Raw genomic sequence first — 112,642 nt, forward strand, 5'->3', positions numbered from 1 at the left:
CCCTCCACAATAGGCATTTGGTAAGATTTACCGTCTAAAATTATTTCAGCAAATTCTGACATGTGATTTTTGGTTTATGTCCGTAGTTGTGTCTCTTAGGAAGCGAAATTATGGAATATTTGTATAAAAAGAAAAAAGACCCTTCTATAATATTCCAGTTTCACAATGTTTTAATGTTGCACTTTTGATTAACCTCCTTAATAAACGTTTTTTCCGGAAAATGTTTTATCAAAGCAATTTATTTTGCTGTTATCCCTTCACAAAACAAATTGTGGCCTTTACCCCTTTTCTTGTAATCCAGCCCAAAGGACTAGCTTTCTCTCTAACGCCTTTTCTGTTCCCGAGGTGGTATTTTCTCCTTTTATTCATCCGGTAAAATTTACAACTGTCCGAAAACGAACGCAGAACTGTCCATAAACAGACAAAGCTGTAGGTTGTGCCATACCTTAAATGTTGTGTAAAATGTTGGTAATTAAAGGTTTGGGGTATTGGCATGCAAGTTGGTAAGCGCTAGATGAAGCTCTGCAGTCATATTGAAACAAAAAATATTACACCCATAACATTTTGCGCATTAGTACAATCTAAAACTTTATGAAAAAACTATTACTACCACTTCTGCTGCTCTCTTTTAACACGCTTTTTGCACAGCAGAACTCCATCTCTGGCCAGGTGCTGGATGGGGAGAAAAAAGCCATTGAATTTGCCAATGTTTTACTTGTTAAAGCTGTTGACTCCTCTCTTGTAAAAGGAATGCTAACAGAGAGTGGCGGAAAATACTTTTTCGAGGGTGTGCCCGCAGGTAACTATAAAATCATTGCAAGTATGGTGGGGTTGGGCAAGGCAGCCAGCAATGAGGTTAAGATAACCGGAAACAATGAAAATGTTACCGTGCCACCTGTCGTCATACAGCAGGAGGCAACTAACCTGAAAGAAGTAGTGATTGAAGGGCAACGCCCGCTTATTGAGCAGCAGTTTGATAAGACGGTGATGAACGTTGACAACAGCATTGTATCGGCAGGTAACACAGCGTTGGAAGTGCTGGAGAAAGCCCCCGGTATTGTTGTGGATCAGAATGATAACATCAGCATGCGTGGCCGCAGTGGAGTGATGGTTATGATCGACGGGAAGCAAGTGCAGATGTCAGGTACAGAACTGGCCAATATTCTGCGCGGACTGTCAGCCAACTCCGTTGACAAAATTGAACTGATCACTAATCCATCCTCTAAGTATGATGCTGCCGGTAATGCGGGTATCATTAATATCAAACTGAAGCGGGATAAAAGCTTAGGGACAAATGGCACTTACACTGCTTCTTTTGGGCAGGGTAGGTTTGCTAAGGCAGATCAGGGTATACAGCTTAACCACCGTACTAAAAAGCTAAACGTATTTGGTGGGTATAACTACTCCTATCGCAAGAGTTTCACGGAGCTTGATATCTACCGTGAGTTCTTTAAGAGTGGTGAATATGTGGGGGCTTACGATCAGCAGAATGTTTTTAACTTCACCAGTAACTACCATACAGCGCGCATCGGCCTGGACTATTTCGTTTCGCCTAAAACAGTGGTAGGGTTAGTTGCTAATGGATTTGTCTCTAACCTGGATCGGGATAACTCCAATCAATCTTATGTTCTGAATGGAGTAAGACAGCGGGAATTTGTTTTTTTGACGGAAGCACTTGCTGAACATTACAGAGACAACAAGGCTGTTAACTTTAACATTAAGCATACCCTGGATACCCTGGGACGCGAGATAACTGGTGACATAGACTATGTTACCTACACCAACGGTGATATACAGAACTTTAGCACGAGTTACTACAACTTACAAAATGAACTGATCAGGGGGCCTGAGCTTCTTTATGGAGAACTGGATGGAAACCTTGATATCAAGTCAGCGAAAATTGATTATGTGCAGCCACTTCGTTCCATTGGTGCTAATCTGGAGGCAGGCGTTAAAAGCAGTCTGGTAAACGCTGACAATAATCTTGAGTTTTATGACCGCACGAATGGTGGAAATGTGCTGGATGAGGGCAAGAGCAACCATTTTATTTACGAGGAGAATATAAACGCGGCCTATTTGAACACTTCAAAGAAATGGGATCAGGTGAGCCTGCAGTTAGGACTTCGTTTTGAGAACACCATAGCCAAAGGGGAGCAGCTTTCTGACGGACAGGAATTTGACCGAAATTATTCTCAACTTTTTCCAAGCGCTTTTGTAGGGTACAACTTAAGTAAGAAGCATGAACTGGGGGTGTCCCTTAGTCGCCGCATCAACAGGCCTTCCTATAATCAGCTGAACCCCTTTAAGTTTTTCCTGGATCCAAGTACTTATTCAGCGAGCAATCCTTTCCTGAAGCCTGAGCTTTCTTACTCTTTCGAGCTGACGCATACTTTTGACAAAAGGTTTGTGACAAAACTTAGCTACAGCCATACTTCGGATGTAATGATACAGGTGCTTTCGCCTGACCCTTCGCAGGACAAGCTCGTGGTGCAGACTTTCCGGAACTTAGCTAAGCTGGATTATTATGGTATGACCATGACTGTTCCATTCTCTGTAGGCAACTGGCTGAACAGTATAAATAATGGTACTTTCTACTATGGCCTTTATCGGGGAAATCTGGTTGATACAAACCTTAGCAGTGGAAGACCTTCTTTTTCACTTAACTCCAACAATACCATTACCCTTACCAATGGCTGGTCTGCAGAAGTGGTGGGTGTGTACAGATCAAGAGAGATTTACGGATTCCTGGATATAGAGCCTATCTGGTTCCTGTCAGGTGGTGTTCAAAAACAGTTGTGGGATAAGAAAGCCAACATAAAACTGAATGTCACCGACCCGTTCTATACAAACAAAGTGAGAGCCACTACCGTGCTTACTGGCTACTCAGAAAATTTCTTTCAACGTCGCGAGTCCAGAGTGGTAACCCTGAGCTTCACCTATAGGTTCGGGCACTCACAAGTAGCACCTTCACGTCGTCGTACGGGTGGGGCAGAGGATGAAAAGAGACGGGCAAATTAATACTTCTTATTCCTATGTAAGCAGAGAAGGACCACTGGATCAGTGGTCCTTCTCTGCTTACATAGCTACACCTGTTGAATAGATACTTCTGATACATAAATTTTGTATCCTTGTAAAATGGATCAGCAAATAATGGATAAACCACTTACCGTAGTTGTCGCATCTAAGAACCCGGTAAAAGTAAGTGCTGCTGCTGAGGGGCTGCAGCGCATGTTCCCAAACCTGCATTTCACTGTTAAACCCATCTCAGTGCCTTCCGGTGTGTCTGACCAACCAATGACAGACAAGGAAACCATGCAGGGGGCTTTGAACAGGGTAAACAATGCCTTTGAAGCTCATCCGGATGCTGACTATTGGGTTGGTTTGGAAGGTGGTGTGGAATCCTTGCAAGGGGAATTAGCTGCGTTTGCATGGATTGTAGTGCGTAACCAGAGTATGGTGGGAAAGGCGCGTTCCGGTGCTTTTTTTCTTCCTCGTGCGGTTCGTGAGCTTGTAGAGCAGGGGATAGAACTTGGTACTGCCGACGATATGATATTTAGCCGGAACAATTCCAAGCAAGCTGGTGGTGCCATCGGTATCCTGACAGACAATGTTTTGGATAGAAAAGAGCTTTACGAGCAGGCAGTTGTGCTTGCACTCGTCCCTTTCAAAAATGAAGCTTTGTATTGCCAGGCCTCACAGTAGGTGGATTGAGTAGATGTAAGCCTCTACCAAGGCTGTTGAGGGTCCTCTCTGTCTCCGGCCGAGCCGCTGCTGAAGCCATGGCCGGGTTTATAAGGAGTGCCACGCCCTTCCAAATGGTTTCTCATGTCCATGTGTAGCTTTATCCTGTCTAAATATATGAACTCCTCCCACAGCTGCTGGTCATGATCAGACATTCTCTCAACCAGGTCTTGTAGTTCCAGTCCTTTATCCTGTCGTAGCAATTTCTGAATGTAAGGGTCTCCGTCCACCATGCCCTGTATTTTTACCTTAAAATACATATTTAACTCCAGGTATCTTTCCTCATCCCAGCTTTCAGATTCTTTGTTATCCATAGTGGTTTTATTATGTAAAGTAATATTGTGTTACAACGTTGCGGTGGTAGAGTAGTTCTGATCTAGGCCGAATGCCTGTCCAGCAGCAACACATGCTGCTAAACCAAATACATTTTTTCTGCTAAAGTATCAGCTACCTCATTCGGGAAGATCATAGTTATTAATTTTTAGACATTTCAAGACGGTTATAAGGTGCTGTTTAAATAGCATTCAGGCAGTGGAAGAGGTTGTTATTACCCAAATGTAAAGGTTGTACAATATTTGTTTATTATTATTTTTAAATTCATATATATTTATTATCATTGTTTAAGCTTTTGAACGAAAAATACTGGAAAAGCCTTTATATCAAGCAGAAAGGGTGTATATTTGGCAGCCTTGACAGAAAGGTATTGAATAAATATAGCTATCAATTAATAGTTTAAAAAGTGCAATTTAAATTTATTTATTTAAAATGTAAATATTTAGTCATGATCTAAGTGTAAATACGTACCAAAAAACTTTTACAGCTCCTATACCACCCTTATATGAAAACACTTTACACAAGAACAACTTTGTTGGTCTTTCTGGTCATTGTGTGCCTCTCCCAAGCAATGGCACAAACACCAGGATTAATCACAAAGCAAGCCAACAACGGGGGGCAAGCCATCTTAGACCCAAACGGGGATGGCTATGTCTCTAAAACCTCAGCCGGATTTACATCAAAAGAAGACGAAGGAGCCGCTTACAGCGAGATTCCTTATCGCTATTTCCCGGCAATGAGCAATGAGGTGCTCGGTGACCTGAATACAGGTACTATTGGAGGACATACCGACTTTGCTCCTTCTGAATCCAGCATCAATACAGGGTCGCCTGCCGCAACTTACTTCGACGGTAAAAACTTTATGTACCGTATGAGGCTGGGAGGGCAGTCTTCTGCTTCAAAAGGATACAGTGTACTCATTGATACAGACGGGCAGTTTCCGGGTGGTGCGCCTAACCCGGGCTTCGAATATGAAGTTGTACTGGCATCTAACTTTGGTGTACAGATCATCAAGCATTCTGCTACGGGTCAGCAAATAATTTTCAGCGGTTCTACCGATCAATATTCCCAGAAATCGGTGGCAGCCTCCAGAGCAGGAGGGGATATAGATTATTTTTATGACTTTTATGTACCGTTGGCTGCTTTTCAAGGTGGAATTACCACTTCTACACCCCTGCGTATGTCGGCTGTAACTATTTCCAGTGCACAGAGTGGCTTATCAGGCACCATATCGGATGTTGCCGGGTTAAACTTCAGGGATTATGGATTTGATCCCTTCAAAGCCTGGTTCGACATTATAACTGCTTTCCCACCTACTACCCTGGATGGCATACAAACCGGAGAATTCCCAAAGCTTACCGCTGTACCTCCGATTGTTAATGATCCCATCTACACAACAAATACCTCTGTATCCGGAACCTCAGTAGAGCTAGCGGGTTCTGTTATCAAAGTATACCGCACAAGAATAGTGAATGGAATTGCCACTCCGGTATACCTTGGAGAAACGGTTGTGAAACCTGATGGCACCTGGATATTGACAGGGGTAGCCCCAGGTACTTTGCTGGTAGATGATGTCATCACGGCAACAGTAACTCCTTCAAATAAGGACACATCTGGCCTTTCAAATAAGGTGATTGTGCTGCAAGGAATGTGTGTTACCGTAGCTCCTCCGGTTATTACCGGTATATATAATGATGCAGGGGGTATAAAAGGTATTTCAGGAACTACTACCTTCAATGGTCCACAGACTATTAAAATTTACCACAGTTCTAACAACACTGTTGCCCTAACTGAGATGGAGTTTACTCCTGCAGCGGGTACCACTTCACCTTTTTCCTGGTATTTGTCTTTCGAAACAAAAGACAAAACCCAGAATACTGGTCTTTATACGGCAACCATCACACCACAGGGAGGATGTGAGTCTATCAAATCAAACCAGGTGTGTTACAAGAGCGGATTGAGTGGCACTTTAAACAGCTATGTTCCTACCATCACACAGGTTAACCTGAAGGATGGCTCATCTATCAGTACTGGTGGCACTACGGCTTATGTACCTGCCACAATAAGTACTATCTCCGGCACAATGTCCGCCTTTACCACGGGCCTTCAGGTTGTCGTTTTAGTGGATGGTGTTCAGACAAGTATTCCCGCTCAGTCTGTAAACTCAACCAGTCCCTTTAACTGGACCGTAAATATCAGTAGCTTGAATCTCACCTCAGGGGATTTAATTACAGTTAGGTCAACGGTAACGAGTACCGATTGCGGGTCTATTCTATCAAGTGCATCTAATTTCCTGGTAGTAACGCCTGTTACAGCTGCTCCTGTTATAAATGTTGGACCATACTGTGGCATCGTTTCCTACATCACAGGTACCTCCACAGAGCAGGCAGGTACGGTGATAGAAATTTATGCGAACGGGGTGGCTACCGGCAGAAAGGGCACCGTAACGATAAGCGGCGACTGGGCAGTAGATTTGTCTTCTCTTTCCGGTGGCGGCATAGCACCAGGGGTTCAGATAACAGCCAGAGCAAAAGCAGTGGATAAGATGCTTAGTCCTGCTTCCAATACTGTTGTGTCTTCGGCAGAGCCAACAGGCACAGTAACTATAAATACCGTTACAGAAGGACAAACTGCTGTAACGGGTACTGCCCTTGCCAGCACAGCTACAAACCAGTACTATATTACAGTAACCGTAGACGGCAGAGCTTATCCTGAAGTGCAGACAGATGCCTATGGCAACTGGAGAGTAAGTGGTGTGAGTGCATTTGATGTATATCCTGGGTCTGCGGTAACAGCTTCTTACAGAACAGGTGGCTTCACTTGCCCTAGCCGTCCTGTAAGTACCACTGTTATCTGTAAAGCTCCGCTCAGGTATAACATTGGCACAAACAATGTTTCCATCTGCAGTGGCGAAACAGTACAGATTACCATGCCTTATTCAGAGGCTAACGTTTTCTACAACATCATGAACGGAAGTGTGCAGACAGGTAGCTCTGTGATGGGTACCGGCGGTTCCATTGTACTTACAACAGATGCTCTTTTCGCCTCTACTACCTTAACTGTAGTGGGTATGAAAATTGGCAGCGGCTGCTCCTCTGCCATGAGCGGTAGCACCATTGTAACTGTAAACCCTTTACCTGTTGATACTGGTTTAGCGTTCATGCCGACCAGCATCAGCTCAAGCTGCCCGAATACGTTTACAGCCATGCTCTCAGGAACGAACAGTGCCTATTTGTATCAACTTGTGAATAGCAACGGAGACTTAGTCGGAGCTCCTGTGCAGGGAGTTACCAACGGAAGCATTTCTGTTTCTACAGGCTTTGTGTCAGTCACGGAAACATTTAATGTACGTGTTACTGATAATGCTACCGCCTGTGGTATAACAGTTACCAATCCAGCATTTACGGTTACGATAAACGGTCCTGTTCTCACAGCAACTGTTACACCTGAATACCAGACAGTGTGTATTAATGCTACAGCGTCTGTGGTGGTGTCTTCTACGCAATTGGGTTATACTTACCAGCTTAAACGAAGCGGCGACAACACAGCCGTAAGTGACCTTGTTGCTGGTAATGGCGGACAAATAACGATAACAACATATCCGCTTGCAACAGCAGGTATTGCAGACTATTATGTGGCTGTAAGAGCAGTAGGGAGTACCTGTGAAAATGATTTTAGATTATTAGATGAAGTAACCATAGAAGTAATCGGTGGAGCCGTTTCTACGGCCTCTGCTTCTTCCACGCTTCTTTGCGGTGAGAATGTTACTGTAACCTTACAGGGAAATACGCCACCACAAGGCGGAACAGGAGTCTGGAAGTTAAGCAGCACACTGCACACGACAGGTGCAAACGTGGTAATTGCTTCCCCTGGCAGCGCAACCACTACTGTATCAGGTCTTTCGTCGGGTACTTATACCTTTACCTGGACCGTAACATCAAGCTGTGGCGGAAGTACAACCACAAGCACTTCCAGTGTAAGTGTCACCGTTAACTGCCCGGCATACTATGAGACCCGCCAGGCGAAGTATGTTGATGAGTATGTAGCAGGGGAGGTGCTGGCTGTGCCGCAGGATCAGGACAATGGTGTTGTTAGTGCGACTTTGGTTCCTGGCCAGGTGTTGCCATCGGGCACTGTTATAAATCGATTTACCGGTGTTATTACTGTGGATGACCCTGTAGCACTGGTTCCGGGCACCTATACATTTACGGTTGATCTAGTTGACGGCAACGGTTTCCCGACAAGGCTGCCTGTAACGCTGCGCTTTTATGGTACAGGGGCCACCACTGGACCTCTGCCAGTAGACCTGTTGTATTTTACTGCGAAACTGGATAAAGGTAAACCACTTCTGGAGTGGACGACTGCCACTGTTGCCGGCAATGTTAGGTTTGATATTGAGCGCAGCAGCGATGGTAAAGTCTTCGAGAGAATCGGCAGCATTCAGGAGGGCAGTGCGAGCAGCCTGAAGAAAAAGTATACCTACCCTGATTCAAAGCCACTTTCCGGGCTCGCTTATTATCGCCTCTACCAGGTAGACACCAATGGAAAGGAAAGCTACAGCAGAGTTATTTCACTTAACAGCAAAGGAGTGACAAGCACCGGAGTAACGCTCCTGGCTTACCCTAATCCTTTTACTTCTAACCTGAATGTTGAAATTACAGCAGCAGAATCTGGTGAAGCAGCAGTACAGTTGATCAACCTGCAAGGGCGTGTTGTTTGTCAAACTACTGTTGCGTTAGCATCCGGGTTAACCACTGTAACACTTCCGCTTCCAACAATCAGCGACGGGGTGTATGTGCTTAAGGTAACAGGAGCAGGCGTAAATACTGCCATCAAAGTTATCAAGACAAGATAAAGAAAGCTTATCCAGGCAATTACAGTTAAAAGGCAGAACCAGGATCTGGTTCTGCCTTTTTTTGCCATTCCCGAAGGTTTCCTGTTGTTTGACTAAAATATAGGTGCTTCAGTGCTTTTCAGGATCTGGATGCGTATACACGTAATACTCACTAAATCTTTACTGGCATGAAAAAGATACTTACAGCTTCCTTCCTTTTTCTGGTAGCACTCAGCGCTCAGGGACAGACAAATGTTCCTGCAGCAGAAGTTCAGATGAAAGCTGCTGAGCTGGCTGCTCCAACTGAAAAACGTGAGGGTGCTGCTGTGTATGGTTATGATCAGAAGGGGGAACTGGTACTGCTGCGGAAAGGTACAAATGAAATGGTTTGCCTCGCTGATGATCCAAACCAGGAAGGATTTTCCGCTGCCTGCTACCACAAAGACTTAGAACCCTTCATGGCGCGGGGCCGTGAGCTGAAGAAGCAGGGTAAAAGTACAAAAGAAGTATTCGATACACGCGAAGCAGAGGTTAAAAGTGGCAAGCTTAAGATGCCGGAGCAGCCCACAACGCTGTTCGTGTATACCGCTTCTGATGATAACTTTAATCCGGCAACAGGGGAAGTGAAGGACGGGTACCTGCGCTATGTGGTTTACATACCTTATGCTACCGCCGAAAGTACTGGTTTACCCCTTAAGCCAGAGGGACCGGCCATGCCCTGGATTATGTATCCTGGCACCCATGGTGCTCATATCATGATCTCCCCTCCGATGGAGAAATCAAAGCAATAAAGAACCACGAAGCGCTGCAGGCAAAAATAAAGAAGTAGAAAGGTTGGCAGATAACCATTGCCGGGTTAAACAAGGTGTATAACGTTTAAGTGTGGTACCCTCTCTTTTCCTATACATAGACTGTCTGCAGGTCCTTGATCCGGGTTGTATAGCAGGGTGATTTGTATTCGCTTTTCAATTGCCATGCATTGTCAGTGCCCTGGGTGGCTATTTTTACTTTGCTTCTGCCAAATCTGTCGGTGAGGCCATCAACTACGGTCATCAGCTTCCGGTGCTTTTCCCTGTCCACGGTATCCAGCAGACCGAGCTGCACCTGGTTTTCAGGAATGATATCCGTAACGATTACGCCTGATTTTTTATAGATGTACCCGTCTTTGTAGATGGCCTTCAGAGCGAGATTGGCGTAATGGACCAGTTCCAGGTCAGAGTTCGTAGCAACAGGCATGCAAATTGTTTTGCTGTTGTGGTACTGTCTCTCGTTTTCAGAGAAAGGGTTGGTCATTACAAAAACAGTGATAAGCCTGGCGCAGCTCTTCTGCGCCCTTAACTTCCGGGCGCATTTAGCAGCATAAGACGCTGTTGCCTCCTCCACTTCATCAAAAGAACTGACCCGCTTCCCGAAGCCCCTGGAAGTGCAGATGCCTTTCTTAGGAGGGGCTACCTCTTCCAGCTCCAGGCAGGACTCTCCCCGAAGCTCCTTCAACAGCCTTACACCTACCACTGTCATGTGTTTCCGGACCCAGTTTTCAGAAAGTTTAGTGAAATCCAGGGCAGTGAATACCTGGTGCTTTTTCAGGAACTTAGCATATCGTCCGCCAATGCCCCACACGTCTTCTATCCTGGTTTTTTCCAGTGCTTTTTGAATATGGTATGGCTCTGTAAGCACCAGTACGCCCTTCGCTTTTTCCGATTTTTTGGCCAGTCTGTTGGCAACTTTGGCAAGCGCCTTGGTGGGGGCCACACCCAGGCTGACAGGTATACCCGTCCAGCGCCACACGGTCTGCTTAATATCCCAGGCGTAAGCGAACAGGTCTTTATTATAGAAGTTGCCCAGGTCCAGGAAGCATTCATCAATAGAGTATACTTCCACGTGAGGTGTAAACTGTGCCAGTGTCTGCATCACCCTGTCTGACATATCTCCATAGAGTACATAGTTGGACGAGAACACATGCACCTGCCCGGTCTCTGCCAGTGTGCGGATCTTGAAGAAAGGCTCGCCCATGGGTATTCCCAGCTCCTTGGCTTCGTTGCTCCTGGCTATTACGCAGCCATCGTTGTTGGAGAGCACCACCACGGGCTTGCCGTTCAGTGTTGGGTTAAATACCCGCTCGCAGGAAGCGTAGAAGTTATTGCAGTCGCAGAGGGCGTAGAGTGTCTTCATTGCTTTACCGGTTTATGCAGCACCCACACTACCACGCCCCACACCCGCATATCCATCTCATTTGTTACCTCGATAGGTTTATAGGAGGGGTTAGCTGGCACCAGGAAGGCCTTGCCTTCGATCATTTTAAACGTCTTTACAGTAAACTCACCGTCCAGGAAACATACCACAGGGTAACCATCTGTGGGTTTTAATGCCTTGTCGATTACCAGCAGATCACCATCGTTTATGTTGGCATCCATCATAGAATTTCCCTTCACTTTCATCATAAAAGTAGAGGTCGGGTTCTGGATAAGGTACTTGCTCAGATCTATCTTGTCCTCGAGGTAATCGTCGGCAGGAGAGGGGAAGCCTGCCGAGATATAGGAAGCGTAAATGGGTAATTCTATGCCAGGCAGGTCTGCTATGCTATAAGTTTCTAAAAGCCGCGAGTGAATAGGAATTACTTTTGTGCTGTACATATAGCTGCTTTAGTTTTATTTTGCTATTATAATTAGCAAATACGGATAAAAGAATAATAAAAGCTAAATATATTAGTTTTATTTATTCACATAGCTTTGTGGATATGCTTCTGTTGATTGGAGTACTGGGAGGCCTATTTCCCTTACTGGCTGTAGCTTATCCTCATTTTTACCTGTTGTTGTTCTCTTGATTCAGTGCACTCAGATTTCGCCGGGCCCGGCATAAAAACAACCCTGAGATCCTGACCAGGCAAGCATCCGGGAGAGCTACGGACATAAAAAATGCCTCCCGGTTTATCGAAAGGCTTTTCCTTATTTTTTTCTCTTAGTTACCTGGCCAGGCATTCCACGGAATACGGATCAGGATAAGTAGCAAGCCAAGTCCGTAAAAGATGGCGATGTTCTTAAAGCCTCTGTTTTCTCCGATCGAGCGCTTTGCACGGGCATAGCCAATTGTGATCAGTATAACAGCAATAATCATGGTAAGCGGGTGCTCCAGAATATAAAGCCTGGTAACAGAGTCTTTCATAGCTGCACCGGAGATGCTATCGGCACCAAGCGGCGAAACAAAGTATAAAATTACTCCAATCACCCACTGCAGGTGCGTTGGGATCAGGCCAAGCAGACTTAGTTTTCTGTCTTTGTCTGAGAAGGGTTTGCTCCCAAACATACCAGCTAAACCTACAATAAAGCTGATAACAAGTCCTAAAAGTACCAGGTAAGAAAGGTACGAGTGTAAATGCTGTAATCCTGTATACATAAGTATGACGTAGTTGATGTTGTCGGGTGTAAATATAGGAATTAATAGATTAAGGTACCCCTATAATAACCATCAAAAACAAAGTAGCAGATGGAAAGGAGCGAGTTCTTCTATCGTGCTCTGAGCGAATGAAAATTGGTGTTCGGCTGTTGTTATAAGAAAGCGATCCACATTTTCAGAAGGAGTTTAGCTAAAATATTGCATTGTAATCACTGAAGATAAAATACCTTTCACCTTAAATAGGATAAATCACGTATAAAGTTTGTATTATAAAATATTACTTATTTTGAATTTAAAATATCAGCTTACTGTTTCAAGTATAAATCCTCTCCTGTAAAGTAGCGTGATGTTTCAAGATCGCGTTCAGGAGAAACGGCGGAATGCGAAATAATACGTATTCAGTAACATAGGCTGTATGTAATGGCATCCCGAAAGAGCCTTACACCTATGCCCTGGCATTGAAAGGCGCTTTGTATTAGCTGCTGTAGACTTAAGTGCGGCAAACTGCTACTAAAAGATGCCAATTGAACAGTCAAACAGAAACATCAGGCGCATGCGCCTGTTAAGCAAGTATAACACAAGAAAACTGCTGTTTTTCTGTTAGTTAGAAAAGAACAATCAATTAAACACCCAAATAAAACCTCATTCCTATGGTAAGTTAGTTGCTTAGCAGTACCCCGGGCTCCAGATAAGGTATTTGAGATACTGCTTGGCTCTACATATAAAATGATTCTGATTATGTTATAAAGACACACCCAATATGAACATTTTAGAAAAGATCAAGACAAATTACAGTGCCTCAATGAATGAGATGACAGTAGCTGCCTATCTCGAGGAATGTAAGAAAGACCCGAATGTGTATGCGAAACCTGCAGAAAGGATTCTCGACGCTATCGGGGAACCGGAAATTCTGGACACCCGACAGGACCCGGTGCTAAGCAGGATCTTCTCCAATAAGAAGATCAAAATTTATCCGGCCTTCAAAGATTTCTATGGTATGGAAAGTACCATAGAACAGATTGTGTCTTATTTCAGGCATTCGGCGCAGGGGCTGGAGGAAAAGAAACAGATCCTCTACCTGATGGGACCTGTGGGCGGAGGAAAGAGTTCTTTAGCCGAAAAGCTGAAGCACCTGATGCAGCAGAACCCTATTTATGTGCTGAAGGCTGACGACCAGGTAAGTCCGGTGTTTGAGAGTCCGCTGGGGCTGTTTGCCGACTATACCGAGGAACTGGAAGAGGAGTACAACATTCCTTCCCGCTATGTGCCTGGCTGTATGAGTCCGTGGGCCTCTAAAAGGCTGCGTGAGTTCGATGGCGATATAAATCGCTTCAAAGTAATTCGATTGTACCCTTCCATACAGGAGCAGATCGCTATTTCCAAAACAGAGCCAGGCGATGAGAACAACCAGGATATTTCTACGCTGGTAGGTAAGGTGGATATCCGTAAGCTGGCCGAGTACCAGCAAAGCGATCCGGATGCCTATTCTTATACCGGCGGTCTGTGCCTGGCAAACCAGGGCCTGCTTGAGTTTGTGGAGATGTTCAAAGCCCCGATCAAGGTGCTGAACCCACTGCTCACTGCCACACAGGAGAAGAACTATAAAGGTACCGAGCCAATCGGCGCTATTCCTTTCGATGGTATCATCCTGGCGCACTCAAACGAATCGGAGTGGGCAAAATTCCTGAACGACAAGAAGAATGAAGCCTTTTTGGACCGTATCTACAAGGTGCAGGTGCCTTACTGCCTGCGCGTGAGCGAAGAGATCAAGATTTATGAAAAGCTCATCCGGGAAAGCTCTCTTAAAAGCGCCCCCTGTGCTCCTAAAACCATTGAGCTGCTGGCAGAATTCTCTGTGATGTCACGGCTGAAGGAGCCGGAAAACTCCAGCATCTATTCTAAGATGCGGGTGTACAACGGCGAAACATTGAAGGAAACTGACCCGAATGCCAAATCCATACAGGAGTACCGCGACGATGCCGGCATCAACGAAGGTATGCAGGGCATTTCTACCCGGTTTGCCTTTAAAATACTTTCCAAGGTATTCAACTTCGATAGCGAAGAGATTGCTGCCAATCCGGTGCACCTGTTGTATGTACTGGAGCAGGAGGTAATCAAAATGATGCTTCCGCCGGAAACAGAATCCAAGTACCTGCACCTGGTCAAGTCGGTGCTGGCCAGCAAGTATGCCGAGTTTATCGCCGATGAGATTCAGAAGGCTTACATAGAATCCTACAGCTCTTACGGACAGAATATTTTTGAGAAATATGTGATCTATGCCGACCACTGGATTCAGAACAACGACTACCGTGATCCGGATTCAGGTGAGATTTTCGACAGGAGCATTCTGAATGCTGAGCTGGAGAAGATCGAGAAGCCGGCAGGTATCGCTAATCCTAAGGATTTCCGCTCTGAGGTAACCAACTTCACGTTACGTTATAAAGCGAATCATGGTGGAGAGAACCCACGCTGGGATTCTTATGAAAAGATCAAGAACGTGATCGAGAAGAAGATTTTCACCAACACAGAAGATCTGCTGCCAGTGGTGTCCTTTAATGCCAAGTCTAACAAAGAAGACGAGAAAAAGCACAAAGACTTCACCAGAAGGATGAGGGAAAGAGGCTATACCGACAAGCAGATAAGAATACTGGTGGATTGGTTTATGCGGGTTCGAAAGACCATGGCATAGGAGGAAAGTACATGAGCCATATCATTGATAGAAGAAAGAATGATAAAGGGAAGTCTACCGGCAACCGGCAGAAGTTTCTGAAGCGGGTGGAGAGCCAGATCAAAAAGGCCATACCCGATATCATCAGCCAGGAAAGTATAACCGACAGCAAGTCGGGGGGCAGCGTGAAAGTGCCTGTGCGCGGACTCGATGAGCCAAACTTACGGCACGACCCAAGGTCAGGTAAAAAATACATCGTTAAGCCGGGTAACGACCGGTTTAACGAAGGCGACCGTGTGCCAAAACCCAAGGAGGGCGGCGGCAAAGGCAGGGGCAGGGGAAAAGGGTCAAACAGCCCGGAGGTTACGGAAGATGATTTTACCGTGGTGCTATCGCGGGAGGAGTTCTTAAAGTATTTTTTCGACGACCTCGCACTCCCCAACATGGTGAAGAAGCTGATGGACAGCACGGAGAACTTTGAAATGAGGAGGGCCGGCTACACCAAAGACAGTGTTCCCTCACGCCTGAACATCAAAACCAGTTATCAGCAGTCACTGGGGCGCCGGTTAGCTTTAAAGGGTGTGTTTGATAAAAAGCTACAGGCACTCGAGGAGCAGTTGGCTGGCATAAAAAAGCCGGCAGAAAGGGCTGCACTGGAAGTGGAAATTGAGAAAGTGAGGAGGCAGGCTACTACCATTCCTTTCTTCGAGGACATTGACCTGCGCTACAATAACTTTGAGCGTGTGCCTATACCGGTAACATCTGCTGTGATGTTCTGCATCATGGACGTGTCTGCCTCTATGGGCATGCATGAAAAAGATGTCGCCAAAAGGTTCTTTACGCTCCTGTACATCTTCCTGACCAGGCAGTATAAAAATGTAGAGCTTGTGTTTATCCGGCACCACACCGAAGCCAAGGAGGTAAGCGAGGAAGAGTTCTTCAACTCCCGCGAAAGCGGTGGTACAGTGGTGGCGCCATCCCTTAAACTGATGGATAAGATCAGGCGGGAACGCTACGATGAGACCTGGAACGTGTACTGCTGTCAGGCCTCAGACGGCGATGTGTGGTCGAAACAAGATGCCATGGAATGTAAGAACCTGTTGCAGGAGACGATCCTGCCAGAGATCCAGTACATGGCCTACATCGAGATCAGTAACAGGGAAAGGGAGAGTGACTTATGGCAGGCCTACAGAAGAATCAGTAACGATGATGAGTTCTCGATCAGGCATGTGTATGAAGTGTTCGAGATCTGGCCCGTTTTCCAGGGACTTTTCCAGAAGCGGAAAGACATGGTGGAGTCCTGATCATCTGAACCATGATTTAATAACAGGTTTGCAAAAAGGCGGAGCATACCATTTGCCTTGCATGCTGAAAATAAAGGGAGCACACCCATGAACGATAAAGATAAATACAGAGCAATGTTTTGTAATCCGAACTGGGATTATGAAACACTGGAGGCGGCGGATGAGGTGATCAGCAAAATTGGAAGGGAATACCTCAAATTAAAGACTTACCCGAACCAGATCGAGATCGTAACGTCGGAACAGATGCTGGATGCCTATGCCCTGACCGGGTTGCCGACTTCCTATCCGCACTGGAAATTTGGTAAAGATTTCGTGCTCAACCAGAACAATTATACAAAGGGTCGTATGGGCCTTTCCTACGAGCTGGTGATCAACTCCAACCCCTGCATCAGCTATAACATGGAGAATAACTCCACCTGTATGATGTTGCTGGTGATCGCGCACGCCTGCCAGGGCCACAATGCCTTTTTTGCCAACAACTACATGTTCCTGGATTGGACGGATGCTGAGTCTATTGTGGACTACATGGTTTTCGCCCGCAATTTTATTCTTAAATGTGAAGAAGAGTATGGCGAAGAGGAGGTGGAGCGCATATTAGATGCTGCTCATGCCCTGATGAACCATGGCGTTGACAAGTATAAAAAGCCGTCAAAAATATCTGCTAAGGAAGAGAATGAGCGACTGAAGAAACTGACCCTTATCAAAAGAGAGAACTATAACGAAATATGGAGGACCTTACCTAAACTGGAAGAGCTTCCGGAACCGGTGACAGCAGGAGAGGAGTACAAATTCCCGAAAGAGCCGGAAGAAAATGTTCTGTACTTTATAGAGAAGTATGCCCCGGCCCTGCCTGCCTGGAAGAGGGAAATTATTCGTATCGTTCGAAAAGTATCACAGTACTTCTACCCGCAAGGCGCCACCAAGGTGATGAATGAGGGCTTTGCCACTTTTACGCATTACCACATCATCAATAAGATGTTCGACGAAGGATACATCAATGATGGTTTTATGCTGGAATTTATCAAGAGCCACAGCGGTGTGCTGTACCAACCCGAGTATAACAGTAAATTTTATTCAGGCCTGAACCCCTATACCCTGGGCTTTAATATATTTATGGACATTAAGCGCATCTGCCAGAATCCGACGGAGGAAGACAGGCAGTGGTTCCCTGGTCTGATCGGGAAAGACTGGCTAGAGCAGGTCCACTATGTAATGGAGAACTTCCGCGACGACAGCTTTATCCTCCAGTACCTGTCTCCAAAGGTAATCCGCGACATGAAGCTATTTACTATCGTGGATGATGAAGACGATGATGAGTTTGAAATCGGGGCCATCCACAACGAGCGGGGTTACCGGAAAGTACGCGAGCATTTAAGCAACCAGTATGACCGTTCCAATCATGTGCCAAACATACAGGTCACAAAAGTGGATCTCCATAGAACAAGTAAGCTATACCTGACCCATTATATCCAGAAAGACCGCCGCCTGGACTCCGACAGTGCCAAGTCTACCTTGGAGCATATTCGTTATTTGTGGGGTTTCCCGGTAGAGCTTCATTCTAAAAACAAGCTGGGGATTAATGAGAGTACTTTTGAGATGAAGTAGGAGGGGATGTTTTTCTTATACACGCTTTGCTAGCTCTTGATGGGAGCATGCTTTACCGGGTCCAACCACCCCTGCCCCTCCTTATCCAAGGAGGGGAGCAAGCCTTACTTCTTTAGCTGTTTTACGTTTAGCATTCCTAAACAATAATCTTGCTTTCATACTGGTGTAAGAATGGCTTTACATAATAGGAAATACTTAAAAACCAATCGGCAGGAGTTGCGCAGCAGCATGACACCTGCAGAGGCAGAGCTCTGGAGACACCTGAAAGGTGGAAGATTAGGAGAGAGAAAATTCAGGCGCCAACACAGCATAGCTAATTACATCCTTGATTTCTACTGCCCTTCTGAACAGCTAGCCATTGAGTTGGATGGGCAGGTGCACAATAATATAATTGCAGAGTATGCTGATCTGGAACGTGATCAGTATCTTAGAAAGCTAAACATCCGCGTACTCCGTTTTGAAAACAAAGAGGTATTTGATAAGTTGGAAAACGTACTCCAAGAGATTAAGGATAGCTTTAGTAACAAGTAGCTAAAACTACAATTGCTAATCAGTAAGTAAAGCTCCCCTCCTTGGATAAGGAGGGGCAGGGGTGGTTGGACCCGGTATTGCAGAATGACTAACTCTTCGTCTACTTCCTTACCCGCTCTGAAATAAACTCCTGCAGCCCCTGCTCGAACAGCTCTACTTCCTCCTTAGTGTTATAAGGAGCGAGTCCGATTCTTATCCAGCCGCCCATCGGGTTTACGCCCAGCTTATCAGCCATGGTGGAGGCATAAAAGTGGCCGTCGGCAATGCACATGTTATAGCGCTCGGCAAACCAGCTGGTAACCTCGCGGGCATTCACCTGGTTCAGGGTAAAGGCAAAGGTTGGTGTTTTGGGTGTGCCTGCCGGGGCGCGGTAAAGGTTTACCTCAGGTATGCTTCTTAAAAAGCTTTCAATGCGCTCTCCCAGTTGCAGTTCATGTTCCTCAATGTGCTGCATACCGGATACTATACGCTCCCTTCGGGTAGTGCCTTCTCCCTGGCTCTCGATGAAGGCTATCGCCCCGATCAGGCCTGCTATGGCTTCGTGGTTCTGAGTGCCGGTTTCAAGCTTATCGGGTATCTCCTGCGGGGCTGGCTTTAGCTTGTACACAGGTAGCTTCTCAAACAAGGAAGCCGCTATTGCAGCAATTCCTATGTGCGGACCAAAAAACTTGTAGGCGGAGCACAGCAGCACATCGCAGCCGAGTTTCTTAAAGTCCATTGTAAGGTGCGGAACAGCATGAACGGCGTCTATCACCACAATTGCATTTACTTCTTTGGCCCTGGCAATGATACGGGTAATATCTGTTACCGTACCGGTTACGTTCGAGGACATGCCAACCGCTACCAGTCTTGTGTTCTCCGTGATGATCTCTTCCAGCTTGTCCAGCTCCAGGGTGTATGTCTCAGGACTTACTTTTATAAATTTTACACCTGCATCCTTATCATTGGCGAGTGTCACCCAGGGGTCCACGTTAGCGCGGTGGTCCAGTTCGGTTACCACAACTTCATCTGCCCCTGTAATAAACTGCCCTAAGCTTCTGGCAATGGAAAAAGCCAGTGAGGTCATGTTCTGTCCGAAGGCAACCTCTTCCGGCAAGCAGTTGAGCAGGTCTGCCACTGCCGCTCGGCCGTCCAGCAGCAACGCATCCGTTTTTACGCTGGTCGGGAAGGCCCCGTGCAAGTTAGCCATTCCATCCGTGATGTAACCTATCATTCCATCAATAGCCTGCTGTGCCATCTGCGTACCACCAGGACCATCAAAAAAGATGTACGGCTTCTTGTTATCTGTTTCTCTTAATGCTGGGAACGCTGCACGCAACTGCTGTATTGAAAACTGGCTCATGGACTGCTTTTTAAGGTTCATGTTTAGCTAAAAAATCACCGCTATCGCACCTGCTCTGGCGCGACCACTCTCGCTTACGCTAAGCTTTGTAACAGGCAAGATAAAAGATTTTTCCAAACCGAATTAACTTCTCCTGAGAAGCAAAATAAAGATGCGCACTTTAGTAAATGATGTGTAGCATTTTTTTTATATCAGAAAGAACCTTTTTTTGTTTTGTCTCGCATAAGTAATAATGTAGAGCCCTGAGGCACAGGTTGTAGCGATTATGCCTCCGTTTTACCCCTTCTTTCTGAAAAACAACCAGATTCTGCCCATATGAAGACGTATGACGAAAAACACATCAAGAACGTAGCGCTGATAGGCCCTGCAAAAAGCGGCAAGACCACCCTCGCCGAAACCATGCTTTATGAAGCAGGGATCATCAACCGACGTGGCACGGTAGAGGAAAACAGCACGATCTCCGACTACCACGAGGTGGAGCATGAGCGGGGAAGCTCCGTGTATGCAACCAGCCTGCACACCGAATGGCGCGACTACAAGATCAATATCATGGATACGCCCGGTTTAGACGACTTCATTGGCGAAGTGATCTCTTCCATCAGGGTGTGTGACACGGCCGTGCTCTTGCTCAATGCACAAAACGGCGTGGAAGTAGGTACAGAACTGCTTTGGAATTATGTAGACCGGTACCAGAAACCTACCATCCTGGCTGTTAACCAACTGGATTCCGGCAGGGCTAACTTTAAACAGACTATTGAGGAAGCAAAGGCATACTTTGGCTCGGCAGTTACGGTAATGCAGTACCCCCTAAATGCTGGCCTGGGCTTCGACAGCATCATTGACCTGCTGAAGATGGTAATGTATAGGTTTCCGGAAGATGGTGGCAAACCTGAGAAATTACCGATCCCTGACAGCGAAAAGGAGCGAGCCAATGAGCTACACAACGAACTGGTAGAAAAAGCTGCAGAGAATGATGAGGATCTGATGGAGAAGTATTTTGAGAAGGGAACACTTGATGAAGATGAAATGCGGCAGGGTCTTAAGATAGGCATGATGAAACATGAAGTGTTCCCGGTATTCTGCCTCTCCGGGAAGAAAGACATGGGCTCCGGTCGTATGATGGGCTTTATAGATAACGTGGCCCCATCTGCTATTGAAATGCCTGCTGAGCATACCGAAGAAGGGCAGGAGGTACCATGTGATCCAAGTGCGCCTACCCGCCTTTTTATATTTAAAACCTTGGTAGAGCCTCGCCTGGGCCGTTTGTCCTTTTTTAAAGTGATGGCCGGGGAAGTAAACGTGGGCATGGAACTGCAGAATGAAAAAACAGGCACCACAGAGCGGATCGGGCAGCTGTTCATTGCTGATGGCAAGAACCGTAACCCGGTTGATAGCCTGAAAGCAGGTGATATTGGTTGTACCCTAAAGCTAAGAAACACCTATACCCATCACACTTTAAATGGGAAAGGAGCTACAGGTAATATCGAGCCGATCCAATTTCCAGACCCTAAACTACGGATGGCCATTACGGCTGCAAACAAGCAGGACGAGGAGAAGCTGGGAGAGGTACTCCAGGAGATCCATGTAGAGGATCCTACTGTAGAAGTGACGTATGACCAGGAACTGCGGCAACTTATTATCGCCACTCAAGGCGAGTTGCACTTAATGGTAACTAAGTGGCGACTGGAGCATGTGTATAAGATGCAGGTAGAGCTGCAACCGGTAAAGATACCGTACAGGGAAACCATCCAGCGGGCAGTTACCTCCAGCTATCGCCACAAAAAGCAGTCTGGTGGCTCTGGTCAGTTCGGGGAAGTATCCATGAAGGTGGAGCCTTACTACGAAGGCATGCCGCCGCTGAAAGAATATCCAATTCGGGGTACTGAAACCATAGACCTGCCCTGGGGCGGTAAGCTGGTGTTTAACAATTGCATTGTGGGTGGCGTAATAGATGCCCGTTTTCTGCCTTCTATCCTGAAAGGAGTGATGGAAAAAATGGAACAGGGGCCGCTTACAGGTTCTTATGTACGCGATGTGCAGGTGAGCGTGTTTGATGGTAAAATGCACCCCGTAGACAGCAATGACATTTCTTTTAAAATTGCCGGAATGATGGCTTTCAAAGATGCCTTTTTGCAGGCGGAGCCCCAGTTGCTGGAACCTGTGTACGAAGTGGAGGTGTTGGTGCCAACTTCGCTGCTCGGGGATGTAATGACGGAACTGCAGATTCGCAGAGGCATTATCACAACCATGGAAATGGAAAGTGACCACCAGGTGATCAAGGCTAAAGTGCCGCTGGCAGAACTTGACAAGATGCTAGCGTCTTTGCGTAACCTGAGCCAGGGAAGGGCCATCGTACGCAGCCACTTCTCCGAATACGCTCCTGTGCCTGCTGACCTGCAGAAACGTGTTAGCGAAGAGTATGGCAAAACCGAGCTTGCAGAGATGCATTAGAAACATATTAGATTGTTCAAGCCTTCCTCTGTTTTAGGGGAGGGCTTTTTGTTTAATGGGTGTCTATTTTCTCAGTACTAGCTGTAACTGGCTATGTGCTTGATACTCCTTAAACTCGAATTGAGATTTCTGCTTTTCTTGTTAGTCCGTTTCATCCTCAGTCTCAATTGCCTAACGTTTCATTTCTTGCTTTGGCTCCCTCTAGGCCGGGAGGCCTCGTCCTTCGGCATCGCGCGGTGTATCTGAAGCTGCCATCGGCTGCGCCTGCAGGCTGCCCTTTCGGGCACCGCAACAGCTACAAGGCGCTCAACCCAAGGACTGGGATCAGTTCGATAGCTACTGCTATTCCTACTGGCAAGGAAAGAGAAGGAGTAAAGCAGAAAGTCCCCCTTTGAAGGGGGTAGGGGGATGATTTACACCTGCGCTATGAAACTCCTGCCTCCACTTGAGCAGTAGCAGGCTCCCTTCCTGTGGGTAGGGACCCTTGAAAAAGACAAGAGCAGGCGTAAAAGTTGTTTCACAGGCAATCGTAATATTACATAGTATAAGAGACCGTAGCTATACAGGTAGCATTTAATAAGTTAAATAAAAGTTAAAGCTGTAGCTGTCAGACTATTTAGCACAACCTTTTCTGCCTTTTTCGTATACCCTCTTGTTGAAAAGTCTTATAATATATTAGTAACATCCTTTTTTTAATTCTTGCTCTTCGTTCAGCCACCCTCTATCAGGAGGAAAGGGCTGTTATGTTCTTTCTGAATTCTGATTAACGGAACTGTCACAATAAGCTAACGGCACGCTGACCCAAACTGCATATAAATCTTAATCCAATCAAAGTTAAACCACTTCAACCTGTTAAAGTATGACTGTACCATTTAAAACCGGCCTGTGTTATGCCGCCCTGGCAGCCTGCCTGGTGGCAGTACCACTAAGCGATGCAAATGCGCAAAAGCGAAAAGACAAGAAAAAAGATAAGAAGGAAGCCCCTACAGAGGCAGCAACTGCTCCTGCCGATAAAAAGGAGGGACCTAAAAAGTTATCTGAGGTTGTCAAGAAATGTAAGGCCTACCCGGGGCTCTTCACCATGTACCAGGATACAACCAGTGGCACAGCTTACCTGCTGGTTCGTAACGATCAGGTAGACAAGGAGTACATCTACTTCAACCACGTAACGGATGGGGTGCTGGATGCCGGTTATTTTCGGGGTGCCTATGGCGCGAATGGAGTCTTCTCGGTGCGACGCTACTTCGACCGGCTGGAGCTGGTAGGGGAGAACACTTCCTTCTATTTCGATGATAAAAATGCTCTGAAGCGGGCAGAAGCTGCTAACATTAACCGCCCGATCCTGGCCAGTCAGAAAATAGAAGCGGTGAACGACGACAACACTGCCTTCTTGATTAAGGCGGACGATATTTTCCTGGGTGAGGTATTGGGACAGGTAAAACCTTCGCCTAACCCAAACAGCAAGCCCGGCCAGTCGTTTGACCTGGGTAAGCTGAGCAAGGAGAAAACCAAAACAGCGGCTATCCACAATTACCCTGAAAACACCGATATTGTAGTGGAGTACGTTTTCGAGAATCCCTACCCGGTGCGTTATGGGTCTAGTGCCGTAACCGACAGCCGTAACGTGAGCGTGAAAATTCAGCACAGCCTGATTGAGATGCCGAAGAACGACTATAAGCCCCGCCTGGATGATCCGCGCGTAGGCTACTTTACCGACCAGGTAACCGACATGACAAGTCCTGCGGCTACACCTTACCGCGACCTGATCCACCGCTGGCACCTGGTAAAAAAAGATCCTAACGCTGCGCTCTCAGAGCCTGTAGAGCCTATAACCTGGTGGATAGAGAATACAACACCTCATGAATTCCGCCCAACCATAAAAGCGGCCCTGCTGCAGTGGAACAAAGCCTTTGAGAAAGCCGGTTTTAAAAATGCCGTGGTTGTAAAAGAGCAACCCGACGATGCCGACTGGGATGCTAGTGACATGCGCTATAACGTACTTCGCTGGACTTCCTCGCCTATACCTCCTTTTGGTGGCTATGGCCCAAGCTTTGTAAACCCACGCACAGGCCAGATTCTGGGTGCCGACATTATGCTGGAGTATGTGTTCGTAACAAACCGCCTGCAGTCGGGCCGAATCTTCAGTACCGCCGCCCTTGGCCTGGAAGAAGCTGATACAGAACTGGTGGACAACAGGCACTTCTGTAACCTGGGCAGTAAACTGCACCTGAACAATATGTTCGGCGCACAGGTGCTGGATGCCCTGGAAGGATCTTCTGCCATTGAGGTAGATAAAGATGACATGATCAAGCAGTCGCTTTACTACCTGGTGCTGCACGAGGTTGGTCATACACTGGGCCTGAACCATAACATGAAGTCCAGCCAGATGATACACCACAAAGACATTCACAACCGCGCCAAAGCCGAGCAGCTTGGCCTGACCGGCTCGGTAATGGATTATCCTTCCCTTAACCTTAGTGCTGACAAAGAGAAACAGGGACTATACTATACCACCACGCCTGGTCCTTATGACCTGTGGGCGATTGAATACGGCTATGCTCCGGTAGATGAGGGCAAGTTACGTACCATTCTTGCCCGCTCAACCGAACCTGCACTTACCTTCGGTAACGATGCCGACGACATGCGCTCTCCGGGTAAAGGTATAGACCCGCGGGTGATGATTGGTGATATGTCTGGTGACGCAGTGGGCTATGCCATTGAGCGTGTGGAGCTGGTTAAGAAAGCGTATCCTACACTTAAGAAAAAGCTGATCACCGATGATCAGTCTTACCACGAATTGCGAAACGCATACCTAGTGTTAACCGGCGAGCATGCCAACAGCCTTCGCGTAATCAGCCGCTACATTGGTGGAGTTTACGTAGACCGTGCCTTTAACAAGCAGGAGGGAGCTACCCAGCCGTTTACCCCGGTTCCGGCTGCCGAACAGAAGCGTGCTATGAAAGCGATAGCCAATCTGGGCTTTTCTCCGGATGCCTTTAATGTGCCGGATGGTCTTTATGCTTACCTGCAAACGCAGCGCCGTGGCTTCGACCATTTTGGCCGCAACGAGGATCCGCAGATCCATGCCCGCGTGCTCATGATTCACCAGGACCTGCTGAACCAGCTGATGCACAAGAACGTGTGGGAGCGTATTACGAACACGCAGCTTTACGGCAATGATTACAACCTGCACAACTTCGCTACGGACCTTACCGGAGCTATCTTTAAAGCAGACTTAGGTAAATCAGTGAATACGATGCGCCAGAACCTGCAGCAGGAGTATGTGGATCGGTTGGCAGCCATTGTGGAAGGAAAAGAGAGCTATGACCACGTATCAAAATCAGCAGCCTTCAGCCAGCTGAAAGCAATTCAGAGCATGATCCGTAGTAGTGCCAATGCCGGTGATGCCGCTACCCGTGCTCACCGCGATCACCTGAAGTATAAGATCGATATCGCCCTTGAGGCAAAGAAAGGTTAAATTATAACCGACATATAAAAGAAGAACGCTGCTCAGAAGACAGGCAGCGTTCTTTATTTTTATCATCCCCTGTTAAATCTATATCCGGCTCCTATGCTAAAGGAAAAGTTACTGAGGCGGGTATTGGTAAAATTAGTGGTGAGAGACACCTGCTCCCCATCATAACCGGTAGTGCTGAAAGTATAACTTCCAAAGTCAACCTTTCCTACATAGAAATACTGTGCCTGTAGGTCCATAAAAAACTTACTGTTAGCCGGGGTAATAAAACCAGTTTCCAGCACAAACCCTGGCTTAGCATACCTCTTTGCATCCTGCTTTTGTTCACCATACCATACAGGTCCGTTTACAAAATGAAAAGCCGGACCAGCCCCCGCTCTAAAATGCGTTGATTTAACAGGAAGATAACCTAACCCAGCAACTGTAGTCACCTTTGCATTTACGGTTAAGGGTTCGAACAGAGCTGCGTTACCAACAACTTCGCTTTCTCTATGGTTAAAGAGGCCTTTTACTTTGTATTTTTCCTTCACCGGCAGTCTTACTCCCAATTGAATAGCACCCTCGTTTCGGGTAGGGTTCTTCCCACTGCCAAAAAAGCCCGCAGCAGTAGACTCCCACCCAAAACCATCTTTCCGCATCTGCTTTTTAAGGTCCTGGCCTGGCCCAAAGCTTAACGCTGAGAAATGCAGTGTTACTTCCGGCCCTTTTAAAGGAGCATCCTGTTGGGCAAAAGCAGTTTTGCCCATTAACAGCAACAAAATGGGGAGAAGCATTTTCTTCATGCAGTTTAGGATAAGGAGGTACGGTATTGTATACGATTTATCTAAAATACATTATTATTTAAACATGGAAAAGTAAATACCTGTTAAACTTTTGACACACAAAGCCCTCCCCTTTACCTGTTGCTTTGGATAGGCATCCAGATGTCAAAGGTAGTGCCCTTGTTTACAACAGAGTGCGCATCTAAAGTACCTTCCAGGCTTTCTACCAGGTATTTAACCAAAGGCAGGCCAAAACCAAATCCATGCTCACCTCCTGTGCCATCTGTAGAAGCCGATGACTGACCACCTAAGATCGTATCCATTTGTTTCTTCTCCAGCCCGATGCCAGAGTCATTCACCTGTATGTGTAATATCCGGGTATCTTCCTCTTCAATCAGATCCAGGTCCACTGACACCTGCCCGTGAGCAGGCGTAAATTTAATGGCATTTGAGATGAGGTTACCTGTAATCTGCAGCAGTTTGTTCTTAGGGAAAGGAGCTACACTTTCAGGCGGATCAATATTAACCGTAAAGCTGATCTCCTTGTTCTGTGCCTGTGGCTGGTATAGCTTCTCGAGCTTTTCCTTAAACAACTGAAGGTTTAGCTCATACTCCCTCAGTTGTGGCTCCTCTTTTTTACTGGTTTTAAGTTCAGTATTCAGGATCTCGTCCGCAAGCTCCAGCAGGGAGGTCCCGCTCTTATGGATCATGCGTATGAACTCCAGCACCTCCTCAATATTGTTCTTTTCTCCTTTCCGGATCAACAGGTCAGCCAGGCCAATAATGCCGCCAATGGGACCCCTGATATCATGTGCTACCCTTTTCTTCACCTCCCTGGCTTCGTGCAGGTCATGGCTGAGCGAGTTGACGACCTGCAATATCATCAGGCGGTTTACTATTTCATCGGCTATGATTCTCAGGAGCTCCACCTTCTCCGGACTCAGCTCCTTTTCCTGCTGGTCCATAACACACAGGGCACCTAAGTTTTGCCCCGTCTTCGTTTTAAGCGGGATCCCGAAGTAGTACCCCAGCTTAGGTCCATCTGCAACATAAGGCTTGTCTTTAAAACGTTGGTCCAGTTTCAGGTCTTTCACCTCAAACTGCTCCTCCTCCATAATGGTGTACTGGCAAACAGAATCTTCACGCGGCATCTGCTCCAGGGGTAAACCAAAGTTTGAAATGGTCCATTGGGTATAGGAGTCGATCAGGTTCACTAAGGATATATTGGTTCCCGATACACGGGCAGCCAGTTTTACAAGGTCTTTAAAGCTTTCATTTAGGTTGGAGTAATCTAAGTCCAGGTCGCTGAGGGTTATTACGCGGTCAAACTCATCGGCTGGAACAGGCGGCTTCTGGTGCATAAGCTATAGTTAATAATAAAGTGCAACAGTAAAAAGGATATTTACAGGATAGGGTTCAAATTTAAGTAAGTTTATCTGCAAACGTATACATAGTAAATGGCATGTGAACACACTTATTCCTTATGCTTTGCCAATTTGTGCCCAATTGCCTCTGCGAGGAGTAGAGCCTGAAAGGAAAACGAAAGAGCAGCAAAAATTAAGTTGCTGCTCTTTCGTTGGTTATGATTTAGTTCAGAACTGTTTTTAACAAGTACAGCCTGCTATTAACTTAGTCGTAGCTGTTCTTTTTCTTTTCCTGCTTGGCGGCTTTCTTTTCCTTTTCGGTTTTAGCCGGCTTCTTTTTCACGTCTTTCTTAGCGTCTTTAGATTTTGCCATGATTTTAGGGTTAATGGTTTAGCTAAAGGTACATTTTTTTTTGATTTGAACAGAGATGATTTCGGGGACAGCAAAAAACAAAATAAACATTCGCCTAAGTCGCTGGTTCATATATACAACCAACAATTATAAAATTATGAAAAAAATAAGCATTTTTATCTTCGCAGCGCTTCTGTTATCCGGATGCAACAACAGCGAACCCGCTACAGAAAGCTCAGAAGTAGTAACCCAGGATACAGAGGCTATGGCCACAGAGGCACCTATGGAAACTGAGAAGCCAAATATTGTGGCGCTTGCCTCCAACACTCCCTCTTTATCAACTTTAGTGAAAGCCTTACAGGCGGCAGATCTGGCTGGTACTTTGCAGGAAGGCGGTCCTTACACCGTTTTTGCGCCAACCGATGAAGCTTTTGCCGCACTGCCAGCCGGTACCCTGGATAACCTGCTGAAGCCTGAGAACAAGCAGCAGCTCGTGGACATCCTGACCTACCACGTAACCGAAGGAAACGTGATGGCTTCGGATCTATCGGACGGCATGATGGTAAATACGCTGAACGGCAAGGAACTGAAAGTAATGATAAACGGAGATAAAGTTATGATCAACGATGCCACTGTTACGATGCCAAATGTAGAGGCATCAAACGGTGTGGTACATGTGGTCGATAAAGTGATACTGCCGCCAAGTATGTAAGATTAAAAAATACTTTGCACCTGAAGCCAGCCGGACAATAAAACATCTGGCTGGCTTTTTTGTGTCCTGTTCACTTATCCCTGGTTTGCGGTAGCGTTTGTGCGCAGGTAACGGCTCATCTCTTCGCCGATCTGCAGCAGGCTGCTCTTCTCCTCCTCTGTAAAATCATAGGGTAAAGGCTTTGCGATGCCAAGCGTGCCGTACAACTCCCCATCCAGCAGCATCGGAACAGCAATGGAGCCCTCTACTTTTGTCTCTTTTGCTGCAGGCCGTGCCACGCCGGAAGTATCCGTCTGCAGGTTGCACATCTCCACTGGTTTTTTCCGTTCTGCGGCAATGCCGGCCATCCCTTTCCCTACGGGTATCTCCGTCATTTTAGGGAGTAGAAATGGAGGTATGCCCTTCTCTGCCTTTAGCTCCAGCAGCTTTGTTTCCCGGTTATAGGTATGAAGGGTGCCTGTGGAGCAGTCAAAGGTGGCGATGATATCTGTCAGCAGCTCTTTCCAGTTCACCGGAGCCGCTGTGTTTCGGAGGGTGGATAAAATACTTGACGGAGTAGTTTGCATAAGCGTACGTTAAAGGTGGTTTTCCTGGAGAATACGGTAAAATCAGGAAAGGTGTCTGCCTGAAACGAGATTTTTCAGGATTGCGGCTCTGCTAAACCTTTACCCTTGAGAATTCACCACCTGTAGCTGCTCACCAGGAGTGCCACTGAGGAGATGTACCTGTTACTGACTATGCACGTCAGGAGTAATGCACATCAAGTTCTTTCGCCTCAAGGCCCAGCGCAATGCCTCTTCTCAGGATGTTAGCACTGGGGTGTGAGGGATCACGCAGCTCCTTTTCTATGTCACGGATCGTTGTCTTCAGCGAATCGCCTTCGAAGAAGCAGAACCACAGTTCTTTGTCATTTTCCTCCTCACTCTCATCCTCTGCCTGCACCTGCAGCTCAATGTAGCGTAGTCGCTCGATCAGTGCATCCAGGTCTATCTTGTTGTCCAGGTAAAGGTCAAATGCTTCTCTGGCGATGGTGTTGTATTGGGGTTGTTTTGACATAGAGAGATGGTAAAGAATGAGGTGCAAGATATAAAGTATAAAATAATAAGTCTCTGTAACTCCTCCTAAAACGATTTTCATCTTATTTCCAGCACCATCATACTGTGCCCGACTTTCGCTCGCATCATTCCCGGTATAGTTCGCCACCTTGTTACGAACATACAGCATCTTTTGATAATGGTTTACCAAATAGGCTGTGTTAAGGTCATGACAGTCAAAATGTTAACGTATAATTTAAGTAGTGGTGTTGTTTGTTTTGCACCACATAAACTTAAATTTTAAATCGATGGAAGCACCTAATCAACAGGTGAATGGCTTCAAGCCTGAAGACATCACTGCAACCATAAATGCTCTGAAAGAAAACCCGGCCATGGCCAAATTTGAGTGGCGTGTGCGTAACAAATGGATCAACGGAGGGCACAACAGGAGCAACATCCAGGACTTTTACGGCGGTGGGAAAGAAGACACCTCCAGAACCAGGCCTTTTGTTGTGGACAACGGGGAGCCACCTATCCTTTTAGGTAACAACGAAGGTCCTAACCCGGTGGAGTTTATACTGCATGGCCTGGCCGGATGCATGACAACCACAATGGTATTACACGCTGCTGCCCATGGTATACCCATCGACAGTGTAGAAACAAAGCTGTCCGGTGACTGGGACGCCCAGGGTTTCCTTGGTCTTGATCCTACGGTAAGAAATGGCTACAAGCAGATACACATTGACTTCAAAATAGAAGGGGACCTAACAGACTCCCAAAAGGAGCAGCTTATTTCATTTGCCCAGAAGTCTCCTGTATACGATATCGTTACGCATGGTGTACCTGTAAATATAGGCTTACAGGAGCCTGAAGCAGTTGCTTAGTAACAGCGTTCAGCACGATAAAAGTAACCCCCTGCCTTATTATCCCGAGGCAGGGGCAGTGCTGTTAATTTAAGCAGCAAAGATTGCCCCTTCTAGCGCCGCGAGAGGCAGTGCCGTCAGCATAAGCAACTATGTCTGTCATCTCGACGATAGGAGAGATCTTTTTAAGATTACTGCAGTAAAATTTCAGTAGAGACCTCTCTGGACTTGAAATGACATCATTGCGAATGCCTCTTTCTACAAGCCGGAATACCAGATTATTTAAAGTATAAATTCACATAAAAACTACTACCAGAAACTATGAACAAGAAAGTAGCCATAAAAGCAGACGAAGGTGATAAATTCGACTTCGGGGGATTTGGGGTACAGTGGAAGATAGACGGACCAGACACTGGAAAGCGTTTCTCTGTTGTGCATCATCCGCTTGCGCCACGCGCACTTGCTGCCCCGCTGCATTACCATCACAACGAGGACGAGTATTCCTATGTAATTGAGGGGAAGCTGGGGGCAATGCTCGGCGACGATGTGGTGATTGCTGAGCCGGGCACCTGGGTGCTGAAGCCGCGCGGCCAGTGGCATACGTTCTGGAACGCGGGAGATTCGCCCTGCCAGATCATCGAGGTTATCTCACCGGCAGGTTTCGAGAACTTCTTTCGGGAGGTGGCAGCAGCATGGGGGGACATGAGCAAGTTTGCAGAGATAAACAAAAAGTACTCTCTTGACATGGACTTTGACAGCGTGCCCGGCTTATGCGAACGCTTCGGCCTTACCTTCCCGAAACTGGAACCAAAGAGCTAGAAATTAACAGATCGTTTTGCTGGCGGTGAGTTAACCTATGCTGATCATTGCGTTAGTAGCTGATAAGCTACCGTGTAACAAACCAGGTTATGTTAGAAGCTCTCTTTCCTTCAGCCAGTCAAAGATCAGGTGATCAACAGGAGAAGTAAGGTGCTTGTCTTTGTAGCTTAGCCACATGACCTCTTCTATCTCACTGGCCGGAAGTATAGCGCCGGTATAAGCCGCTTCGTAACAGGTCATCTTCACCTGCACGCCCTCTGCGTGGCTGTCGGCCTGCGCCTGGAAAATGCCGGTAAACCTAACGGAGTCTTAGATAAGGTTTATACTTAGCTCTTCCTGTATTTCCCTGTATAATGCCTGAAAGTCTGTTTCGCCGGCTTCCCGCTTTCCGCCTGGTATGTAGTATTTTGTTCTGCCTTTGCTGCGGGTGCTGAGTATCTTGCCGTCCCGGATCTCGATCCAGGCTAGTTTGTCTATTAGTTTCATGGGGTGGTAGGTTTTAGCTTCTGTAGCCGCCTTTGAAGACCTCGTTTACATGCCAGGTGGTGAATTCCGGATTAGGGTAGTAGGCCTTCTTTTGTGGTGGGTTAATGGATTTACCATGGTGCTGCTTTAACCACTCCTGAGCGCCAACACCATTTACTTCGTCGGATACCAGCATTCTCATTTCTTCTGTTACCGTAAAAGCACCCATATCAAACAGCTTGTGGTGTGTGGCACAAAGAGCTAATCCGTTTACCTCCACATCTGGACCGCCAGCCTGGTGCCACATGATATGTGCTGCCTCTAAAGCCAGCAACTGGTGACGCAGCCTCACACTAAAGCCGCATACTGCACACTGGTATTCATAGGCTTTAAGTATACTTTCCCTGAAAAGCGGGTCGCGTTTGCGGCTAGGTTTTTTTATTTGGCTTGCCCGATTAACTGTGATATCTAAGCCAACAGCGTCCAGTATATCCTGGTGTAATGTATCCGGGAAGTTTTGCTCAAGTATAACTTCGGCTATACTTATTAATAGTTTCGGGTCTTGTCTTAACTGTTGTATTATGTACTCCGGGAACTTGCCAGCTAAGTTGTGCTCGCGCAGAAACTTTGAAGTATAATCCTGCTTTGTGTTAATCAGATCAGGCTCGTTTAACTGCCAAAGCCCATCGTTGGGTAGTTTTGTAAACGGGAAGTTCGGGTAGTAGCTTTTTCTGTATGGTCCAAAGTCAATTAGCAGATCCTTCAGCTTAGGCTCTATACTTGTGTAAGGTATAAAACCAGCATTGCCTCTTTGTATTTCTCCTAAAGCCACAAGTATAAGCAAAGGCTTATGCGGTGCACGCGTGCCTTTGCTTTTCCAGGTATTGATGTTCTGGAAGTGGGAGAGGAGATCTTGCGGTGACAGTATTTTATTAACAAGTAAAGAAAAGAGATACTATAAGACCTAAAATTAGCCATTGTTTCTATAAATCCTAATCTATCATATGAGATTTTAATTTATCAGGAGAACTATGACTACGACTTGAATAGTCTGCTGCAGTACGCTTCACTATAAAGTCAAAATTCCTGTAGTAGGACTGAAGTAAGGTAATTTATAGAGATAAGCAGTTAATATAACTCCGCAGGGGTTGAGCCGCATGGCTATCATGAAATTATATTATTAGAGAAGAAATGATTAGCTACTTGTTATAGAAATACAAGTAACTAATCATTTTTAAAAATTATTTATAGAAATGACTGTGTACTTTTTCAATAAAGGCTACTTCTTCCTTATTTAACCTCTTTTCCTTAGTTCCTTCATGTGCCCATAAGTTTCTGTAGGAATTAAAGAACGATATCCATTTTAAAGATTTAGATTTGCTTCCTATACCTTCACCTACATCTATAGCAAAATCTTTTTCAAAGGTTTTAAAGTCACCATTATGTTGTTCTGGGAGCTTATTCCAATATTTTTCAATTATAGTTTTGTAGTCATTTATGTTAAACATTTCTGTCCAATGAACTACTTTTTTTCCTAAACCCTCCTTATAATGTTTTTCCATCTCTTGTTCGGCTCTGTTCTGACATTCACGTTTAATACTGTTAATCTCTAATTCCCAAACATCACCATATATACTCCTCATTTTATCAAGTACAAGAGATTTCATTTTTTTCTCAATATCAACACCTAGTGACCGACCTTTATTCTGAAGCTCCTCATCTTGCCTCTCATTCCAGTCTACAAGCTCTGCAGGATAATAATCAGGATGAGATTTGTTAATTATACTTTGAAAGAATCTTAGCCACTTGACATCGGCTCCTGCACCTAATAAGCTCAATTGTTTTTCTTTTTCATCTTCTGTAATTGTATTTCTCAAATATTCAAGCAAAGAATACAAATAGCTTTTAATGAATTCAAAGCGTTTATCGTTATCAGTATCTTTAGTAATTTTAGTTTTGTCTACTAAATGTCTATTCAAGCTCCCTATAAGACAGATAAAAGCAAATGTACCTCTGTTAGAAAATATGAAGGATTTTTCAGCATAATAGATATCGGAGTATTCTTGCTCTACAAAGTCATAACAAAGAGTTAACAGATGTACAATTTTCTTGCGAGAATTGTACATCTCTTTATTATGATCATGGTTGGATACATTATAAAGTGAGTATTTTATTGCATTATCGGAAAACTGATTACCTTTTGCACTAGGTAAAAGATCACTAGCTGATAATGCTGTTGAAAATGGTTTGAAAGCTAGAACTGCTTTGTCTTCACCAACAGAAATCTTTTCAAACAAAGGGCTTGATTGAGAATTAGCTAGTTGTTTAATAATAGATGATCTTAATGCTTTTATTCTCGAATCTGCTCTATCAGAACTCCAATACAAATCTTCTTCTAAGTCTAATCTTAAACTTGGGCTAACTGCTTTTTGATTTTCATTTATATCCATGAAAATCTTTAATTGCTCACTAGTATCTAAACTGTCGAAAGCAACCACAGGGATTGTGTTAGAGTTCTTATATTTAGAGTTAGCATATCCGTATACCCTGTGTTGGCCATCGATAATATATGCTATACCATAACTATTAGGAATTTTTAATGTCCCAAAACAAGATGATGATGATGAGACTTTTGAGCTTGCTTCGAACTGTGTTTTATGCTTCTTGTTACTGAAATTTATAATTATAGAATTTGGAAAATAACCTCCCTCGTCTATAAATTTTGTTATCCCTGATAGCCTACTGGGTACAAGTAATCTCTGATAAGTGGGAAGTTCAAACTCATTTGCTTTTGTTCTATGCAAAATGAATCCCATTTTAAGTAGTATTGATGGCTCTATTGAGAACATGTAGTATGATTTAGTTCCCATTTCTCCTTTTATTGCAGGTATTTCAATTCTATCTTTACTAATCAATTCGTTTTTAAACACTAAACCTAAAAATTGATAAAATGCAACGCTCTTATAATTTTTAATTAAGCTACTTAAATAGCTATAAGTATTGTTATTATAATGGAATGAATTTGTTGAAATAAATCTCTTCATGTCTTCACTATCTTGATCAATTCTGAGATTTCTTGTAGCAAAAACAAATTTAACCTTCAAGTTTCTTCCAAAGATTTGATGTAACACTTTCTTGAATCCATCTAAACGTAGACCAAGTAGTTCAAACTCATCTTTATAACTAGGTGCTTTCTTTAATTTTTCACTTGATTTACATTCAACAATAAAAGCCGTATCATCATTAATTGCTATTACGTCAATTTGTTTTTTGTCACAGCTGTTGTTACTGAAGTACAAACATAATTTTTCATCAAAGTTCATAGTTCTGTACCCTAGTTCATAGAACTGGCACCAAACATCATCTTCAAATTGTTTAGAATGTGTTTTAGGCTTACGTAATTTTGTTTTGGTTTTTAAAGGCTTTGTATATTCTTCCCATCCTTCTTTTATATAACCATCAACTAAAGAATGGTCTACACTAATAGTTTGATAGCTACTCTTCTTGGCTTTGTAGAGTTTTCCTAAGTATGATAAATCATTTGTTAATTTATTCTCAATCTCTGCAACTTTAGTTTGATCAATAAAAGCCATCTTCGTTTAAGTTTGTATTGTTATAAGTTCGTTAAAATCAGTTCAGAATATTTACCTCGTTTAGCATTTTTACCTCCTATAATACTTGCTCTGTCGACTTCATACATCCTATCCCCATTAGAAAAGATCTCTTTTACAACTTGATGGGCAGCATTTGTTAAAATATAAAATGCACCTCTTACTTTTATTTGTTTAATATAATCTGATAGTCTGTATTGATCTTCTAAAGAAAAGAGTTTCTGGTTATAATGTATAAACCCATTTTGATTATGAGTGACAGTATAGGGTGGATCTAAAAATATAAAGTCATCTTCTTTAACTTTTTGAAGAGTATCTTCAAAATCTTGTTTAATTATTTCTGTATTTTCTAACAATTTATTTACCTCAAATAAATTGTCAAAGTCGAAGTTGAAGCTGTTCCTACGTCCATAGGGAACATTATATTCACCTCTGGAATTAACTCTATATATACCGTTGAACGAAAGTTGATTGAGGAATATAAATTTTGCTGCTTCTTCTATTTTAGAGCTAAAAACTTGGCTTCTTATTTTATAATAAAACTCTTCTGATTTTTCGTAATTTTTTAAGGTTGAAACTGTTTCTTCTACATTATATTTTAGTTGATTGTAAACATTAATTAGTTCAGGGTTGCTGTCAGAAATTACTGCTTTTCTAGGTTTTAAATGAAAAAAAACGGAACCACCTCCTATAAAAGGCTCGTGATAGGTATTATATTTATTTATATCTACTAATTTATCAAGCTCCTTTAAAAACCATCTTTTCCCTCCTGCCCATCTTAAAAAAGGCTTAGCTTTTTCTATTTTATATTCCATTAAGTATTAAAGTATGAATATACCTTTAAGGTTAAATATTTCACCCAATTTAAGGCAAAGTTCATATATATGAAAGTGCCGTTTTTAATTTTCATTAATTTTAAAATAAGAATATTGTCTATAGCTTTAATTCCTCTGGAATTGATACTTTAAACACAGTTAAAATATGTAAGACCTACGACCACTCTGTATCTTATCTCCACATTTTCCAAATCTGTCGCACGAAATAATCAATATAATAAGTTCTGCTATTAGATATAATTAGATTCAATTCTTCAAAACCTTCTGTGCAAAGAATTTTGGTATATTTATTGAAAAGCCTGATGTTCTCATCACCAACCTCGACGGTTTTAAAGCAACCACAGCCTAAAACTAGAAAAAAACTATGCAGTTTAAAAGTAGACTTTCTGCTCTAAGTTCTGCTAATCTGGAAACTAAAGCAACCTTTCTACCTACCGCCAATAACTCACTAACTACCTTCCTAAACCTCCTACCACTATCTACGTTCTTTACCTATTAATCCAAATTAAAATAAGATAAAGCGAATGGGGCAGAAAACCATGATCGATGCCATTGAACAGCAGGAATGGCTTAAAACAGCAGGAGACGCTATACAGCCTGCGGTTGTAAATGCTTTTAAAGCAGGCGGAGAGGCCGGTAAGCAGGTTAAAGATATGCTGCACGGCACCTGGCTTGGCCATCCCCTGCATCCGGCTATCACAGATGTTCCCATTGGATCATGGACGACTGCCGCGGTGCTGGATACTATGGAATTAATGGGTAAGAAAAAGTACAAGCCAGGTGCCGATGCCGCTGTGGCAGTTGGCCTGGTGGGGGCAGTAGGTGCAGCAATAACAGGCATAACAGACTGGACCGGCACGACGAAGGAAAGGCGTAAACTCGGGCTGATGCATGGCATGCTGAATGCCGGTGCTGCAGCCCTTTATGTTACCTCGCTGGTGCTCCGCCGGCGCAAAAAGACCCGTGGAACTGCCATTGGCCTGTCTATGCTCGGCTATGGGGTGGTAAGTTTTGGTGCTTACCTGGGTGGGCACCTGGTGTTTGGCAAGCAGGTAGGCGTTGATCATACGGCTACGGCTGCAACTTATCCCGAAGGCTTTGTCTCTGTTTTACCGGAAAACGAGTTAGCCGAAAACACCATGCGCTGTGTTAAAGCCGGAGAGGTTCCGGTGCTGCTTGCCCGGAAGAACGGGGAGATATTCGCCCTCGCGAATACCTGCTCGCACCTCGGTGGGCCGCTTTCGGAAGGCCACCTGCATGAAGACGGTCATGTGCACTGTCCGTGGCACGGGTCTGTTTTCGATCTCAGAGATGGCAGCGTGGTACACGGTCCGGCAACGGAGCCGCAGCCCCGGTTTGAAGTGCGGGTAAAAAATGGTCAGATTGAGGTTCGGACCCCGAAAAAGGAAACCAGGTAAAGGATAGAAATAGCAGGGGCAAGGCAATAGCAAAGCAAGTCAGGAACCAAACAATCTTGTGGATCAATCAGTTAGTATAAGTACAAGCTGCTGGCTTGATTTTCTTATTATGTAATAAAACTTATGCGCCTATGATTCCCATGACTCCCAACACTGTCCTCGCTTTGTTACTGGTAGGTTCAGTGGCTTATTTCGCCATTGAACTGGCAATGGATCAGTGAAGCTCCCGAGACTTCGGTTAAGTATTGCCAAAGGCTGTTAAACAGGCTTTGCATAGGAGCTATACTGCTCATTAACGTGAGTTCAGTATACTAAACCCTGCTGATCTTACAGCCCATTCTAAGGTCAAACTCTGCCTCCGAGGTTATGCCCGTCATGGCGATGGCTCTCAGGGAAAGCTCCGCGCAGGCATGGGCGTCAGAGGCAGCGCGGTGGTGCAGGAAATCGATACGGTGCATGTTACAGAGCGTCTTCAGGTCGTACTTATTCATGCCTTTCCAGATGTTTTTTGAAAACCTGAGGCTGCAGGAATAACGTGCTTCGGGTAGCGGGATACTATAGGTGGCGAGCGTTTTACGCAGCACGCTCATGTCAAAGCTGGCATTGTGAGCAATGAGTAACTGCCCCTCCAGGTATGGCTTTATGACCGGCCACAGCTCCCGAAAATCCGGCTGGTCTTTTACATCGGCAGGCCGGATACCGTGCACCGCCACATTAAAAGGATTGAAGTGCGGGTAATACAAAGGCTTGATGAGCCAGGAACGGGTTTCCACAATTTTCCTATCCCGAACCACTGTCAGGCCAATCTCACAAGGGCTGTCTCGCTGTGGCGTGGCTGTCTCGAAATCTAAAGCGATAAAATCCATGGCCAAATTTAAGTATTAAAACTCTTACTCCCGCCACCAGTTCTGCTGAGGTGCCTTTTTATGGAGAATAACTGGTTCCCCGATCCGGGGTGTCGCCACATCCACACCTAATTCCCTGGCTTTCGCAGTAGCCCGCTCGATAGGCTCCGTCCAGGGGTGGAGGGCCAGCGCAAAAGTGCCCCAGTGGATAGGCAGCAGCAGTTTACCTTTCAGGTCGAGGTGTGCCTGCACCGATTGCTCGGGCATCATGTGTATGGTGGGCCACAGCTCGTTGTATTGACCATTCTCCATCAGGGTAACATCAAAAGGGCCGTATTTTTCCCCAATCTCCTTAAAACCTTCGAAATAGCCTGAGTCGCCGCTGAAGAAGATCTTATCCTCTTTGCCCTGTATTACCCAGGAGGTCCAGAGGGTTTGCATTCTATCCGAAAAGCTACGACCGGAGAAATGCCGTGATGGCGTAGCTGCAAAGGTGAGCCCCTTAAAATTGGCCTCGTGCCACCAGTCCATCTCCGTTATTTTCGAAGCTGGCACCCCCCAGCGCTCCAGGTGAGCACCTACGCCGAGCGGCACAAAAAAGTGGGAGGTCTTCTTTGCCAGTTCTTTTACAGAGCCATAGTCCAGGTGGTCGTAATGGTCGTGCGAGATCAGAACGGCATCTATCTTAGGCAACGCCTCAGCGGTAACAGGCAGTTCAGAGAACCGCTTTGGTCCCATAAAACTGATTGGAGAGGCCCTTTCACCCATCATGGGGTCCAGTAGCAGGCGCTTTCCGTCTATTTCTACCATAAAAGCAGAATGGCCGAGCCAGGTAATTACCGTGGCGGTATCCTGGGTGGCGGTAAGTTTACCCGCATCCAGTTTCCGGACAGGGATCTTGTAGTCCGGCGTCAGGTTTTCCGTGTTGCCGAACAGCCGGGAAGTGATCGCTTTCACAGTACCTTTAAAGCCCAGGTCCAGGTTGGTCTCCACGGGGTTCTGGAACTCTCCGTGCCAGTAATTCGGTGACTGCAGTATCTTTTCCCGGCGCGTTCCTTCTGCTTCAGCGCCGAACTGGGGGGAGAGTTGTATTAACGAACAACCTGCTACCATAACCACCAGCACTACCAGGGTGAGCACATACAGGAAAATTCTAAAGGGTTTCTTCATGCCGGAAAATTGAACGAGCACCTGCTCTTCTTTTATGAGATGCCAACATAACAATACCCCTTAAGGTTTTCAAACCTGTGGCCTGAAATTCGTAAACGGGAGGAGGTGTTTTAGCTTTTTCTATTGTATGCCCAATGTTGTTGACATTTTGCTGCTCCTGATCATCATTTCCAGTGCTGTTGCCGGGGCAAGGCGGGGGTTTATTTTCGGTATGCTGGACCTGGTAAGGTGGGTGGGGAGTTTGCTCATCGGCCTGCGCTTTTACCCTTATGTTGCTAACCTCCTGGAAAAGCTGGTGGACTGGGACGAGCTGTGGTTGCTGCCGTTTTCCTTTTTTATAGTGGTGCTGCTGGCCAGTATGCTGCTGCACGTGCTGGAGTCGTTGCTGCTGGAACGCCTGTCACCTGACATCCATGCGCGGCAACTGAACCAGGTAATGGGTATGGTACCGGGCCTTTTGAATGGCGCGATAGCGGTAGCCATTGTTGCCGTTTTACTCTTGGCTGTTCCTTTGCCCAACGGCCTTGATGCAAGCGTGCACCAGAGTTCGGTGGCCAATCGTTTTGCGGCCTATGCCTATCGTGCAGAGGCGGTGTTAACACCTGTGTTCGAGGATGCGGTGCAGCGTTCCTTAAACACGCTCACCATTGAGCCGGGGGCTGAGAAGATAATAGAGCTGCCCTACACCGTAGAGGAGCCTGTTCCGCAACCCGAGCTGGAGGCAAGGATGCTGGAGCTGCTTAACCAGGAGCGGATTACCAACGGACTAAAGCCGCTGAAGCCTGATACGGCCCTGAGGACCGTTGCCCGGGAGCATAGTGCGGATATGTTCAGGCGGGGTTACTTTTCCCACTACTCCCCTGAAGGGAAAGATGCCTCGGAAAGAATAAGAGAAGCAGGTATCCGGTACATTGCGGCCGGCGAGAACCTGGCACTGGCCCCCACGCTAACCATTGCCCATGAGGGTTTAATGGACTCGCCCGGGCACAGGGCCAATATTTTGCAGCGGAACTATGGCAGGGTAGGGATTGGGGTGATGAAAGGAGGCCCGGGTAAGCTGATGATCACCCAGAACTTCAGGAACTGAAGGTTGTTCAAAAGTACTCTATTTCCCTTTCCACGATATACTTTGCTTCCCCATCTTCGTACTCTATTTTCCTGATCCAGTTCTTTTTCCTGTCATATTCATACTTGTTGGTCGTCTGGTTTATTCGCTTTCCCTGCGGGCTGTAGGTTCTTGCCTGCACTTCATTTCCCATCTTATCATAGGTATAAATGGTGCTGTCCTGCAGCGTACCTTCTGAGTCATAGGTTTCGAGCCCCACCAGGTTATTTTTCTTATCAAACCTGTAGATGGTCCTGAAGTTGAAGGTACTGTCCTCGTAAAATGTTCTCTCTGCAACAGTATTCTCTTCTTCGTTATAGGTATAGATGTTTCTTCTGCCCCAGAAAAGGTCTCTGTCTGCTTCTATCTCCTTCACATTCCCTTTTTCATCGTAGCGGATCTCTCTTTTGTACTTCAGGCTGTCGTTGTAATCATAGGCATACTGCTCCGTCAGGTTTCCTGCTTCATCGTATTTGTTTACCTCTTTTTCTACAAGGTCACCATAAAAATAGTACGCACGTCCTGTCTCTTTCCCTTTGTCGTTATACTCGTAGACCCATTTATTCACCAGAGTACCGTCAGAGTCGTATTGCCTCTCCTCCAGCAGATTGCCCTCCTGATCATAAAGCATAACCGTTTCCGGCCTCGATTGGGTATCTGCCTTTTTCCCTTTTGTGACCTTCCCGTTCTCTATATCCGCGCTGTAGGTGGTAGTTTTTACAGTCCTTACTTTACCTCTGAAGTTAGACTCCGGTAATAAGTTTTCCTCGAAAGCGAACTTAGAAGAGCCGCAGCCATAAAGGATGACCAGCAGGATCAAAGCAAATTTTAGTTTCTGTTTCATGTGTCTTTCCTGGGTTGATGATCGCATTGCAGGAGAGGGTGGATAGGCAGACAGGCTGGTGCTGCTATAGTTTTAACGTGATTTTTCTTTTATACGGTGTCCGGGCGATTTAAAGATGCTTTACCACTTCATCTTCAGCTATCTTCTACTTTTGCATAGAACCCAAACAGCTCTTTCGAGCCTCAATAAAAAAAACAGATTTTTTTTCAGGAGCGGGCAACGGTTCTGAGTTCGGTCTGGTCTTACAGTCAAAATAAACCTATGAAATTCATTACCATGAAACCAAATCAATTCTTGCTGATGGCCGGGTTAGGCCTGGCCACTTTAACATTTTCTTCCTGCGAAAAGGAGCAGGTTCTGCCTGCTACGCCTGGGAAACCTACTACAGGTACACCAACTACCACAACTCCGCCACCTGTTACTACTCCGCCTGTTACCACCAACAGCCTGGTAAAGCAGTTTGATACGGATGTATTTAAGTACGATGCGCGAAACAGGGTAGTGGAGGTAAGCTATACTTATCAGGCAGACCTGGGTTATGCAGTGGTTTACGAAGGCAGCAAAGTAGCAAGGCTAAACTATAAAAACGGGGACTATGCGCTTTATACCTATGAAGGTGATAAAGTTGTAAAAGCTGTGGTTCACGCTCCTGATAACAAGGTGAAGTTCGATTACACCCTGGCCTACACTGGCGACAGAGTTGTAAAGCTAACGACAATCACTTTCGTGGATATACCTTCCAAGCGAGGTCACCTGAGCATCATTGACTACAAGTACGATACTAAAGGAAACCTGGCGGAGCAGGTGCTGGTGTGGTCGCCTAGTAACAGCCCGGATGACATGCGAGGCCCTACTGTTATCAAGTGGGGAGATTACGACAACAATCCTAATCCGATGCCTTTTACACTGCATAACCTGTACATCCCGGGAGTGAAGGTTTCCACCAATAATCCTGGATTTAGAGATTTGTATGGTAAGGAGCTTTATGCCTACACATACCATGATTCCGGCATGCCGAAAGAGCGTACGCTGAGGTTAGAAAGAGAACCGGGGTTACAGCCTTATACTGTAAAGTATACCTACTAACAGCCTGTAGCACTTCTTTCCGGTTAGTGTAATAAAAGAGAGCCACTGTACCAGGCGAGGTACAGTGGCTCTCTTTTTTCCGGAAAAAACGGTCATATTCCTAATTGAACAGATATAATTCGACTCCCTCGGTTCGTTACCCGTATAGAAAGTATAATCAATCTTTTCGAATAAATAGTACAATCAAAATGTTAATCTTCTGGACGTTATTAATAGGGGTCTTGCTGGGATACGTGTATGGCCACTATATAAAGCCCAACCGCAAGCTGCACAAAGCCATACAGGAAGCACGTCGTGCCTGCGCTGTTTTACAGGAAGACGGAAACAAAGGCGTTTACCGTACCATCATAACAGATCATAACCAAACCTCAGAGCTTGTAGCAGAAGTGAGGGAGCTGGCCGTTACCAAGGCAGGGCAGGTAAAGGTGGAGTACATCAGTGCTTACTACAAGAACCCGGAATTCCGCACAAAGAAAGGGGAGGCCCTGCTGCGCGAGGTGCGTGAGCTGCTGGGGGAGTACCTGCCCCTGAGTGAAATAGAATGGTACGAGAATTCGGAGCGCGATGAGCGCATTCACAGGCAACTGAGTAAATTAGACAACCTCGAAAAACATCAATTCGGAGAATAAACCATGGAAAACACCAACATCTCGATTACCGAAGATAAGGAGCTGATACAGAAAAGAGCCCAGGACTTGTCGCAGACCATTGATCCGGAGAAACCAGAAACCCTTACCAATTTTGGCGTAGACACGCAGCGCAAGCTGGGCTATTACTCCAACGAGCTCCTGACAAAGGTAAAGGCGAAGGATTCAGGTGATGCCGGTACTGCTATTAACGAGCTGCTGGCGCAGATCAACATGGTAAAAATAGACGAGGAGGAGAAGCGTGGCTTCCTTTCGCGGCTGCCATTCGGTAAAAAACTGCAGGACCGCTCTAAGCGGATCGCCAGCCAGTATAACTCTATAGCTGAAAACGTGGATGATGTGGTCGTGAAGCTGGAGAAAACAAGGCAGAGCATTCTTAAAGATTCCACCAGCCTGGATGTGATGTTCAAGCAGGCAGTGGAGTATATCCACGAGGTGCGCGCTGTGATTGCCGCAGGTAGGATGAAGATAGAGGAACTGGAAAACGATACAATTCCGAAGTTACAGACCGAGGCCGAGCGCAGCAACCAGGACGAACTGGCGGTTCAGCGACTCAGTGACATGATAGCCTTTAAAGAGCGGCTTGAAAAAAAGGTACATGACCTGACGCTGTCGCACACCATCGCCACCCAGTCAATGCCCCAGATCCGGATGATACAGAACACGAATGAAGTACTGGCTCAGAAGATACAGGACTCCATCGTAACCGTAATTCCGGTATGGCGCCAGCAGGTGGCCATCGCCCTGGGGCTGGAGAAGCAGCGGAAGGCACTGGACATTCAGAAAAAAGTGACCGACACCACCAATGAGATGCTGCTGAAGAACTCGCAACTCCTGAAGACGAACGTAGTGAACGCAGCCAAAGAGAATGAGCGCGGCATTGTAGACGTGGACACCCTCAAGAAAGTGAACCGTGACATGGTAGAAACGCTGGATGCTGTGCTGAAGATATCGGAAGAGGGAGCCCGTAAGCGTGAAGAAGCCGTGAAAGAACTGGCAGAGGTACAGGAGGAGCTGAGCAACAAAATTCTCAGCACCTTCGGTAAATCAAAGCAAATTGAGTCTTAGAAAACATGGCTGAAGATAAAGAAAGAACTACTGTACACCGAAACCTGCTGACACAGGAACAGGAGGAGCTTCTGGATCTGTATCTTCAGAAGCTGGATAAGTTTTACGATGAGCAGAAAAACTCCGTGAAAGTACAGGTGGAAATTGAAACGGCACACCTTAAAAAGGTTCTTGGTAAATGATCAGGTTTCTAAAACACCTCTTCGGGCTAAAAGGGGTAACGGGTAACAGAACGGTGGTTGGAAGTCCGGAAAGTATAGACACCAGGGACCTGCCTTACATTCAGGATTCCCAGAAGCGGCTGACGGCCCTGCTGGAGCTCTATAACCGCTATAAAACCACGCCGCATGCGCAGAAGATCTATAGCGTTTATGAAAAGACTAAACGCATCCACGCGTATTTGATAGCCCGGAACAAGGCGCATGAACTGGAGCTTTTTCATCTGCAGCACACGGATCATTTCCTGAATACCTTCACTATCATCATAAATGCGCATCAGCACCGTAACCCGCAGGTAAGTCAATACAGACAGCCACGTTCATGGGCTTCGTCACCACCTCCACCTCCACCACCATCTCCAAGACCAGCAACGAGGCCCGAGGTTATCGGCAGAACCCTGGTGTTTGGTCCTTTCCGGAGTGAGAGCAAAGAGGTGAAGGCAGTACAGATGCAGCAGAGTCGGGAAACAGGTCAGCGCATTTTTGTAGAGACGAAGCATGCTAAAACTAATATTGCCAGACTCACGGTACCTGAAGTTGCCATTGACACTTATTCCAAAATAGTCTACCTGAAAGAGGACGTATCAGACGGACTTACTACTAGTGAAATTGGCTATACTTCCACTACCGAAGAAAAAGAAGCTTTTGTGAATTATGTGGCTGCTCGATTGGGAATAGAAGAGGTGTCTTATGTTGGTAACACCATGACCAGCCTCCATAACCACGATAGCTCCAATCCGGCAGAAATGGTTCCTGTTATCCATTGGAATGGCTGCCCTTATGCTCTCCTTTTAGAAGAGGACCGCCTTTTCCCGGTAAAAACCTTTGGGAAGAGCCGGTGAGTTTTGAAGCTTCTAGATAATACATAATGAAAAAGCCCTGATCACGCTATGCGATCAGGGCTTTTTTTTAAACAAGTCTGTCAGCTGTAAATATCTCCTGGTAAATGTTAATGTAGACCAGAAACCGGATACTCCCTACTAAAGCTAAAGCACCGCAAGATCTGCACAGTAAGAGAGGTTCTGCCTTTATACCTTTGTGATGTTCACTAAAGGCAGCAGTTGTATGATCAGGGAAGCATTGCACTACATTACACACCACTCCAATGAGGATATTTCGGTGTAAAGGCTTACCCGGATAAGTGATTATTTACCATTTCACCTGCATCGAATACTGAAGAAACTGTAACGACACAACTGGTAGCATAAAAGTAAAAAAAAGAACTAAAGTAACTGTAAATCAATAGATCGAAACATATTTTAAATAAAAAACTATGGAACCTGAAGTAAAAACTCTCGAAACTAAACAGCAGGAGCAGAATAAGGAAATTGTGCAACAATATGCAGACGCTTTCAATGATGGTGACCTGGATGCTTTGGTGGCGCTTTTCGCACCCGATGCAGAGATACAAGGTGTTTTTGGGAAAGCTCAGATGGAGAGGGCTCTTGAAGTATGGCGGCAGCTTGTAACAGGCCTGGGAATGCAACTAACTATAGAAGGCATGATAGCAGAAGGTGATGTTGTCGCTGTCAGGTATACAGAGAGAGGAACCTTTACAGGTCCTTTTATGGGACATGAGCCAACTGGTAAATCCTATGAAGTTGCAGCTATGGAGTGGTTTTTAATCAGGGATGGGAAAATTCAACAAAGGTGGGGCGCAAGAGATCACGCTTCCCAGGCTCGCCAGATTGGATTACCCTTAAATTAATTGACAAAAAAGTTGACGAAGGTTTTATCCTTAGCTGTAGCTATGATAGCTACCACTGACTAATCTTGCCGTTACTTGCCTGACTTACTTTCCGATGCAGAACTTAGTAAAAATATTATCGAGCAAATCGTCTGTTGTGATTTCGCCTGTGATCTCACCTAAGCTGTAGAGTGCTCTGCGAATATCAGCAGCTACAAGGTCTCCGCTCATACCCAGGCCGAGTCCGTTGAGCACATCATCCAGGGCAGCGTAGGTTTTGTTCAGGCTGTCTACGTGGCGCAGGTTGGTGACAATGGTCTGACTCTGTGTATTCAGTTTACCCAGATTCACTTTCTCAACAAGTGCATTTTTCAAGTCCTCAAGGTTAGCACCCTCGGCGGCTGAGATCTGCACCAGGTTTTCTATGCTTGCAAAGGCAGCCAGCTTCTCCGGCGCTGCCTGGTCAATCTTATTGGCTACAGCTACTATAGGGAGTTTCTTAGGATTCAGCCTGTCCAGCTCCGCCTGCACTTCCCCGGCGGTTACTTCTGTGATGTCGAACAGGTAGATGATCAGGGAGGACTGACTCAACTTCTGCATGGTACGCTCCACGCCAATGGCTTCTACCTTGTCCGTAGTTTCGCGGAGTCCGGCGGTGTCAATAAAGCGAAAGGTAACACCTTCGATATTTATTTCATCTTCAATAAAATCACGCGTTGTACCCGGTACATCCGACACTATCGCTTTTTCCTCGTTCAGGAGCTTGTTGAGCAGCGTAGATTTACCGGCATTAGGTTTACCTACAATCACGGTGGGCACACCATTCTTGATCACGTTACCCAGTTCAAAAGATTTTAACAGCTCCCGGATAATTTGCTGTATGTTCAGTATGAGTGTACGCAACTGGTCACGGTCCGCAAATTCTACATCTTCCTCTCCGAAGTCTAGCTCCAGTTCTATCATGGAGGCAAAGTGCACCAGCTCTGCCCGCAGCCGCTTGATCTCCTGCGAAAAGCCGCCGCGCATTTGCTTCATGGCTACCTCATGCGAGAGAGCTGAGTCGGAAGAGATAAGGTCAGCTACAGCTTCGGCCTGCGCCAGGTCAAACTGGCCGTTCAGGAAAGCCCGCTTTGTGAATTCACCTGCATTGGCCAGGCGAGCGCCATGCTTTAACAGGAGCTTTACGATCTGCTGCACGATAAAGTCGGAGCCATGGCAGGAGATCTCCACCACATTCTCTTTGGTGTAGGAGTGAGGTCCTACAAACAGCGATACCAGCACCTCATCCAGTATTTTACCTTCATCCCGGATAGTACCAAAGTGAATGGTATGGCTTGCCTGTTTAGTCAGGTCTTTGCCTTTGAACACTTCGTTTGTGATGGTTATAGCCTCTGGCCCGGAGAGCCTGATAACAGCAATAGCTCCCACACCCGGAGCGGTGGCTACGGCTACTATGGTATCGTTGGATGTAGTAAGGTTGATCAAAACAAGTATATATTGTGCGTAAGCAAAATTACGCATTTATTATCAGAATCAGGATTTTCGGGATGAGGAATGATGGATAGGATTTTCTGCAGCACCGGGTCCAACCACCCCTACCCCTCCTTCCCAAGGAGGGGAGTCTGCTACTGCTTAATCTGAAGCATGAGTTTCATTGCGCTGGTGTAATCATCCCCTACTCACTCCCGAATCCAGTTCGGGATCTGCGACTTCCAAGGGGGACATTATCCTTACACCTTTACTTGCCTTGCCAATTGTAGAAGCCTTATCTATCGAACTGATCCCAACCTTTGGGTTGAGCGCCTTGTGAGATTCCGGTGCCGTAAGGCATTGCGACCGTAAGGGTAGCAAAGGAAGGGAACACAGTGCGATGCCCGAAGGTGAGTCCCCGCGGACTTGGAGCGCACCAAAGCCAAAGGTGAAACAGTAGGCAAGTTAGACTGCGGGTGAATGGAGGCTATAAAGAATAGCAGAGAATAAGACTGAAGATGCAACAGCTGTTGGATAGGATAGCGGCTCACTTTCTTTTAATTATTGCCAAAAAGTAACCCAATTACTTCGCCTGTTTCTCGTACTCCTGGAAATTCATCGATTTATGGTGATCCTCTCCGAAGTAGCGTAAGATCTTCGCAAAGTTTCTGGCATCAAAGTATCCCGGAACAGGAGCCAGCATATTCATTTTCTCGTCAAGGTAAACAGTGGTTGGGTAGCTCATCTGGCCCTGCAGGAGGGCTACTGCCAGTTCATGCGATCTGTATTCTGACTTAAAGGTATACGTTTGGCCATTAAGGGTGATAGGCTCCTTGCCTTCGGCATCGAGTTTAACAGGATAATAGTGTTCATTGATAAGAGCAGCTACTTTGGGATCAGTGAAAGTATCCTTATCCATTTTCTTACACCAGCCGCACCAGTCGGTATACACATCGATTACCACTTTTCGCGGTTCCTTTTTCATTCGTTCAGCAGCCTGTTCTATGGTCAGCCACTTGATCTTTTCTGCCGGTTTCGGTAATTCTGCAGGTGCTTGCGAAGAAGCCTCTGCCGCGCCTGTTACTGCCGCTGTTGTAGTCTGCTCAGTAGCTATTTCGGTAGAGGCTGCAGGGGGCGTACTTCTATTACAGGAAGCCAGAAGGGTCAAAGCAATTATGGGAACTATGACTAATGTTTTCATTTGATATTTTATGTTAAGCAGGAGTGTGTCTTCTGTGGGTGCCTGGGCTAGTGCTGTACAGGCTGCACTTGCTTTCGTTTTATGAGCAAACCCCGTGCCGGTGAAAAGAGGAAAGCCAACGTAAATTCAATACCTGTCACAGTGGCGATTGCCCCGGCTATTGATCCATCAATCCAGACAGCCAGGTAATAGCCTGCAAAAGATGCCAGTATACCTAGTAAAACAGAAAGTACCAGCATTGTTTTAAAATTGTCGGTGAGCAGGTAAGCCGTGGCAGGAGGGGCCACCAGAAGCGCAACAACCAGTATGGCTCCTACAGATTCGAAAGAGGCTACTGTTGTAAGGGATACGGCCGTCATGAGCATGTAATACCAAAGCGTTGTAGAAACTCCGATGGCAGCGGCATAGGCAGGATCGAAAGCTGTCAGGAACAGTTCTTTATAACCAAAGATGATAAAGAGCAAGATAAGTATGGCAACTGCTCCGATTGTCCAGACGGTGCGGGGACCCATGCTTAGGCCTCCCTCCGTTATCCACAGATCAAGCGGTACGTAAGCTATTTCACCATAAAGCACGCAATCCTGGTCCAGGTCTACCTGTCCGGCAAACACGGAGATAAGTATAATGCCAATGGCAAAAAGCCAGGTAAAGGTTACACCAATGGCGGCATCAGACTGCACCCGCGCATAACGGTGAAAGAACTCGATCAGGAACGTGGTCAGCACACCTAGTAATCCTGCTCCAATGAGCATAGGTATGGATTCGCGGGAGCCGGTAAAGAGAAATGCAATAACAATACCTGGCAGTACAGCATGGGAGATAGCGTCTCCTACCATGGCCATGCGCCGCAGAATCAGGTAACAACCTAACAAGCTGCAGCAGGCTGCCACAAGTGATCCGGTAAGTATGATCCAAAACGCGTTCATGTTATCTTCTATTATTGTTATAGCCCCTTGGCTATGGTATCTTAGAGCTGTGCGGATCCAGCACAGGGTAATTTAACTCAATCATCAGTCGCTGCTCCAGTTCCGGTGTAATGATATGCTCAATGGTTTCCGCGTCTTCGTGTACATGGTCGGAGGCTAAGTGCAGATACTGCGTTAGATACAACTCCCACAGGCGATGAAGCCTAACAACCCTACGGCCTCTGCTTACACCCTCCATGGTCATGGACCATCCTTCCGGCTGCCGCTCCAGGTAACCCTGGCGCCTGAGCTTATGTAACCCGATTTTAGCTGTCTTTGCCGGGATGGCGCGGCGTGCTAACAACTCTTTTATAGGGCGTGGCCTGTAGAAGTCCTGGTCGGGTTCGCCAAGCTGGTACATCAGTTTCAGCAGGTTTTCTTCCAGAATAAGTGTTTTATTTGTTCTCTGCCGCAGGAGACGCGCCACCCATCCTTTCTTCGGCGCAAAGGCAAAGGAAAGGATGGCTATCATTGAGATGATGAGCACGATCCAGGGACCGGTTGGCATGGCAGGAGCAGTGTAAGAAACAAAAGCGCCTGCAACACCTGAAAAAGCTCCCATCAGGGCAGCCAAGACCAGCATCAGGCCCAGCCTATCCGTCCAGAAGCGTGCGGCAGCGGCAGGTGTAATCAGCATAGCGGCCATCAGCACAACCCCTACTGCCTGAATACCAACCACTACCGCAAGAACGGTAAGGGTAGTCAGGAGCAGTTCAAGCCCCCGTACCGGAAAGCCAATAGTCCGTGCAAATGTTTCATCAAAGCACAGCAGTTTAAGCTCTTTATAGAAAAGGACTGTAGCAATAAGTAGTAAAACTGCCACTACACCAAAAGCGATCAAATCATCTCCTACCAGCGATGCAGCCTTGCCAAAAAGGAACTTGTCCAGTCCGCTTTGTGCCGCATTTCCTGAATGCTGAATGGCAGTGAGCAGAAGTATCCCGACGCCAAAGAACACAGACAGCACAAGCCCTATAGCAGTGTCTTCCTTTATGCGGGACCGGGAGGTAATAAAATCAATAGCGATGAGTGAAAGCCAACCTGTAATGAATGCCCCTATCAGTAGGATAAGTGGATTTTTAGTGCCTGAAAGTATAAAAGCAAGGCATACGCCTGGTAAAACAGCGTGCGCCACGGCATCTCCTACCAATGCCCGTTTCCGGAGTAGCGTAAAACAGCCAACTACGGCAGAACTGCTGGCCAGCAGTACGGATCCAAGCGTAACGTAACGCACGTTAGCATCAGCAAAAGAAAAGAATTCAAAAAACTCATTCATATTCCGCTCCCTTTACCTGACTTCTCTCGATGGAAACTCCTGCTTCCTGAGCAGGTCTCCCACTTTGCTGAGCACAGTTAACTTTCCGCCATAGGTGTGCTCAAGCAGCTCCTGCGTCAATACCTTCTCTGTTGGGCCAGAGGCTACCAGGCGCATGTTGAGTAATACCACCCAATCAAAATACTCTGCGGCAGACTGTAGGTCGTGGTGCACCACAATTACTGTTTTGCCCTGTTCCCGCATTGTGCGAAGCAGCTCTATGATAGCTGTTTCCGTGGCAATGTCAACGCCGGCAAAGGGTTCATCCATAAAGTACAGATCTGCGTTTTGGGCAAGTGCCCTGGCCAGGAACACCCGTTGCTGCTGTCCCCCGGAAAGCTGGGATATTTGCCGATTGGCAAAAGACTGCATACCCACTTTCTCGAGTGCCTCCATGGCGGCATCTTTGTCTGCCTTGCGAGGTCTTTTAAAAAGACCAAGGTTACCATAGCGCCCCATCAGCACTACATCAAACACAGATGCTGGAAAGTCCCAGTCTACGGATTCGCGTTGCGGGACGTAGCTGATGCGCTTTCGTATTTCATCTATCGGTTTATTGAATATGCGTACGTAGCCACTGCCTGAAGGCAACAGGTTCATCATAGCCTTGATCAGTGTAGATTTACCTGCTCCGTTTGGCCCAATAACACCTACCAGTGCACCGGCAGGTATTGTTAAATCCACGCCCCACAGCACTGGTTTACGGTCATAACTAACCGTTAAATCATGCACTTCTACTACCGGATTATCTACTTGTAGTATCATAGCTTATCTTAAAGAGGATACCATACTGTTTACATTGTGGCGCACCATTCCGCTGTAGGTACCTTCGGGTGTGCCTTCTTCGCCAAGAGCATCAGAATAAAGGGTGCCGCCCACCTGTACCTGGTGGCCCTTCTGTTCACTGCCAATCACCACTGCCTCAATGGATTTAGGCGAAACAGACGATTCTACAAACACAGCTTTTATCTTGTTTGTAACGATAAAATTAACAAGAGAGGCAACGTCCTGAAGTCCGAACTCCGACACTGTGGAGATACCCTGCAGGCCTCTTACCTGAATGTTATAAGCATCCCCGAAGTAACCAAAGGCATCGTGAGCTGTGATGAGGATGCGTTGTTTCTCCGGGATAGATGAAATCTCCTGGCCCACCCAACTATCCAGCTCATCCAGCTTTTTGAGGTAAGCTTCTGTATTCTGCTGATATACCTTCGCATTGGCAGGGTCTTTCTGCTGTAGTTCCTGGCTCAGGTGCTTTACCACTTGCTGCCAAAGCTGCACATCAAACCATACGTGCGGGTCATGGCTATCCTGGAATTGGGGAGAGCGGCGCAGCTGCCCTTCAGGAATTCCGGCTGTAGCTGCTACTACTGTTTTCTGGCGTGCAAGCTTCTCTAGTACTTCACCCATTTTTCCTTCCAGGTGCAGGCCGTTGTACACGATCACATCGGCATCTGTCAGCTTCTTAAGATCACCCTGTGTTGCTTTGTATAGGTGGGGGTCAACACCGCTGCCCATGATCGACTCCACATCTGCCGCATCACCAATAATATTTTCGACGGCATCCTTTAAAATGCTGGTAGTGGTGACCACCTGCATGCGTGTGCCCGGCTGAATTTCGCCTTTGCTCTGTGTTTGAGAGCAGGCAGAGGTGAACAGCCCTAACAGCAACAGAAAGCAGGCTATGTATAAGTTGAATTTCATAAGGGTCACTAGTAGTCTAAGCTGATAAGAAGATGTTTTTAGACACCTCACTGGATATGAGCAGGTTCTTTTTTTCTTCCAGCGTAATCTCAAAGGAATTGTCGTAGGGGATCTTGTCAATTATCCGGATACTGGACCCCAATGAAATACCCATTTTATCCAGGTACTGCAGGAAGAGAGGTTGAGAATCGTTTACACCTACAACCAGACCAGATTCATTGATCTCCATCTCTGCCAGGAGCCGCTGCTTTTTCGGTTTCATTTCACCTGTTTCTGACGGAATCGGATCACCATGGGGATCGAATTTCGGGTAACCCAGAAATTCATCCAGACGCCTGGTGAGCAGACTGGAGGAGATATGTTCCAGCTCTTCGGCTACTTCGTGTACCTGGTCCCAATTAAATCTGAGCTTCTCTACCAGGAACGTTTCCCAAAGGCGGTGTTTCCGGATGATCTGCAGAGCTACCCGCTCACCGGCAGGTGTCAGTGACACGCCTTTATACCTTACATAGTTTACAATGTCTTTCGCGCTCAGTTTGCGGAGCATGTCCGTAACAGAAGCAGCTTTTGTTTCTAAGGCATCGGCAATGGCATTGGTGTTAACTTCCTGGTTACCATTATCCGATAGCTTATAAATTGCTTTTATGTAATTTTCCTCAGCGAAACTATACACCTCTATTCAGTTATGAATTATGAGCTATAATTTATGAATGAGATTCTTCGCTTGAGAATCACATAAATAGGTCATAACTCATAATTCGTCATTCATACCTCATTAAACTACCAGCGGATAAGCGCGGACGCCCATGTAAAGCCGCTGCCAAAGGCTGCCAGACACACAAGATCCCCTTCTTTGATGCGGCCTTCTTCTACTGCCTCACTTAAAGCAATAGGCACAGAAGCAGCTGTGGTATTACCATACTTATGGATGTTGCTCATGACCTTCTCAGCAGGAAGCCCCATTTTCTGCTGGATGTAAGACGTGATGCGAAGGTTGGCCTGGTGTGGTATCAGCATGTCGATATCTTCAGGTTTGTAGCCATTCTTATTCAGGGCCTCGTCTATCACCTCCGGAAACCGGGTTACAGCATGTTTAAATACCATATTGCCGTTCATGTGGGGATAGATAGAACCTTCATCAATCATCTCATGGGTCAGGCGGTTCTTTTTGTTGCTTCCCGGGTCGAGTACGGCCAGCTCTTCGGCAAACTCACCATCGGCATGCATGTGCGTGGAAAGAATTCCCCTGTCGCTGCTATCAGAAGGGGTGAGTACTACCGCACCGGCTCCGTCACCGAAAATAACTGAAACCCCGCGTCCACGGGTACTAAAGTCAAGTCCGCTGGAGTGTATCTCTGAGCCAACCACCAGAATGTTGTTGTACATTCCTGTTTTAATAAATTGGTCCGCCACGGAAAGGGCATAGATAAAGCCGGAGCACTGGTTACGTACATCCAGGGCCGGTATTTCTCTCAGGCCAAGTTCACGCTGTAAAAGCACCCCGGAGCCAGGGAATACATAGTCCGGGCTAAGTGTGGCAAATACAATCATGTCCAGGTCCGATGCTTCCAGTCCAGCCATCTGCAAAGCTTTACGGGCAGCATTGGCACCCATGTTAGCCGTCGTGTCTACTCCTTCAGTAAAGTACCGACGCTCAACAATGCCAGTTCTCTCACGGATCCATTCATCCGTAGTGTCCATTAGTTTTTCGAGGTCTTTATTCGAAACAACATTATCTGGCACGTAATGGCCAACACCAGCTATTTTAGAATTACGCATAGAAAAAGATCTTATTAATTACAAATATACTAATTTTTGAGAAATTTAGATTCGTCTAAAAATATTTTAAATCATTTGTGTCTATTGATTCATCTGATGGAAAACCTGGAGTAGCTTATCTTCTTCCGTTCTCCAAAAAATATTTTCGGGTGTGCTTGAAGTATAAAACAGGGTTTGCCTTAAAGTTGTTGTCAGGTCCTGTTCATCTATGTTGTTAAAGTCAACGGAGATACCTGCCTGATGATGCTTTACTATACTATGCCACAACGGGTTTTGCTGCACCAGAATAGGGAGCGCATGAGCCATGTATTCGTATAGCTTGGTGGGTATGCAACGGAAGGTGCTGTCGTTTGGCTGGTAGGGTAAAAGACCTACATTGCTTCCGTTGATTTCTTCTATGATCTGCTCGTGAGGAACAAGTTTATCTCCTCCAACTAAACGGATGTAGCCTTTCTCTTTGATCCGTTGCTTAATTTCATGTAGCGTTCCTTTATTGGCACAATAGCCTATGATCGTGAAGGTGGTTGTATTGTTGACCTGGAAAAGCTTTTCTGCCAGAGCAATCGCCTCGAAAATGCCATATTCTTCGCCTATAGTGCCTGAATAAAGCAGGCGAAGTGGCTTTTCTTTAATCATTACCGGAGTGGCGGGGGAGGTGTAGGAAACAGATGGCTTGTACTTGTTCTCCAGAACAGTATACCTGTTCTCCAGGAATAGCAGTTCGTCAGCATAGCTTCTTTCAGCTAAAAGGAAATGATGGATTTTTGGGCTTATCCACTTTTCAATGCTCCTCACACCTAAGGCCAGTGCCTGTTTTAGCAGGGGAGGGTAGTTGTTTTGCTTGAGAAGGTTCAAAGCATAGTTTTCCTGTACATCATAGATAAGTTTTACCTTATGCTTCCGCCTGTAGGCGTAACAGGGGAGGAGGAGTTCATGTGTGCAGGCAATCAAAACATCAGGTTTAATTTCTTCTAAAAGGCGGTAGAACCTGAGTTGTGCCTTTACCCTGCCCATACTTAACCGTTTGAAAGAGAAAAACGGCTGAAACGACAGGTTACCCGGTGAAGCGGCAGGCAAAGGTGCCTTAAAGCCACAGACGTAAACGTGCGTATCCTTGAGCTTGCTTAACGACAGGCCCAGTTTTTCATACATGCGGGTGTCATTTATAGGCTTTAGAAGGGAAGCTATTAGAATTCTCTTTTCAGACATCCGTTAAATTTAATACTTTTACGAATCATTTTTACTTAACATTATTCTGACATGGCGCTAAGAGAAATAATTGAGCAGGCCTGGGAAAACCGAGAACTATTAAAAGAAAGCAATACAGTAGAAGCCATACGTGCTGTAATTGATGAGCTTGATAAAGGAATCATCCGGGTGGCAGAGCCTAACGGAGACGATTGGCAGGTGAATGAGTGGGTGAAGAAGGCGGTGCTGATGTACTTCCCGATCCAGTCGATGAAGACGATCGAAATTGGCCCGTTTGAGTTCCATGATAAGATAGCGCTGAAGCGCAACTATGAGCAACTAGGTGTGCGGGTTGTACCTCATGCGGTGGCACGATATGGCTCTTTCTTGGCGAAGGGTGTGGTTATGATGCCATCTTATGTGAACATCGGAGCTTATGTAGACTCCGGTACCATGGTGGATACCTGGGCAACAGTAGGTAGTTGTGCACAGGTAGGCAAGAATGTGCACCTTAGCGGTGGCGTTGGTCTTGGTGGTGTGTTAGAACCTATTCAGGCGGCTCCGGTTATTATCGAGGATGGTGCCTTTATTGGTTCCAGAAGCATCCTGGTAGAAGGTTGCCGCATTGGCAAGGAAGCTGTAATAGGTGCTGGTGTGACGATAACTGGTAGCTCTAAGATATTTGATGTAACAAGCAGCGAGGAGAAGATCTACAAAGGATATGTACCTCCACTTTCAGTAGTTATCCCGGGTTCATATACTAAGAAGTTTCCGGCAGGCGAGTTCCAGGTGCCATGTGCCCTGATTATTGGTCAGCGTAAGGAAAGCACTGACCTGAAGACTTCGTTAAACGATGCACTTCGCGATAACGCGGTAGCAGTTTAAGGGTAGCGTATCAAACGTATCAAAATAGTAACAGAAAAGCCTTTGCAAATAGCAGAGGCTTTTCTGTTACTATCCTTAATTGCTACCTGGAATGAATGGCTAAGCGATTCCCTTCTGTATCCAGGAACAAACCCATGTAACCTATTTCCTCTGTGATTAACTTCTTTGCCTGAAGCACCCTTCCTCCGGCAGATTCTACTTTAGCCAGCTCAGTGGCCAGGTCACCGGATGGAGAAGAAAAGTATACCAGTATACCATTCACGGAAGGTTTATAAAATTCTTCATTTTTTACGAGAGAACCTGAAGCTCCTGTCCCATCTTCCTTGAAAGGAAACCAAGCCATTTCTTCGTCTCCAAACACATGGTGCTCTAATTCATAACCAAATACTTGATTATAAAAAGTAATGGCGCGTTGCATGTCTTTCACTGGAATCTCAAACCAGCTGACAGCATTATTTTTATCACCCATAGTTTTACATTTACTTGTCCTTGTACAAAGTACAAAACAAAAACGACAGGCAAACTTACCTGTCGTTTTTGTTTTGTATAATATAGGTGTACTTACTTCTTGAACCTGTCAGCCACAATCAGTTCTTTGGTGCCGTGGGTCCAGGAGTAGAAACCATTGCCTGATTTAACACCCTTATGGCCCGCCTGTACCATGTTTACCAACAAAGGACATGGTGCATATTTTGGATTGCCGAAGCCTTCGTAAAGAACATTGAGGATTGAAAGGCATACATCCAGACCTATAAAGTCAGCTAACTGCAGTGGTCCCATCGGGTGCGCCATTCCTAACTTCATGATAGTGTCAATCTCCTCCACGCCGGCAACGCCCTCATAAAGACTGTAGATAGCCTCATTGATCATTGGCATCAGGATGCGGTTTGCAACAAAGCCAGGGTAATCGTTACATTCCGTAGGTACTTTACCCAGCTGCAATGAAATATCCATGATCTCCCTTGTTACCTCATCAGAAGTGGAGTAGCCACGGATGATCTCTACCAGTTTCATTACGGGCACCGGGTTCATGAAGTGCATGCCAATTACCTTATCCGGACGGTCTGTGACAGAGGCAATTTTGGTTATAGAAATTGAGGATGTGTTAGATGCAAGGATAGCCTCAGGTTTTGTGAAGTTACTCAGGTCGCGGAAGATTTTTAGTTTCAGGTCAACATTCTCTGTCGCCGCCTCAACTACTAAATCTGCTTCTTTCACCCCCTCCTGCATACTGGTGTGGGTAGTGATATTTTTCAGCGTGCGTTCTTTCTGCTCTTCTGTAAGGTTGCCTTTGGCTATAATCCTGTCAAGATTTTTAGTAATAGTGGCAAGTGCCTTTTGTAGGGCTTCTTCAGATATATCTATCAATGAAACAGGGAAGCCATTCTGTGCAAATACGTGGGCAATGCCATTGCCCATTGTACCAGAACCAATAACCGCTACTTTCTTCATAGGTCGAGTAATAAAAAGTTAATTGATGTATACAAAGCTAGCATAAATATGTTTTATGGCAGGGCCCTTTATGGAAGGTGTTAGAAGATTTCAATTTATGCGTTTATGAAATATAGGATAAAACTGCCAGGTGGAGTAGATATAGTATTAAATTTTATAAGCAGGATTAAGTGTGTGTAACTTTTAATAAAGTTTTGTAAATGACTGTTTATTAGGTCTTTTTATGCTTTATTATGCGTGGTTTGAACAGTTTGTATGTATATATTTAATCTGATATCAAACAAATAATGCTATTATGTAAATCTTTTAAAATACTTGCGCGTAAAAGCAACAAACAAAAAAATACAAAAGTCTTAAGTTGTAACATTGAGTACACTTTGAAGAACTGTTACACCACAAAAAGATATTTGTATATGTGAAACTGAAAAAAGAATTTGATTAACTGAAAAAAGAATTTGATTATAAACTATGGGAAATTTGCTGTATATAATTGCGGTCGTGCTGATAATTTTCTGGCTGATCGGCTTTTTAGGTTTTCCGGACGCAGTAGGTGGAATAATTCATGTGCTGCTTGTTTTGGCCGTAATAGCTGTGCTGTTACGCCTGATACGACGGGCTTAACCTGTTATTAATTATTACGTTATAATCATTATAAGTAAAACTGGAACATACTAAACAAACAAAACTATGGGAAATTTATTGTATATAATAGCAGTGGTATTAGTTATCTTTTGGCTCATCGGTTTCTTAGGATTCCCTGATGCTGTAGGTGGGTTAATCCACATATTATTAGTAATCGCAATCATTGTTGTGTTGCTACGACTCATACGTGGCTGATGCATAATAAATAAGATACACGAATTGTAAAACAAAAGAGGTTGCCAGAATTCTGGCAACCTCTTTTGTTTTGTTGAATGGAATTACTTAACGGCGAAAAGGAATGTTGAAGCCGGCTCGTATTACAGGATTAGAATAGGGTGATTCTAAATCATTGAAGTTATACAACACCAGAAAATCAAAAGAAGCTCTTTCACCCATCCGCTGACGATATCCTAAGCCTGCCATTGGCATACTTACTGTTTTCCTGAAGTTCTCAAGCTGACCGTTTAAGCCAATTCTTAAGTCTTCTATATTTAATACCTCTAACTCAGAATGAACCAGTATTGCTCCATTGTTGATAAGTCCGGGAAGTACTTCGTGTTGAGCAAAAGCCCGCCCTCCGTAGTTCTGCAGCGTGCGGCCGCCACTTCGTATAAAGTGGTAAACTACGCCGGTACCAACACTAAATTTATCTGTTACCCGATAACCAATAATAGGTAACAAGGATATATTAGTGAATGTGCCAAACTGCAAACCAAAGCTGCCACCAAAGTAAAGGCGATCAACGAAAGTGGTTCTTTCTTCTTCCTGTGCCTGCACAATTTCCGGCTTAACCTGCACTTCAGGCTGTTGCTGTGTGCGTTCCTGCTTTGGCTTGTTCTGCTCTACCGGCGCAGGAGGTCCTGTAGGGAGGGCAGGCTTCCGTTGTGTAGTATCAGGAACCTGTGCCATGGCAGGCACAGCAATAAGCAGCAGTAATGAAACAATAAGTAGTCCGGCTATTCGGAAAAGTGGTGTCATGAATGATTGATATCTGTTTTACAAGAGGTTAAACCAGGGCAGTGGCATACATTTTCTTACGAAGCTCTTTGATCGTGTCATCAGACAAGTACTCTTCGTAAGTCATGCGCTTATCAATGATGCCGTTTGGCGTTAGCTCTATAATACGGTTTGCAATCGTGTCCACGAACTGTAAGTCATGGGACGAGAAAAGAATTGTGCCATCAAAATCCTGTAGCGAGTTGTTCAGTGCTGTGATCGACTCCAGGTCCAGGTGATTGGTTGGCTCGTCAAAAACAAGCACATTACCAGACTGAAGCATCATTCTAGAGAACATACAACGTACTTTCTCGCCACCGGATAATACATTTGCTTTCTTAAGAGACTCCTCTCCCGAGAACAACATACGGCCCAGGAAGCCACGGATAAAGCTCTCGTCCTTTTCTACTGAGAACTGGCGTAGCCAATCCACCAGGTTCAGGTCAGTATCAAAGAATTCCTGGTTATCTTTTGGAAAGAAAGAAGAAGTAATGGTAGTACCCCATTTAAAGTCTCCGCTATCAGCTTTTTCCTCATCAAACAAGATCTTGAAGAAAGTGGAAGCGGCAATGTCATTACGCCCGATCACAGCGATTTTATCTCCCTTGTCCACCATAAAGGTGATGTCAGTAAAGATGGGCTGTCCGTCGATGGACTTACTCAGTTTTTCTACGTTCAGTATCTGGTTTCCGGCCTCACGTTCTGGTTTGAAAGCGATGTACGGATATTTACGTGAAGAAGGCTGAATGTCTTCTACTGTTAGTTTTTCCAACAATTTAGCACGCGACGTTGCCTGCTTGGATTTGGAGGCGTTGGCGCTGAAACGACGGATGAACTCCTCCAGTTCTTTACGTTTGTCTTCGGTCTTCTTGTTGGCATCTGCACGCTGTTTCAAAGCCAACTGGCTGGACTGATACCAGAATCCATAGTTACCCGCAAACATCTTTATCTTTCCAAAATCAATGTCTGCCACGTGCGTACAAACTGCATCCAGGAAGTGACGGTCGTGTGACACAACTATCACAGTATTTGCAAAATTATCCAGGAAGTTCTCCAGCCACATGATTGATTCTGCATCCAGGTGGTTGGTAGGCTCATCCAGTAACAGGATATCCGGATTACCGAAAAGTGCCTGGGCAAGTAGTACACGTACTTTTTCGCTACCACTCAAGTCTTTCATAAGGGAGTGGTGCAGGTCTTCACTAATGCCAAGTCCGCTCAGGAGTTCAGCTGCTTCATACTCTGCGTTCCAGCCTTCCATATCGGCAAATTCGCCCTCTAGTTCAGCTGCACGAATACCATCCTCCTCGTTAAAGTCTGGTTTAGCATAGATCGCATCCTTCTCCTCCATAATGCTCCACAGGCGTTTATGGCCCATTATCACCGTTTGAAGGGCAGGAAATTCATCGTACTCAAAGTGGTTCTGCTTTAATACTGCCAAACGCGCGTTGGCAGGGATTTCCACAGAACCTGTATTAGGATCGATTTCGCCTGATAATATTTTTAGAAAAGTAGATTTGCCAGCACCGTTGGCACCAATAAGGCCATAACAGTTGCCGGGAACAAACTTTATTGTTACGTCTTCAAATAATGTGCGCTTACCATAAGCTAAGCTGACATTGTTGGTACTGATCATAAAGAGTTATGTATGGGAGTTAAATTTAATCTTGCTGCAAAACTACAAAATAAAAATCGGGAATGGCGCAAACAGCGTTAACGCAGCAGTGAAAAACAAAAATCGGTTAGTTAGTAATTGTTTTAAAACCAGTCCTTTCTATAAAGGGGGTTAAAAATTTATACCGCAAACCACAACGCCACTTGTCTTTCTTTAGTATATAGTTTTAATAATATACAAAGCTACGCAGGAAGTGTAGGCATGCATCTTTTATTTTGCTATTCCTTAACCAAATGCGGAGCTAAACTGTTCATTTTAAAATCATTAATTGAGCAATATAACAAGATAAAACATGGCATCCTCTAACGTAACATATCAGAAGGTATCAATCAAATATGGAATAATGGTAGGCATCGTACATATGATTTATTTCATGCTGATGTGGGCACTTGGTCTGACCGATGTAGTAGAACTATCTTTTTTCAGTGGGATCTTTCTGATAATTGGAATAGTGATGGCTATAAAAAGCTTCAAACGTGCTAAGAACGGTGTTATAGCCTACTTCCAGGGCTTAGGAATAGGTGCTACTGTAGGTGCAGTGTCTTCAGCTTTACTTGCTTTATTTCTGGTAGTTTTCGTAAATGTTCTGGAAACGGATTATCTGGAATCTTTACAGGCTAGCGCTCTCTTCCCGGAAAGCTTATCAATCCTGTCACTTTTTGTGCTCACAATAGTGTACGGTACAGTTCCCGGTCTATTAGTTGCCTTTATTGCTATGCAGTGGTTCAAGAACCCGGATCATACAATGTCTGAGCGTGTATAGAACACGTATAATAAGCGTTTACTCTAGTTCACTTTTAGATTAAGTTATGGAAAGAGTAGGTATTAAATACGGAGTGCTTACAGCTGCAGGCCTTATTGGTTACTTCGTGATAATGATGCTCCTGGGGCTGACAGACGTTATTGAATTGAGGTTCCTTAACGGTGTAATAATGGCGATTGGCGTTACCTTAGCTATAAGAGCTTATAAAATCAGTGTAAATGGGCAGATTGCCTACCTGCAGGGTTTTGGAGTGGGTACTATTACCGCAGTAGTGGCAACTACGCTCTTTGCCGCTCTTATGGTGCTTTACATCAAGATCGCAGGAGAGGGTTTAGTGAGTACTTTGTCTACTCAGCGTTACCTGGGAGAGCGTGTAATGTCTACACCAGGAGTGGTGGTATTTATTGTTTTGATGCTGGAAGGAGTTATCTCTGGTGTGATGATTTCCTTTATTGCCATGCAATGGTTTAAACGTGATGAGCATAAGGTGCCAAACAGTCCCTGAAACATTGTAGCGCTATAACATAAAAGAGGAAAGCCCACTAATTAGTGGGCTTTCCTCTTTTATGTTATAGAAGGTTTATTTTACAATGTGGTCTGGTCGCTGTATAATCTGAACTACTACCTCATGGAAGTCGCCTTCTTTATCTTTTAGTTTAAAAATGACCATCGGGTTGTCGGCGTCGTGTACAGATTTTATGTCTACCACTTGTTCACCTTCCTCTAGCTTATCTTCTAATTGAGGAGTTAGATCCTTGAACGCTTTGGCAAAGTCTACCTCTAGTTTACTTGGGTTATAATATGTTGTTATCATGCTAATACAATTTTGAAAACCTGACTTGCACTTTGGGCTTTCCGGTTACACTAATAAAAATACTATTTCAGGATGCTTAATAGTTTATACCATTTATATGTTATAGAGTTTCATATAAACAATTATATATCTAACTTATTTATATATTACGGTAAGATATTAGAAAAGTAATAAAAATACATCTTGTAATAGGTAGTTGATTATTAGAAAAGTATAAAATTTTTTAAGTTTGGCTTAACCAAGTCTTCTTTTTTTCGTTCAAACAACAAATTCCCCTTAGTAAGTTGGATGTAGAGGAGCCAGTAAATTTTTGGACATGAAAAAACACATACTTTCCGTTTTCGCACTGTTATTAATAGTAACAGTTTCTAATGCACAGCGCATGAAAGTAACAGATGAGCCTTTAGATAAGGTTGTTTTATCTGTAAACTTAAATGGAGCAACGATGGCTAATCTTGAATTGCAGAAAGAGCTGAAACTGGATGAAGAGCAATTTAAGCAGGTACAGCTTTTAAATGAAAAAAGATATCAGCAGATACAGGAGGCAGATCTGGAATTTAAGGATAACGCTATTCAACGATCTAAAGCCATTTATTCAATCAACTTAGAAATAGATAAGGCTTTGAGCCTGATGCTGCAACCAGAACAGCTACGCGTTTACCTGGAGCTAGAAGGGCGAGAGAACAACCGTTTTGCTACAGAGCAGGAAGAATAGGGAAAATAGTATCGGCATAACAACAGCAAAGCCCGATTTATTCGGGCTTTGCTGTTGTTATAGGTTCAAAAAAGGAGATTTCTGATACTTTACCCGTAGAGTTTAAACGGACCTCTAATCGGTTCGCTTCAGAAAATTTGCCTCTTTCGGTACATTGGGTGCCAGGTTCAATGTAATAATGGTATATCTTCTGGTTCTTTTCCAGCAGGCTTTCATTGTCTGGCTTTCCTAATAGGTTGCGCACAACATATTCTTTCTTTCCATACAATTCGCGGCGAATATTTTCAAACTCACCTACCAGCTTTTGTCTTTCCCCTTTGCAGGCGTTCCGGTCGTTTTTCCAGGTTTCACTATCAAAGTCTTTCAAACTGTCTGGCACTCCGCATGCAGAAAGTAGCAGAAGCAACAATAAATTGAATGGTAGCAGTCGTTTTAACATATGATAAGAATTTTGCTACAAAGTTGCAGCATGAAACGTAAGTATACAACCCACTCCTAAATTATATGGGCATTTATTTAGTGATAAATGGTGCAAAGTTCTGAGAATATTTCGGATAGTAGCTATTCTATGCTTTTCTTTGGCAGTTGGTATCCTCATAATCTGCGCAATTCGCATTGTTTCAAATCTTGCGGAACAATTTTTACTGCTTTACCTGTTGGTTTTATTGATTACATAACCAGAAGCTAAAAGAAGAATCTATGTTAAGAATCGTTCTCACCTCATTGACAATCGGACTTTTGTCATTTACTTCACCTGAACCTAATCTTACTTCTAAAAACACAGATGCCCTGGTGGTGGATGCCGGAGCTGTAGCAGCTAATATTTCTGTCTTAACCTTTGTTGAGAAAAAGCAGGCCTTCGAAGAGCATATGGAGCACATTTATGATAGAGCTGATCTTAGAAGAAAAGGGCTTTCTAAAGAGGTGTTTCGCAACGCTTTAGTAGGTTATCATAATTTCAAGCTAAACAAGACGGGAGCTCCATCAAAGCCAATCTTAACGGTGGTTGATTTCACTAAATCAAGTAGCGAGAAGCGCATGTGGATTATTGATCTGCAGGCAAAGAAGGTGTTGTTTAATACTTTGGTTGCCCACGGCAGAAATACTGGTCAGGATATGGCTACAAAATTTTCCAATACTCCGAATTCTTACATGAGCAGTATCGGGTTCTACCTTACAGATGCCACATATTATGGGAAGCACGGTCTTTCTTTGAAATTGTCTGGAATGGATGGAAAGTTTAATTCAAATGCAATGGCACGTGCCATTGTTGTACATGGCGCTGATTATGTAAGTGAAGCTTTTGTGAAGCAGAACGGCAGATTAGGCAGAAGCCTTGGATGCCCTTCTGTACCAAAAGAGATCTCAAAGGATGTGATAGAAACTATTAAGAATAAGACGGTGATGTACATTCATGGAAATGAATCCTCTTACTCATCCGATTACCTTAATCAGGAGAGTGCAATAGAAACTTATGCCATGCAGGAACTTGGTGATATCATCAAGGCTTAATCAAACAAGATTTTAAAAGTAAAGCCCCGGCAGAATTGTATCTCTGCCGGGGCTTTACTTTTAACACTTGCTTCTAATTCCTTTTGTTAAACTGATTTATCTTCGGCAACATTTATAACCAACCATAGAGGTTAACGCTCCAGACCCTATAGCTTAGTTCCTGTCGTTTTTACATCCAACCCTGTAGAAGGTATGGAAGGGAAACTTTTATAGGTATAATATCACCTTTTTTCACAGCTTAACCAGAGCAAATAATCGTAAAAGCTCAAGGGTAGCGATTGGATTACCTTTTTTAGCTTTTTCCGTGAAATAAAACGATTGAATGAGAGGTGTTATTAAATTTATTATTGCACTGCTAATAGCAGCAGTTTCCCTGGTTACCTACTGGTGCAATACCGATAAGAATGAGTTTACAGGCGAAGAACAGCATGTTGACATGACTGTTGAGCAGGAAATAGCCTTGGGTTTACAGGCTGCTCCGGAAATGGCACAGCAATATGGTGGTCTTCACCAGGACAGAGAGGCTGCGGCACATGTAAAGGCTTTAGGACAGAAGCTTGTTCAGAGTACACGTGTTAGTGAGACTCCTTACGAGTTTGACTTTCACTTACTGGCTGATGAGAATACAGTGAATGCTTTTGCCTTACCTGGTGGGCAGATTTTTATTACGGCTGGTTTGCTAAGGCAATTGGAAACAGAGGGACAATTGGCAGGAGTACTTGCTCATGAAATTGGACATGTGGTGGCAAGGCACTCAGCCGAGCAATTGGCTAAAGCAAAGCTTACACAAGGTTTAACGGGAGCAGCGGCCATAGCCACTTACGATCCAGACAACCCGGCAAGCCGATCAGGAGCTGTTGCGGCGGCTATGGTAGCAAAGCTTCTTAACATGAGCTATGGCCGTGACGATGAATTGGAGTCTGACGGGCTAGCTGTGCAATTAACAGGTAATACAGGCTACGACCCGCGTGCCATGATGGAAGTAATGAGAATACTTGAGAAAGCAAGTGGAGGGGCACGTGGGCCAGAATTTATGCAAACACATCCTAACCCAGGTAACAGAGTTGCAGAGATTCAGCAAGCAATCGCTGAAGAATACCCACAAGGGCTTCCTGCTGATTTGATCCCATAACTTGCTTTATAAATATATTGCTTTACACAACTTTAAATCGAAGTGACTGTATAAGAATAAGTGCAACATTTAAATTGTTACACCTTGCTTCCCCTATGCATTACATTGGTAATGTGACAAATACTCAAGTGTTTACTTTACTATGAAAACATAAAAAATCATGGCAACTAAAAATCAAAACCAAAACCAGAATCAGAACCAGGATAAAAAAGGAGATATGAAGTCAGGCACTTCATCTGCTTCTGCAAAAACAAACGCAGGTAAGAGTACAACTGGTAAGAGCAGTAGCTCTTCTAGTTCTTCTTCTTCTAAATCATCAGGTTCATCTGGATCTTCAAAATCTAACAAATAGATACTGAAGAAAATTTAACCGTTATGTACGGAAAGGGAAACTAACTTCATCTAAGGAGTTAGTTTCCCTTTTTATAGACCAATCGCCACAAAATTTCCGTACAGAGGCAAAAGATTATAGTCACCCATGGAAAAAGAAACAGCGCAGCGACACTTGCTTTTTGTTATAAACCCTATTGCCGGAGATGTTGAGAAGGAGGAACTGGAAGAGGAAATCAAAGAGAAGTGTAACCAGCATAACACTACCTTTGACATTTATAAAACTACAGGAGAAGATGACCAAAAAGAAATCAAAACACTGCTTGAAAAAACAACCTATGATGGCGTTTTTGCAATAGGTGGCGACGGTACTGTTAATATTGTAGGCACACTACTAATCGGAACAAAAACTCCTCTTGGTATCATTCCATTGGGGTCTGGTAATGGCTTATCAAAAGACTTGAATATTCCTCAGGATACGGAAGAGGCACTGAATTTAATTCATCGGTATGTTATCCGGAATATAGACACCATCACACTTAACGGTGTGCCCTCCATTCACTTAAGTGATTTGGGCTTTAATGCTTTGGTAGTAAAACGCTTTTGTGAAGGGAGTTCCAGAGGACCAGGGAGCTATGCCTGGATTGCCATGCAGGAGTACCTGGGGTATGTGCCAAAATTTTATAAGATTGAAACTGACACAGAGAACTTCGAGGGAGAAGCCTTTATGGTTACGATTGCCAACGCTAATGCTTTCGGGACAAATGCAAATATTAACCCTAATGGTATCTTGAACGATGGCCGGTTTGAGATATGCCTGATAGAACCTTTCCCAAAGGCTGCAGGGATAGGAATTCTGTACAAGCTCTACACAGATAGTATTGACGAATCAGTCTTTACGCGCAGGATCAGTTGCAAGAAGGCCGTTATATATAATATAGATCATGAACTGTTGCACATAGATGGGGAGCCCATTGAATTAGAGGACCCTATAAAAGTGGAGATGCACCCTAAAAGCCTGAAAGTTATTTTGCCGTTACCAGAGGATATAGAATAGCAGGTAATTGACTACTTCACAGTATCAAATTATAACTTCAGGTATCAGGCTATTTGTCGTTGGGGTGCCAGCACACTTTCAAGCTTCTTACGGAATACGACCTGGGCATCTGCCGATTCCTCTGATACTATACGCGCCTCCATCCACACCTCCCCGTTATCATAGTAGTTTAAGACAAAGAAGCCCAGACTTTCTAAAGTAAATGTGGCTCTGCCGCCTTTCTTCACGAACGCAGTCTTGCTTCCGGAACCACTTACAATGTAGTGATTTTGCTGTACTTCGAAGTGCTGCAAATTATGGTCATGGCCTGCCACATAGATGATGTTGCTGTACCTATGGAATATACGGAGCAGTCTTTTGCGCATCTTTTTATATTTACGATGTGCCATATCCTCGTGTGCACCGAAAAGCTTACGGTAAAACGGATACAATGAGCCAAAGATGGGCAATGGTATGTAAAACCGTTTATGGGCTGCTGTAAGCGGGAAGATATGTTGCTTGATGGTGAACCTCCCTCCATGCAGGGCGTTGCTGTACAGTGGGTGATGTGCCGCAATAACGATACGCTGATGCCGGTTATCACGGAGCACCTTGTGCAGAGCTGTAAAAAAGTCTTCTATTGTATCATAAGGACAGCCATATTTTGCCCCCAGTGGTTTTTCCCCGCGTTGTACCCACCACTGTGTATTTATCACTACCAGCAGAAGGCCTTCTGCCAGCTGAACAGTAGAGGGACCAGGGCAGCCATCCGGAGGGAGATAACTTTGCGCATCTTTTGTTCTGGTAAGCACATAGTTTTGCTGACGCAGCATTTGTCTATAACCACCTTTCCCGCCCTTTAACCAATCATGGTTACCGCTCAGAAATATACCCTTGCCAGGGTAGCTTTTTATTGAATCCAGTAACAGGTTCAGGCGGTCCTCTGCCATTTTCCGGTGGCGGTTCCCTTCCTCCGGGAGGCCTATAGGGTAGAGGTTATCTCCCAGAAATAGTATCGTGCCGGCTTCTCCTGTCTTTTCCTGCCATTGGTGAAGCAACTTTAGCACAGGGTCTGTTCCGTCAGTTGCAATGGCTCCCACGTCGCCAAAGGCGGCAACAGAATGTACCAGCATGGCTTCCGGTGATGGTGCGCTGTGTTGCCAGCCAATGTCAGATAACCTATAAAAAGGTTTTCTCTTATATTTCCTTTCCTGCCAATAGCTGAACAAAAGGAAGGCCAGGAACAAGACTGGAAGTATGATCAGGAAATATATTAGCATATGGTGCTTGAGGTTGTGCGTTTAGAAGTTTGGTGGCGTCAGGTTTTTAAAGTGGCCGTTTAGCCTCACCCTTTCCTTCAGTCGTTCAGTTTCCAACACAATGGGTACAATCTGCAGTAGATGTTGGAGAATAGCTTCCTGCCGTTCGGCTTCCGTTTCTATTTGTAAAAGCGTATACTCCTGCTCCGTGTTCAGCCCAAGATGGTGAGCAACATCATAACTAGTAAAGTTGTCTGGCAGGTCAAGGTAAAAGGTCTCTAACCCAAGTGATTCATACAATTTTTTGAGGTGCTCTTTTATCTTGATCTTTGTAATTACATCTTCCTCATAGCTGTTCTCAATAAGTTCTACTTCACCTCCAGCATATAACCTTCCGGGTGCCATCTTATCAAAATGCAGTACTTTAAAAACTTCTAGTCCTTTTGTGCGGATGTCCATTTCACCGTTACCATACTTTTTCTCCACCTCCAGTATTTCTATCTCTGTGCCGTACGTGCCTACACCGTTTTTTATGAAGGAAGGTATACCAAACGTCTTTTCCTGCTCAAGGCAGTCGATCACAAGTTGTTTATAGCGCGGCTCAAAAATATGTAGATTTAGCTTCTCACCCGGGAACACAACAATACTTAAGGGGAATAAGGGAAGGTATTTTGCCATATAGGTTATTTAGTACTTATCAATATTCTTTACGGGCATAGATAAAGCAGTGTTGGTACAAAAAAATCTAACAAACTAATTACCTTTGCCACCTCGAATTCAGGAGTGCAGAAATGAACAAAAAAAGATTGGGGTTAAGACAGGTTAAACTGCTGTTTGTAAAGCTGGTGCTTAGCCTTTTCCTACTTAGTGTGGCGTGGGTGTTACTTTACAGATGGGTTGCGCCTCCTGCTACCCTGCACATGTTGCAAAGAAGGGCAGAAGCCGGTGCAGCAGATAAGGAAGATCCTTATATCAACTATACCTTTGTATCACTGGAGGAGATGTCGGACCAGTTACCTTTAGCTGTCGTGGCATCAGAAGATCAGCTCTTCCTGCAGCATCACGGCTTTGATTTTGATGCTATCATGGATGCTTTTCAGCGTAACCGGAAAGGAGGTAACATCAGAGGTGGGAGTACTATTTCGCAGCAGGTAGCTAAAAATGTTTTCCTGTGGCACGGTCGTAGCTATTTGCGCAAAGCAGTGGAAGCCTATTTTACGTTTCTGATAGAGGTGCTCTGGGGTAAGGAGCGAATCATTGAAGTATACCTGAATATTGCGGAGATGGGAGACGGCGTGTTTGGAGTAGAGGCGGCTTCTCAAAAATATTTTAAGAAACCCGCAAAGGATGTGGGCCGGCAGCAGGCTGCTTTACTCGCTGCAGTACTGCCCAACCCTATTAAATTTTCTGTCAGTAACCCCTCTGGCTACACTCGTACCCGTCGTTCCCGTATAGCCCGTGCTATGGGACGTTTGGGAGGAACTACATATATTAAGGACATACTTCCAGAAAAAGATGATGAAAAGAAATAGGCTTTTAATATCCCTTGCCTGCTGTAGTTTATTATCTGCATGCAACCAGGAAAGTGCAAGTGTGCATACCAGGCAACATAATGAACAGCACAACGCCGCAGTTGCCGAGGGGCAGGTAAAGCAGGTGCTGAAGCAGCAGAGCGAATGCTGGAGCAAAGGTGATCTGGAATGCTATATGCAAGGGTACTGGAAGTCAGACTCTTTGTTGTTCATCGGCTCACGTGGCCTGACCTATGGCTGGCAACAGACACTGGACAACTATAAAATGGGCTACCCGGATGCATCTGCTATGGGGGAGTTAACATTTAACCTGAAAGAGATACGACCACTCTCCCCGGAGACGATGCTGGTAGTAGGAAAATGGCACCTGGAGCGCGAAGCTGCCAAGGGAAACTTGGAAGGGCATTTCTCAGTTATCTTCAAGCAGTTTACAGATGGCTGGAAGATTGTAGCTGACCATTCAAGCTAGTATACTCTTCAATGTTGACTATCTATTTTTATCCCACTTCTCATATATACCCTCATCAAGATCATGACTAAAGGTTTTTGATAATTTTAAGTTATCACCTTTTTTTATATCAAAGTATGTATAAGAATAGGCAAGGCTACCACTATTATTGGACTTGGGTAGTAAGACATAAACAAAGTATCTTCCTGGCTCAATTTTTTCAACCATTCTGGAGCCAATTGCACCATATTCTATGGTTTTATAAGTTTCAGAATTATTATCATAAACATTACCAAGATATATATCAGGAGACTTACTTACATCAAAGTCCCTTCCTGCAGCTTCCCAAACATGTATTATTGCTGTAGTTCGCTCTGTAGAGATACTTCCCGTTGACGATGCTTCCTGTTTGCTTACTTCTATAGTTAAACGTGTTTCAGGTATAACTTCAGGTTCATCATCTTTGCATGAGGTAAAGATAATAAGGAAAAGGATAGGGAGTAAAAATGACTTTCTCATAAGGACAAGAGGTAATGGTAACGCTTTAAAATACAATAAAATGTTATAATAATTTCTTATACTTATGATTGTTTCAAATTGTTTATAGTTATTTATTAATTTTTTGAATGTGTAACATCAATTAATCAGACTATATATAAATATAATAAGTAGTATCCTATTTATCTCCTGCTTCGTCTACTTTTGCTTCTTTTTCCACTTCTTTAACTTCATCTGTAAAGATAAACCCACAGTCAGCGGCATGTTTGGCAGCGGCTGTGGTGTCATTTACTAACAACATTTCTACCTCACCGTCCGCCTGAAGCTCATCTGCTATTTTTTCTACCTTCTTGGTGTGCTTATTTATTTTTACATCGCGAATATAGACTGCTAGTATGCGACCAGGATGGTTCTTAACTACCTCACTGTAGATAGCGGCATCGGCTTGTCCACTGTCACCGATAAGTATAAAGTTTAGCCTTGGATAGGTGATCAGGATATTTTGGATCTCCTTATACTTATGGCTCATGTGATCGGAATGTCCTAGCTTGTTTTCGTCTATGCCAAAGTCACGGAGCAGCAGCGGGCCCTGAGGAATGTCATTCAGTTCAAGAAAGTGATAAAGTAAATCATAGTTATTCCATGGGCTGCTGGAGACATAGAAAAAAGGATTATTACGCTTACCGTTGTGCCCCAACTGCAGGGAGCGGTAAAACTGTGAGACTCCATGAAAAGGAATTCTGGAATGAGCGTTGTTCAATAAGACGTTTCTGCCTGTCTGAAGCAAACTTGTGGCCCCGGTCCGCACGATGGTGTCGTCTATGTCTGAAATGATGCCGTATTCTGCATCAGGTGGCGGTACCAGCACATGTGCCGTTGCTTTAATTCCCGGTTCAAAGGTCTTAACCGGTGCTTCTATCAATTCAACTTCTATGGTATGCCAAATATCTTCCAGTTGCAGGGGAGTATGAGGTTCCAGGTTGATAACAAAATACCCTTCCACATCAGTTGTTATCTCATGCTTATGCCCCTGAAGGGTTAGCTGTATGCGTGCATTTGGAATCTCATCACTTTCAAAGCGCCGGTACATGTTGAGCAGGTTCTCCCAGGTAGTGTCAGTTTCTTCTGATTCTCTGATTCCTTTATCCACCAGCACCCGCCCCTTTACATATAATCGGTTAGGAGTTCCGTAGCTACGGTACATAACAACATGCAGCGGCTTGTTTAAGCCTAACTTATCTTTCAGTTTGAATGTCAGGAAGTCAATTTTTTCTTCTGCTTTGAGTATGGTTTTAGCAGTTTTGTTCTTCAGGTTTTTCATAGTTTATAAAAAAGGCCTGCTATTTATACAGCAGGCCTTTTATTAAAGATTCAATATTATAGATTTAGCGCCGTCTTTAGCCTGTTAAAATCGGTGTCGGGGGCGGAGGCAGTGCTACAGTTTTTCTGTTGCGCCAACTGCTGTATATTCTGAATACGGTTATCCGGGTTCGGGTGTGTGCTTAGGAACTCAGGTGGAGCCCCCTGCTGCGACTCCTGCTCCATTTTTACGAAGAAACCGGCTGCTCCATCGCAGGCATAGTAATTTGTGCCTCCAAGGTAAGAAACCGAAGCCTCATCGGCTTCTGTTTCTGCAGAACGGCTAAACCGAAGCCCTGCCAGTGTGCCTGCTAACTGCCCTGTAATCTGTTGCAATGTGCCAGGATCATTACCAAGAGCTACAGATAAAAGAATGGCAATGCCATAGTCCCGCTGCAACTGCTTTACACTGTGCCGTAGATCAGCATGTGCTATTTCGTGGGCCAGCACCCCGGCAAAATGATCCTCGTCCTGTAAAAACTTTATCAGACCGGTAAATACATAGATATGCCCCCCAGGGGTGGCAAAGGCATTTAAGGTGTTATCATCTTTGATGATTTTTACCGTCCACGGAAACTCTGTTTTATACTTTACATTTCCTGAGTTAAGCACCCGGTTCACAATGCGGTCAAGGTTCTGATATGCCTGCTGTACATTGGCGTTGCTGCTGCTGCGCTCCAGCAGTTTACCCTGTGCCCGGTAAGTGGAGTCTACTTCCTCTGATACCTGCTGGCCCAGCTTTATGTCGTCCTGAATCGAAAAAATGACACCATCGTTTTCTTCGCAGCTGCTTAAAAACAGGAGACCAACCAAAGAAAGAACCCATACGGGTATATAAGCTAATTTATTCATAGTAAAAGTGTGAGTTTCTAGTGCAACGCCGAATTCGTTAAAATATTTAGAGCGTGAGTCAAAGTAAGCAAATAAAAGGCCGAAATGCTGTTGCACCTGTGCTTTACGCAGAAGGATACATTTTGTGTTACAAATGGGTTTGAGAACCGGCGGGAAATGTGTGCAAAATGAAAGAGCCCTTGAACGGGTTCAAGGGCTCTTCACTAAAGTGTAGTATGTACTTATTTTACGGACGAGCTTCCGATTGGGTTGCCATCTGTATCAAGCTCTACAACCTCATAATTCAGGTTTTGTAGCTTAGGAAGAACAGTTTTCTTGTCGCCTACCACTACAATGTGCATATTGCCAACAGGCAGGTGCTTAGCTGCTAGCGCATCAATATCCTGCTTCGTGATCTTGTTCAGAATATCTGTCTGCTTCTTCACAAAGTCCTTGCTCAGGTTATACTCTATTATACGACCTAAGAAGCCGGCTTCCTGACCAGGTGTCTCATACTTACGAGCATCAGATTGGCCGATTGAGCTCTTCATGAACTTCACCTCATCTTCTGTTATGCCATTCTTAGAGAAGTTGTTCAACTCTTTCATGAACTCCACAACAGACTCTGCAGAAGCATCGGCACGCACACCGGCAGAAGCCGTAAACGGACCAGCATACTCACCACCGCCAAAGTAAGAACGGGCGCCATATGTATAACCTTTGTCCTCTCGAAGGTTCAGGTTGATACGGCTGTTAAAAGCACCACCTAAAGCATAGTTCATCAACCCGGCCTTGTAATACTCTCCAGTTGCATCGTAAGGCAGAGCTACGTAACCAATTCTGATTTCTGACTGCGCTGCATCCGGCTTATCAACGAAATAGATACGGGTTTTTTCAACAACTGGCGCTTTTGTATCAGCAGCCAGCTTTACGTCCTTCTTCTTCCAGTTCTTCAGGAAGTTAAGTTTACCTATAATCTCTTTCTCGGTGATGTCACCTACAACAACAAGGTTGGCAACAGAAGGAGAGTAGTTGTTCTGATAGAACTTCTTCACATCCTCTAGCGTGATATTATTCACAGTTTCTGCTGTTCCTGAAGAAGGCATGGCTGAGATATGATCTGCACCGTAAAGAAGCTTATTGTAAACGTTGTTAGCGATAGCAGTAGGCTGAGTGGCCTGGTTTGCTATACCCTCTAACTGCTGCTTTTTCAAACGGTCAAAATCATCCTGGTTGAACTTAGGTCTGAACAGACGCTCTTCTACCAGGCTCAGCGTTTTATCAAGGTTCTTCTTAAGTGACTGTACATAAACTACAGTCTCATCAGAACCAGAGTAAATTCCGATAGAGCTTCCCAGCTTATTAAGCTCATTGGTAAACTCTTCTGAAGTATAGTTTTCAGTATCCTCATTCAGCATAGAAGCTGTAAGGGAGCTGATACCTGCTTTGCTCATGTCGTTGGCAGAAAGTCTGTGACCTCCTTTGATGGAAATCTGAAGCGTTACTGTCGGAATTTCATCAGACTTGGCACCAATTACTTTCAGGCCGTTCTTGAACTTAGTGGTATAGTAGTTAGGAACCTGTACAACCGGGTTTGCACCAGCTGCAGGACGCTTGCTACGGTCAAAGGTATCTACTGCCTTCGTATACTTCAGGCCGCTGTACTCATCCGGACCAGCTACATAACCATCGGTAGCGATAGTGTAGTCGTCAGCCTTTGCAACCATATCAGACTTGCCTTTAGGCACAACGCTAAGAATAACAGCGTTTTTATCTTTGATGTACTGGTTGTAAACGCGCATTACATCCTCTTTTGTAACAGCGTTAATACGCTTTATCTCTTCCTGGATGTAATTAGGGTTGTTACGGAAAGTCTCATAAGCTGCAAGCTGGGATACTTTACCACTAACGCTGGCCATTCTGTTGATCAGGCCGCTTTCAGCCTGTGCCTTGAAGCGCACCAGGTCATCCTCGGTTATGCCACGCTTTTCGAAATCAGAGATGGACTTACGAACAAGATCTTCCATGTCTGAAAGCTTGTTGTTAGGGAAAGTAACTACCGTGATGCCAAATTCACCGGCAAGCTCTGATGTAGAGTTGAAAGTAGAAGCCTGCATTGCCTTCTGCTCTTTTACAAAGTTTTTGTAGAAGATAGAGTTTTTGCCCTGGCCAAGAACCTCTGCCAGTACATCCAGCGCAGCCTCATCTTTATGACCTGCTTCCGGAGTAGGGAACGTCATGCGAAGCATCGGGAAACGGATGTTGTCTTCGTAAGAAACGTAGCGGTCTTTGTTCAGCTTAGGAACCATTGGTTTCATGTCCTGAACGGCTGGGCCTGCAGGGATTGAACCAAAGTACTGCTCAACAAGCTTAACTACTTCTTCTGGCTTCACATCGCCACCTACCGTTACAGTCGCGTTGTTAGGACCATACCAGCGTAGAAAGAAGTTCTTCAGGTCGTTTACATCCACACGGTTCAGGTCTTCCAGATAACCGATGGTTGTCCAGGAATATGGGTGACCGTAAGGGTAAAGGTTCTTGGAGGTCATTTCATAAACAAGGCCATAAGGACGGTTGTCGTAGTTCTGGCCACGCTCGTTCTTTACTGTCTCGCGCTGTACCTCAAATTTCTTCTGTGTTACTGCATCTAGCAGAAAGCCCATGCGGTCAGCCTCCAGCCATAGGGCTGTTGCAAGCTGGTTGCTAGGAACTGTTTCAAAGTAGTTCGTTCTGTCACGGTTCGTAGTACCATTCAGCGTACCACCAGATTCAGAAACGATCTTGAAGTGCTCCTCATCGGCTACGTTGTCAGAGCCCTGGAACATCATGTGCTCAAAGAAGTGAGCAAACCCAGATTTGCCTACTTCTTCACGTGCTGAACCTACGTGGTAGGTAACATCCACATGTACCACCGGGTCAGAGTGGTCTTCGTGTACGATAAGCGTAAGGCCGTTAGCCAGCTTATACTTTGCATAAGGGATTACCAGCTCACTTCCTTGCTTGGTTACCTTTTCCACGAGTTTTGTCTGAGCTTCTGCTGCACCTACAACGCTAGCTGTAAGCACAATGCTCATACCGATGTGTTTAATCATTTTGATTTAATTAAGGTAGAGTTATATCAACCAACAATATAACACTAGATAATAAAGTTCAAAAATAATATAGACGAATCCCTATTTTGTTTCTCTTAAAACCTGTTTTGCAAACATAACCGAAACAGTAAAGGTGAGCAGCGCTATTACCAGCATAGCTGTTGTTAGCAGAAAAGCCATGCCTGCTGTTTCAGTAGCTGCACTTTCCTGGTTCTGCTGCATCATTGCCAGTAGCTTTATAAAGTAGGTGGCGGAGCGCCATGCTAAAAGAGCTGTAAGTAGACCAGCCTCAATAGCGCCAAGCATAAAACCCCAGCGTTTTCCCCGGTTTAGGAAGTGCCCTGCTGTCAAACCCATTAGACCGCCAACTGCCCCGGTTATCAAAGCTGTCTTAGCTTGTTCACCGGCGAGGTCCACTGCAACGGCTCCACACGCCAGCAAGAAGAAACCAAAAAAGGCATATAAATAAGATATGTTTTTGTGCATAATTATGAAAGGACTTTAGATAATATGAGCAATGGCAAATATAGCGGAGAATAAACTAAATAGCCTGTCTGGCAGGTATAAAGTAGAGGTTAATTGCACAACTTTTGCCTGTTTTGGCAGTATTAGTGCAGGGGTACATAAACTAGCAGCCTCATACCAATGGCAAAGAAAAACGAACTGCACGAACTGTATGCAGACCCAAGCATGTCTGCTGAATGGGCAGGGCTTCGCTATACTTCAGATGATAAACCAGGTTTTACAAGAAAGGGGGCTGGTAAAGGTTTCTATTATCTGAACCACAATGGGGAAAAAGTAGAGGACGAGAAGACGCTGGAGCGAATAAAGTCATTGGTCATTCCGCCCGCCTGGACCGAGGTCTGGATCTCTAAATCTCCGAAGGGACACTTGCAGGCAACGGGCCGCGATACGAAAGGACGGAAGCAATACATCTATCACCCTGACTGGCAAAAGGCACGCAACCTGACCAAATTTGGACGTATGATCTCTTTTGGCAAGGCTCTTCCCAAGCTTCGGGAGCAAATTCAGAAAGACATTACCTCCAGAAAACTGGGCAGACGGAAAGTTACCGCACTGGTGCTGTCTATTATGGATAATGCCCTGATCCGGATAGGCAACCGCCACTACGCTAAATCGAATAAGTCCTATGGCCTTACCACACTTCGTGATAAGCATGTTGAATTCAATGGCAGCAGTGTTAAATTCTCTTTTAAAGGAAAGAAGGGGGTAGAGCAGGAGGTTGACCTGAAGGATCGCCGCCTGGCCAAGTTGGTGAAGCAATGCCGTGATATTCCGGGCTATGATTTGTTTCAGTATTACGATGAGAACGGAGAGCGGCAAACACTGGAGTCAGGAGATGTGAATGAGTATTTGAAAGAAGCCACTGAGTATGATTTTACGGCTAAGGATTTCCGGACATGGGGCGGCACGGTACGTATGGTGGAATGCCTTGAGAATGTACTGGAAGAAAATCCGGATTTGGAAAAGGAAAAGAGTATAAAGGAAGCCGTTAAGGAAGTGGCAAAAGGCCTGGGAAATACACCAACTGTGTGCAGCAAGTACTACATTCACCCGGAAGTAGTGAATATGTTCCGTGAAGACAGGCTCTTAAAATACCTGAAGAAGCATGATGCCTCCAGCCCCAACAATGAGCACCTTTCCGGAATGGAAGAGTTTGTGCTGAAGATGCTGCAGCGGGTGGCAAAGGAAAAGAAAGGATAAAGCTTAACCCGGTGCATTGTCCAGCGACTGCCACAGGTATTTGCTGGCGATGGTGCGGTAAGGGCGCCAGGCCTCGCCTATTTCCAGCATACGTGCGCGCAGTAGCTTGCCTGTCTCTTCGATGCCATAGTGGCGCTTCATGGCATTTTGTATGCCCAGATCATCCACCGGAAGAATATCCGGCCTCTCCAGGGCAAACATGAGCAGCATCTCCACCGTCCATCTGCCTACTCCTTTTATTTGCGTCAGGTGTTGGATCAGCTCTTCATCGGGCATGGCACCTATTTTGGTATGCTCCAAGTTTCCTGCTGCTGCAAATGAGGCTACATTGCGTACATACCCGATTTTCTGAATCGATAGTCCCGCGCTGCGTAAAAGCTCATCCTGCGCTTCCATTACCAGTTGAGGGTGTGGGTAGCTATTCGGGAACAGCTCTGTGAATCTTTTGAATATGGTAGCAGCTGCTTTAGTACTTAGCTGCTGAGATACAATGGAGCTAAGCAGTTTAAAGTAAAGGTCCTCTGATTTAGAGGAGCGAAGTGGGTTTCCATTCTGTATAATGAACGCCATTATTGGGTCTTTGCCAAGTATGGCCATTATTTCTACTGAAGGGAATTGCGGGTGCTGCGTCATAGTTTTGAATGGGACAGGTTCTAAGTTTAAAGTGTTCCACGCTCCATTCAGCTAAGTATGGAGCGTGGAATAAGATGCAAAGTTTATACGCTCACTTCCTGTTTGCTTAGCGTTTTGAGTGTTTTTAAAGTATGCTGCAGCATTTCTTCTGATATATCCAGATGGGTCACAAAACGTACCATCTGCGGACCAAAACTTACTGCTTTAATACCCTCTTTAGCCAATGCTTCTACAAAGGCAGCATCCGTATACCTGTCATTAAGCCTGAAGATGACAATGTTGGTCTCTACTGAGAAAACATCCTCCACATAATCCTGTTGCAACAGCACCTGCTCTATTTCTCTTGCCTTCCGATGGTCTTCCTGTAGCCGCTCCACGTTATTATCTAGTGCATAAATACATGCTGCAGCCAGATAACCAGCCTGACGCATACCGCCACCCAACACTTTTCTCACTCTTCTGGATCGTTTGATGAACTCTTTACTGCCCAGCAAGACAGAGCCTACTGGGGCTCCTAATCCCTTTGAAAGGCAAACGGAGATGCTGTCGAAATAGGAGCCATAAGCTTTTGCATCATCCCCGGAAGCAACAAGTGCATTGAAAACACGGGCACCATCCAGGTGAAGTGCCAGGCTGTGACGCTGACAAACCTCTGCAATAGCGGCAATCTCTTCTAAAGTATAGTAGTTGCCGCCACCTCTGTTGCAGGTGTTTTCCAATGCTACCAGTTTTGTTTCTGGAAAGTGCACATTGTCCAGCGGCCGAACGTGCGCTTCCACTTGTGCAGGTGTCATTTTGCCTCGTACACCATGAACAAGAGCCATGGAGGCGCCGGAGTTAAAAGAGATGCCACCGCCTTCATACTGGTAGATATGCGCCGATACGTCACAAATAACCTCTGTTAAGGGCTGCGTGTGCACTTTGATAGCGATCTGGTTAGTCATAGTGCCGGATGGGCAGAAGAGGCCTGCTTCCATGCCAAACATAGCGGCAGCCTTCTCTTCAAGTACATTTATTGTCGGATCCTCTCCATATACATCGTCGCCAACAGGGGCTGCAAACATAGCCTGAAGCATTTCAGGAGTTGGTTTTGTAACGGTATCGGATCGTAAGTCTGTTATCAGCATAGTAATTAGATTCTGGAAATACTTTACTTTGTAAAAATAATAACTTAGTTTTGCCGTTCAAATTAAATATTGCAACGATGGGAGTTACTAGATTAAAAAGAAAAGACCGTAAGAATAAAGCAAGAGCTAATAACAAGGTGGCAAGAATTAAGCAATTGTTAATGACGCCTGTTATTAAGAACGTTGACATGGATGAGCTTCGTGCTCAATTCGGTGAAGCTCCAAAGAACAATAAAGAGAACACTGAAGCGTCAGCTGAGCAGAAAGAAGAGACTTCTGCTGAGTAATTACGGGTAAGTAAGCCCATCTGCCTGCCGCTGCTATTTCAGCAAATGGCGGCGGCTTACTCAATAAGATCTCAAAGTGTGTTTGCTACGCAAGCACACTTTTTTTATGCCCTTTTACCTAATTCAATCACCTGCAGGTCGCGAACCTGTGCATCTTCTATAGCAAAACGTACCATCGTCCTGATTTTATGAAAACCATGCTTTCCCGCTGCTCCTGGGTTAATGTGGAGTAAATTATCCAGGCTCTTGTCCGTCATAATTTTCAGGATGTGCGAGTGACCCGTTATGTAAAGCTGTGGCGGGTTTTCCTTTATAGTCTGGCGCACATCAGGATGATATTTTCCGGGGTAACCGCCAATGTGGGTCATCATTACATCCAGGCCGTTGGCATCAAAGCGGAGCACCTTAGGGTGTACCTGTCGTATGTCCGCTCCGTCAATGTTACCATATACGCCTCTTAGTGGGGCAATCTCATTTAGGCTGTCCGATACCTGCAGCGTACCGAAGTCGCCTGCATGCCAGATCTCATCCCGATCGGAGAGCAGGCGAAGTATCTGGTCATCCAGGTAAGAATGGGTATCTGATAGTAGACCTATTTTCATGTTGTAGCTTACGCTCCCCAGGTCTCAGGGGATTTTCTCCAGTCTGCTAAGGTTTCCAGGGCAGATTCAGGGATATAGCCATTTTCTAGTGCAGCCTCAGTTAATGCGTTGTAATCGCTCAGGCAATGAAGCGGGATGCCTGCTTTTTTAAAATTTTCCTCGGCCACAGCAAAACCATAGGTGAATATGGCGGCCATGCCAATTACTTCGGCACCTGCGGCTTTAACAGCCTCTGCCGCTTTCAGGGAGCTACCACCTGTAGAGATCAGATCTTCGATCAGCACTACCTTCTGGCCCTCCAGCAGGCGGCCTTCGATCTGGTTACCCATGCCGTGCTTCTTAGGTTCAGGACGTACGTACAGGAAAGGCATTTCAAGGTAGTCTGCCACCAAAGCACCCTGCGCGATTCCCGCAGTCGCAACACCGGCTATAGCTTCTGCTTCAGAATAGTGATTTCTTATCAATTCAGCTAACTGCTGCTTAATGTAACTGCGTATGAAGGGGAAGGAAAGTGTTACGCGGTTATCGCAATAGATGGGAGAGTTCCAGCCACTGCTCCACTTGAACGGTTGCTCGGGTCTTAACTTTACAGCCTCTGTTTCCAGCAGGAACGAGGCTACCTGATGTGCTGTGTTTATTGAATCCATAGCCCGAATTTACGTAAATATTATTCCTTTTTAAGTTACGGGTTTTGATTAACCTGATTTATTTAACTATTTGTGTAAATTTCGATTTGTATCTGAAGTAACGAGCCACATGAACGTTTTTATTAACGATATCCCCCTGATCATAAAGAAAGCTGCCGAAAAGGTGTATAAGCATGAGTATGACCTTATTATAAAGGCAACTGATCATTTCACCTCTAAAGATCTGATCGGTGATGTGCTGATAAAGGAGGCGGATGCGATGTTGATTGACAGGTTGGTGCGGCTTATGGAGGTAAAGAAGCTTAAAAAGCTTCGCTCCCTTACGCTTGTTACCGATAAGAAGCAGAAGCTGATTGACCACCTCAAGGATCAGTTTAAAATAGTTAAGGCTGCCGGTGGTCTGGTACTCAAAGAGGGGAAAATACTGATGATTTATCGCCTCGGTGTTTGGGACCTGCCGAAAGGAAAACTGGATAAGAAAGAAAAAGTAAGGGATGGGGCTGTTCGTGAGGTAGAGGAGGAATGTAATATTCAGGTAGAGGTAGTTGAAAAGCTTCCCAAAACCTGGCACTCATACGCTTACAAGGGTAAGAAGATCCTGAAGAAAACGAGCTGGTACCTAATGAACTGCACAGATGACAGCTTAATGAAGCCGCAGGCAGAAGAGTTCATAGAAGAAGTACGCTGGATGACACCGGAAGAAGTGATCCAGGTGCTACCAAAGGCTTACACCTCCATCGCTTTTATAGTGAGGCACTATCTGCAATCTCAGAAAACCGGAAAGGTATAAATTCATCCACATTCCCTCCGAACCGGTGAATCTCCCGGATGATGGAGGAGCTAATGGCGGCCAGGTGTGGTGCTGTGATAAGGAAAACGCTCTCCAGGTCGTGGTTCACATGGCGGTTTGCCTGGGCTATGGTATTCTCATACTCAAAGTCAGTGGTGTTTCGCAGGCCTCTTAAAAGAAACTGTGCACCTACTTCGCGGGCAAACTCAGCGGTGAGGCCTTTAAAAGTCTGTACCTGTATGTTTGGCTGATCCTCAAAAAGACCCTTCATTACCTCAAACATCTTATCAACCGGTATATAGCGCTGCTTACTGCTGTTGTTACCAATTGCCACAATCACCTCATCAAACAGCTTTGACCCCCGCATTACTACATCATAATGTCCGTTTGTAAAAGGGTCGAAGGATCCGGGAAATAAGGCGATTCGTTTCATGGTTATTTTTGGGTGCATACGTGGATAAAGACTACCCTACTCACAAAGGTGAAGGCTGTAAAGCTCAAAATAGCGGTGCTCAAACAGGTCGTGGAATTTATAACTGTATTCAAGATCAGAAGGTTTTTTCCCGAACTTCACCTGCCGTATGTACTTCTGTAAAGTACTGAATAATGTGGAGTCGTGCGTGATGTCACCCCAGACAGTTATGGATTCCTGCTCCGGGTTTAGTTTCTGTTCCTGCATCACAAAAATGATATAGTATATGAAATCCTCCGGGCTCAGGTAATGAAAGGTGTTGCAGAACTCTAGGCCACTCTGGCTGACTATAAGTACGGTAACATAATTTCGTTCCACGAATGCACAAATCTGCCGGCTCTCATTTCGGCCCACCTGGTGCAAAATACTGCGTATAAGCGAACTGGTAAGGTGCACCAGTTGTACAGACTGCTCCGGAAATACCTCTTTCACCGCATCATGTATGGCCACATCAACAGAGAAAATATTTACTGCCTCCAATCCACTGTGGTTGTGGGACAGCACAACATCATGCTGCGGGTTGACCTGACTGTGAAGGCGCAGGTAGTCTTCTTTGTGTGCTTCGTCATAGAGAGTCTCAGGTACTAACGTGAAATGGGTGTTGCTAACGGAGACGCGAATATTTTTCCAGTTCTTTACCTGGAAGAGGGGATTGTCAGCGGCTATAAGTTGTAGCTGTTCTGCTACCTGCACGGGGGTAAATACCGTCAGAAGTTCAAAATCCTCCAGCACCACAAATTTATTCCGGTTCAGATCAACCACAGCCGCCCTTACAGATTTATGCCCCAGTGAAAGGTACAGATTACAGTTACTGGCCTGTGAGAGGTCGAAAGCTTCGTCCTGTATCTTGTGAGAGAGACGGAAGTGTGTGTGTGTAGTGTTCAAAGTATGATGCGGCTTAAGCTAAGGGTTTTAATCCCGTGTGCTATGCAAGTATAAAAAAAATATGGCAAACGACAGCGATGCCTCAGGCACCGATAAAATAATGATCCTGCCCCAGCAGGTCGTCCAGCGATATAAGGTACTGCAACGTTCGGTGCTTGTCTTTTAAAGGAAGTGCAATAATCTCCTTCATGCTCAGCCATTGGACCTGCTCTATTAACTGCTGGTCAGAGGCTGCTTCAGGATCTGTACCGGTTGTTATGTTTCCTTTCGTCGGCTTAACCTCAAAGAAGAATTCAACGGCGTGCAAAGGCTCCTGGATAAACTCATTCACAAAAAGAAACCTTCCTACTTCTACCTCTAATCCTGTTTCTTCCAGCATCTCCCTTTTCAGGCACTCATACATGCTTTCACCGAAGGATAAACCACCACCCGGAGGCGCCCAAAAAGCATTGTTATTCAGGGTGTGGCCGTGACGAACCAAAAGCAGCTTTTCATCTTTTATACACACCCCGCAAACACGTATGCGTAATTTTTCAGCATAAGCGGATGCCTTCGGATTAAGTTCTGTCATGTTTGGCTACGAGTTTGATTGATCGTAAATTTACAGAATGATCCAGACATTTAACCCTGATTTTAAACAGGACATACGCGAAAAGCTCGGCCGGCAGGAATTCATGGAGCTCATTGGCTTTAACGTGACTAAAGTAGAAGTGGGCAGAGTAGAAGGTGAACTTATACTTGAGCAGAAGCATAAGCAACATAAAGGCTTTGCCCACGGCGGTGTAATAGCCACCCTTGCAGATATTGTAGCCGGTTTTGCTGCGGTTAGTCTTGTACCTAAAGATCACCACGTGGTTACTGCTGAGATAAAAGTGTCATATTTCCATCCGGGTGTTGGGGACAGGCTGATTGCCAAAGGCTATGTGATCAAACAGGGTCGTAAACTGAACTTTTGTGAGGCAGAGGTCTTTGTAGTGAAGGGAGATGCAGAGCCTTTACTCATTGCGAAAGCCTCTACTAGCATGGCGACCATTACTCCCGAGGATATTGCAAGGAGAATGCAGGAGCGTTAGAGAATCTCTTTTCCCGTTTATAATTCTTAATTCATCATTCCTAATTACAAAAGATGCGTCCGGTAGAAGCGTTAAAAAATAGTTTTCCTTTTGAACCGACTGAAGACCAGGCGCGTCTGTTTGCCAAGCTGGATGAGTTTATCCTTTCTAAACAAGAGGAGCGCCAGGTATTCCTCCTGAAAGGGTATGCCGGTACAGGTAAGACCACAGTGGTAACATCGCTTGTTAAAATCTTAAATAAGTTCGGGTATAAGTATGTGCTGCTTGCTCCAACTGGCCGTGCAGCCAAGGTAATGTCAAGTTACAGCAACAAGCCTGCCCATACCATCCATAAAAAAATCTACCGTCAAACTGCAAATCCCTATTCCGAGGGACTTGCTTTTACCCGGATGCCTAACAAGTCAGACAATACTATTTATATTGTAGATGAGTCATCTATGATATCTGATGAAAGTGGTTTTGGGGAGAATGGGCTGTTGCAGGACTTGCTTCAGTACGTTTTTGATAAGAAGAACAACAAACTGCTTTTGATCGGAGACACGGCTCAGTTGCCGCCGGTGGGGCAGGCGCTGAGTCCTTCTCTGGATGCGGAGTACCTGAAGCAAAACTTCCGGTGCCATGTGCAGCAGTTAGAGCTGAAGCAGGTTATGCGCCAGGCTGAGAGCTCCGGAATTCTGATGAACGCTACCCAGCTACGGGACCAGATGAAGCAGGAAAACATGGAGATAAAGCTCTTTACCAAGGGCTGGCGCGATATCTATAGAATGACCGGTGAAAAACTGGAGGATGGGCTGCGGTATGCCTATGATAAGTATGGCATTGAGAACACCATCGTGATCTGTCGTTCTAACAAAATGGCTAACCTCTACAACCAGCACGTTCGAAGGCAAATCTTTTTTGCAGAAGATGAGATAGGAGTGGGTGATTACCTCATGATCGTCCGCAATAATTACTTCTGGTTACCTAAGGATTCTGACATTGGTTTTATGGCAAACGGTGATTTTGTAGAGATCACCAAGATTATCCGGGATGAGGAGATGTATGGCTTCCGATTTGCCGATGTGCGTGTACGCTTTGTAGATTATCCGGATGCACAGGAGGAAGAGGTGAAAATTATGCTGGATACATTGTATACAGATGCACCAGCCTTGCCTGCTGATCAGAATAAAAAGCTCTACGAGGAAGTGCTGAAGGATTATATGGATATTCCGAATAAGCGCGAGAGAAACAAGGAGTTAAAGAAAAGCCCATACCTGAACGCGTTGCAGGTGAAATTTGCCTATGCTTTAACCTGCCATAAAGCGCAGGGTGGTCAGTGGAAAGCAGTTTTTGTAGATCAGGGTTTTTTGAAAGACGACATGGTGAACGAAGAGTTTGCCCGGTGGCTCTATACAGCCCTCACCCGATCGTCGGAGGAGTTGTATTTGCTGAACTTTAACCAGCAATTGTTAGTAACCTGACAAAATAATATCTTAAATTGAGTGTTTTAACTTAAAATCTGCATCGTTTTTGATGTAACTTAAGTATAACGGATATCAAAAACCCTTTTAATCCTTTACAAAATGAAAAAAGTACTTCTATCGTTTGCATTTGCCGCGTTCGTAGCTGGTGGTGCTGTGGCACAGGAGCAACCTAAAACTAAAGCAGCAGCTCCACAGGAACAAGCTGTAAACGGACCTGCCCTTACTTTCGAGGAAACGGAGTATAACTTCGGCGATATCACACAAGGTGATGTTGTAGAGCATACTTTCAAATTTAAGAACACAGGTACACAGCCACTGGTGATTGAGCGCGTGGATGTGACATGCGGATGTACTACACCGGCTTGGTCTAAAGAGCCTATCATGCCGGGAAAAACTGGCTTCGTAACGGCTAAATTTAACAGCGCCGGTAAACTGGGGCAACAGAAGAAGGCTATAACTGTACACTCAAATGCCGCTGATGGCGCGAAGTATGTGTACATCGTAACGAACATTAAAGAAAAATCAGGAGCTAGTGCTAAGAACTAATTAGCTGGCTACCTTCTATAAAAAGCGAGAGGCTTCCAATTTTGGAAGCCTCTCGCTTTTTATAGAAGTATTATCTCGGTTGCTTAGGAAACTATAGTGCTTTAAAGATAGCGTAGAAAAGGGCTCCCCAGCCAACAATCATCAATGTGCCACCAATAGGCGTAATAGCTCCTAACCAGGTAATGCCGGTAACACAGAGCGTGTAAAGTGAACCGGAGAAAATAAATATACCTAAAAAGAAGCACCAGGCAGCAACCTGAAGGGCTGGTTGCTCAATCCTGAAGAGTAGCAGGCCTACAGCCAGCAGAGCCAGGGTATGATACATCTGGTATTTCACAGCTGTTTCAAAGGTGTCTGTTCGGCCACTTGCTTGTAGTAAAGGTGCAAGGGCATGTGCACCAAAGGCGCCTATGGCTACAGTTAGGCCACCTAAAACAGAGGCAATCAGAAGTATGGCTTTTTGAGTCATGTACAAGAGTGGTAAATCCTAAAAATATTACTCTTCTCCTTCCAGAGCCTCAATAACCTGTTCTTCAAACTCTTTCTGGCTGTCATACTGCGTGAACTCCAGCGTTTTCCCCTGTGCCTTCAGTTCCTGCACCACATCCAGGGCTACTTCAAGTGGTTCTATTTCTTTCCCGTTCAGGTCAGCATCCCAGTTGGCTCCAACCAACAGTGCATCCGAATACATACCAACACACCAGTTCTCAAGGAACTCTACAACAGAGATAGCCTCTGGCTGGTAGCCGGCCCAGTCGTCTTCGGCACAGGCAGCGGCACCTTTCTCTTCAGACCAGAAAAGAATCACTTCCGTATCCTCAAACTCAGCCGAACTGGAGGTAGCCCAGGTATCGTCATACGTTAAGCCCCAGACTTTATCTGTTTCTACTATGTTTTTAACAAAGGAACGATAGTTTTTTTCAATGTCTGCTGCACTTGTTGCCATAATGATCCGGTTTTGTTGTTTGTTGCTTTATTACAAAGGTATACTTTTCATTCAAAGAAAAGGTAAGGTTTCTATAGTTTACTGATGCCGTTGATGATTTTAACATCAGTCTTTTTCCAGTTGTTTGTACAGATTCGGGTAATCTGAAATCAAGCCATCTACACCTAAACGCCTTAATTTCTGCATTTCCTCTAGGCTATTTACTGTCCAGGGAATCACTTTTATTCCTTTGTTATGTGCAGCCTGTAAGAGCGCAGGGGTGATAAGTTCGTAGTCAGGACTGTAGACAGTAGGAGTGAAACCAAGTTCCTGCAAGTTCTGCTCCAAGCTGTTTTTGTTTTCTACAAGCAGGGAAGTTCTTACCTGCGGATACTTTTGATGAAGCACCTGTAGGGTACGTACATCAAAAGACTGAATGATCACATAGGGGAGAATGTTCTTCACCTCTAAAACCGCCATCAATCTATCAATGAACTCTTCAGGTTCCGGATGAAAAAGGCCATCCCCGGCCGGAGTAGATTTTGTTTCGATGTTGTAAAAGACCTGGGGCAGGTTGTGCTTCTTTAAATAAGCTTGTGATGAGTCGACAACCTCTTCCAAAAGGGGCTTATGTGTCTGCATCAGCTTTTGCTCCGGGAACCGGTCGTAATATTTTGAGCCTACATCAAACTTCTTAATCTCCTCATAAGGCAACTGGTATAGGACATACTTTTCAACATCCTCTTCAGGCACTTCTTTACCAGAGGGAAGTAGTTCATGTGCCGGATTGATAAACGGGTCATGGGATAGAAGCACTTTACCGTCTTTACTTACATGAGCATCCATCTCAAGGGTTGTTACTCCTAATTCAAGTGCCTTCAGCATGGCAGGAACCGTGTTCTCCGGCAAGAGACCGCGCGCGCCTCTGTGTCCTTCCAGGTCAAAACCCGGAAGTGGCGGGTAAGTAGCTGCGAAGGAGGGTATAGGAGTCATAGTTTTAGTGGAACAAGCGGAACAACTTAGAAGCAGCAGAAGAAAGAAGGTGCGGAACCCAGGCATTATTTATCATAATTCCTGCTGCCGAAGATGCCGCTACCTACCCTGATCATGGTACTACCTTCCTCAAGAGCTAGTTTCCAATCGGAAGTCATACCCATGGATATCTCTCTGAAGTCGTCGTTGGCAAAGAAGAAGGTTTCTTTCAGGTTGTGAAAACATTCGCGCAGGTAACGGAACTCCTGGCGCAGTTTTCCCTCGTCTTCAGTGTTGGTGGCTATGCCCATTACACCGGTTATCCGGATGTAGCTCATGTTCCTGTAATCCTCAGACTGCAGTAACGCCACCGCTTCCTCATAGCTCATCCCGAACTTGGTCTCTTCGTCGGCAATGGAAATCTGGAGCAGGCAGTTGATGGGCAAAGTCCTGTTCACCATTTCTGCACGCTTGTTAATTTCCTTAAGTAACTTGAGGCTGTCTACAGATTCTATGGTGTCAATAAACTCTGCGATATACTTAACCTTGTTTGTTTGCAGGTGCCCTATCAGGTGCCAAGCGATGTCGTGTGGTAGCAGAGCATACTTATCTACCAGTTCCTGTACTTTATTTTCACCAAAAATCCGGTGGCCTGCATCATAGGCCTCTTTTATTACCTCAACAGGATGCGTTTTACTAACTGCAACCAAGCGGCAGGGAGTATTCTTTAATTGTTTGTCAAAGTATAAAATGTTGTCTTTGATGCTCATAGTTTATGATAGTTTGTAAGCTGTCTTTGTTGTTTAATCAGTCTTCCAGCACATTCGTGATGAAAGTGTTTTTCAGAAGCATCCAGATCATGAGTAGCAATAATGCCCACTTCAGGTACACCTGATAGTAGTCGCGGGTATCACGGAATCTCTTTTCTGATACCTCCGTTTTTTCTAACCTGTTAATCTTCTGAAATACCTCCTGTAAAGCACTTTTGCTGTCTGCCCTGAAAAACTGACCTTCTCCAATCTGGGCAATTTTACGAAGGCTTCTCTCATCCATCTCGGCTTCCACGTACAGCGTTTTACCTGATTCATCGACATCGTATGCGACCTGCCCATCTTTACCAATTCCTATGGTATAAAGTTTTATGCCGTAAGCATAAGCCAGTTGTGCTGCTAACTCAGGGTCCAGGCTGCCGGCAGTGTTTTCACCGTCGCTTATTAAAATAATCACTTTACTTTTAGCCTCTGACTCACGCATCCGGTTTATTGCAACAGCCAGGGCACTTCCGATGGCGGTGCCATCGTTTGAAATCATCTTGAAGCCAATTGAATTTATACTTTCACGAAGTAACTGGTAATCTGTGGTGAGCGGTGCCAGGGAGTAAGCGTCACCTGCAAAAACTACCAATCCGATTCTATCCTGAACCCGGCCCTGTATAAAATCCTTTGCCACTTCTTTTGCGGCGGCAAGCCGGTTGGGGGTAATATCTGTTAACTCCATAGAGCCGGAGACGTCCAGCGCCAGCACAATATCTATTCCCTCCGCTGTTTGCTCTATCTGCTCGTTTACCCGCTGAGGCCTTGCCAAAGCCACCAGGATCAGCATCATGAACAGGATAAAAATTATTCGGGGGATGAAGCGTAACAGGCTAGTCCACTGCCATCGCACTTTATCCTCAAACATGGCCAGGTCGAGCTTGTTTTTGATATTTAAAGCAAGTAGCCACCTCATCAAAAACAAGATGAGCACCAGGGGCAGGGCATACAGCACAATGGGATATACCCAATCAAAGGAGCGAAGCGTGCTGTAGCTGAACCACTCAAGGCTTAGCCAGTCCCAGAAATCATCGGGTAGCTTTAGCATTATTTATAATTTCTCTTTGGGTTTTATAACGAGCCTTGGCAAATCGGCGGAGCATGCTCAAGGCTTTGTTCGTTTCAGGGTCAGCTTCTGCTGCGGCAGTACCATAAATAGCTCTGTCGCAAAGGCGAAGGGCTGTATTCACGCTTTCATCATCATTGTAGTACTCTACAATTTCTTTTGTTGTAAAGGAGTTAATGGCGCTCCGCTCAAGCTTTGTCAGGTAGTTTTTCCAAAGCGATACTGCTTTCTCCAAACTCTGAGAAGAGCCGGACTTAATAAAGCGATCGAGATGAGAATTGTACCGGGAGGCAAAGTACAGGTGGTCTTTACGGAGGCGGTACAGTTTATATTTTCGTTTGATGGTTTGCCCAAAAATAAACCACACAAGGCTCAGGAACACAGTAATGGCTACGATCCAGAGGAGCAACATTGGCCAATTAAACCTTTGCTCCACAGTAGTAAGTTTTGTATTTGCTTTTACAGATAGGGGTTCTACCACCTGCTCAACAAGCTGCTTCAGCACAACCTTGTCCGCTTCGGCATAAACCTCTAGTGTGTCTTCAGCGTGAAGCAAATAAACAGGTAGGGCCAACTGCTGTTCCGGTTGGGTCTCAAAGGTACGCAAGGTGTAAACAGCGCTGTCGGTACTGATACCAGCCTTAGTGTAGGTAGGAAAGAAGCTCTTGCTTACAAACTCAAAGGGAGCGAAGTTATAGTTGGCATCGGGCAAAACCACCTCCTGTGCTGCTGCATGGTGGTGCACCAAAGTGTATTGCAGCAGTTGCCCGATTTTTACTGTATCCTGATCGAAAGTGCCCACAGGCTTAGGGACCTGTTGCCCCCAGACCAGCCCCTGTACAAGCGTCAGAAGTATAATCAAAGTAATCTTATGCACCTCTTTTAGTTGACCTGTTTCTAAGCCTGAATAAATTTACCAGCTGAGGCACATAGTCCTCATTGGTCTGTATGGCCAAATAATTAGCCTGGTATTTCTGGCAGATCCGCACTACCTTTTCCTGGTTCTCGGCATACTGCGCGAAGTACCTTTTCTGGAATTCTTTGCCAGAGGTATTTACCCATAAGGTTTTACCACTCTCTTTATCCAGCACGGGCACAATACCAAGCGCAGGCATCTTTTGCTCCCGTACATCCAGCAGTTGCATTACAATAAGGTCGTGGCGCTTTGCCAGCATGGCCAGTTCCTTTTCATAATTTACATCAATAAAATCAGAGATTAGCAGGATAATGCTTCGCCTTTTGATGATATCCATAGTAAGCCTAATACCTGCAGCCAGGTTAGTTTTGGCGGACTTAGGCGATAACTCATTCAATTCTTTTATGATAGTATAAGCCTGTTGGATACCTTTGGCCGGTTTGATGTATTTTTCTTTTTGATCTGATATACATATGATACCAATCTGACTTTGCTGCCGAGCTGCCGACAAGGCCAACACACCACAAATTTCTTTGCCAACATCAATTTTCTGTTGTAAGCCTGTGCCAATACTTTGGGAAGCACTAACATCAAGCATCAGGAAAACAGACTGCTCTTTCTCCTCGCGATATGTTTTTACAAATGTGCCATGACCTTTGGCTGACACGTTCCAGTCTATAGAACGCACATCATCACCATACTGGTATGAGCGCACGTCGTCGAATTCCAGTCCTGTTCCCTTAAAAACAGAATGGAAATCGCCTTGCATTTGCGTGGTAATAGCCTTGCGAATGCGGATCTCATACTTGCGTAGCTTTTGAACAAGCTCTTTCATGGTTCAGGGCTGAAGCGTCAGATTTTAAAATTATGATATATTATCGTAATTTTCAGCTGTGAAAAGACTTTTCTATATACTTTTTTGCCTTGTCCTGCTAGGTTGCGGCAACCAAGGTTCCGATAAACCAGAAGGCCTGGTGCCCCAGGATAAAATGATACAGATTCTGGCTGATATTCATATAGCTGAATCACAGATAGAAACTAAGGTGATTTACCCGGATACAGCACTTATGACCTTTAATTATTGGCAAAAGGAAATATTGGAGAAGCATGGAGTGGAGGAGGAGAGATTTCGGGACACGTACCGTTATTACCAGGACAACCTGAAGGAAATGGATGTTCTCTATGAGATCATCATTGATACGCTGAGTGTGCGCGAAACTAAAATGAGGGCTGCCGCCGGTAATAACGACAGTCTTCCGGTAGAGGAGGAGCTTCCGGCGGGGCTTGAACGGGGGTATTAAAATCGCTTGTTCTGTAGCCCATAATCGGTAACAGGGTTCTACATTAGTTTGCTGCCGTTCGGTACTTTACCTGCTGGCTGTGCCAGGATAATATCTCCGTCCTCATCAGCAAAGCCTGTTACCAGTACCTCTGACATAAATTTACCAATCTGTTTTTTGCCCAGATTCGTTACACAAAGCACTTGCTTTCCCACAAGCTCTTCTTTGGTATAATGCTTTGTTATCTGTGCGCTAGATTTTTTAATACCCAACGGCCCAAGGTCTAATGTAAGCTTATAAGCGGGCTTGCGTGCTTCCGGGAAATCTTCAGCTTCTACAATTGTTCCTACTCTTATATCTGTCTGTTCAAACTGTTGCCAGGTAATTGTTTCCACTGTTTCTGAGGGTGCGTACATGAGGTAAAGTTTAGATTAAAGTGATTTAATTAGTGACTATGAACCAAGGAATCTCCATGTACCCCTTCATAAAATATATACTCACTGCATCGCCTTTATTGATCTGCTCATAAAACTCCTTTGTTACAGAAACCTCATCGGCTTCTTTTTGAGATCCCCAGGGAGTTAGTTCAATGTAATAAGAAGTAGATTTACCAGAGCTGATTCTTTTGTTTAAGACCTTCGAACTGTAAATTTCAGGAGTTGACGAATCGTTAAGGCAATTTATGACTATAGCTGTCCCGTAACTGTAGGCAAAGATAGTTAATGAAATACCCGCAACAGCCAGAAAACCTTTAGCGGATTTAAAATCAAACTCTTTGCTTCCAACAATAAGTACGACAATAAATGTGACTGAAATCAAAGCAGCTAAAAGCCAGACATTGTCATGGTTGAAGATGTTGAAGTCCAGCAAGGCTCTTAAACTAACTGCCATGCTCGGAGAAAAAATACCCCAGAAGACAGTAGGGTAAGCACTGTTTTTCTTCTCGTCGAAACGAATAAGGCCACCAGAGGTTTTCGCAATGATTATGGCAATGACTGGCACTACAACAGAAGCCACAATGGCATATTCATAAGGTGAAGGCCAAAACAGAGTCCAGGCTCCTACTAAGCCACCAATCCAACTCAGGACTTTTGCTGTCTTGCGTGCTTTTTTCAGTTTCTCCTCTCTTTGCTCATAAGTCCAGCCTAGCTCTTCGTTGTTAAGGATCTCCTGTTCCTCTTGCTCCATATTCTGTAAATTTAGGTCAGGATAGGAAGAAGATAGCCACTCCAGTATCTCATCAGTCTTACCTAAATAGGCAGAAATTTTGATTCTCTTCTTTCCTGGAACGGCAGACTCAATAAAGATATAGTTGTTGTCAACCCTATAGCCTTTTATTTCATCCAGCATGAGTTGCCGGTTCGTCAATGTAGTTTTAACAAAGACTCTGTCTTTGTCAATTACGAATCTCCCTTTGATAGTATCCAATACTCCCACGATCAGTAGGGCAAGCATTCCAAGCGAAACAGGCGTAAGTATCCAGTAAATACTTAAAGGCAGCTCTGTGCCAGGAATAAAAGGCATTACTAAAAGACCACTGAAAAGGGCGATAAGTAACGGAGCAACAATGTAAGTGAATATTGCCCAACCTTTTGCTGTTTTATATACTTTCATTTGATAGATGTAATGTGTTCTGGATTCAAGCTACTAATGTACTTGTGTAGGACTTTAATATTACACTGTAAGCTGTAGCTACTCTACCTTTGCTATACTTAGTTTCCATTTTTCAGTGGTGTCAAAATGCCTCATCCCTGAAATATAATGACCTGTGTAGGCAACACCAGCAGAAGGAAGGATTAACAGAAAAGCAGGAGGGTAAAGAGCAATTGTGCCAACAAGATAACCCACTGCTACAAAATAATAACCTGTGCCAGCCACTAATCCACCACCAATTTTTCTAAGGGCGCTTCCTTTAAGTTTACCTTTAATAGATGCGATTTCTCCTAAGGCAACTGTATCCGTTGAAGTAGCAATAACAGAGTCACCAATTAAAGAATAATCAGACAGGTACATTTTCCTGCCATCGGCCATTTTTACTTTTATCGGTTTGTTGCCCTTTATCTTGAGCTCCACCGGATATGATGCTCCGTTCTTGCTTAGTAGGAGCACGGGGTTAATATTGTTGCTACTTTGTGCAGTACAGCAGAAATAGGAGAAGACAAGCAGGACGAACAGAAGTTGTTTCATAGGTTAATCTGATATCAATTTTTAAGCTTGCAATTGGTTATAGGATGTGTTTCTCCTGCTATCTGTACTGCTCTTATAGTTTAACTGCTTTCTCATTAGCAGTAACTCCCTCTCTATTTCAATTTACTAAATATAACATAATAAAAATGTTTTAACGGCTCCTTTACAGTGCTTCAGAAACTTATATTTTTTGCACTCCGTAATCCTATGCAAGACCTGTACTTGGTACAGGTTGCCACTTTGTTGTGAATAATCAAGAAACTATGAAAAAGGAATCCGGAGCTAGCTTACCTGTTTGGGTAGAAAACGTGACTTTGCCCACCACCCATAAATTAGACAATAATTTGACCTGCGATGTGTGTGTGGTTGGTGGTGGTATTGCAGGCCTCACTACAGCCTATTTACTGGCTAAAGAAGGACAACGTGTGATTGTGTTAGAGGCCAAAGCCATCGGAGGTGGCGAAACAAGCCGTACTACAGCACACTTATCCAATGCCCTTGATGACAGGTATACCAATCTGATTAAGAACTTTGGTAAAGACGGAGCAAGACTTGCCTGTAAAAGCCATGGCAGGGCAATTGAGCTCATAGAGGAAATAGCGAAGGAAGAGAACATCGACTGTGATTACCATAAAGTAACAGGCTATCTTTTTGCGAATAACAGAGAGCAGGGGGAGGAGCTGATGCGTGAGTTGGAGGCTGTGCAACAGATTGGTTGGCTTGATGTGGTAATGCGTAAGGAGTGTCCTCTTGATACACTGACAGCTTTACCTTGCCTTGAGTTTCCTTCCCAGGCACACTTCCATGTGATGAAGTATCTGGCCGGGCTTACAAAGGCTATTGTAGAGAAAGGTGGACAAATTTATACAGACACGAAGGCTGTAGAATTTAAATCCGGCCCGGTAGTAACGGTAAAAGCTGAAAATGGCCATACAGTTTCCGCTAATCATTTAGTGGTAGCTACTAATTCCCCTGTAAATGATAAAGTTACAATTCATACAAAGCAGGCTCCTTACAGAACTTACGTAGTGGCGCTGGCTGTACCAAAAGGTGCTGTGCCTGATGCACTGTTCTGGGATCTGGATGAACCGTATCATTACATCCGTTTACTGGGTGCTGCGGCCCGAGGCTCTGATAAGGACCTGTTGATTATTGGAGGTGCAGACCATAAAACAGGGCAGGAGACTCAAACTGCTAACCACTTATTTGAATTGGAGCGTTGGGCAAGACTAAAATTCCCGATGGCTGAGGAGGTGGAGTACCGTTGGTCCGGACAGGTATTTGAGCCTGTAGATGGTTTAGCTTACATTGGTCGTAATCCGGGGGATACAGATAATGTTTATATCGCTACCGGAGATTCTGGCCACGGTATGACGCATGGTACTATTGCCGGTATGCTCATCACCGACCTAATCATGGGACGAAAAAATGAATGGGCAAACCTTTACGATCCGGGAAGAATAAACTTTAAATCTGCCGGTGAGTTTTTAAAGGAAAATCTCAATGTGGCCGCTCAATACAAGGACTACGTTACACCTGGTGAGGTAGAAGATAAAATGCATGTGATGCCTGGTACAGGTGCCATTATGCGAAAAGGAACTGAAAAAGTAGCCGTTTACTGCGATCAGGACGGTGTACGTCATGAGTGTTCTGCAGTTTGTACGCACCTGGGTTGTATAGTTAGCTGGAACAGCGTAGAAAGCTCCTGGGATTGCCCATGCCACGGATCACGTTTTGATCCTTTTGGAAGAGTGGTCACAGGGCCTGCCATAAAGGATCTCGATAAGATAAAGAAAGGTTGAAGACAAAAGACCCCGGTAGTTTCATCTACCGGGGTCTTTTGTCTTCAACTCTTCTTTACCTGTACGCCTGTAAGCCTGAAAGACGCTTAGAAATATGAGCAGCCCAAACCTCTTCCTCGTTTCTGTTCAGGCCATGACTGCTGTCCTTGTCAAACAATGCCTGCTCTTCTTTCCATTCTTTGAAAGCGTTTTTTACAGCTACATTTAGATTTTCCTGAAGATTTGTACAACTTGCCCCCAGGCTGTTTAGCTTTTTCCTGAGTTGCCTGGCGTGCACTTCAGTCAGGTCAAAGTGTAATTGCTCGTGCTTCAGTAGCTTCTCGGACTTCTTATTTCTGGACCACGATTGTTGGGGTAAGAAAACACACTTAACATCATAGGACACTTTGTTGCTGCTGCACCTGGCATCCACGGCCAGGTTGGCTGCTGTTAAAGCATGATGTCCGTTGGTTTCATCCGGCCTGCCTTTAAAGTCCTCCCAGGTAAGCCTTCTGTCAGCTGACCAGGAAACTTTTTCGACAATGACTGCCTCAGTGTTGCTTACAGTGGGTGCTGCCTTCGGTAACGGTGAGGTAGCTGGCGCTAGGATAGGTGCAACAACGCCCATCCAAAGCGACATGGCTAGGGTAAACGTAAACATTTTGACTTGGCTAAAAGTTAAAAAGTGTTCGTATCAAAGCAACGCGACCTGAAAATTTTTAGTGCCAGCTATAGTGCAATTTTTTTGTACCTGCTGCTTAAGTCTCTGAAACGCAGGAACAAAAGTATTGCGGCTACGGATAATCCTACCAAAAGGCCTGTCCATACTCCGCTTACACCAAGTCCGGCTTTGAAACAAAGCAGGTATCCTACCGGCAGCCCAACCACCCAATAAGCAATCAGTGAAATGAGTCCAGGTATGCGTACATCTTCCAGTCCCCGCAAAGCCCCCAGACCTACCACCTGCACGCCATCAGAAATCTGAAAAAGCGCTGCTATAATGAGAAGGGTAGAGGCAATCTGTATTACTTCAGGATCATCAATGTAGAGCATCGGGATCAGTTTGTTGCCAAAAACCATAAGTAAGCCGCTGCCTATCATAAAAAGTATACCCATGGCAAAGCTGCTGTTACCTGCTACCCGCATTGCTCTGAAGTTGCCTAACCCTTTTTGATTCCCTACCCGGATAGTAGCAGCTGCTGCAATACCACTGGCCATCATATAGGTAACAGAAGCAACATTTATAGCAATCTGGTGCGCTGCCAGCTCTTTGGCCCCCATCCAGCCAATCATTACTGCTGAAAAGCTGAAGGCTCCCATCTCAAAGATCATCTGTCCTGAGATGGGCAAACCTAATTTAAAAATATGATACATGTGCAGTACCGATAGGTGCCGAAGCTTCAGAAACCTTCTTAAAATCTCAAATCTCTTGGCGAATAGTACATAGCTTGCCATCATGATAGCCATGACAATTCTGGAGATGAGGGTTGCCCAACCTGCTCCTACCAAGCCCATCGGCTCAAAGCCAAACTTTCCAAAAATGAGGATATAGTTCAGCACAATGTTCAGGCTGTTTGCCACAACTGAAATGTACATAGCCTGCTTCGTGAGCGAAAGGCCTTCTGCAAACTGGCGGAAAGCCTGAAAAACCATCAGCGGCACCATAGACAGGAAAAGGATATTGAGGTAAGGTATAGCCAGTTCCACTACTTTCGGTGGCTGATCTAATAAAGTAATGTATGGGGAGAAAAAGTACCCGGCTATGAAAAGGAGAACTCCCAGAATCACATTTGAAATTAAACCATTCAGCAGCAGCAAAGAAATACGGGTATAGTTACGCCTTCCTTCTGCCGCCGCTATAAGGGGAGTGATGCTGTAAGAAACACCAAGCCCGAAGACCAATGTGATGGTAAAGATGCTGTTTCCCAAGGATGCTGCAGCAAGAGGCAGCGTACCAATCTGCCCCACCATCAGGCTGTCGAAAACACTTACCATTATGTGCCCCAGCTGGCTCAGTACAACAGGATAAGCCAGTGTGAAATTTTTGGAGAAGTGTTCTTTATACTCTGCAGTGTTCATTGCGCGTGCCCTTAAGAGCCCGCAAAATTAGTTCTTTTCTTTTGAAGCAGCAGTGCTTTTTCAAATTTAGTGATTACAGAAATAATGTGTTAATACCTGCCCTCCACGTTTTCCATATACTTTTGTCCAGATCCTGTATTAAGCAAAAGGATCTCATCTTCTGGAGAAACTGTTCCCTTATCCACGAGTTTACGGGCAGCCATCCAGATAGCAGCACCTTCGGGAGCAACAAACAATCCCTCTGACTTTCCTAACTCCCTTATTCCCTCAAGCATTTCATCTTCGGTTATGCTTATAGCTGTGCCGCCTGATTCGTGAAGTACTTTAAGCATCATGTGCTCACCAAGCGGCCGTGGTACAGCCAGGCCATTGGCAATAGTGGGTTTACCGTTATAATTTTTCGCATTAGCTTGCATTCCATAGAAGGTATCAACAAGCGGTTTGCAATTGGCAGCCTGTACGGCAATCATGCGGGGCAGCTTTATATCTGCAGGCAACCATCCAATTTCCTGCATTTCTTTAAATGCCTTCCATATTCCTATCAGTCCAGTGCCTCCCCCAGCAGGGTATAAGATGACAGCCGGTACGTTCCAGTCAAGCTGCTCTGCTATCTCGTAGCCCATTGTTTTTTTCCCCTCCAGGCGATAAGGCTCCTTAAGAGTAGAAACGTCCAGAAGGCTTCCATCTACGTTCAACTCTTTTGCCTTAGCGGCACAATCATTTATCAGTCCATCTACTAAATGTACCTCTGCACCATACCAGTAGCACTCTTCCCGAAAAGCCTTTGGCGTGTGGCGCGGCATCACGACCACTGCACGCATGCCAGCCCGGGCACAGTAAGCAGCCATGGCAACACCTGCATTTCCGGCAGTAGGAATAATGCAGCCCTCCACTCCGAACTCCTTTGCTTTTGATATGGCCATACTTAATCCTCTGGCTTTAAAGGAACCTGTCGGATTCTGGCCTTCATCCTTCAGCAGTAACTGCTGAAGGTTGTACTTTCTGGCCAGGTTATCTAACTGGAGCAAGGGTGTGAATCCTTCGCCAAGGGTGACAATATTTTCATCTGCCAGTACGGGCAACATTTCGCGGTAGCGCCACATCGTGCCCTGCCGGTTAAGCAGGTCCTTTTTACTGAAAGGTTCATCTATATTGTACTGAGACTCCAGCGGCAATTGGCAGCAGGATGATACTAGCTGTGGCTTAAACGCATTATGTGTTTCGCCACAACCGGAGCAGGTTAAGTGGCTAAGGTGACTATGGGTTTGTGTGATGGTTTGCATAGTAAATTCTAAAATCTTTACTACGTCAAAAAACCACATTTGCTATGCAGAAACAAAATACAGAAAAGGAAAGGGCTATTCCATTTTGGAATACTGCTTCTTTATAAATTTTATGAAATTCTTGTAAAGCAAGTCATTTTCTGTGCCTTTGCGCTGTATAAAATGGAACGTGCGTCCTACTTTTAATCCCTGGATAGGAACTTCAAGTAATTCGCCGGAGGCAAGCTCCTTTAAAACGGCGGGCCTGGGCAGGAAAGAGAGGCAGGTATCAGCCCTGACAAAGTTTTTGAGCGCTTCGGTGCCTCCTAGTCTGATCTTTACCGGCAGGTCAGTTAAACTGATCTGTTTTCGCTTTAAGGCCTCTTCGAGTACCGCCAATGTGCCCGAGCCATACTCCCGTAAAGCCAGCGGAATGCTGTAAAGGTCCTTCGGGTCGAGTTTTTCCCTGCGCAGCGGACTCTGCGAAGAACAAACAGCAATAACTTCGTCGGTTAAGAAAGGGGTGTAAGTTACATTGCTTACCTTGTTAATACCTTCAATAATACCCAAGTCAATTTCGTGTTCGAGTAACGCTTTCTGTATGTTCTCGCTGTTGCGGTTTATAAGGGTTATCTGAACATTAGCGTTTTGCTGAAGATACACAGAAAGCACGGGCGGCAGAATGTACAGGGAAATTGTGGTGCTGGAGCCAATTGCCATCCTTACCTGTGGAGAAAAGTCGGTGCTCAGGGATTTAAAATCCTCGTAAAGTTCGTGCTGTAGTTGTCGTGCCACCTGTAGTTTCTGGTAAAGCACTTTTCCGGCAGGGGTAAGACTCACACTGTTTCCATGGCGCTCGAAAAGCCCCACCTTATAGTATTCTTCAAGCGCCTTTATATGCTTGCTAATCGCAGACTGGCTGATAAACAGGCTTTGGCTGGCTTTGGTAAAGCTTAGCAATCTGGCAACTTCCAGAAAAATTACGTGACGGTGAGACAACATTTCTGATTACCCGGTGGTGTATGCAGCTGTTAATTTAGTAAAAAGAGCCATCTTTTCTTAAATAACCTCCATACCCCACCATCGTACCTATTTATAGACACTTGCAAGGGTTGCAGGTATGATAGGCTGATAAATTATAAACGAACAAAAGATATGGCAGATAATAAAGATAAACAAAACCAGAGCGGGAAAAAGCCTGATCGTGATGCGAATGCTACTCCAATGCCAGATGAATATTCAAACACCGCCAACCATAAAGGTGCTGTAGATCTAGGCACAGACGGAACAAAGGCAACCGCTAGTCAGCAGCAGGGGCAGGGCTCCTGGAGTAAAAAGAGCGACAAGAACCGTGAAGGTAGCGATAAAGAAAATTCGGGCGGAGGTCAGGGTGGTAAGAACCAGACAGGTAAGTAAGCTTATCCAGATCTAAGCTGATATACAAGAGCCTCTTAACCTAGCTTGTTAAGAGGCTCTTGTATTATGTACAGTACCGGAACTATCAGGTAGTTTATTTATTAAAGTGATAAAGAAAAGTAACGATTCCGGTGAAAGCTGGTTTTTTGTTGTCTTTTATCTCCATTGTTACTTCTATTTGGGCTTTTGTAATGCCCCGAAGATCCTTTAGAGAAAGCACTTTAGCTTTTAATCGTACCGCTCCGTTCACGATAACAGGTTGGTTGAACCTTAGCTCTTCGATGCCATAGTTTACCTGCATTTTCAGGTTCTCTATAGTTACAATTTGTGCCCATAGGTAAGGAAGCAACGAAACAGTTAAATAACCATGTGCGATGGTGTTACCAAAGGGAGATTCGTTCTTTGCCCGCTCCTGGTCCAGGTGAATCCACTGGTAGTCTAGTGTAGCATCTGCGAATTTGTTTATCTGCTCCTGGGTGATGGTATGATAGTCAGAAATGCCTAACTCTTTTCCTTCGTATTCAGCAAATTCTTCAAAGGTGTTAATGGTCAGTTTACTCATGTATGTTAGGTTTGTGTCGTGTCAAAGTATTATTAATCGCTATAGTAACAGGTAAGGCGATTAGTTTGCCGATTCCGCATTCCTCTGCCTTAACGATCGCCAGTGTTCCTTGGTTATTTCAAAACGAAGCTCACCATTTTCCTCCAGCCCTTTATACTCCCAGCCCGCCTTCAGGTAAAATATTTCTGCTCTTGTACCCGGGTCAGTTGATAGGTAGAGCCAGTCTGCTCCGTTTTCAAAACTCCAGTCCAGCATCAATTGGTGTAGTGTAGCTCCAACACCCTTATGCTCGTGATCAGGATGTACAAACAGGGCCCAGATATTTTTACTGGCTAAGTCTACAATAGCAAACCCTAACGTATCCCCTTCTTCCTCACACATCCAGCCGCACCCTCCGCTATTCAGTATGTTCAGGTAATGCTCCTCTGTAACTGCACCTGTGTTTACAAGCACATTTTCTTTCACAGCCAACCGGACCTCCATCATAGCGTCCCAGTCTGCAGGTGTTGCTTTTCTGAAATTCATGAACAATTTATAAAAGATACAAGACCAACTATTGAATCTATATGAAACAGGTTACAACAGAAGGGTACAAAATAAGGAAGAAAAATACGAAAACTAATCCGTATTCACCCTGTGGGCAGCATGAAATGAATGACTTTTGCTTATTTAACCAGTTTCACTTTTAACTTGTGGATCTGTGGAAGGTGATGATCGAAATGATCCTGTAGAAAGGAAAGCGTTTGAGAGACGTTAAGAGGACCAACATAGGGATGCTTAAAGAGGCACTTGTCCATCAGACTTTCCGGTATGTCAGTTAGAACATCTTCCAGCTTAAACCTTACCTCATCCCATTGATGCCGCAGCTTAGAAAAGGAAGAAGATTCCGGAACATTGGCAACAACATCAGGGGCTTTGAACTTTTTGCCGGACTTCAAAGCAACTTTAAGTAAGGCAGATTTAAAGGAGTTTTTAAAAGTAGAAGGCACCAGTGTTGCCTGGTTGGTTATTCTATACTGTATAGAACTTGCTGTCGCGCTATCAACATGTATCAAATGGCAAATGATTTGGTTGATAGACCATTTTCCATCGGCAGCAGGCATATTTAACAGCTCATCATCAAAGCCTTCTAACTCATCAAGCAGGCGGTTACGGGATTTTTCCAGGCGCAAATACTTTAATTCAAGTCTTGGTTCCATAAGCTGAAGATGGGTGTGGGCTGCTGTTTTCATCGGAAAATTGTTTGTAACAACAGCTCAATCTACATAAAATTTTAATTAATGCAATATATGATATATAAATATTTGTTGTAAGTGTTTGGCTGATAGTCTTCTCTGTGAGTATTTATTTTTTGCTATAATTAGATTTGTTCAAACACATATTTCGATATACATAATTTGTGACTTACTTTGCAATCTGATACTCTTTTAACATGTATAATAACGACCCGATTGGCGCTGCAGTATTAGATTACTTAGCCGGAGAAGAAAATGCTGAAATAACAGTAGAAAGTAACCTGGCAGAGGATGATTATATACCGGTTCATTACCTGTTCCGGAATTTTGAGGAAATGCCTGAAATGGAGCAATATGCTTTGAAAGCCTGTAAGGGCAAAGTGCTTGATGTTGGTGCGGGAGCAGGTTGCCATGCCCTGGTATTGCAGGAGTCAGGTTTTGAGGTAACTGCCCTGGATGTCTCGGCAGGAGCTGTTGAGGCGATGCAAAAACAAGGGGTACAGCAGGTAGTACATAAAAGCTTATTTGATATGCAGGGCCAGTACGATACACTGCTGATGCTGATGAACGGAGTGGGTATAGCAGGTGATCTTCAGGGGCTTGACCTCTTATTAGAGCATGCCCGAAACCTGCTGAAAGCTGGTGGGCAGATATTGCTGGAGTCATCTGATATCCTGTATATGTTCGAGGAAGAGGACGGGTCAGTAGTGTTGGACCTGAATGCCGGCTACTATGGCGAAGTGAAGTATAACATGAAGTACAAAGACCAGGAGAGTGGCTGGTTTAACTGGCTTTTCATAGATCCGGCTATCCTGGAAGATTATGCTGCGAAGCATAGTCTTTCCTTTGAGGTAATGTATGAAGGCGATGCCGGAAATTATCTGGCAAAGCTGACGAAAGAAAAAAGCTAAGGCTGCACATTTGAGTTGGAATTTGTAGCTTTAGTACCTTACTATCCATAAAATATGTCAACAACTGCTTATCCTTTTGTTCCTTACTATGCCGATCAATACCCTGAGGAGGAGATGATCGAAAGAGCGCAGGCGTTCAATACTTTTATGGACAGGCGCCGTTCTGTGCGGGAGTTCTCAGAAAAACCTGTGCCACAAGAAGTGATAGAGCAGTTAGTCATGGCAGCTTCAACGGCTCCCTCAGGCGCTCACAAACAACCCTGGACCTTTTGCATCATATCTAATCCGGAGTTAAAGAGACAGATAAGAGAGGCAGCTGAAAAGGAAGAGTACGACAGCTATAACGGACGTATGACACCTGAATGGCTTGAAGACTTGGCACCGCTTGGTACAGATTGGGAGAAGCCTTTTCTGGAGACAGCTCCCTGGCTCATCGTGGTGTTTAAAAAAGCATTTGAATATAAGTCTGACGGCAGCAAGCGAAACAACTACTATGTGGCAGAGTCTGTAGGTATTGCCTGTGGCTTTTTGATTTCAGCCATTCATCATGCAGGCTTAGTGACTTTAACGCACACGCCAAGCCCCATGAATTTTCTGACGAAGCTGCTTAAGCGGCCGGATAATGAGCGCCCGTTCCTTCTTTTACCGGTAGGCTATGCTGCTGACAAGGTACAGGTGCCGGATCTAAAGCGAAAGCCTCTAAGCGATGTCTCTGCCTGGTATAAATAAGAGCTAAAGTATCAGTAGCCGTAATTGTGCCGTAAGGAAGATATAAATGCTGCACGCATTTAAGCACATTTATACTTTCTGCTGCTCATGAACTACGGATTTAAATATAGCTGGAAATTAACAAAGCGTACTTTTAAAGAGTTTGCTGATGACAGGCCACTGGATTATGCTGCTATCATCGGCTTTTATACTATTTTTTCTCTTCCAGCAGTTCTCATCATCTTAATCCGTATTGCCGGGGCAGCCTTCGGTGAAGAAGCTGTTCAGGGGGAGCTGGTGCACCAGATCGGGGGCATAATCGGGCGCAGCAGTGCCGAACAAATTCAAAGTATAATTGAAAACGCGAGTCAGTCCTCAGCTTCTACCATAGGTACTGTTGTAGGAGTGGCCACCATGATCTTTACAGCCACCACTGTGTTTGTAGCGCTTCAGGATTCACTAAATGCGATGTGGGAAGTAAAAGCAAAGCCTGAGAGAGGATGGCTAAAGCTTGTGATTGACCGTGTAATGTCGCTTGCGTTGGTAGTAAGCCTGGGTTTTCTCCTGCTTGTCTCCTTATCAGTCGATATTGTGCTAGGGGTGATTTACGATTACCTGCGTGAGCAGCTTACTGGTATTGCAGTTTATCTGGTAACTATAGGTAACATACTTGTTTCCATCCTCATCAGCATCTGTATTTTTGCCGCTATTTTTAAGGTGCTGCCCGATGCAAAAATAAGATGGTTCAACGTTTGGGTCGGTGCAACTGTAACGGCCATTCTTTTTGTGCTAGGCAAGTATGTGTTAACTATTTACTTTCAGCACGACCCCTTGGCAGATACCTATGGTGCAGCGGGATCTCTGGTACTTATCCTGGTGTGGGTGTATTATACGTCCATCATTTTTCTGTTAGGTGCTGAATTTACGCAGGTTCTTTCCCGTGAGCACGACAAAGGCATACAGCCGGAAGAGCATGCGGTGAAGGTAAAAGTGAAGGAGATTGAAGAGGAGGATCAGTCCGGGAGAAGTAAATAAAGTATGGAGCGGGCGCTTCCGGTTCTTTTAAATACTTGCAGCTGTTGTGTTGCGGATTCTGTGCTTTTTAAACTTTACGCAGGCAAAAACAAAAAAGGCGGAACCGTTAAGTTCCGCCTTCAGATTCATTTTGCTTAATGCTTATGCTTCTTTATACATAACCTTCTTCACCGCCTCAATTGTACGCTCTACATTTGGCAGAGAAGCATCAATCAAGGTTGGGGCATACGGAAGAGGTACATCGCGGCAGGTAACACGTTTAACCGGAGCATCCATATAATCAAAGGCATTGCTCTGGATATGGTAAGCAAGTTCTGCAGAGATGGATGCCAGTGGCCAAGCCTCCTCCACAACAACCATGCGGTTCGTCTTTTTAACAGACTCCACCAGTGTTTTGTAGTCAATAGGGCGAACAGTACGCAGGTCAATTACTTCAGCGTTGATACCATCTTTGGCTAACTCTTCAGCAGCAGCTAAGGCAACTTTCATCATTTTTCCAAAGGAAACGATCGTTACATCAGAGCCTTCACGCTTCACATCGGCAACACCAATCGGAATAATATACTCTTCTTCCGGAACCTCACCTTTATCGCCATACATCTGCTCTGACTCCATAAATATAACTGGATCATTGTCACGGATGGAAGCCTTAAGAAGGCCCTTCGCATCATAGGGATTAGAAGGAACTACCACTTTAAGACCAGGGGTGTTTGCATACCAGTTTTCGAAGTTCTGAGAGTGCTGCGAAGAAAGCATACCGGCACTACCAGTTGGTCCGCGGAAAACGATTGGGCAGGAGTACTGACCACCAGACATTGACATCATCTTAGCAGCTGAATTGATCACCTGGTCAATTGCTACTAAGGAGAAGTTAAAGGTCATGAACTCAATAATCGGACGCAGGCCATTCATGGATGCACCAACCCCGATTCCGGCAAAGCCGAGTTCTGCAATAGGTGTATCAATGATACGCTCAGGACCAAACTCATCCAGCATTCCCTGGCTCACTTTATAAGCCCCGTTATATTCAGCAACTTCTTCGCCCATCAAAAATACGCTCCTGTCGCGGCGCATTTCCTCTGACATTGCTTCGCGCAGGGCCTCTCTAAACTGTATACTTCGCATATAAGATGTTTAATTCTCTGTTCAGAAAGTAAAATTAAGAGAAGTCTTCCAATTTACAATGTACTTCTTGTTTTTATGGTCTTGCTAAGGCGTCGCAGTTCTTTCTACTGATTTTATTTCACAACCAAGAGGTAATGTGGCCAAAAATGGTGCAAAGTGGGGGAGGGAACAGAGAAGATGGAACAGATTAATTTTAACCGTTGTTTAGCCGTTTGTCTTCTTTAAACGTAAAAAGGAAAACTGAATCAACCAACTCTGGGTCGTAGTTATACTTTCAAACAACTCTAACCGTTTGCAAAGAAGTATAATTTCAGATAATTTTAAGTTTAAAACCCTTTATACAAATGAAACGGCTACAGTACTTTATTGAATCGCAAGCCTTTGGTGTTTGTACAATGCTGGGTGAGAAACTTGGCTTTGCTACCAGCAGCATTCGCCTAACTTTTATATATGTTTCTTTTCTTACTATGGGTTCACCAGTGCTGATCTACCTGATGATGGCGTTCTGGATGAACGTGAGTAAGCATTTGCGCCGTGAACGCAGCACAGTGTGGGACCTATAACTCCTTAACTGTTCGTTTCTGCCTTACAAAATACTCCCACACAATACTTCCCTTATACACGCCGGAAAGCTGTGGAAAGCGTCCTTTAGGTAATTGTTTCTTTCGCTGGCTCTTCCAATAGTGTCGGTGGCTAAGGAGATCAGCATGTGCATCTAAAACAGCTCTGGCGTCTTTCTCCTGTCCTGCCATTACCATTCTCAAAGCTGCCACCCAGTCTAATATTACTCTTAGGATAAGAGTTGGGATCAATTCTCTGGCAGGAAGGTTTTTGTAGAGCAGCGCAAAACCGTTTCTGAAGTTCAAAAAGGTTTTACGGGGATTGGATTTATGAAGCGTACCTCCTCCGACATGAAAAACCTGACTGTGACCGTTGTACATGACTTTATAACCGGCATTTTTGGCACGCCAGCAAAAATCAATTTCTTCCATGTGAGCAAAAAAGGCAGGTTCTAAACCACCAAGCCTATGAAATACATCTGCCCTTACAAACATACAGGCGCCGGTAGCCCAGAATATCTCCTGCACATTATCATACTGCCCTTTGTCTTCCTCTACAGTTTCGAAGAGGCGGCCACGGCAAAAAGGGTATCCAAGGGTATCGATCATCCCTCCACCGGCACCGGCATACTCAAACAGGCCAGGGTGCTGCTGCGCTAAAACCTTTGGCTGGCAAACGGCAATCTGCTCATCAGACTCCATTAGTTGCAGCAAGGGTTCAGTCCACCCTGGAGGTACTGAAACGTCAGAGTTGAGGAGAACATAGTATTTGGCCTCTACCTGTTGCAGTGCTCTGTTGTAGCCCTCGCAAAAACCAAAGTTCTCCGGGAGAAGTATTGTGCGAACCTGCGGGAAGTGTTCCTGAAGAAAAGCAATGGATCCATCGGTAGAAGCATTGTCGGCTACGATAATCTCGCAGTTTCCGCTATGCGCCACTACCGATGGCAGAAATTCTTGTAGGTGCCGGAGTCCGTTCCAGTTTAGGATTACTACGGCCGTGTGAGCCGGATTATAAACCAAAGTTTCCGAAGTCTAAACCGGGTATGTTTGGAAGTAAGCCTTCGGTACTTTTTTTCATCTCCTCCTGCGCTCTTTCACCTGCCGTTAACATAGCATTGTTCACAGCAGCTACGACGAGGTCGTTAACCATGTCCTGATCATTTGCATTTAAAATAGAGTCATCTATTTCGATCTTGATCAGCTTACGCTGGCCGTTAACGGTAGCCTTTACCAAGCCTGCACCTGATTCGGCGGTGACTGTGATATCTTTTAATTTTTCTTGAGCTTCTTTCAGCTTGGCCTGGACTTCTTTCATCTTGCCCATCATGCCGAACATATCAAACATAGTTTTCTTTTTAAGTTGTAGGAATAGCGCAAAGGCTGTTAAATGTGCTTGCTCACAAATATACGAGCATTAAATTAACGATGCTTACTGTAAAGCAATTGCTGGTTTAGAATACAAACGGATAGTAATTATAAAGAGATAAACCAGAGGAATAAATTTTGTTAATTAAGTTTAGCGAATTAAAGTAACGGTACCGGTTCTTCGCTTTGTAGCGCCAAAGCTTGTTTTTACTGTTATTTCATAGGCATATGCTCCTACTGGGAGCTTTTCTCCCTTATAGGTACCATCCCATCCGGCTCCCGCATCTGTAGACTGATAAACAACATTTCCAAGGCTGTTGTAAATCCTGATGGAGAAGTTGCTGAATAGCTTCCCCTTAACCTCAAACGTATCATTCAGGCCATCTGAATTTGGGGTGAAGGCACTTGGAACATGTAGCTGTACTTCCTGTTCCAGCTCTACCGTGTTTGAGTATGTCTCTTCACTTCCCGAGTTTGAGGTGGCCCTTATGCGGTAACGCAACAGCTGAAGCTCCTCGCTCAGGTTTCGATCTGTATAACTCGTGCCACTTACCTGGTAGCTTTGAACAACGTTTCCATTGTCATCCAACAGTTCAACGACATAATGTTTGACTCCATTCGGAAAACCAGCATAGCCACTCCAATCCAATTTCACTGCTCCATCTTCCAGCTTCTCTGCCTTAAGAATAATAGGGCAGGAGACATTGCTGAAGGCAGATGTGTTATTGCAAGGATCTGTGTAAGTAGTCCTGTAGCAAACAGGTTTGAGCTCCGGATTAGCATCTTTATAAGTAGGCTGCTGAACTGTAGCTAAAGGTTTATAAGGTGTTCCATCTATACTTTTCTCCAGCTCAATTCTTTGCGCCTGTTTCCCTTGCAGAAGACTTACAGATAATATTATCTGGTTATCTGAATCAAAAGAAGTTAGCAGATAAGGTGCCGTTGGCTTGATACTTGACGTGATCTGAACACGCTGCGTTACTGATGTTGAAATGCCACCATTTTCTGCTATACCTTTTATGGTGTAGATTGGCATTTCTCCGCAACTGAGGCCGGAATCAATGTAACCAGACATTAAGCCAGGTAGCGTTTGAAGCAGAGCACCGTCCTTATACAATTCGAAAGATTTATATATGTTGGATGGTGTGCTCCAATTCAATATTGCTTCTTCGTTACCCGATGTGGCTGCTAATTTTATACTGCTGAGGAAATTGGAAAAAACAGGGATGTTACTGTTGCACGCATCCTTGGGCCTAACACGATACAATTTGCCTGTTTCTGTATTAATGCTTTTGAGACTATAGGTAAGTGCCGCCTGGGATATATTTTCTATTGTAGCTACTGGTTGATAGCCGGACCTGACATCTCCTTCTTCAATAACATAACCGAACCCTGGTTGTAGTTGCTGAAGCGCCAACTGTATTTCACCGCTGGCTGCCTGTTGTAAAACTGTAAGGCTCTGGATTCGAGGTGTTGGGGGAGAAGGAAGTAGTGTTGTTTGCTTTTGGCTGACATTATTACAGGAAATACCAGAATACTGTCCCATTACAGTGATTGTGAAAGTCCCGCCGTTGTTGTATTTATATTGATATTCTGAACTTGGTTGTAGTGTTGCAGGAAGGCTCCCATCACCAAAGTCCACAATATATTTGTCATAATTAGTGTCAGAAATTTCTACTGAGACAGTGTTTCCTGTACAAGGTGTTACTGTAAATTCTGGATTTGGAGAAGCTTTTACTTCAAAGACTCTGGAAACGGTGTCAGTTAATGTCGTTCCGCCGTAGTTTCCGATGTGCAGAACCCTATACCGTCCGGGGGTTCTAAAGATGTGTTTCTTTTCTGTTGTAAGATTGGTTGGTATAGCTGTACCGGATTTATAGTCGAATACATAATATTCCTGTTCATCGGGTACAGTGTTTCCGCAATCCTGAAAGGTTATTTCCTGATCTACGCAAAAAGTACTTATTTCCTGACCATTCGAACTGTATGCCTTAAAACATGGTGTACCACCCTGAGCGAAGACAGAACAGGTGATTAGCGTAAAAAATATGTTAAGCAGAACTTTTAGCACCTAATTCTGAATTAACCAATCAGTTTTATTTATAAAGTACAGGAGTAATAATTATTGTGCAGTAAATAAACTAAGGCCTTACTAGAATTTTTTCATTTACTAAAGGGTGTAAGTTCTTAGGAAATCAATACTCTTTATTATATCAAAATGAAGTACCCTGTCTGTGGATACGAATGGAACCACATTTCGGTAGGAAGCTACAAGGTTTTCCAGTGCAGGAGACGTTAGCTTTGGTCTTCTGAATTCAATTGCCTGTGCAGCATTCATTAACTCAATTGCCAAAATCCGCTCCAGGTTGTGTACCACCTGGTACAGCTTAGTCGCGGCGTTCGCCCCCATGCTTACGTGGTCTTCCTGGTTGTGGGAAGATGGTATAGAATCGACAGAGGCAGGCGTACAAAGCTGCTTATTCTGGCTTACAATGGAAGCGGCTGTATATTGGCTAATCATAAAGCCTGAATTTAAGCCGGGCTCAGCAACCAGGAAGTCTGGTAATCCCCGCTGGCCTGATATAAGTTGATAGGTACGGCGCTCAGAGATACTTCCTAATTCTGCCAGGGAAATAGCCAGGAAGTCAAGTGCAAGAGCCAATGGTTGACCATGAAAGTTACCGCCAGAGATGATTTCATCTTCTTCAGGGAAAATATTAGGATTATCTGTAACGGCATTGATTTCCGTCAGGAATACCTGTTCTGCATAGGCGAGGGTATCTTTAGAGGCGCCATGCACCTGCGGCATGCACCTGAAAGAATAAGGATCCTGCACATGCTGTTTTTCCTGTTCTATTAACTGACTTCCCTGAAGCAGCTGTCGTACGTTTTCAGCTGTCTGCAGCTGCCCCTTATGCGGACGGATCCGGTGAATCAGTTCATTAAACGGCTCTACTCTGCCATCAAAAGCATCAAGTGAAAGTGCACCGATTGCGTCTGCCATTTTTGACAGATGTCTG

The 112,642-nt window shown here is 44.9% G+C and carries 115 protein-coding genes (2 of these 115 only partly in view); 46 read left to right on the forward strand and 69 right to left on the reverse strand.

The genetic code is table 11. The annotated features are described in order from the left end of the window. Positions 1–62 carry the start of a citrate synthase gene (locus tag ACFSRY_RS01565; RefSeq protein ID WP_377502734.1) on the reverse strand. 1,225 nt of this gene lie to the left of the window's left edge, so the window shows 62 of its 1,287 coding nt (coding positions 1–62); the start codon lies at positions 60–62; its stop codon lies off the left edge, out of view. 529 nt (positions 63–591) lie between these two features. Between ACFSRY_RS01565 and ACFSRY_RS01570 the strand changes: the two genes are divergently transcribed. Then, complete coding sequence (locus tag ACFSRY_RS01570) at positions 592–3,018, forward strand: TonB-dependent receptor domain-containing protein (RefSeq protein ID WP_377502737.1); 2,427 nt, start codon at positions 592–594, stop codon at positions 3,016–3,018. A 117-nt stretch (positions 3,019–3,135) separates the two neighbouring features. After that, a complete protein-coding gene (gene yjjX, locus ACFSRY_RS01575) occupies positions 3,136–3,702 on the forward strand; it encodes an inosine/xanthosine triphosphatase (protein WP_377502739.1) in 567 nt (188 codons plus the stop codon). Positions 3,703–3,725: 23 nt separating this feature from the next. On the opposite strand, the gene ACFSRY_RS01580 is transcribed toward yjjX, so the two are convergent. After that, positions 3,726–4,055: a hypothetical protein gene (locus ACFSRY_RS01580; RefSeq protein WP_377502741.1), complete on the reverse strand. Its 330-nt coding sequence runs from the start codon at positions 4,053–4,055 to the stop codon at positions 3,726–3,728. Positions 4,056–4,579: 524 nt separating this feature from the next. On the opposite strand from ACFSRY_RS01580, the gene ACFSRY_RS01585 reads away from it, so the two are divergent. Together ACFSRY_RS01585 and ACFSRY_RS01590 are read left to right on the forward strand one after the other, a co-directional pair. Further along, the gene (locus tag ACFSRY_RS01585) at positions 4,580–8,929 is read left to right on the forward strand and encodes a T9SS type A sorting domain-containing protein (RefSeq protein ID WP_377502743.1); all 4,350 of its coding nucleotides are present in this window, start codon (positions 4,580–4,582) and stop codon (positions 8,927–8,929) included. A 167-nt stretch (positions 8,930–9,096) separates the two neighbouring features. Next, positions 9,097–9,699, forward strand: coding sequence for a hypothetical protein (locus tag ACFSRY_RS01590; RefSeq protein ID WP_377502745.1), 603 nt, complete (start codon positions 9,097–9,099; stop codon positions 9,697–9,699). A 109-nt stretch (positions 9,700–9,808) separates the two neighbouring features. Here ACFSRY_RS01590 and ACFSRY_RS01595 read toward each other — a convergent pair whose 3' ends face one another. The 3 genes from ACFSRY_RS01595 to ACFSRY_RS01605 all read right to left on the reverse strand — a co-directional run bounded on the left by ACFSRY_RS01595 (position 9,809) and on the right by ACFSRY_RS01605 (position 12,301). Beyond that, positions 9,809–11,080 (reverse strand): Y-family DNA polymerase, encoded by a 1,272-nt coding sequence (locus ACFSRY_RS01595; RefSeq protein WP_377502747.1) that lies wholly within the window; start codon positions 11,078–11,080, stop codon positions 9,809–9,811. After that, entirely contained in the window at positions 11,077–11,541 is a 465-nt protein-coding gene (locus ACFSRY_RS01600; protein WP_377502750.1) for a LexA family protein, read from the reverse strand. The genes ACFSRY_RS01595 and ACFSRY_RS01600 overlap by 4 nt, the downstream gene beginning before the upstream one ends. Positions 11,542–11,866: 325 nt before the next feature. Further along, complete coding sequence (locus ACFSRY_RS01605; RefSeq protein WP_377502752.1) at positions 11,867–12,301, reverse strand: hypothetical protein; 435 nt, start codon at positions 12,299–12,301, stop codon at positions 11,867–11,869. Positions 12,302–13,061: 760 nt separating this feature from the next. On the opposite strand from ACFSRY_RS01605, the gene ACFSRY_RS01610 reads away from it, so the two are divergent. From ACFSRY_RS01610 to ACFSRY_RS01625, 4 genes are all read left to right on the forward strand, one after another. Continuing rightward, complete coding sequence (locus ACFSRY_RS01610; protein WP_377502754.1) at positions 13,062–14,990, forward strand: PrkA family serine protein kinase; 1,929 nt, start codon at positions 13,062–13,064, stop codon at positions 14,988–14,990. Positions 14,991–15,001: 11 nt separating this feature from the next. Then, positions 15,002–16,273, forward strand: a complete 1,272-nt coding sequence (locus ACFSRY_RS01615) for a YeaH/YhbH family protein (RefSeq protein ID WP_377502757.1) — start codon at positions 15,002–15,004, stop codon at positions 16,271–16,273. Positions 16,274–16,360: 87 nt separating this feature from the next. Beyond that, a complete protein-coding gene (locus ACFSRY_RS01620; protein ID WP_377502759.1) occupies positions 16,361–17,878 on the forward strand; it encodes a SpoVR family protein in 1,518 nt (505 codons plus the stop codon). Positions 17,879–18,049: 171 nt separating this feature from the next. Further along, positions 18,050–18,409 carry an endonuclease domain-containing protein gene (locus tag ACFSRY_RS01625; protein ID WP_377502761.1) on the forward strand — a complete coding sequence of 120 codons (360 nt, stop codon included), beginning with the start codon at positions 18,050–18,052 and terminating at the stop codon, positions 18,407–18,409. Between the two features lie 100 nt (positions 18,410–18,509). Here ACFSRY_RS01625 and ACFSRY_RS01630 read toward each other — a convergent pair whose 3' ends face one another. Beyond that, positions 18,510–19,772: a cysteine desulfurase-like protein gene (locus ACFSRY_RS01630; protein ID WP_377502763.1), complete on the reverse strand. Its 1,263-nt coding sequence runs from the start codon at positions 19,770–19,772 to the stop codon at positions 18,510–18,512. Positions 19,773–20,066: 294 nt separating this feature from the next. Here ACFSRY_RS01630 and ACFSRY_RS01635 point away from each other — a divergent pair, with 294 nt between their 5' ends. Both ACFSRY_RS01635 and ACFSRY_RS01640 read left to right on the forward strand, forming a co-directional pair. Further along, the gene (locus tag ACFSRY_RS01635; protein WP_377502766.1) at positions 20,067–22,202 is read left to right on the forward strand and encodes an elongation factor G; all 2,136 of its coding nucleotides are present in this window, start codon (positions 20,067–20,069) and stop codon (positions 22,200–22,202) included. An 859-nt stretch (positions 22,203–23,061) separates the two neighbouring features. Beyond that, on the forward strand, positions 23,062–25,680 hold the full coding sequence (locus ACFSRY_RS01640; protein ID WP_377502768.1) for a zinc-dependent metalloprotease: 2,619 nt from the start codon (positions 23,062–23,064) through the stop codon (positions 25,678–25,680). Positions 25,681–25,742: 62 nt separating this feature from the next. Here the strand turns inward: ACFSRY_RS01640 and ACFSRY_RS01645 are convergent, their stop codons facing one another. Further along, a complete protein-coding gene (locus tag ACFSRY_RS01645; protein ID WP_377502770.1) occupies positions 25,743–26,459 on the reverse strand; it encodes a hypothetical protein in 717 nt (238 codons plus the stop codon). 113 nt (positions 26,460–26,572) lie between these two features. Then, positions 26,573–27,799, reverse strand: a complete 1,227-nt coding sequence (locus tag ACFSRY_RS01650) for a GAF domain-containing sensor histidine kinase (protein WP_377502772.1) — start codon at positions 27,797–27,799, stop codon at positions 26,573–26,575. 512 nt (positions 27,800–28,311) lie between these two features. Between ACFSRY_RS01650 and ACFSRY_RS01655 the strand changes: the two genes are divergently transcribed. Beyond that, complete coding sequence (locus ACFSRY_RS01655; protein WP_377502774.1) at positions 28,312–28,866, forward strand: fasciclin domain-containing protein; 555 nt, start codon at positions 28,312–28,314, stop codon at positions 28,864–28,866. 74 nt (positions 28,867–28,940) lie between these two features. Here ACFSRY_RS01655 and ACFSRY_RS01660 read toward each other — a convergent pair whose 3' ends face one another. Together ACFSRY_RS01660 and ACFSRY_RS01665 are read right to left on the reverse strand one after the other, a co-directional pair. Next, positions 28,941–29,432, reverse strand: a complete 492-nt coding sequence (locus ACFSRY_RS01660; RefSeq protein WP_377502776.1) for a GAF domain-containing protein — start codon at positions 29,430–29,432, stop codon at positions 28,941–28,943. Between the two features lie 178 nt (positions 29,433–29,610). Further along, a complete protein-coding gene (locus ACFSRY_RS01665) occupies positions 29,611–30,090 on the reverse strand; it encodes a hypothetical protein (protein WP_377502778.1) in 480 nt (159 codons plus the stop codon). Between the two features lie 118 nt (positions 30,091–30,208). Between ACFSRY_RS01665 and ACFSRY_RS01670 the strand changes: the two genes are divergently transcribed. After that, positions 30,209–30,784: an OsmC family protein gene (locus ACFSRY_RS01670; RefSeq protein ID WP_377502780.1), complete on the forward strand. Its 576-nt coding sequence runs from the start codon at positions 30,209–30,211 to the stop codon at positions 30,782–30,784. A gap of 300 nt (positions 30,785–31,084) precedes the next feature. After that, the gene (locus ACFSRY_RS01675; RefSeq protein ID WP_377502783.1) at positions 31,085–31,582 is read left to right on the forward strand and encodes a cupin domain-containing protein; all 498 of its coding nucleotides are present in this window, start codon (positions 31,085–31,087) and stop codon (positions 31,580–31,582) included. An 87-nt stretch (positions 31,583–31,669) separates the two neighbouring features. Here the strand turns inward: ACFSRY_RS01675 and ACFSRY_RS01680 are convergent, their stop codons facing one another. The 5 genes from ACFSRY_RS01680 to ACFSRY_RS01700 form a co-directional block, all read right to left on the reverse strand. Beyond that, positions 31,670–31,822, reverse strand: a complete 153-nt coding sequence (locus ACFSRY_RS01680) for a hypothetical protein (protein WP_377502785.1) — start codon at positions 31,820–31,822, stop codon at positions 31,670–31,672. A 69-nt stretch (positions 31,823–31,891) separates the two neighbouring features. Then, a complete protein-coding gene (locus ACFSRY_RS01685) occupies positions 31,892–32,068 on the reverse strand; it encodes an NUDIX hydrolase (RefSeq protein WP_377502787.1) in 177 nt (58 codons plus the stop codon). A 13-nt stretch (positions 32,069–32,081) separates the two neighbouring features. Continuing rightward, positions 32,082–32,972, reverse strand: coding sequence for a phosphorothioated DNA-binding restriction endonuclease (locus ACFSRY_RS01690; protein WP_377503000.1), 891 nt, complete (start codon positions 32,970–32,972; stop codon positions 32,082–32,084). A gap of 316 nt (positions 32,973–33,288) precedes the next feature. Beyond that, entirely contained in the window at positions 33,289–35,640 is a 2,352-nt protein-coding gene (locus tag ACFSRY_RS01695; RefSeq protein ID WP_377502789.1) for a DGQHR domain-containing protein, read from the reverse strand. Between the two features lie 20 nt (positions 35,641–35,660). Further along, the gene (locus ACFSRY_RS01700; protein WP_377502791.1) at positions 35,661–36,473 is read right to left on the reverse strand and encodes a DNA adenine methylase; all 813 of its coding nucleotides are present in this window, start codon (positions 36,471–36,473) and stop codon (positions 35,661–35,663) included. Positions 36,474–37,018: 545 nt separating this feature from the next. On the opposite strand from ACFSRY_RS01700, the gene ACFSRY_RS01705 reads away from it, so the two are divergent. Continuing rightward, the gene (locus ACFSRY_RS01705; RefSeq protein ID WP_377502793.1) at positions 37,019–37,912 is read left to right on the forward strand and encodes a Rieske 2Fe-2S domain-containing protein; all 894 of its coding nucleotides are present in this window, start codon (positions 37,019–37,021) and stop codon (positions 37,910–37,912) included. Positions 37,913–38,223: 311 nt separating this feature from the next. On the opposite strand, the gene ACFSRY_RS01710 is transcribed toward ACFSRY_RS01705, so the two are convergent. Next, on the reverse strand, positions 38,224–38,778 hold the full coding sequence (locus ACFSRY_RS01710; RefSeq protein WP_377502795.1) for a 3'-5' exonuclease: 555 nt from the start codon (positions 38,776–38,778) through the stop codon (positions 38,224–38,226). A gap of 24 nt (positions 38,779–38,802) precedes the next feature. Then, the gene (locus ACFSRY_RS01715) at positions 38,803–39,927 is read right to left on the reverse strand and encodes an MBL fold metallo-hydrolase (protein WP_377502797.1); all 1,125 of its coding nucleotides are present in this window, start codon (positions 39,925–39,927) and stop codon (positions 38,803–38,805) included. Between the two features lie 127 nt (positions 39,928–40,054). On the opposite strand from ACFSRY_RS01715, the gene ACFSRY_RS01720 reads away from it, so the two are divergent. Further along, positions 40,055–41,014 carry a CvpA family protein gene (locus tag ACFSRY_RS01720; protein ID WP_377502799.1) on the forward strand — a complete coding sequence of 320 codons (960 nt, stop codon included), beginning with the start codon at positions 40,055–40,057 and terminating at the stop codon, positions 41,012–41,014. A 7-nt stretch (positions 41,015–41,021) separates the two neighbouring features. On the opposite strand, the gene ACFSRY_RS01725 is transcribed toward ACFSRY_RS01720, so the two are convergent. Continuing rightward, positions 41,022–41,876, reverse strand: coding sequence for a hypothetical protein (locus tag ACFSRY_RS01725; protein WP_377502801.1), 855 nt, complete (start codon positions 41,874–41,876; stop codon positions 41,022–41,024). A 261-nt stretch (positions 41,877–42,137) separates the two neighbouring features. Here ACFSRY_RS01725 and ACFSRY_RS01730 point away from each other — a divergent pair, with 261 nt between their 5' ends. From ACFSRY_RS01730 to ACFSRY_RS01755, 6 genes are all read left to right on the forward strand, one after another. After that, positions 42,138–42,962 carry a hypothetical protein gene (locus tag ACFSRY_RS01730; RefSeq protein WP_377502803.1) on the forward strand — a complete coding sequence of 275 codons (825 nt, stop codon included), beginning with the start codon at positions 42,138–42,140 and terminating at the stop codon, positions 42,960–42,962. 188 nt (positions 42,963–43,150) lie between these two features. After that, positions 43,151–43,591 carry a hypothetical protein gene (locus ACFSRY_RS01735; protein ID WP_377502805.1) on the forward strand — a complete coding sequence of 147 codons (441 nt, stop codon included), beginning with the start codon at positions 43,151–43,153 and terminating at the stop codon, positions 43,589–43,591. Positions 43,592–43,594: 3 nt separating this feature from the next. Next, positions 43,595–44,677, forward strand: coding sequence for a toxic anion resistance protein (locus ACFSRY_RS01740; protein ID WP_377502807.1), 1,083 nt, complete (start codon positions 43,595–43,597; stop codon positions 44,675–44,677). Between the two features lie 5 nt (positions 44,678–44,682). Further along, positions 44,683–44,859: a hypothetical protein gene (locus tag ACFSRY_RS01745; protein ID WP_377502810.1), complete on the forward strand. Its 177-nt coding sequence runs from the start codon at positions 44,683–44,685 to the stop codon at positions 44,857–44,859. After that, the gene (locus tag ACFSRY_RS01750; protein WP_377502812.1) at positions 44,856–45,737 is read left to right on the forward strand and encodes a hypothetical protein; all 882 of its coding nucleotides are present in this window, start codon (positions 44,856–44,858) and stop codon (positions 45,735–45,737) included. The genes ACFSRY_RS01745 and ACFSRY_RS01750 overlap by 4 nt, the downstream gene beginning before the upstream one ends. 431 nt (positions 45,738–46,168) lie before the next feature. After that, a complete protein-coding gene (locus ACFSRY_RS01755) occupies positions 46,169–46,603 on the forward strand; it encodes an ester cyclase (protein WP_377502814.1) in 435 nt (144 codons plus the stop codon). Positions 46,604–46,687: 84 nt separating this feature from the next. On the opposite strand, the gene mnmE is transcribed toward ACFSRY_RS01755, so the two are convergent. From mnmE to ACFSRY_RS01800, 9 genes are all read right to left on the reverse strand, one after another. Further along, positions 46,688–48,103: a tRNA uridine-5-carboxymethylaminomethyl(34) synthesis GTPase MnmE gene (gene mnmE / locus ACFSRY_RS01760; RefSeq protein ID WP_377502816.1), complete on the reverse strand. Its 1,416-nt coding sequence runs from the start codon at positions 48,101–48,103 to the stop codon at positions 46,688–46,690. A 532-nt stretch (positions 48,104–48,635) separates the two neighbouring features. Continuing rightward, the gene (locus ACFSRY_RS01765; RefSeq protein ID WP_377502819.1) at positions 48,636–49,253 is read right to left on the reverse strand and encodes a thioredoxin family protein; all 618 of its coding nucleotides are present in this window, start codon (positions 49,251–49,253) and stop codon (positions 48,636–48,638) included. A 47-nt stretch (positions 49,254–49,300) separates the two neighbouring features. Further along, positions 49,301–50,179, reverse strand: coding sequence for a metal ABC transporter permease (locus ACFSRY_RS01770; protein ID WP_377502821.1), 879 nt, complete (start codon positions 50,177–50,179; stop codon positions 49,301–49,303). Between the two features lie 31 nt (positions 50,180–50,210). Beyond that, positions 50,211–51,494, reverse strand: coding sequence for a metal ABC transporter permease (locus tag ACFSRY_RS01775; RefSeq protein ID WP_377502824.1), 1,284 nt, complete (start codon positions 51,492–51,494; stop codon positions 50,211–50,213). 12 nt (positions 51,495–51,506) lie between these two features. Beyond that, positions 51,507–52,298 carry a metal ABC transporter ATP-binding protein gene (locus ACFSRY_RS01780; RefSeq protein WP_377502826.1) on the reverse strand — a complete coding sequence of 264 codons (792 nt, stop codon included), beginning with the start codon at positions 52,296–52,298 and terminating at the stop codon, positions 51,507–51,509. Between the two features lie 3 nt (positions 52,299–52,301). Continuing rightward, on the reverse strand, positions 52,302–53,237 hold the full coding sequence (locus ACFSRY_RS01785) for a metal ABC transporter solute-binding protein, Zn/Mn family (RefSeq protein WP_377502828.1): 936 nt from the start codon (positions 53,235–53,237) through the stop codon (positions 52,302–52,304). 16 nt (positions 53,238–53,253) lie between these two features. Further along, on the reverse strand, positions 53,254–53,910 hold the full coding sequence (locus ACFSRY_RS01790; protein ID WP_377502830.1) for a metal-dependent transcriptional regulator: 657 nt from the start codon (positions 53,908–53,910) through the stop codon (positions 53,254–53,256). Positions 53,911–54,017: 107 nt separating this feature from the next. After that, complete coding sequence (locus ACFSRY_RS01795; RefSeq protein WP_377502832.1) at positions 54,018–55,016, reverse strand: 3-oxoacyl-ACP synthase III family protein; 999 nt, start codon at positions 55,014–55,016, stop codon at positions 54,018–54,020. Positions 55,017–55,097: 81 nt separating this feature from the next. After that, positions 55,098–56,225, reverse strand: coding sequence for a glycosyltransferase (locus tag ACFSRY_RS01800; protein WP_377502834.1), 1,128 nt, complete (start codon positions 56,223–56,225; stop codon positions 55,098–55,100). 51 nt (positions 56,226–56,276) lie between these two features. Here ACFSRY_RS01800 and ACFSRY_RS01805 point away from each other — a divergent pair, with 51 nt between their 5' ends. Then, on the forward strand, positions 56,277–57,089 hold the full coding sequence (locus tag ACFSRY_RS01805; RefSeq protein ID WP_377502836.1) for a 2,3,4,5-tetrahydropyridine-2,6-dicarboxylate N-succinyltransferase: 813 nt from the start codon (positions 56,277–56,279) through the stop codon (positions 57,087–57,089). Positions 57,090–57,171: 82 nt separating this feature from the next. Here the strand turns inward: ACFSRY_RS01805 and ACFSRY_RS01810 are convergent, their stop codons facing one another. Further along, positions 57,172–57,558: a VOC family protein gene (locus tag ACFSRY_RS01810; protein WP_377502838.1), complete on the reverse strand. Its 387-nt coding sequence runs from the start codon at positions 57,556–57,558 to the stop codon at positions 57,172–57,174. 92 nt (positions 57,559–57,650) lie between these two features. Further along, entirely contained in the window at positions 57,651–58,541 is an 891-nt protein-coding gene (locus ACFSRY_RS01815) for a 3-hydroxybutyryl-CoA dehydrogenase (RefSeq protein ID WP_377502841.1), read from the reverse strand. 468 nt (positions 58,542–59,009) lie between these two features. On the opposite strand from ACFSRY_RS01815, the gene ACFSRY_RS01820 reads away from it, so the two are divergent. Both ACFSRY_RS01820 and ACFSRY_RS01825 read left to right on the forward strand, forming a co-directional pair. Next, on the forward strand, positions 59,010–59,162 hold the full coding sequence (locus ACFSRY_RS01820) for a lmo0937 family membrane protein (RefSeq protein ID WP_377502843.1): 153 nt from the start codon (positions 59,010–59,012) through the stop codon (positions 59,160–59,162). 66 nt (positions 59,163–59,228) lie between these two features. Beyond that, entirely contained in the window at positions 59,229–59,378 is a 150-nt protein-coding gene (locus ACFSRY_RS01825; RefSeq protein ID WP_187065451.1) for a lmo0937 family membrane protein, read from the forward strand. An 87-nt stretch (positions 59,379–59,465) separates the two neighbouring features. On the opposite strand, the gene ACFSRY_RS01830 is transcribed toward ACFSRY_RS01825, so the two are convergent. Continuing rightward, on the reverse strand, positions 59,466–60,161 hold the full coding sequence (locus tag ACFSRY_RS01830; RefSeq protein ID WP_377502845.1) for a hypothetical protein: 696 nt from the start codon (positions 60,159–60,161) through the stop codon (positions 59,466–59,468). Between the two features lie 28 nt (positions 60,162–60,189). Beyond that, on the reverse strand, positions 60,190–61,815 hold the full coding sequence (locus ACFSRY_RS01835; RefSeq protein ID WP_377502847.1) for an ABC-F family ATP-binding cassette domain-containing protein: 1,626 nt from the start codon (positions 61,813–61,815) through the stop codon (positions 60,190–60,192). Between the two features lie 331 nt (positions 61,816–62,146). Here ACFSRY_RS01835 and ACFSRY_RS01840 point away from each other — a divergent pair, with 331 nt between their 5' ends. Next, a complete protein-coding gene (locus ACFSRY_RS01840; RefSeq protein ID WP_377502849.1) occupies positions 62,147–62,617 on the forward strand; it encodes a DUF4199 domain-containing protein in 471 nt (156 codons plus the stop codon). A 46-nt stretch (positions 62,618–62,663) separates the two neighbouring features. Beyond that, entirely contained in the window at positions 62,664–63,122 is a 459-nt protein-coding gene (locus ACFSRY_RS01845; RefSeq protein ID WP_377502851.1) for a DUF4199 domain-containing protein, read from the forward strand. A 75-nt stretch (positions 63,123–63,197) separates the two neighbouring features. Here the strand turns inward: ACFSRY_RS01845 and ACFSRY_RS01850 are convergent, their stop codons facing one another. Continuing rightward, positions 63,198–63,431, reverse strand: a complete 234-nt coding sequence (locus tag ACFSRY_RS01850; RefSeq protein ID WP_377502854.1) for a hypothetical protein — start codon at positions 63,429–63,431, stop codon at positions 63,198–63,200. A 316-nt stretch (positions 63,432–63,747) separates the two neighbouring features. On the opposite strand from ACFSRY_RS01850, the gene ACFSRY_RS01855 reads away from it, so the two are divergent. After that, positions 63,748–64,146 (forward strand): hypothetical protein, encoded by a 399-nt coding sequence (locus tag ACFSRY_RS01855; RefSeq protein WP_377502856.1) that lies wholly within the window; start codon positions 63,748–63,750, stop codon positions 64,144–64,146. Between the two features lie 37 nt (positions 64,147–64,183). Here ACFSRY_RS01855 and ACFSRY_RS01860 read toward each other — a convergent pair whose 3' ends face one another. Further along, the gene (locus ACFSRY_RS01860; protein ID WP_377502858.1) at positions 64,184–64,585 is read right to left on the reverse strand and encodes a hypothetical protein; all 402 of its coding nucleotides are present in this window, start codon (positions 64,583–64,585) and stop codon (positions 64,184–64,186) included. A 260-nt stretch (positions 64,586–64,845) separates the two neighbouring features. On the opposite strand from ACFSRY_RS01860, the gene ACFSRY_RS01865 reads away from it, so the two are divergent. From ACFSRY_RS01865 to ACFSRY_RS01880, 4 genes are all read left to right on the forward strand, one after another. Then, positions 64,846–65,658, forward strand: coding sequence for a murein L,D-transpeptidase catalytic domain family protein (locus ACFSRY_RS01865; RefSeq protein WP_377502860.1), 813 nt, complete (start codon positions 64,846–64,848; stop codon positions 65,656–65,658). A gap of 322 nt (positions 65,659–65,980) precedes the next feature. Then, positions 65,981–66,790 carry a M48 family metalloprotease gene (locus tag ACFSRY_RS01870; protein WP_377502862.1) on the forward strand — a complete coding sequence of 270 codons (810 nt, stop codon included), beginning with the start codon at positions 65,981–65,983 and terminating at the stop codon, positions 66,788–66,790. Between the two features lie 160 nt (positions 66,791–66,950). Continuing rightward, positions 66,951–67,142, forward strand: a complete 192-nt coding sequence (locus ACFSRY_RS01875) for a hypothetical protein (protein ID WP_377502864.1) — start codon at positions 66,951–66,953, stop codon at positions 67,140–67,142. 126 nt (positions 67,143–67,268) lie between these two features. Then, positions 67,269–68,177, forward strand: coding sequence for a diacylglycerol/lipid kinase family protein (locus ACFSRY_RS01880; protein ID WP_377502867.1), 909 nt, complete (start codon positions 67,269–67,271; stop codon positions 68,175–68,177). A gap of 44 nt (positions 68,178–68,221) precedes the next feature. Here ACFSRY_RS01880 and ACFSRY_RS01885 read toward each other — a convergent pair whose 3' ends face one another. Together ACFSRY_RS01885 and ACFSRY_RS01890 are read right to left on the reverse strand one after the other, a co-directional pair. Further along, a complete protein-coding gene (locus ACFSRY_RS01885; RefSeq protein ID WP_377502869.1) occupies positions 68,222–69,436 on the reverse strand; it encodes a metallophosphoesterase in 1,215 nt (404 codons plus the stop codon). Positions 69,437–69,457: 21 nt separating this feature from the next. Then, positions 69,458–70,093 (reverse strand): LON peptidase substrate-binding domain-containing protein, encoded by a 636-nt coding sequence (locus tag ACFSRY_RS01890; RefSeq protein WP_377502871.1) that lies wholly within the window; start codon positions 70,091–70,093, stop codon positions 69,458–69,460. 113 nt (positions 70,094–70,206) lie between these two features. On the opposite strand from ACFSRY_RS01890, the gene mtgA reads away from it, so the two are divergent. Both mtgA and ACFSRY_RS01900 read left to right on the forward strand, forming a co-directional pair. Next, positions 70,207–70,947, forward strand: a complete 741-nt coding sequence (mtgA, locus tag ACFSRY_RS01895; protein ID WP_377502873.1) for a monofunctional biosynthetic peptidoglycan transglycosylase — start codon at positions 70,207–70,209, stop codon at positions 70,945–70,947. A 61-nt stretch (positions 70,948–71,008) separates the two neighbouring features. Beyond that, positions 71,009–71,416: a YybH family protein gene (locus tag ACFSRY_RS01900; RefSeq protein WP_377502875.1), complete on the forward strand. Its 408-nt coding sequence runs from the start codon at positions 71,009–71,011 to the stop codon at positions 71,414–71,416. Between the two features lie 18 nt (positions 71,417–71,434). On the opposite strand, the gene ACFSRY_RS01905 is transcribed toward ACFSRY_RS01900, so the two are convergent. The 5 genes from ACFSRY_RS01905 to ACFSRY_RS01925 form a co-directional block, all read right to left on the reverse strand. Next, complete coding sequence (locus tag ACFSRY_RS01905) at positions 71,435–71,914, reverse strand: hypothetical protein (protein ID WP_377502877.1); 480 nt, start codon at positions 71,912–71,914, stop codon at positions 71,435–71,437. Positions 71,915–72,071: 157 nt separating this feature from the next. Next, complete coding sequence (locus ACFSRY_RS01910; protein WP_377502879.1) at positions 72,072–73,214, reverse strand: App1 family protein; 1,143 nt, start codon at positions 73,212–73,214, stop codon at positions 72,072–72,074. 56 nt (positions 73,215–73,270) lie between these two features. Further along, positions 73,271–74,104, reverse strand: a complete 834-nt coding sequence (locus tag ACFSRY_RS01915) for a M48 family metalloprotease (RefSeq protein WP_377502881.1) — start codon at positions 74,102–74,104, stop codon at positions 73,271–73,273. A gap of 221 nt (positions 74,105–74,325) precedes the next feature. Further along, positions 74,326–77,175, reverse strand: coding sequence for a M16 family metallopeptidase (locus ACFSRY_RS01920; protein ID WP_377502883.1), 2,850 nt, complete (start codon positions 77,173–77,175; stop codon positions 74,326–74,328). Between the two features lie 81 nt (positions 77,176–77,256). Beyond that, positions 77,257–77,661, reverse strand: coding sequence for a hypothetical protein (locus tag ACFSRY_RS01925; protein WP_377502885.1), 405 nt, complete (start codon positions 77,659–77,661; stop codon positions 77,257–77,259). Between the two features lie 159 nt (positions 77,662–77,820). Between ACFSRY_RS01925 and ACFSRY_RS01930 the strand changes: the two genes are divergently transcribed. Then, complete coding sequence (locus ACFSRY_RS01930) at positions 77,821–78,900, forward strand: DNA topoisomerase IB (protein WP_377502887.1); 1,080 nt, start codon at positions 77,821–77,823, stop codon at positions 78,898–78,900. Between the two features lie 3 nt (positions 78,901–78,903). On the opposite strand, the gene ACFSRY_RS01935 is transcribed toward ACFSRY_RS01930, so the two are convergent. Beyond that, positions 78,904–79,533: a DNA-3-methyladenine glycosylase family protein gene (locus ACFSRY_RS01935; RefSeq protein WP_377502889.1), complete on the reverse strand. Its 630-nt coding sequence runs from the start codon at positions 79,531–79,533 to the stop codon at positions 78,904–78,906. Positions 79,534–79,616: 83 nt separating this feature from the next. Then, on the reverse strand, positions 79,617–80,660 hold the full coding sequence (locus ACFSRY_RS01940; protein ID WP_377502891.1) for a threonine aldolase family protein: 1,044 nt from the start codon (positions 80,658–80,660) through the stop codon (positions 79,617–79,619). Between the two features lie 77 nt (positions 80,661–80,737). On the opposite strand from ACFSRY_RS01940, the gene ACFSRY_RS01945 reads away from it, so the two are divergent. Continuing rightward, entirely contained in the window at positions 80,738–80,947 is a 210-nt protein-coding gene (locus ACFSRY_RS01945; RefSeq protein ID WP_377502893.1) for a hypothetical protein, read from the forward strand. A gap of 104 nt (positions 80,948–81,051) precedes the next feature. On the opposite strand, the gene ACFSRY_RS01950 is transcribed toward ACFSRY_RS01945, so the two are convergent. Together ACFSRY_RS01950 and pyrE are read right to left on the reverse strand one after the other, a co-directional pair. Beyond that, on the reverse strand, positions 81,052–81,549 hold the full coding sequence (locus ACFSRY_RS01950) for a metallophosphoesterase family protein (RefSeq protein ID WP_377502895.1): 498 nt from the start codon (positions 81,547–81,549) through the stop codon (positions 81,052–81,054). 8 nt (positions 81,550–81,557) lie between these two features. Continuing rightward, on the reverse strand, positions 81,558–82,196 hold the full coding sequence (pyrE, locus tag ACFSRY_RS01955; protein WP_377502897.1) for an orotate phosphoribosyltransferase: 639 nt from the start codon (positions 82,194–82,196) through the stop codon (positions 81,558–81,560). 109 nt (positions 82,197–82,305) lie between these two features. On the opposite strand from pyrE, the gene ACFSRY_RS01960 reads away from it, so the two are divergent. Then, positions 82,306–82,986 (forward strand): NUDIX hydrolase, encoded by a 681-nt coding sequence (locus ACFSRY_RS01960; RefSeq protein WP_377502899.1) that lies wholly within the window; start codon positions 82,306–82,308, stop codon positions 82,984–82,986. On the opposite strand, the gene coaD is transcribed toward ACFSRY_RS01960, so the two are convergent. The 3 genes from coaD to ACFSRY_RS01975 form a co-directional block, all read right to left on the reverse strand. After that, positions 82,940–83,419 carry a pantetheine-phosphate adenylyltransferase gene (coaD, locus tag ACFSRY_RS01965; protein ID WP_377502901.1) on the reverse strand — a complete coding sequence of 160 codons (480 nt, stop codon included), beginning with the start codon at positions 83,417–83,419 and terminating at the stop codon, positions 82,940–82,942. The two genes, ACFSRY_RS01960 and coaD, sit on opposite strands and share 47 nt — an antisense overlap. Positions 83,420–83,455: 36 nt before the next feature. Beyond that, positions 83,456–84,343: a DUF3822 family protein gene (locus ACFSRY_RS01970; protein ID WP_377502903.1), complete on the reverse strand. Its 888-nt coding sequence runs from the start codon at positions 84,341–84,343 to the stop codon at positions 83,456–83,458. An 82-nt stretch (positions 84,344–84,425) separates the two neighbouring features. After that, positions 84,426–84,914 (reverse strand): NUDIX domain-containing protein, encoded by a 489-nt coding sequence (locus tag ACFSRY_RS01975; RefSeq protein ID WP_377502905.1) that lies wholly within the window; start codon positions 84,912–84,914, stop codon positions 84,426–84,428. A 37-nt stretch (positions 84,915–84,951) separates the two neighbouring features. Between ACFSRY_RS01975 and ACFSRY_RS01980 the strand changes: the two genes are divergently transcribed. From ACFSRY_RS01980 to ACFSRY_RS01990, 3 genes are all read left to right on the forward strand, one after another. Further along, positions 84,952–85,416 (forward strand): PaaI family thioesterase, encoded by a 465-nt coding sequence (locus tag ACFSRY_RS01980; RefSeq protein WP_377502907.1) that lies wholly within the window; start codon positions 84,952–84,954, stop codon positions 85,414–85,416. A gap of 53 nt (positions 85,417–85,469) precedes the next feature. Further along, positions 85,470–86,876: an ATP-dependent DNA helicase gene (locus ACFSRY_RS01985; RefSeq protein ID WP_377502909.1), complete on the forward strand. Its 1,407-nt coding sequence runs from the start codon at positions 85,470–85,472 to the stop codon at positions 86,874–86,876. A 102-nt stretch (positions 86,877–86,978) separates the two neighbouring features. After that, positions 86,979–87,425, forward strand: coding sequence for a DUF1573 domain-containing protein (locus ACFSRY_RS01990; protein WP_377502911.1), 447 nt, complete (start codon positions 86,979–86,981; stop codon positions 87,423–87,425). A 91-nt stretch (positions 87,426–87,516) separates the two neighbouring features. Here ACFSRY_RS01990 and ACFSRY_RS01995 read toward each other — a convergent pair whose 3' ends face one another. The 7 genes from ACFSRY_RS01995 to ACFSRY_RS02025 form a co-directional block, all read right to left on the reverse strand. Next, positions 87,517–87,894 (reverse strand): DUF423 domain-containing protein, encoded by a 378-nt coding sequence (locus tag ACFSRY_RS01995; RefSeq protein ID WP_377502913.1) that lies wholly within the window; start codon positions 87,892–87,894, stop codon positions 87,517–87,519. Between the two features lie 27 nt (positions 87,895–87,921). Continuing rightward, complete coding sequence (locus tag ACFSRY_RS02000) at positions 87,922–88,371, reverse strand: DUF2750 domain-containing protein (protein WP_377502915.1); 450 nt, start codon at positions 88,369–88,371, stop codon at positions 87,922–87,924. Between the two features lie 105 nt (positions 88,372–88,476). Beyond that, entirely contained in the window at positions 88,477–89,343 is an 867-nt protein-coding gene (locus ACFSRY_RS02005) for a glycerophosphodiester phosphodiesterase (protein WP_377502917.1), read from the reverse strand. Positions 89,344–89,408: 65 nt separating this feature from the next. Next, positions 89,409–90,092 (reverse strand): YggS family pyridoxal phosphate-dependent enzyme, encoded by a 684-nt coding sequence (locus ACFSRY_RS02010; RefSeq protein WP_377502919.1) that lies wholly within the window; start codon positions 90,090–90,092, stop codon positions 89,409–89,411. A gap of 37 nt (positions 90,093–90,129) precedes the next feature. Next, positions 90,130–91,182 carry a vWA domain-containing protein gene (locus ACFSRY_RS02015; protein WP_377502921.1) on the reverse strand — a complete coding sequence of 351 codons (1,053 nt, stop codon included), beginning with the start codon at positions 91,180–91,182 and terminating at the stop codon, positions 90,130–90,132. After that, positions 91,163–92,077, reverse strand: coding sequence for a hypothetical protein (locus ACFSRY_RS02020; RefSeq protein WP_377502924.1), 915 nt, complete (start codon positions 92,075–92,077; stop codon positions 91,163–91,165). The genes ACFSRY_RS02015 and ACFSRY_RS02020 overlap by 20 nt, the downstream gene beginning before the upstream one ends. Further along, complete coding sequence (locus tag ACFSRY_RS02025; protein ID WP_377502926.1) at positions 92,070–92,951, reverse strand: DUF58 domain-containing protein; 882 nt, start codon at positions 92,949–92,951, stop codon at positions 92,070–92,072. The genes ACFSRY_RS02020 and ACFSRY_RS02025 overlap by 8 nt, the downstream gene beginning before the upstream one ends. A 58-nt stretch (positions 92,952–93,009) precedes the next feature. On the opposite strand from ACFSRY_RS02025, the gene ACFSRY_RS02030 reads away from it, so the two are divergent. Further along, positions 93,010–93,417 (forward strand): DUF4296 domain-containing protein, encoded by a 408-nt coding sequence (locus ACFSRY_RS02030; protein WP_377502928.1) that lies wholly within the window; start codon positions 93,010–93,012, stop codon positions 93,415–93,417. Between the two features lie 38 nt (positions 93,418–93,455). Here the strand turns inward: ACFSRY_RS02030 and ACFSRY_RS02035 are convergent, their stop codons facing one another. The 3 genes from ACFSRY_RS02035 to ACFSRY_RS02045 form a co-directional block, all read right to left on the reverse strand. Next, the gene (locus ACFSRY_RS02035; protein ID WP_377502930.1) at positions 93,456–93,812 is read right to left on the reverse strand and encodes a tRNA-binding protein; all 357 of its coding nucleotides are present in this window, start codon (positions 93,810–93,812) and stop codon (positions 93,456–93,458) included. A 25-nt stretch (positions 93,813–93,837) separates the two neighbouring features. Further along, the gene (locus tag ACFSRY_RS02040; protein ID WP_377502932.1) at positions 93,838–95,010 is read right to left on the reverse strand and encodes a hypothetical protein; all 1,173 of its coding nucleotides are present in this window, start codon (positions 95,008–95,010) and stop codon (positions 93,838–93,840) included. 78 nt (positions 95,011–95,088) lie between these two features. Beyond that, complete coding sequence (locus ACFSRY_RS02045; RefSeq protein ID WP_377502934.1) at positions 95,089–95,583, reverse strand: hypothetical protein; 495 nt, start codon at positions 95,581–95,583, stop codon at positions 95,089–95,091. Between the two features lie 263 nt (positions 95,584–95,846). On the opposite strand from ACFSRY_RS02045, the gene ACFSRY_RS02050 reads away from it, so the two are divergent. Next, positions 95,847–97,385 carry an FAD-dependent oxidoreductase gene (locus ACFSRY_RS02050; protein WP_377502936.1) on the forward strand — a complete coding sequence of 513 codons (1,539 nt, stop codon included), beginning with the start codon at positions 95,847–95,849 and terminating at the stop codon, positions 97,383–97,385. Between the two features lie 55 nt (positions 97,386–97,440). Here the strand turns inward: ACFSRY_RS02050 and ACFSRY_RS02055 are convergent, their stop codons facing one another. The 4 genes from ACFSRY_RS02055 to ACFSRY_RS02070 form a co-directional block, all read right to left on the reverse strand. After that, entirely contained in the window at positions 97,441–98,025 is a 585-nt protein-coding gene (locus ACFSRY_RS02055) for a DUF922 domain-containing protein (RefSeq protein ID WP_377502938.1), read from the reverse strand. A gap of 68 nt (positions 98,026–98,093) precedes the next feature. Continuing rightward, the gene (locus ACFSRY_RS02060) at positions 98,094–99,443 is read right to left on the reverse strand and encodes an MATE family efflux transporter (protein WP_377502940.1); all 1,350 of its coding nucleotides are present in this window, start codon (positions 99,441–99,443) and stop codon (positions 98,094–98,096) included. Between the two features lie 89 nt (positions 99,444–99,532). Continuing rightward, positions 99,533–100,726, reverse strand: coding sequence for a threonine synthase (locus ACFSRY_RS02065; RefSeq protein WP_377502942.1), 1,194 nt, complete (start codon positions 100,724–100,726; stop codon positions 99,533–99,535). Between the two features lie 75 nt (positions 100,727–100,801). Next, on the reverse strand, positions 100,802–101,707 hold the full coding sequence (locus ACFSRY_RS02070) for a LysR family transcriptional regulator (protein WP_377502944.1): 906 nt from the start codon (positions 101,705–101,707) through the stop codon (positions 100,802–100,804). Between the two features lie 153 nt (positions 101,708–101,860). On the opposite strand from ACFSRY_RS02070, the gene ACFSRY_RS02075 reads away from it, so the two are divergent. Beyond that, positions 101,861–102,121, forward strand: a complete 261-nt coding sequence (locus tag ACFSRY_RS02075) for a hypothetical protein (protein ID WP_377502946.1) — start codon at positions 101,861–101,863, stop codon at positions 102,119–102,121. 94 nt (positions 102,122–102,215) lie between these two features. Here the strand turns inward: ACFSRY_RS02075 and ACFSRY_RS02080 are convergent, their stop codons facing one another. The 3 genes from ACFSRY_RS02080 to ACFSRY_RS02090 all read right to left on the reverse strand — a co-directional run bounded on the left by ACFSRY_RS02080 (position 102,216) and on the right by ACFSRY_RS02090 (position 103,882). Beyond that, positions 102,216–102,683: a MaoC family dehydratase gene (locus ACFSRY_RS02080; RefSeq protein WP_377502949.1), complete on the reverse strand. Its 468-nt coding sequence runs from the start codon at positions 102,681–102,683 to the stop codon at positions 102,216–102,218. 60 nt (positions 102,684–102,743) lie between these two features. Next, positions 102,744–103,208, reverse strand: coding sequence for a GNAT family N-acetyltransferase (locus tag ACFSRY_RS02085; protein WP_377502951.1), 465 nt, complete (start codon positions 103,206–103,208; stop codon positions 102,744–102,746). A 140-nt stretch (positions 103,209–103,348) separates the two neighbouring features. Then, positions 103,349–103,882, reverse strand: a complete 534-nt coding sequence (locus tag ACFSRY_RS02090) for a DinB family protein (RefSeq protein WP_377502953.1) — start codon at positions 103,880–103,882, stop codon at positions 103,349–103,351. A 233-nt stretch (positions 103,883–104,115) separates the two neighbouring features. Here ACFSRY_RS02090 and ACFSRY_RS02095 point away from each other — a divergent pair, with 233 nt between their 5' ends. The 3 genes from ACFSRY_RS02095 to ACFSRY_RS02105 all read left to right on the forward strand — a co-directional run bounded on the left by ACFSRY_RS02095 (position 104,116) and on the right by ACFSRY_RS02105 (position 106,572). Next, positions 104,116–104,829 (forward strand): class I SAM-dependent methyltransferase, encoded by a 714-nt coding sequence (locus tag ACFSRY_RS02095; protein ID WP_377502955.1) that lies wholly within the window; start codon positions 104,116–104,118, stop codon positions 104,827–104,829. A 54-nt stretch (positions 104,830–104,883) separates the two neighbouring features. Next, positions 104,884–105,558: a nitroreductase family protein gene (locus ACFSRY_RS02100; protein WP_377502957.1), complete on the forward strand. Its 675-nt coding sequence runs from the start codon at positions 104,884–104,886 to the stop codon at positions 105,556–105,558. Between the two features lie 87 nt (positions 105,559–105,645). After that, the gene (locus tag ACFSRY_RS02105; protein ID WP_377502959.1) at positions 105,646–106,572 is read left to right on the forward strand and encodes a YihY/virulence factor BrkB family protein; all 927 of its coding nucleotides are present in this window, start codon (positions 105,646–105,648) and stop codon (positions 106,570–106,572) included. Between the two features lie 141 nt (positions 106,573–106,713). On the opposite strand, the gene ACFSRY_RS02110 is transcribed toward ACFSRY_RS02105, so the two are convergent. Continuing rightward, complete coding sequence (locus tag ACFSRY_RS02110; protein WP_377502961.1) at positions 106,714–107,697, reverse strand: pyruvate dehydrogenase complex E1 component subunit beta; 984 nt, start codon at positions 107,695–107,697, stop codon at positions 106,714–106,716. A gap of 344 nt (positions 107,698–108,041) precedes the next feature. Between ACFSRY_RS02110 and ACFSRY_RS02115 the strand changes: the two genes are divergently transcribed. Next, entirely contained in the window at positions 108,042–108,260 is a 219-nt protein-coding gene (locus tag ACFSRY_RS02115; RefSeq protein WP_377502963.1) for a PspC domain-containing protein, read from the forward strand. Here ACFSRY_RS02115 and ACFSRY_RS02120 read toward each other — a convergent pair. The 4 genes from ACFSRY_RS02120 to hutH form a co-directional block, all read right to left on the reverse strand. Next, complete coding sequence (locus ACFSRY_RS02120; RefSeq protein ID WP_377502965.1) at positions 108,255–109,277, reverse strand: glycosyltransferase family 2 protein; 1,023 nt, start codon at positions 109,275–109,277, stop codon at positions 108,255–108,257. The genes ACFSRY_RS02115 and ACFSRY_RS02120 overlap by 6 nt on opposite strands. Continuing rightward, entirely contained in the window at positions 109,267–109,602 is a 336-nt protein-coding gene (locus ACFSRY_RS02125; protein WP_377502967.1) for a YbaB/EbfC family nucleoid-associated protein, read from the reverse strand. The genes ACFSRY_RS02120 and ACFSRY_RS02125 overlap by 11 nt, the downstream gene beginning before the upstream one ends. Before the next feature lie 171 nt (positions 109,603–109,773). Then, positions 109,774–111,693: a T9SS type B sorting domain-containing protein gene (locus ACFSRY_RS02130; protein ID WP_377502969.1), complete on the reverse strand. Its 1,920-nt coding sequence runs from the start codon at positions 111,691–111,693 to the stop codon at positions 109,774–109,776. 99 nt (positions 111,694–111,792) lie between these two features. After that, positions 111,793–112,642 carry the 3' portion of a histidine ammonia-lyase gene (gene hutH / locus ACFSRY_RS02135; RefSeq protein WP_377502971.1) on the reverse strand. Its footprint extends 641 nt past the window's final position, so the window shows 850 of its 1,491 coding nt (coding positions 642–1,491); its start codon lies beyond the right edge, outside the window; it ends in the stop codon at positions 111,793–111,795.

Origin of the sequence: Pontibacter locisalis (genome assembly GCF_042684605.1) — a bacterium.
Taxonomy (GTDB): domain Bacteria; phylum Bacteroidota; class Bacteroidia; order Cytophagales; family Hymenobacteraceae; genus Pontibacter; species Pontibacter locisalis.

Bases quoted from the DNA above. Each gene is read 5' to 3' on its own strand.
- ACFSRY_RS01570 (WP_377502737.1), top strand. From the start codon at position 592: ATGAAAAAACTATTACTACCACTTCTGCTGCTCTCTTTTAACACGCTT.
- yjjX (WP_377502739.1), top strand. From the start codon at position 3,136: ATGGATCAGCAAATAATGGATAAACCACTTACCGTAGTTGTCGCATCT.
- ACFSRY_RS01580 (WP_377502741.1), bottom strand. From the start codon at position 4,055: ATGGATAACAAAGAATCTGAAAGCTGGGATGAGGAAAGATACCTGGAG.
- ACFSRY_RS01585 (WP_377502743.1), top strand. From the start codon at position 4,580: ATGAAAACACTTTACACAAGAACAACTTTGTTGGTCTTTCTGGTCATT.
- ACFSRY_RS01590 (WP_377502745.1), top strand. From the start codon at position 9,097: ATGAAAAAGATACTTACAGCTTCCTTCCTTTTTCTGGTAGCACTCAGC.
- ACFSRY_RS01595 (WP_377502747.1), bottom strand. From the start codon at position 11,080: ATGAAGACACTCTACGCCCTCTGCGACTGCAATAACTTCTACGCTTCC.
- ACFSRY_RS01600 (WP_377502750.1), bottom strand. From the start codon at position 11,541: ATGTACAGCACAAAAGTAATTCCTATTCACTCGCGGCTTTTAGAAACT.
- ACFSRY_RS01605 (WP_377502752.1), bottom strand. From the start codon at position 12,301: ATGTATACAGGATTACAGCATTTACACTCGTACCTTTCTTACCTGGTA.
- ACFSRY_RS01610 (WP_377502754.1), top strand. From the start codon at position 13,062: ATGAACATTTTAGAAAAGATCAAGACAAATTACAGTGCCTCAATGAAT.
- ACFSRY_RS01615 (WP_377502757.1), top strand. From the start codon at position 15,002: ATGAGCCATATCATTGATAGAAGAAAGAATGATAAAGGGAAGTCTACC.
- ACFSRY_RS01620 (WP_377502759.1), top strand. From the start codon at position 16,361: ATGAACGATAAAGATAAATACAGAGCAATGTTTTGTAATCCGAACTGG.
- ACFSRY_RS01625 (WP_377502761.1), top strand. From the start codon at position 18,050: ATGGCTTTACATAATAGGAAATACTTAAAAACCAATCGGCAGGAGTTG.
- ACFSRY_RS01630 (WP_377502763.1), bottom strand. From the start codon at position 19,772: ATGAACCTTAAAAAGCAGTCCATGAGCCAGTTTTCAATACAGCAGTTG.
- ACFSRY_RS01635 (WP_377502766.1), top strand. From the start codon at position 20,067: ATGAAGACGTATGACGAAAAACACATCAAGAACGTAGCGCTGATAGGC.
- ACFSRY_RS01640 (WP_377502768.1), top strand. From the start codon at position 23,062: ATGACTGTACCATTTAAAACCGGCCTGTGTTATGCCGCCCTGGCAGCC.
- ACFSRY_RS01645 (WP_377502770.1), bottom strand. From the start codon at position 26,459: ATGAAGAAAATGCTTCTCCCCATTTTGTTGCTGTTAATGGGCAAAACT.
- ACFSRY_RS01650 (WP_377502772.1), bottom strand. From the start codon at position 27,799: ATGCACCAGAAGCCGCCTGTTCCAGCCGATGAGTTTGACCGCGTAATA.
- ACFSRY_RS01655 (WP_377502774.1), top strand. From the start codon at position 28,312: ATGAAAAAAATAAGCATTTTTATCTTCGCAGCGCTTCTGTTATCCGGA.
- ACFSRY_RS01660 (WP_377502776.1), bottom strand. From the start codon at position 29,432: ATGCAAACTACTCCGTCAAGTATTTTATCCACCCTCCGAAACACAGCG.
- ACFSRY_RS01665 (WP_377502778.1), bottom strand. From the start codon at position 30,090: ATGCTGTATGTTCGTAACAAGGTGGCGAACTATACCGGGAATGATGCG.
- ACFSRY_RS01670 (WP_377502780.1), top strand. From the start codon at position 30,209: ATGGAAGCACCTAATCAACAGGTGAATGGCTTCAAGCCTGAAGACATC.
- ACFSRY_RS01675 (WP_377502783.1), top strand. From the start codon at position 31,085: ATGAACAAGAAAGTAGCCATAAAAGCAGACGAAGGTGATAAATTCGAC.
- ACFSRY_RS01680 (WP_377502785.1), bottom strand. From the start codon at position 31,822: ATGACCTGTTACGAAGCGGCTTATACCGGCGCTATACTTCCGGCCAGT.
- ACFSRY_RS01685 (WP_377502787.1), bottom strand. From the start codon at position 32,068: ATGAAACTAATAGACAAACTAGCCTGGATCGAGATCCGGGACGGCAAG.
- ACFSRY_RS01695 (WP_377502789.1), bottom strand. From the start codon at position 35,640: ATGGCTTTTATTGATCAAACTAAAGTTGCAGAGATTGAGAATAAATTA.
- ACFSRY_RS01700 (WP_377502791.1), bottom strand. From the start codon at position 36,473: ATGGAATATAAAATAGAAAAAGCTAAGCCTTTTTTAAGATGGGCAGGA.
- ACFSRY_RS01705 (WP_377502793.1), top strand. From the start codon at position 37,019: ATGGGGCAGAAAACCATGATCGATGCCATTGAACAGCAGGAATGGCTT.
- ACFSRY_RS01710 (WP_377502795.1), bottom strand. From the start codon at position 38,778: ATGGATTTTATCGCTTTAGATTTCGAGACAGCCACGCCACAGCGAGAC.
- ACFSRY_RS01715 (WP_377502797.1), bottom strand. From the start codon at position 39,927: ATGAAGAAACCCTTTAGAATTTTCCTGTATGTGCTCACCCTGGTAGTG.
- ACFSRY_RS01720 (WP_377502799.1), top strand. From the start codon at position 40,055: ATGCCCAATGTTGTTGACATTTTGCTGCTCCTGATCATCATTTCCAGT.
- ACFSRY_RS01725 (WP_377502801.1), bottom strand. From the start codon at position 41,876: ATGAAACAGAAACTAAAATTTGCTTTGATCCTGCTGGTCATCCTTTAT.
- ACFSRY_RS01730 (WP_377502803.1), top strand. From the start codon at position 42,138: ATGAAATTCATTACCATGAAACCAAATCAATTCTTGCTGATGGCCGGG.
- ACFSRY_RS01735 (WP_377502805.1), top strand. From the start codon at position 43,151: ATGTTAATCTTCTGGACGTTATTAATAGGGGTCTTGCTGGGATACGTG.
- ACFSRY_RS01740 (WP_377502807.1), top strand. From the start codon at position 43,595: ATGGAAAACACCAACATCTCGATTACCGAAGATAAGGAGCTGATACAG.
- ACFSRY_RS01745 (WP_377502810.1), top strand. From the start codon at position 44,683: ATGGCTGAAGATAAAGAAAGAACTACTGTACACCGAAACCTGCTGACA.
- ACFSRY_RS01750 (WP_377502812.1), top strand. From the start codon at position 44,856: ATGATCAGGTTTCTAAAACACCTCTTCGGGCTAAAAGGGGTAACGGGT.
- ACFSRY_RS01755 (WP_377502814.1), top strand. From the start codon at position 46,169: ATGGAACCTGAAGTAAAAACTCTCGAAACTAAACAGCAGGAGCAGAAT.
- mnmE (WP_377502816.1), bottom strand. From the start codon at position 48,103: ATGCGTAATTTTGCTTACGCACAATATATACTTGTTTTGATCAACCTT.
- ACFSRY_RS01765 (WP_377502819.1), bottom strand. From the start codon at position 49,253: ATGAAAACATTAGTCATAGTTCCCATAATTGCTTTGACCCTTCTGGCT.
- ACFSRY_RS01770 (WP_377502821.1), bottom strand. From the start codon at position 50,179: ATGAACGCGTTTTGGATCATACTTACCGGATCACTTGTGGCAGCCTGC.
- ACFSRY_RS01775 (WP_377502824.1), bottom strand. From the start codon at position 51,494: ATGAATGAGTTTTTTGAATTCTTTTCTTTTGCTGATGCTAACGTGCGT.
- ACFSRY_RS01780 (WP_377502826.1), bottom strand. From the start codon at position 52,298: ATGATACTACAAGTAGATAATCCGGTAGTAGAAGTGCATGATTTAACG.
- ACFSRY_RS01785 (WP_377502828.1), bottom strand. From the start codon at position 53,237: ATGAAATTCAACTTATACATAGCCTGCTTTCTGTTGCTGTTAGGGCTG.
- ACFSRY_RS01795 (WP_377502832.1), bottom strand. From the start codon at position 55,016: ATGCGTAATTCTAAAATAGCTGGTGTTGGCCATTACGTGCCAGATAAT.
- ACFSRY_RS01800 (WP_377502834.1), bottom strand. From the start codon at position 56,225: ATGTCTGAAAAGAGAATTCTAATAGCTTCCCTTCTAAAGCCTATAAAT.
- ACFSRY_RS01805 (WP_377502836.1), top strand. From the start codon at position 56,277: ATGGCGCTAAGAGAAATAATTGAGCAGGCCTGGGAAAACCGAGAACTA.
- ACFSRY_RS01810 (WP_377502838.1), bottom strand. From the start codon at position 57,558: ATGGGTGATAAAAATAATGCTGTCAGCTGGTTTGAGATTCCAGTGAAA.
- ACFSRY_RS01815 (WP_377502841.1), bottom strand. From the start codon at position 58,541: ATGAAGAAAGTAGCGGTTATTGGTTCTGGTACAATGGGCAATGGCATT.
- ACFSRY_RS01820 (WP_377502843.1), top strand. From the start codon at position 59,010: ATGGGAAATTTGCTGTATATAATTGCGGTCGTGCTGATAATTTTCTGG.
- ACFSRY_RS01825 (WP_187065451.1), top strand. From the start codon at position 59,229: ATGGGAAATTTATTGTATATAATAGCAGTGGTATTAGTTATCTTTTGG.
- ACFSRY_RS01830 (WP_377502845.1), bottom strand. From the start codon at position 60,161: ATGACACCACTTTTCCGAATAGCCGGACTACTTATTGTTTCATTACTG.
- ACFSRY_RS01835 (WP_377502847.1), bottom strand. From the start codon at position 61,815: ATGATCAGTACCAACAATGTCAGCTTAGCTTATGGTAAGCGCACATTA.
- ACFSRY_RS01840 (WP_377502849.1), top strand. From the start codon at position 62,147: ATGGCATCCTCTAACGTAACATATCAGAAGGTATCAATCAAATATGGA.
- ACFSRY_RS01845 (WP_377502851.1), top strand. From the start codon at position 62,664: ATGGAAAGAGTAGGTATTAAATACGGAGTGCTTACAGCTGCAGGCCTT.
- ACFSRY_RS01850 (WP_377502854.1), bottom strand. From the start codon at position 63,431: ATGATAACAACATATTATAACCCAAGTAAACTAGAGGTAGACTTTGCC.
- ACFSRY_RS01855 (WP_377502856.1), top strand. From the start codon at position 63,748: ATGAAAAAACACATACTTTCCGTTTTCGCACTGTTATTAATAGTAACA.
- ACFSRY_RS01860 (WP_377502858.1), bottom strand. From the start codon at position 64,585: ATGTTAAAACGACTGCTACCATTCAATTTATTGTTGCTTCTGCTACTT.
- ACFSRY_RS01865 (WP_377502860.1), top strand. From the start codon at position 64,846: ATGTTAAGAATCGTTCTCACCTCATTGACAATCGGACTTTTGTCATTT.
- ACFSRY_RS01870 (WP_377502862.1), top strand. From the start codon at position 65,981: ATGAGAGGTGTTATTAAATTTATTATTGCACTGCTAATAGCAGCAGTT.
- ACFSRY_RS01875 (WP_377502864.1), top strand. From the start codon at position 66,951: ATGGCAACTAAAAATCAAAACCAAAACCAGAATCAGAACCAGGATAAA.
- ACFSRY_RS01880 (WP_377502867.1), top strand. From the start codon at position 67,269: ATGGAAAAAGAAACAGCGCAGCGACACTTGCTTTTTGTTATAAACCCT.
- ACFSRY_RS01885 (WP_377502869.1), bottom strand. From the start codon at position 69,436: ATGCTAATATATTTCCTGATCATACTTCCAGTCTTGTTCCTGGCCTTC.
- ACFSRY_RS01890 (WP_377502871.1), bottom strand. From the start codon at position 70,093: ATGGCAAAATACCTTCCCTTATTCCCCTTAAGTATTGTTGTGTTCCCG.
- mtgA (WP_377502873.1), top strand. From the start codon at position 70,207: ATGAACAAAAAAAGATTGGGGTTAAGACAGGTTAAACTGCTGTTTGTA.
- ACFSRY_RS01905 (WP_377502877.1), bottom strand. From the start codon at position 71,914: ATGAGAAAGTCATTTTTACTCCCTATCCTTTTCCTTATTATCTTTACC.
- ACFSRY_RS01910 (WP_377502879.1), bottom strand. From the start codon at position 73,214: ATGAAAAACCTGAAGAACAAAACTGCTAAAACCATACTCAAAGCAGAA.
- ACFSRY_RS01915 (WP_377502881.1), bottom strand. From the start codon at position 74,104: ATGAATAAATTAGCTTATATACCCGTATGGGTTCTTTCTTTGGTTGGT.
- ACFSRY_RS01920 (WP_377502883.1), bottom strand. From the start codon at position 77,175: ATGATTAAACACATCGGTATGAGCATTGTGCTTACAGCTAGCGTTGTA.
- ACFSRY_RS01925 (WP_377502885.1), bottom strand. From the start codon at position 77,661: ATGCACAAAAACATATCTTATTTATATGCCTTTTTTGGTTTCTTCTTG.
- ACFSRY_RS01930 (WP_377502887.1), top strand. From the start codon at position 77,821: ATGGCAAAGAAAAACGAACTGCACGAACTGTATGCAGACCCAAGCATG.
- ACFSRY_RS01935 (WP_377502889.1), bottom strand. From the start codon at position 79,533: ATGACGCAGCACCCGCAATTCCCTTCAGTAGAAATAATGGCCATACTT.
- ACFSRY_RS01940 (WP_377502891.1), bottom strand. From the start codon at position 80,660: ATGCTGATAACAGACTTACGATCCGATACCGTTACAAAACCAACTCCT.
- ACFSRY_RS01945 (WP_377502893.1), top strand. From the start codon at position 80,738: ATGGGAGTTACTAGATTAAAAAGAAAAGACCGTAAGAATAAAGCAAGA.
- ACFSRY_RS01950 (WP_377502895.1), bottom strand. From the start codon at position 81,549: ATGAAAATAGGTCTACTATCAGATACCCATTCTTACCTGGATGACCAG.
- pyrE (WP_377502897.1), bottom strand. From the start codon at position 82,196: ATGGATTCAATAAACACAGCACATCAGGTAGCCTCGTTCCTGCTGGAA.
- ACFSRY_RS01960 (WP_377502899.1), top strand. From the start codon at position 82,306: ATGAACGTTTTTATTAACGATATCCCCCTGATCATAAAGAAAGCTGCC.
- coaD (WP_377502901.1), bottom strand. From the start codon at position 83,419: ATGAAACGAATCGCCTTATTTCCCGGATCCTTCGACCCTTTTACAAAC.
- ACFSRY_RS01975 (WP_377502905.1), bottom strand. From the start codon at position 84,914: ATGACAGAACTTAATCCGAAGGCATCCGCTTATGCTGAAAAATTACGC.
- ACFSRY_RS01980 (WP_377502907.1), top strand. From the start codon at position 84,952: ATGATCCAGACATTTAACCCTGATTTTAAACAGGACATACGCGAAAAG.
- ACFSRY_RS01985 (WP_377502909.1), top strand. From the start codon at position 85,470: ATGCGTCCGGTAGAAGCGTTAAAAAATAGTTTTCCTTTTGAACCGACT.
- ACFSRY_RS01990 (WP_377502911.1), top strand. From the start codon at position 86,979: ATGAAAAAAGTACTTCTATCGTTTGCATTTGCCGCGTTCGTAGCTGGT.
- ACFSRY_RS01995 (WP_377502913.1), bottom strand. From the start codon at position 87,894: ATGACTCAAAAAGCCATACTTCTGATTGCCTCTGTTTTAGGTGGCCTA.
- ACFSRY_RS02000 (WP_377502915.1), bottom strand. From the start codon at position 88,371: ATGGCAACAAGTGCAGCAGACATTGAAAAAAACTATCGTTCCTTTGTT.
- ACFSRY_RS02005 (WP_377502917.1), bottom strand. From the start codon at position 89,343: ATGACTCCTATACCCTCCTTCGCAGCTACTTACCCGCCACTTCCGGGT.
- ACFSRY_RS02010 (WP_377502919.1), bottom strand. From the start codon at position 90,092: ATGAGCATCAAAGACAACATTTTATACTTTGACAAACAATTAAAGAAT.
- ACFSRY_RS02015 (WP_377502921.1), bottom strand. From the start codon at position 91,182: ATGCTAAAGCTACCCGATGATTTCTGGGACTGGCTAAGCCTTGAGTGG.
- ACFSRY_RS02025 (WP_377502926.1), bottom strand. From the start codon at position 92,951: ATGAAAGAGCTTGTTCAAAAGCTACGCAAGTATGAGATCCGCATTCGC.
- ACFSRY_RS02035 (WP_377502930.1), bottom strand. From the start codon at position 93,812: ATGTACGCACCCTCAGAAACAGTGGAAACAATTACCTGGCAACAGTTT.
- ACFSRY_RS02040 (WP_377502932.1), bottom strand. From the start codon at position 95,010: ATGAAAGTATATAAAACAGCAAAAGGTTGGGCAATATTCACTTACATT.
- ACFSRY_RS02045 (WP_377502934.1), bottom strand. From the start codon at position 95,583: ATGAAACAACTTCTGTTCGTCCTGCTTGTCTTCTCCTATTTCTGCTGT.
- ACFSRY_RS02050 (WP_377502936.1), top strand. From the start codon at position 95,847: ATGAAAAAGGAATCCGGAGCTAGCTTACCTGTTTGGGTAGAAAACGTG.
- ACFSRY_RS02055 (WP_377502938.1), bottom strand. From the start codon at position 98,025: ATGTTTACGTTTACCCTAGCCATGTCGCTTTGGATGGGCGTTGTTGCA.
- ACFSRY_RS02060 (WP_377502940.1), bottom strand. From the start codon at position 99,443: ATGAACACTGCAGAGTATAAAGAACACTTCTCCAAAAATTTCACACTG.
- ACFSRY_RS02065 (WP_377502942.1), bottom strand. From the start codon at position 100,726: ATGCAAACCATCACACAAACCCATAGTCACCTTAGCCACTTAACCTGC.
- ACFSRY_RS02070 (WP_377502944.1), bottom strand. From the start codon at position 101,707: ATGTTGTCTCACCGTCACGTAATTTTTCTGGAAGTTGCCAGATTGCTA.
- ACFSRY_RS02075 (WP_377502946.1), top strand. From the start codon at position 101,861: ATGGCAGATAATAAAGATAAACAAAACCAGAGCGGGAAAAAGCCTGAT.
- ACFSRY_RS02080 (WP_377502949.1), bottom strand. From the start codon at position 102,683: ATGAGTAAACTGACCATTAACACCTTTGAAGAATTTGCTGAATACGAA.
- ACFSRY_RS02085 (WP_377502951.1), bottom strand. From the start codon at position 103,208: ATGAATTTCAGAAAAGCAACACCTGCAGACTGGGACGCTATGATGGAG.
- ACFSRY_RS02090 (WP_377502953.1), bottom strand. From the start codon at position 103,882: ATGGAACCAAGACTTGAATTAAAGTATTTGCGCCTGGAAAAATCCCGT.
- ACFSRY_RS02095 (WP_377502955.1), top strand. From the start codon at position 104,116: ATGTATAATAACGACCCGATTGGCGCTGCAGTATTAGATTACTTAGCC.
- ACFSRY_RS02100 (WP_377502957.1), top strand. From the start codon at position 104,884: ATGTCAACAACTGCTTATCCTTTTGTTCCTTACTATGCCGATCAATAC.
- ACFSRY_RS02105 (WP_377502959.1), top strand. From the start codon at position 105,646: ATGAACTACGGATTTAAATATAGCTGGAAATTAACAAAGCGTACTTTT.
- ACFSRY_RS02110 (WP_377502961.1), bottom strand. From the start codon at position 107,697: ATGCGAAGTATACAGTTTAGAGAGGCCCTGCGCGAAGCAATGTCAGAG.
- ACFSRY_RS02115 (WP_377502963.1), top strand. From the start codon at position 108,042: ATGAAACGGCTACAGTACTTTATTGAATCGCAAGCCTTTGGTGTTTGT.
- ACFSRY_RS02125 (WP_377502967.1), bottom strand. From the start codon at position 109,602: ATGTTTGATATGTTCGGCATGATGGGCAAGATGAAAGAAGTCCAGGCC.